The 115343-nt window shown below is 40.8% G+C and carries 104 protein-coding genes, 4 tRNA genes, 1 pseudogene, 1 riboswitch and 1 other annotated feature (2 of these 111 cut by a window edge); of the genes and pseudogenes, 32 read left to right on the forward strand and 77 right to left on the reverse strand.

What is annotated here, in order from left to right; all coding sequences use genetic code 11:
- Positions 1-553, forward strand: partial view of an ABC transporter ATP-binding protein gene (locus NSQ76_RS19580; RefSeq protein ID WP_149126113.1) — the 3' portion only. 209 nt of this gene lie to the left of the window's left edge; 553 of the gene's 762 nt are visible here — the last part of the coding sequence; the start codon falls outside the window, past its left edge; the stop codon is at positions 551-553.
- Between the two features lie 32 nt (positions 554-585).
- Here NSQ76_RS19580 and NSQ76_RS19585 read toward each other — a convergent pair whose 3' ends face one another.
- Complete coding sequence (locus NSQ76_RS19585; RefSeq protein ID WP_235183653.1) at positions 586-855, reverse strand: hypothetical protein; 270 nt, start codon at positions 853-855, stop codon at positions 586-588.
- 354 nt (positions 856-1209) lie between these two features.
- Between NSQ76_RS19585 and NSQ76_RS19590 the strand changes: the two genes are divergently transcribed.
- Positions 1210-2388, forward strand: a complete 1179-nt coding sequence (locus NSQ76_RS19590) for a Rap family tetratricopeptide repeat protein (RefSeq protein WP_326134158.1) — start codon at positions 1210-1212, stop codon at positions 2386-2388.
- 97 nt (positions 2389-2485) lie between these two features.
- Here NSQ76_RS19590 and NSQ76_RS19595 read toward each other — a convergent pair whose 3' ends face one another.
- The 4 genes from NSQ76_RS19595 to NSQ76_RS19610 all read right to left on the reverse strand — a co-directional run bounded on the left by NSQ76_RS19595 (position 2486) and on the right by NSQ76_RS19610 (position 7936).
- Positions 2486-3334, reverse strand: a complete 849-nt coding sequence (locus tag NSQ76_RS19595) for a PRD domain-containing protein (RefSeq protein ID WP_125586962.1) — start codon at positions 3332-3334, stop codon at positions 2486-2488.
- A 30-nt stretch (positions 3335-3364) separates the two neighbouring features.
- Complete coding sequence (locus tag NSQ76_RS19600) at positions 3365-4831, reverse strand: glycoside hydrolase family 1 protein (RefSeq protein WP_024423979.1); 1467 nt, start codon at positions 4829-4831, stop codon at positions 3365-3367.
- A 4-nt stretch (positions 4832-4835) separates the two neighbouring features.
- On the reverse strand, positions 4836-6695 hold the full coding sequence (locus NSQ76_RS19605) for a beta-glucoside-specific PTS transporter subunit IIABC (protein WP_285710821.1): 1860 nt from the start codon (positions 6693-6695) through the stop codon (positions 4836-4838).
- Between the two features lie 347 nt (positions 6696-7042).
- A complete protein-coding gene (locus NSQ76_RS19610; protein WP_056765255.1) occupies positions 7043-7936 on the reverse strand; it encodes a hypothetical protein in 894 nt (297 codons plus the stop codon).
- A 180-nt stretch (positions 7937-8116) separates the two neighbouring features.
- Here NSQ76_RS19610 and NSQ76_RS19615 point away from each other — a divergent pair, with 180 nt between their 5' ends.
- Together NSQ76_RS19615 and NSQ76_RS19620 are read left to right on the forward strand one after the other, a co-directional pair.
- On the forward strand, positions 8117-8668 hold the full coding sequence (locus tag NSQ76_RS19615) for a PadR family transcriptional regulator (RefSeq protein ID WP_341055649.1): 552 nt from the start codon (positions 8117-8119) through the stop codon (positions 8666-8668).
- A gap of 4 nt (positions 8669-8672) precedes the next feature.
- Complete coding sequence (locus tag NSQ76_RS19620; protein ID WP_285710828.1) at positions 8673-9155, forward strand: DUF4188 domain-containing protein; 483 nt, start codon at positions 8673-8675, stop codon at positions 9153-9155.
- Between the two features lie 11 nt (positions 9156-9166).
- Here the strand turns inward: NSQ76_RS19620 and NSQ76_RS19625 are convergent, their stop codons facing one another.
- Positions 9167-9790: an NUDIX hydrolase gene (locus NSQ76_RS19625; RefSeq protein WP_073208080.1), complete on the reverse strand. Its 624-nt coding sequence runs from the start codon at positions 9788-9790 to the stop codon at positions 9167-9169.
- 170 nt (positions 9791-9960) lie between these two features.
- Between NSQ76_RS19625 and NSQ76_RS19630 the strand changes: the two genes are divergently transcribed.
- Positions 9961-10167: a helix-turn-helix transcriptional regulator gene (locus NSQ76_RS19630; RefSeq protein ID WP_003215336.1), complete on the forward strand. Its 207-nt coding sequence runs from the start codon at positions 9961-9963 to the stop codon at positions 10165-10167.
- Positions 10164-10844 carry a DUF3169 family protein gene (locus NSQ76_RS19635; RefSeq protein WP_025093725.1) on the forward strand — a complete coding sequence of 227 codons (681 nt, stop codon included), beginning with the start codon at positions 10164-10166 and terminating at the stop codon, positions 10842-10844. Before NSQ76_RS19630 ends, NSQ76_RS19635 begins: the two co-directional genes overlap by 4 nt.
- 47 nt (positions 10845-10891) lie before the next feature.
- Here the strand turns inward: NSQ76_RS19635 and NSQ76_RS19640 are convergent, their stop codons facing one another.
- Positions 10892-12238 (reverse strand): amino acid permease, encoded by a 1347-nt coding sequence (locus tag NSQ76_RS19640; RefSeq protein WP_341055655.1) that lies wholly within the window; start codon positions 12236-12238, stop codon positions 10892-10894.
- A 164-nt stretch (positions 12239-12402) separates the two neighbouring features.
- Positions 12403-12482: riboswitch (glycine riboswitch) on the reverse strand.
- Between the two features lie 264 nt (positions 12483-12746).
- Between NSQ76_RS19640 and NSQ76_RS19645 the strand changes: the two genes are divergently transcribed.
- The 3 genes from NSQ76_RS19645 to NSQ76_RS19655 all read left to right on the forward strand — a co-directional run bounded on the left by NSQ76_RS19645 (position 12747) and on the right by NSQ76_RS19655 (position 16304).
- A complete protein-coding gene (locus tag NSQ76_RS19645; protein WP_024423987.1) occupies positions 12747-13766 on the forward strand; it encodes a LacI family DNA-binding transcriptional regulator in 1020 nt (339 codons plus the stop codon).
- Between the two features lie 435 nt (positions 13767-14201).
- Positions 14202-15383 (forward strand): MFS transporter, encoded by a 1182-nt coding sequence (locus NSQ76_RS19650; RefSeq protein WP_208946218.1) that lies wholly within the window; start codon positions 14202-14204, stop codon positions 15381-15383.
- 18 nt (positions 15384-15401) lie between these two features.
- The gene (locus tag NSQ76_RS19655; RefSeq protein ID WP_024423990.1) at positions 15402-16304 is read left to right on the forward strand and encodes a shikimate dehydrogenase; all 903 of its coding nucleotides are present in this window, start codon (positions 15402-15404) and stop codon (positions 16302-16304) included.
- Positions 16305-16472: 168 nt separating this feature from the next.
- On the opposite strand, the gene NSQ76_RS19660 is transcribed toward NSQ76_RS19655, so the two are convergent.
- The 10 genes and pseudogenes from NSQ76_RS19660 to NSQ76_RS19710 all read right to left on the reverse strand — a co-directional run bounded on the left by NSQ76_RS19660 (position 16473) and on the right by NSQ76_RS19710 (position 30225).
- The gene (locus tag NSQ76_RS19660) at positions 16473-17666 is read right to left on the reverse strand and encodes an MFS transporter (protein ID WP_341055659.1); all 1194 of its coding nucleotides are present in this window, start codon (positions 17664-17666) and stop codon (positions 16473-16475) included.
- A 306-nt stretch (positions 17667-17972) separates the two neighbouring features.
- The gene (locus NSQ76_RS19665; RefSeq protein WP_135031585.1) at positions 17973-19448 is read right to left on the reverse strand and encodes a glycoside hydrolase family 1 protein; all 1476 of its coding nucleotides are present in this window, start codon (positions 19446-19448) and stop codon (positions 17973-17975) included.
- Positions 19449-19466: 18 nt separating this feature from the next.
- Positions 19467-20309: a BglG family transcription antiterminator LicT gene (gene licT, locus NSQ76_RS19670; protein ID WP_087978672.1), complete on the reverse strand. Its 843-nt coding sequence runs from the start codon at positions 20307-20309 to the stop codon at positions 19467-19469.
- A gap of 35 nt (positions 20310-20344) precedes the next feature.
- A complete protein-coding gene (locus NSQ76_RS19675) occupies positions 20345-22225 on the reverse strand; it encodes a beta-glucoside-specific PTS transporter subunit IIABC (RefSeq protein WP_135031587.1) in 1881 nt (626 codons plus the stop codon).
- A gap of 585 nt (positions 22226-22810) precedes the next feature.
- Positions 22811-23142 (reverse strand): annotated as a pseudogene (locus NSQ76_RS19680) (tRNA-Val4).
- Positions 23143-23220: 78 nt separating this feature from the next.
- Positions 23221-23547 carry a hypothetical protein gene (locus tag NSQ76_RS19685; protein WP_341055665.1) on the reverse strand — a complete coding sequence of 109 codons (327 nt, stop codon included), beginning with the start codon at positions 23545-23547 and terminating at the stop codon, positions 23221-23223.
- Between the two features lie 19 nt (positions 23548-23566).
- On the reverse strand, positions 23567-25249 hold the full coding sequence (locus NSQ76_RS19690; RefSeq protein WP_377939249.1) for a T7SS effector LXG polymorphic toxin: 1683 nt from the start codon (positions 25247-25249) through the stop codon (positions 23567-23569).
- Positions 25250-25742: 493 nt separating this feature from the next.
- Positions 25743-26723, reverse strand: a complete 981-nt coding sequence (locus NSQ76_RS19700; RefSeq protein WP_025093715.1) for a restriction endonuclease — start codon at positions 26721-26723, stop codon at positions 25743-25745.
- Positions 26724-26877: 154 nt separating this feature from the next.
- Positions 26878-28317 carry a 6-phospho-beta-glucosidase BglA gene (gene bglA, locus NSQ76_RS19705; RefSeq protein ID WP_341055803.1) on the reverse strand — a complete coding sequence of 480 codons (1440 nt, stop codon included), beginning with the start codon at positions 28315-28317 and terminating at the stop codon, positions 26878-26880.
- A 9-nt stretch (positions 28318-28326) separates the two neighbouring features.
- Positions 28327-30225 (reverse strand): beta-glucoside-specific PTS transporter subunit IIABC, encoded by a 1899-nt coding sequence (locus NSQ76_RS19710; RefSeq protein WP_341055670.1) that lies wholly within the window; start codon positions 30223-30225, stop codon positions 28327-28329.
- Between the two features lie 155 nt (positions 30226-30380).
- Between NSQ76_RS19710 and NSQ76_RS19715 the strand changes: the two genes are divergently transcribed.
- Positions 30381-31091, forward strand: a complete 711-nt coding sequence (locus NSQ76_RS19715; RefSeq protein WP_341055672.1) for a GntR family transcriptional regulator — start codon at positions 30381-30383, stop codon at positions 31089-31091.
- Between the two features lie 47 nt (positions 31092-31138).
- Here the strand turns inward: NSQ76_RS19715 and NSQ76_RS19720 are convergent, their stop codons facing one another.
- A complete protein-coding gene (locus tag NSQ76_RS19720) occupies positions 31139-31726 on the reverse strand; it encodes an Imm64 family immunity protein (protein WP_341055804.1) in 588 nt (195 codons plus the stop codon).
- A gap of 176 nt (positions 31727-31902) precedes the next feature.
- Here NSQ76_RS19720 and NSQ76_RS19725 point away from each other — a divergent pair, with 176 nt between their 5' ends.
- Positions 31903-32799, forward strand: a complete 897-nt coding sequence (locus tag NSQ76_RS19725) for a PhzF family phenazine biosynthesis protein (protein ID WP_341055674.1) — start codon at positions 31903-31905, stop codon at positions 32797-32799.
- 39 nt (positions 32800-32838) lie between these two features.
- Here the strand turns inward: NSQ76_RS19725 and NSQ76_RS19730 are convergent, their stop codons facing one another.
- The 17 genes from NSQ76_RS19730 to NSQ76_RS19810 all read right to left on the reverse strand — a co-directional run bounded on the left by NSQ76_RS19730 (position 32839) and on the right by NSQ76_RS19810 (position 50293).
- Positions 32839-33714, reverse strand: coding sequence for a LysR family transcriptional regulator (locus tag NSQ76_RS19730; RefSeq protein ID WP_341055676.1), 876 nt, complete (start codon positions 33712-33714; stop codon positions 32839-32841).
- Positions 33715-33723: 9 nt separating this feature from the next.
- Positions 33724-34230: a hypothetical protein gene (locus tag NSQ76_RS19735; RefSeq protein ID WP_044335725.1), complete on the reverse strand. Its 507-nt coding sequence runs from the start codon at positions 34228-34230 to the stop codon at positions 33724-33726.
- A 15-nt stretch (positions 34231-34245) separates the two neighbouring features.
- Positions 34246-34752, reverse strand: a complete 507-nt coding sequence (locus NSQ76_RS19740; RefSeq protein ID WP_044335723.1) for an LURP-one-related/scramblase family protein — start codon at positions 34750-34752, stop codon at positions 34246-34248.
- Between the two features lie 105 nt (positions 34753-34857).
- Complete coding sequence (locus NSQ76_RS19745; RefSeq protein ID WP_024424004.1) at positions 34858-35199, reverse strand: darcynin family protein; 342 nt, start codon at positions 35197-35199, stop codon at positions 34858-34860.
- Between the two features lie 70 nt (positions 35200-35269).
- The gene (locus tag NSQ76_RS19750; RefSeq protein ID WP_149126102.1) at positions 35270-35860 is read right to left on the reverse strand and encodes a Crp/Fnr family transcriptional regulator; all 591 of its coding nucleotides are present in this window, start codon (positions 35858-35860) and stop codon (positions 35270-35272) included.
- A gap of 148 nt (positions 35861-36008) precedes the next feature.
- On the reverse strand, positions 36009-36857 hold the full coding sequence (locus tag NSQ76_RS19755) for an MBL fold metallo-hydrolase (protein ID WP_326483557.1): 849 nt from the start codon (positions 36855-36857) through the stop codon (positions 36009-36011).
- A 50-nt stretch (positions 36858-36907) separates the two neighbouring features.
- A complete protein-coding gene (locus NSQ76_RS19760; RefSeq protein ID WP_341055681.1) occupies positions 36908-38074 on the reverse strand; it encodes an MFS transporter in 1167 nt (388 codons plus the stop codon).
- Between the two features lie 137 nt (positions 38075-38211).
- Positions 38212-38514 carry an ArsR/SmtB family transcription factor gene (locus NSQ76_RS19765; protein ID WP_025093701.1) on the reverse strand — a complete coding sequence of 101 codons (303 nt, stop codon included), beginning with the start codon at positions 38512-38514 and terminating at the stop codon, positions 38212-38214.
- A 556-nt stretch (positions 38515-39070) separates the two neighbouring features.
- Positions 39071-39583, reverse strand: a complete 513-nt coding sequence (locus NSQ76_RS19770; protein ID WP_412676642.1) for a hypothetical protein — start codon at positions 39581-39583, stop codon at positions 39071-39073.
- Positions 39584-39592: 9 nt separating this feature from the next.
- On the reverse strand, positions 39593-42703 hold the full coding sequence (locus NSQ76_RS19775) for an AAA domain-containing protein (protein ID WP_327831133.1): 3111 nt from the start codon (positions 42701-42703) through the stop codon (positions 39593-39595).
- A gap of 874 nt (positions 42704-43577) precedes the next feature.
- Entirely contained in the window at positions 43578-45335 is a 1758-nt protein-coding gene (locus NSQ76_RS19780) for an AIPR family protein (RefSeq protein ID WP_306654646.1), read from the reverse strand.
- Between the two features lie 80 nt (positions 45336-45415).
- Positions 45416-45895 (reverse strand): 23S rRNA (pseudouridine(1915)-N(3))-methyltransferase RlmH, encoded by a 480-nt coding sequence (rlmH, locus tag NSQ76_RS19785; RefSeq protein ID WP_034621943.1) that lies wholly within the window; start codon positions 45893-45895, stop codon positions 45416-45418.
- An 80-nt stretch (positions 45896-45975) separates the two neighbouring features.
- Positions 45976-46146 carry a CxxH/CxxC protein gene (locus NSQ76_RS19790; protein ID WP_065215011.1) on the reverse strand — a complete coding sequence of 57 codons (171 nt, stop codon included), beginning with the start codon at positions 46144-46146 and terminating at the stop codon, positions 45976-45978.
- Between the two features lie 158 nt (positions 46147-46304).
- A complete protein-coding gene (locus NSQ76_RS19795; protein ID WP_095410003.1) occupies positions 46305-47135 on the reverse strand; it encodes an energy-coupling factor transporter transmembrane component T family protein in 831 nt (276 codons plus the stop codon).
- A complete protein-coding gene (locus tag NSQ76_RS19800) occupies positions 47126-48841 on the reverse strand; it encodes an ABC transporter ATP-binding protein (RefSeq protein ID WP_327831134.1) in 1716 nt (571 codons plus the stop codon). Before NSQ76_RS19800 ends, NSQ76_RS19795 begins: the two co-directional genes overlap by 10 nt.
- Positions 48842-48860: 19 nt before the next feature.
- Positions 48861-49418: an ECF-type riboflavin transporter substrate-binding protein gene (locus NSQ76_RS19805; RefSeq protein ID WP_024424020.1), complete on the reverse strand. Its 558-nt coding sequence runs from the start codon at positions 49416-49418 to the stop codon at positions 48861-48863.
- Between the two features lie 14 nt (positions 49419-49432).
- Positions 49433-50293 carry an SAM hydrolase/SAM-dependent halogenase family protein gene (locus NSQ76_RS19810; protein ID WP_024427616.1) on the reverse strand — a complete coding sequence of 287 codons (861 nt, stop codon included), beginning with the start codon at positions 50291-50293 and terminating at the stop codon, positions 49433-49435.
- A gap of 111 nt (positions 50294-50404) precedes the next feature.
- Positions 50405-50675: a binding site (T-box leader), on the reverse strand.
- Between the two features lie 192 nt (positions 50676-50867).
- Between NSQ76_RS19810 and NSQ76_RS19815 the strand changes: the two genes are divergently transcribed.
- Entirely contained in the window at positions 50868-51557 is a 690-nt protein-coding gene (locus NSQ76_RS19815; RefSeq protein ID WP_144489717.1) for an ABC transporter permease subunit, read from the forward strand.
- Positions 51558-52439, forward strand: coding sequence for an ABC transporter ATP-binding protein (locus tag NSQ76_RS19820; protein WP_024427618.1), 882 nt, complete (start codon positions 51558-51560; stop codon positions 52437-52439).
- 39 nt (positions 52440-52478) lie between these two features.
- Here the strand turns inward: NSQ76_RS19820 and NSQ76_RS19825 are convergent, their stop codons facing one another.
- The 11 genes from NSQ76_RS19825 to NSQ76_RS19875 all read right to left on the reverse strand — a co-directional run bounded on the left by NSQ76_RS19825 (position 52479) and on the right by NSQ76_RS19875 (position 60615).
- Positions 52479-52943 (reverse strand): GNAT family N-acetyltransferase, encoded by a 465-nt coding sequence (locus NSQ76_RS19825; RefSeq protein WP_041106743.1) that lies wholly within the window; start codon positions 52941-52943, stop codon positions 52479-52481.
- A 68-nt stretch (positions 52944-53011) separates the two neighbouring features.
- The gene (locus tag NSQ76_RS19830; protein ID WP_392387674.1) at positions 53012-54202 is read right to left on the reverse strand and encodes a S1C family serine protease; all 1191 of its coding nucleotides are present in this window, start codon (positions 54200-54202) and stop codon (positions 53012-53014) included.
- A gap of 78 nt (positions 54203-54280) precedes the next feature.
- Positions 54281-55075 (reverse strand): MBL fold metallo-hydrolase, encoded by a 795-nt coding sequence (locus tag NSQ76_RS19835; protein WP_024424026.1) that lies wholly within the window; start codon positions 55073-55075, stop codon positions 54281-54283.
- A gap of 6 nt (positions 55076-55081) precedes the next feature.
- Complete coding sequence (locus NSQ76_RS19840) at positions 55082-55945, reverse strand: two-component system regulatory protein YycI (protein WP_024427621.1); 864 nt, start codon at positions 55943-55945, stop codon at positions 55082-55084.
- Positions 55932-57311 carry a two-component system activity regulator YycH gene (gene yycH / locus NSQ76_RS19845; protein WP_341055693.1) on the reverse strand — a complete coding sequence of 460 codons (1380 nt, stop codon included), beginning with the start codon at positions 57309-57311 and terminating at the stop codon, positions 55932-55934. The genes NSQ76_RS19840 and yycH overlap by 14 nt, the downstream gene beginning before the upstream one ends.
- Positions 57301-59139, reverse strand: a complete 1839-nt coding sequence (gene walK / locus NSQ76_RS19850; RefSeq protein WP_341055694.1) for a cell wall metabolism sensor histidine kinase WalK — start codon at positions 59137-59139, stop codon at positions 57301-57303. Before walK ends, yycH begins: the two co-directional genes overlap by 11 nt.
- 7 nt (positions 59140-59146) lie before the next feature.
- Complete coding sequence (gene yycF, locus NSQ76_RS19855) at positions 59147-59854, reverse strand: response regulator YycF (protein WP_024424030.1); 708 nt, start codon at positions 59852-59854, stop codon at positions 59147-59149.
- A 348-nt stretch (positions 59855-60202) separates the two neighbouring features.
- A tRNA-Phe gene (locus NSQ76_RS19860) sits at positions 60203-60275 on the reverse strand.
- Positions 60276-60302: 27 nt separating this feature from the next.
- Positions 60303-60379, reverse strand: a tRNA-Asp gene (locus NSQ76_RS19865).
- Positions 60380-60461: 82 nt separating this feature from the next.
- Positions 60462-60533 (reverse strand) — tRNA-Glu (locus NSQ76_RS19870).
- Between the two features lie 6 nt (positions 60534-60539).
- Positions 60540-60615: transfer RNA gene (locus NSQ76_RS19875), tRNA-Lys, on the reverse strand.
- 343 nt (positions 60616-60958) lie between these two features.
- On the opposite strand from NSQ76_RS19875, the gene NSQ76_RS19880 reads away from it, so the two are divergent.
- A complete protein-coding gene (locus NSQ76_RS19880; RefSeq protein WP_024424031.1) occupies positions 60959-61483 on the forward strand; it encodes a peroxiredoxin family protein in 525 nt (174 codons plus the stop codon).
- A gap of 29 nt (positions 61484-61512) precedes the next feature.
- Here the strand turns inward: NSQ76_RS19880 and NSQ76_RS19885 are convergent, their stop codons facing one another.
- The 7 genes from NSQ76_RS19885 to NSQ76_RS19915 form a co-directional block, all read right to left on the reverse strand.
- On the reverse strand, positions 61513-61722 hold the full coding sequence (locus tag NSQ76_RS19885; protein ID WP_034622249.1) for a hypothetical protein: 210 nt from the start codon (positions 61720-61722) through the stop codon (positions 61513-61515).
- A gap of 13 nt (positions 61723-61735) precedes the next feature.
- Positions 61736-62869 (reverse strand): DUF418 domain-containing protein, encoded by a 1134-nt coding sequence (locus NSQ76_RS19890; RefSeq protein ID WP_125587000.1) that lies wholly within the window; start codon positions 62867-62869, stop codon positions 61736-61738.
- 136 nt (positions 62870-63005) lie between these two features.
- Complete coding sequence (locus NSQ76_RS19895; RefSeq protein ID WP_024424032.1) at positions 63006-64295, reverse strand: adenylosuccinate synthase; 1290 nt, start codon at positions 64293-64295, stop codon at positions 63006-63008.
- 255 nt (positions 64296-64550) lie between these two features.
- Positions 64551-64964: a VOC family protein gene (locus tag NSQ76_RS19900; RefSeq protein WP_024424033.1), complete on the reverse strand. Its 414-nt coding sequence runs from the start codon at positions 64962-64964 to the stop codon at positions 64551-64553.
- A gap of 129 nt (positions 64965-65093) precedes the next feature.
- Positions 65094-66458, reverse strand: a complete 1365-nt coding sequence (gene dnaB, locus NSQ76_RS19905; RefSeq protein WP_003214779.1) for a replicative DNA helicase — start codon at positions 66456-66458, stop codon at positions 65094-65096.
- 212 nt (positions 66459-66670) lie between these two features.
- Positions 66671-67627, reverse strand: a complete 957-nt coding sequence (locus NSQ76_RS19910; protein WP_341055697.1) for a DUF4885 family protein — start codon at positions 67625-67627, stop codon at positions 66671-66673.
- On the reverse strand, positions 67624-68571 hold the full coding sequence (locus tag NSQ76_RS19915; RefSeq protein ID WP_341055700.1) for a DUF4885 family protein: 948 nt from the start codon (positions 68569-68571) through the stop codon (positions 67624-67626). The genes NSQ76_RS19910 and NSQ76_RS19915 overlap by 4 nt, the downstream gene beginning before the upstream one ends.
- Before the next feature lie 108 nt (positions 68572-68679).
- On the opposite strand from NSQ76_RS19915, the gene NSQ76_RS19920 reads away from it, so the two are divergent.
- Positions 68680-69537 carry a hypothetical protein gene (locus NSQ76_RS19920; RefSeq protein ID WP_056766731.1) on the forward strand — a complete coding sequence of 286 codons (858 nt, stop codon included), beginning with the start codon at positions 68680-68682 and terminating at the stop codon, positions 69535-69537.
- A gap of 146 nt (positions 69538-69683) precedes the next feature.
- Here NSQ76_RS19920 and NSQ76_RS19925 read toward each other — a convergent pair whose 3' ends face one another.
- The gene (locus NSQ76_RS19925) at positions 69684-69902 is read right to left on the reverse strand and encodes a hypothetical protein (protein WP_208946130.1); all 219 of its coding nucleotides are present in this window, start codon (positions 69900-69902) and stop codon (positions 69684-69686) included.
- 534 nt (positions 69903-70436) lie between these two features.
- Between NSQ76_RS19925 and NSQ76_RS19930 the strand changes: the two genes are divergently transcribed.
- The 12 genes from NSQ76_RS19930 (at position 70437) to NSQ76_RS19985 (ending at position 88401) form a co-directional block, all read left to right on the forward strand.
- Complete coding sequence (locus NSQ76_RS19930) at positions 70437-71321, forward strand: alpha/beta hydrolase (protein ID WP_025093685.1); 885 nt, start codon at positions 70437-70439, stop codon at positions 71319-71321.
- A gap of 4 nt (positions 71322-71325) precedes the next feature.
- Positions 71326-72111, forward strand: coding sequence for a 2,3-dihydro-2,3-dihydroxybenzoate dehydrogenase (locus tag NSQ76_RS19935; protein WP_341055706.1), 786 nt, complete (start codon positions 71326-71328; stop codon positions 72109-72111).
- Between the two features lie 26 nt (positions 72112-72137).
- The gene (gene dhbC, locus NSQ76_RS19940; protein ID WP_341055709.1) at positions 72138-73316 is read left to right on the forward strand and encodes an isochorismate synthase DhbC; all 1179 of its coding nucleotides are present in this window, start codon (positions 72138-72140) and stop codon (positions 73314-73316) included.
- 27 nt (positions 73317-73343) lie between these two features.
- Positions 73344-74963 (forward strand): (2,3-dihydroxybenzoyl)adenylate synthase, encoded by a 1620-nt coding sequence (locus NSQ76_RS19945; RefSeq protein WP_341055711.1) that lies wholly within the window; start codon positions 73344-73346, stop codon positions 74961-74963.
- 19 nt (positions 74964-74982) lie between these two features.
- The gene (locus NSQ76_RS19950) at positions 74983-75891 is read left to right on the forward strand and encodes an isochorismatase family protein (protein ID WP_024427633.1); all 909 of its coding nucleotides are present in this window, start codon (positions 74983-74985) and stop codon (positions 75889-75891) included.
- Positions 75892-75906: 15 nt separating this feature from the next.
- The gene (locus NSQ76_RS19955; RefSeq protein WP_341055714.1) at positions 75907-83055 is read left to right on the forward strand and encodes an amino acid adenylation domain-containing protein; all 7149 of its coding nucleotides are present in this window, start codon (positions 75907-75909) and stop codon (positions 83053-83055) included.
- Positions 83056-83075: 20 nt separating this feature from the next.
- Positions 83076-83303, forward strand: coding sequence for an MbtH family protein (locus tag NSQ76_RS19960; protein ID WP_025093680.1), 228 nt, complete (start codon positions 83076-83078; stop codon positions 83301-83303).
- Between the two features lie 123 nt (positions 83304-83426).
- Positions 83427-85052, forward strand: coding sequence for a helix-turn-helix domain-containing protein (locus tag NSQ76_RS19965; protein WP_341055717.1), 1626 nt, complete (start codon positions 83427-83429; stop codon positions 85050-85052).
- A 98-nt stretch (positions 85053-85150) separates the two neighbouring features.
- Complete coding sequence (locus NSQ76_RS19970) at positions 85151-86116, forward strand: iron-hydroxamate ABC transporter substrate-binding protein (RefSeq protein WP_341055719.1); 966 nt, start codon at positions 85151-85153, stop codon at positions 86114-86116.
- 94 nt (positions 86117-86210) lie between these two features.
- Positions 86211-86945: an alpha/beta hydrolase gene (locus NSQ76_RS19975; RefSeq protein ID WP_341055721.1), complete on the forward strand. Its 735-nt coding sequence runs from the start codon at positions 86211-86213 to the stop codon at positions 86943-86945.
- 72 nt (positions 86946-87017) lie between these two features.
- Positions 87018-87164: a YycC family protein gene (locus tag NSQ76_RS19980; protein ID WP_064498621.1), complete on the forward strand. Its 147-nt coding sequence runs from the start codon at positions 87018-87020 to the stop codon at positions 87162-87164.
- A 22-nt stretch (positions 87165-87186) separates the two neighbouring features.
- Complete coding sequence (locus NSQ76_RS19985; RefSeq protein WP_135033145.1) at positions 87187-88401, forward strand: CynX/NimT family MFS transporter; 1215 nt, start codon at positions 87187-87189, stop codon at positions 88399-88401.
- Between the two features lie 39 nt (positions 88402-88440).
- Here the strand turns inward: NSQ76_RS19985 and rplI are convergent, their stop codons facing one another.
- From rplI to NSQ76_RS20000, 3 genes are read right to left on the reverse strand one after another with little or no spacing between them, the layout of a single operon-like run.
- Positions 88441-88890 (reverse strand): 50S ribosomal protein L9, encoded by a 450-nt coding sequence (rplI, locus tag NSQ76_RS19990; protein WP_008359128.1) that lies wholly within the window; start codon positions 88888-88890, stop codon positions 88441-88443.
- Complete coding sequence (locus NSQ76_RS19995) at positions 88887-90866, reverse strand: DHH family phosphoesterase (RefSeq protein ID WP_024427639.1); 1980 nt, start codon at positions 90864-90866, stop codon at positions 88887-88889. The genes rplI and NSQ76_RS19995 overlap by 4 nt, the downstream gene beginning before the upstream one ends.
- Before the next feature lie 30 nt (positions 90867-90896).
- Complete coding sequence (locus NSQ76_RS20000) at positions 90897-91835, reverse strand: YybS family protein (protein ID WP_167753098.1); 939 nt, start codon at positions 91833-91835, stop codon at positions 90897-90899.
- A 303-nt stretch (positions 91836-92138) separates the two neighbouring features.
- On the opposite strand from NSQ76_RS20000, the gene NSQ76_RS20005 reads away from it, so the two are divergent.
- Positions 92139-93065 (forward strand): manganese-dependent inorganic pyrophosphatase, encoded by a 927-nt coding sequence (locus NSQ76_RS20005; protein WP_024424048.1) that lies wholly within the window; start codon positions 92139-92141, stop codon positions 93063-93065.
- A gap of 55 nt (positions 93066-93120) precedes the next feature.
- Here NSQ76_RS20005 and NSQ76_RS20010 read toward each other — a convergent pair whose 3' ends face one another.
- The 3 genes from NSQ76_RS20010 to NSQ76_RS20020 form a co-directional block, all read right to left on the reverse strand.
- On the reverse strand, positions 93121-93975 hold the full coding sequence (locus tag NSQ76_RS20010; protein WP_285710993.1) for a DUF3298 and DUF4163 domain-containing protein: 855 nt from the start codon (positions 93973-93975) through the stop codon (positions 93121-93123).
- Positions 93976-94470, reverse strand: coding sequence for an RNA polymerase sigma factor (locus NSQ76_RS20015; RefSeq protein ID WP_024424050.1), 495 nt, complete (start codon positions 94468-94470; stop codon positions 93976-93978). It lies immediately after the preceding gene.
- Positions 94471-94619: 149 nt separating this feature from the next.
- Complete coding sequence (locus tag NSQ76_RS20020) at positions 94620-95279, reverse strand: hypothetical protein (RefSeq protein WP_135033149.1); 660 nt, start codon at positions 95277-95279, stop codon at positions 94620-94622.
- A 105-nt stretch (positions 95280-95384) separates the two neighbouring features.
- Between NSQ76_RS20020 and katX the strand changes: the two genes are divergently transcribed.
- Positions 95385-96974, forward strand: a complete 1590-nt coding sequence (gene katX / locus NSQ76_RS20025) for a catalase KatX (RefSeq protein ID WP_024424052.1) — start codon at positions 95385-95387, stop codon at positions 96972-96974.
- 49 nt (positions 96975-97023) lie between these two features.
- On the opposite strand, the gene wrbA is transcribed toward katX, so the two are convergent.
- The 10 genes from wrbA to NSQ76_RS20075 all read right to left on the reverse strand — a co-directional run bounded on the left by wrbA (position 97024) and on the right by NSQ76_RS20075 (position 104936).
- Positions 97024-97638, reverse strand: a complete 615-nt coding sequence (gene wrbA / locus NSQ76_RS20030; protein ID WP_034283654.1) for an NAD(P)H:quinone oxidoreductase — start codon at positions 97636-97638, stop codon at positions 97024-97026.
- A 72-nt stretch (positions 97639-97710) separates the two neighbouring features.
- Complete coding sequence (locus tag NSQ76_RS20035) at positions 97711-98319, reverse strand: alpha/beta hydrolase (RefSeq protein WP_034622294.1); 609 nt, start codon at positions 98317-98319, stop codon at positions 97711-97713.
- Entirely contained in the window at positions 98316-99287 is a 972-nt protein-coding gene (locus NSQ76_RS20040; protein WP_341055731.1) for a ring-cleaving dioxygenase, read from the reverse strand. The genes NSQ76_RS20035 and NSQ76_RS20040 overlap by 4 nt, the downstream gene beginning before the upstream one ends.
- A gap of 191 nt (positions 99288-99478) precedes the next feature.
- The gene (gene opuFB, locus NSQ76_RS20045) at positions 99479-100996 is read right to left on the reverse strand and encodes an osmoprotectant update ABC transporter permease/substrate-binding subunit OpuFB (protein ID WP_197202608.1); all 1518 of its coding nucleotides are present in this window, start codon (positions 100994-100996) and stop codon (positions 99479-99481) included.
- Entirely contained in the window at positions 100989-101954 is a 966-nt protein-coding gene (locus NSQ76_RS20050; protein WP_135033153.1) for an ABC transporter ATP-binding protein, read from the reverse strand. Before NSQ76_RS20050 ends, opuFB begins: the two co-directional genes overlap by 8 nt.
- Positions 101955-102156: 202 nt before the next feature.
- Entirely contained in the window at positions 102157-102396 is a 240-nt protein-coding gene (rpsR, locus tag NSQ76_RS20055; RefSeq protein ID WP_008359105.1) for a 30S ribosomal protein S18, read from the reverse strand.
- A gap of 41 nt (positions 102397-102437) precedes the next feature.
- Complete coding sequence (gene ssbA, locus NSQ76_RS20060; RefSeq protein WP_007497456.1) at positions 102438-102980, reverse strand: single-stranded DNA-binding protein SsbA; 543 nt, start codon at positions 102978-102980, stop codon at positions 102438-102440.
- Positions 102981-103016: 36 nt separating this feature from the next.
- Positions 103017-103304, reverse strand: coding sequence for a 30S ribosomal protein S6 (gene rpsF / locus NSQ76_RS20065; protein ID WP_024424058.1), 288 nt, complete (start codon positions 103302-103304; stop codon positions 103017-103019).
- A gap of 108 nt (positions 103305-103412) precedes the next feature.
- Positions 103413-104513 carry a redox-regulated ATPase YchF gene (gene ychF, locus NSQ76_RS20070; protein ID WP_024424059.1) on the reverse strand — a complete coding sequence of 367 codons (1101 nt, stop codon included), beginning with the start codon at positions 104511-104513 and terminating at the stop codon, positions 103413-103415.
- Between the two features lie 216 nt (positions 104514-104729).
- On the reverse strand, positions 104730-104936 hold the full coding sequence (locus NSQ76_RS20075; RefSeq protein ID WP_008347561.1) for a DUF951 domain-containing protein: 207 nt from the start codon (positions 104934-104936) through the stop codon (positions 104730-104732).
- 295 nt (positions 104937-105231) lie between these two features.
- On the opposite strand from NSQ76_RS20075, the gene NSQ76_RS20080 reads away from it, so the two are divergent.
- Both NSQ76_RS20080 and NSQ76_RS20085 read left to right on the forward strand, forming a co-directional pair.
- Entirely contained in the window at positions 105232-106551 is a 1320-nt protein-coding gene (locus tag NSQ76_RS20080) for a hydrolase (RefSeq protein WP_341055736.1), read from the forward strand.
- Positions 106552-106566: 15 nt separating this feature from the next.
- A complete protein-coding gene (locus NSQ76_RS20085; protein WP_024424061.1) occupies positions 106567-106977 on the forward strand; it encodes a hypothetical protein in 411 nt (136 codons plus the stop codon).
- Between the two features lie 25 nt (positions 106978-107002).
- On the opposite strand, the gene NSQ76_RS20090 is transcribed toward NSQ76_RS20085, so the two are convergent.
- Entirely contained in the window at positions 107003-108058 is a 1056-nt protein-coding gene (locus NSQ76_RS20090; protein ID WP_080652961.1) for a YkvI family membrane protein, read from the reverse strand.
- 72 nt (positions 108059-108130) lie between these two features.
- Between NSQ76_RS20090 and yyaC the strand changes: the two genes are divergently transcribed.
- Positions 108131-108757, forward strand: a complete 627-nt coding sequence (gene yyaC / locus NSQ76_RS20095; protein ID WP_024424063.1) for a spore protease YyaC — start codon at positions 108131-108133, stop codon at positions 108755-108757.
- Between the two features lie 25 nt (positions 108758-108782).
- Here yyaC and NSQ76_RS20100 read toward each other — a convergent pair whose 3' ends face one another.
- From NSQ76_RS20100 to mnmE, 6 genes are all read right to left on the reverse strand, one after another.
- Positions 108783-109637, reverse strand: a complete 855-nt coding sequence (locus tag NSQ76_RS20100; protein ID WP_024424064.1) for a ParB/RepB/Spo0J family partition protein — start codon at positions 109635-109637, stop codon at positions 108783-108785.
- The gene (soj, locus tag NSQ76_RS20105) at positions 109630-110391 is read right to left on the reverse strand and encodes a sporulation initiation inhibitor protein Soj (RefSeq protein ID WP_008360890.1); all 762 of its coding nucleotides are present in this window, start codon (positions 110389-110391) and stop codon (positions 109630-109632) included. The genes NSQ76_RS20100 and soj overlap by 8 nt, the downstream gene beginning before the upstream one ends.
- Positions 110392-110847: 456 nt before the next feature.
- Positions 110848-111723 carry a nucleoid occlusion protein gene (noc, locus tag NSQ76_RS20110; protein ID WP_024424067.1) on the reverse strand — a complete coding sequence of 292 codons (876 nt, stop codon included), beginning with the start codon at positions 111721-111723 and terminating at the stop codon, positions 110848-110850.
- 105 nt (positions 111724-111828) lie between these two features.
- Positions 111829-112548 carry a 16S rRNA (guanine(527)-N(7))-methyltransferase RsmG gene (gene rsmG / locus NSQ76_RS20115; RefSeq protein ID WP_251232306.1) on the reverse strand — a complete coding sequence of 240 codons (720 nt, stop codon included), beginning with the start codon at positions 112546-112548 and terminating at the stop codon, positions 111829-111831.
- A gap of 13 nt (positions 112549-112561) precedes the next feature.
- The gene (gene mnmG / locus NSQ76_RS20120; protein ID WP_268414880.1) at positions 112562-114448 is read right to left on the reverse strand and encodes a tRNA uridine-5-carboxymethylaminomethyl(34) synthesis enzyme MnmG; all 1887 of its coding nucleotides are present in this window, start codon (positions 114446-114448) and stop codon (positions 112562-112564) included.
- A 17-nt stretch (positions 114449-114465) separates the two neighbouring features.
- Positions 114466-115343 carry the 3' portion of a tRNA uridine-5-carboxymethylaminomethyl(34) synthesis GTPase MnmE gene (mnmE, locus tag NSQ76_RS20125; protein WP_025093668.1) on the reverse strand. 502 nt of this gene lie beyond the right edge of the window, so 878 of the gene's 1380 nt are visible here — the last part of the coding sequence; the start codon falls outside the window, past its right edge — the gene reads right to left on this strand; its stop codon occupies positions 114466-114468.

Below are 115343 nucleotides of genomic sequence, written 5' to 3' on the forward strand. Positions count from 1 at the left end.
CCAATCACTATCAGAAATGACAGACAAACAGTTAACTGCTCTGCGCTTAACAGAGATGGGGTTTGTCTTTCAGCACAGCCATTTATTAAAAAATCTTAATCTATTTGACAACATCATTACTGCAGCTTATTTAGCAAAGAAAAAGCCAAGACAAGAATTGAATGAACGAGCTCAATATTTAATGGAAAAACTTGATATTGATCATTTGGCAAATAGATATTTGACAGAAGTATCGGGAGGACAGCTTCAAAGAGCCGCTATCTGCCGAGCGCTCATGAATGAACCAGACATACTTTTTGCTGATGAACCCACAGGGGCTCTTAATTCCAGTACAACGAAAGAAGTGATGAATATATTTTCAAGAGTACACGCTGAAGGAGCGACACTGCTGCTTGTCACACATGACCCTAAGGTGGCTCTTCGTTCTGAAAAAATCATGTTTATGAATGACGGAGAAATTGCAGACAGTTTACAATTAGGTAGATATGACCATTCAACTGCCGAGAAACGAGAAATGAGATTAAATCAATGGCTGCAAGATTTAGGTTTTTAATTTGAGTAAAAACAGGCAGGAAACTGCCTGTTCTACTTTTTCTGGCACTCAAACGAGTAATCCATAGACAAACTATTTGTTTCTAAAATGATTTTGCCGCCAGCTTGTTGACAAGATTCTGTCAGCAGCTCAATTTCTTTGCTATAAAAGTATCTCTTTGACATATAAACAGTCACTAAAACAAGTAACAGAGTCGCGATAATGACTGTGATTTGTCTATTTAAACTTTGAAATCTTTTTTTCATTTCAACATCCTTTCTAAAAGGTCGGAGTTTGTGTTTAATACTTACTTTTGTCGTCATCTACCAGTTTCTTATCTCATGATCTAGCAACATCATACATGATTTTCTTTCCTAGATCGACCTTCCATTTTTCCCCTGAAATAGTTAAAACTGCTTTATTCCAAATATACGAGTGATATTTTCGTTCATTATCATAAAATCCATTGTATATATCCCTTTTTTAGATTTCTAAAAAGAGATTTTATTCATTTGTGCTAACAAGCAATCACCCTTACAATATCGTACATCACATGACCTTAGGTCCTTTTTATTACCTCTTGTCAATCACCTCGCAGAAACGATTATATTTTACCAAAAATTGTGATATCGTTTTTTATGAAACAGGTGAAAGGATCTTAAAGAGGTGAAATTTCCATGGCTATCATTTCTGCTGAACAGGTGGGGAATCGTTTAAATGATTGGAGAATTGCAATTCGCAAGCATGATGTACACAGTGCAAAAGCAATGTATACAGAATTAAAAGAATTACTTCAAAAAATGGAAGAAAATCAGGAAGTCTTGACCTATTACTCATTGCTAGAAGGCAAGTATAAGCTCATGTTATATGAACGGAGAGGTACAAAACTGAAGGAACAGCCAGAGCCAGATTGCCCCTCTAAAACAAACGACTTAATTGAATACTACTTTTACCTATACAAAGCCCTTTACGCTTCATATAAAAGAGACTATGCATCAGCCATTGGACTGTTTAAAATTGCCGAGAAAAAACTACAACACATTCCTGATGAAATAGAAGTAGCAGAATTTCATACGAAAATCGCTAACTTATATATGCTGCTTCGTCAAAGCCTGATTTCTCTACACTATATTCAGAATGCTATTGATATTTTCAAAAGTCATGAAGGGTATGAGAGAAGACTAGCTGCAGCCTTTGTCATCGCCGCTGCTAATTATATGGACATTGGTGACTTTATAAGAGCAGAAGACTACTACAAAAAAGCATTACACATCGCAGACAGTCTCAACGATCATTTTCTAACATCACAGCTTTATCATAATATCAGTATTTTGTACGCCGAAGCTGGTGAATCAAAAAAATGTATTGATGCCCTAGAAAAGGCTCTTAGTGATGAAGACTATCTCTCTTCGTGTTACTTTCATCACTCCATGTACATGTTAATGAAAGAGCTGCTTTCTATCGATGAAAGGACACAAGCTCTCTATTACTTCGAATTGGTGAACCAAAAACATGAATCAGAGAAATGCCCCATCTATATAGCAAAAATGAATTTGCTTTACCATCTATACTTCACTGAAGATATGGCTCAAAAAGCCCAAGCCTGTTTCGATGAAATCAGCATTCTTAAAAAATTAAAAGATGCTGAAGGAGTCTGTGAATTAAGTGCATTAGCTGCAAAACACTTTGAAGAGCTGGGAGCAATTCATCAAGCCTATCTCTTTTTAAAGGAAGCTGATCGCATGAAACATCCTATCATTGACTGGGGGAATTCTAATGAAAAAAATGAGTTTATTGATCATCACTTTGACCATCGTTGTTTTAGGACAAACAGGGGCTTTCAATCCATTAAATGATGGCAATCCTGGTACAACAGAACGCCCTATCGGAACTTAATATAAACATTGGTCATACAAAGAACCACTCGCCTCATCAAGGCAAGTGGTTCCACATTTATTTTAGTTGCTGATAACATATGAGGCGGTGTATATGTACCGCAAGATAAGTAAGCTCATCATTAGGAATGACGATACTATGCACCTGTTTAATATAGTCTTTGATTTTAAAAGCAACATCCATCGCTTGAGGATATAAGTGTGCAATTTGTTCAAATAACTCATTTTCTTGATCTGATAATAATTTATCAGCATAAAATCTTTCTACGAAGAATTTCACATGTGTAATGAACCGGCTGTAATGAATATTCTCTTGATCCATTTCCATATTCAACGTGTAGCGCACAAGATTGACAATACTTCCGATCATCTTGGCGTATTTCATACCATCTTTCGACTCGGACTCTTCACCTAATGCATTAATTAAGTGAAAGGCGATATTGGCAGCTTCTTCTTTTGGTAATTGTATGCCAAATGTGTCATTGACTAACTCAAGTGCGTAATTTCCTACTTCAAATTCTTCTGTATAGTAATTTTTGATTTCCCAATACACGCGATTCGTAATATTAATATTCTTTTTATGACGTTCCACTGCAAAATTCAAATGATCCATTAAGGTAAAATAAATACCTGAATTTAAATTTGAGTTTAAACGTTTTTCTGCATATTGGACGATGTGTTGAGTTAAATCGATAAATTCCTGAGGCATTGAATCTAACAGTTGAAGAAATTCTTTTGCTCTCATGTTATCGACTGACATAAAGACTTGGTCCGCTTTTTTCTCTTCTATCATTTGACCTGGTTTCTGTCCATAGCCAATTCCTCGGCCGAACAAAACCATCTCCTGTTGGTTCTGATCTTCAGCCAGGACCACGCTCGAGTTTAAAACTTTTTTGATTTTAAACATCGTCATCACCTGTTTTCATGATTGTGGTGTTCAATCAAGCGATTCACCATTTGTCTCAATGACTTTTTTGTACCAATAAAATGAGTCTTTTCGAGATCGTTTTAATGTCCCGTTCCCGTCATCATCTTGATCTACATGAATGAAGCCATAGCGTTTTGACATTTGTGATGTACCTGCACTAATAATATCAATTGAGCCCCAGCTCGTATATCCGAAGAGATCGACGCCTTCTTCAATGGCTTCTCTCATTTGACGGAAATGTTCCTTAAAATAATTAATACGATAGTCGTCATGAATTGAGCCATCACTTTCAACTACATCCTTTGCACCCATGCCGTTCTCGACAATGATAAGAGGTTTTTGATAGCGATCATACAATTCGATCAAAGAAATTTTCAGACCAACCGGATCAATTTGCCAGCCCCAGTCAGTTGAAGGAAGATAAGGGTTTTTGACTCCACGAATGGTATTTCCTTCTGTCTCTTCTAATCCTTCTTGGGCTGATTCCGTTAAAGACATATAGTAGCTGAATGAGATAAAATCTACTGTGTTTTCCTTTAAAATGGTTAGATCATCTGCTTCCATTTGAATATGAATATCTTTTCTCTCAAGCATGCGCTTGATCAGCGGTGGATACTCGCCAAATACCTGAACATCTGCATAGAAATAGTTTTCTAAGTTTTGTTTCAAAGCTTGTTCCACATCATTCGGGTGGCACGTATGCGGATACGTTGTCAATTTAGTCAGCATACATCCTACTTGGCTGCCTGGGATGATACGATGGCAATCTGCTGTTACAAGAGCAGATGCAATAAATTGATGATGAAGTGCTTGGTACACCGTCTCTTCCACTTTTCCTTCTGGACAGCGATCAGGAATAATTCCCGCTGTAATGAAAGAGTGGCGGTGAATACTATCAATTTCATTAAAAGTGAGCCAATATTTCACATCATCTTTATAACGTTCGAAACAAACATTGGCGAACTTCACAAAGAGGTCGATTACTTTTCTTTCAACCCAGCCGTTATATTTCACACTAAGGGCTAATGGCATTTCATAATGAGAGAGTGTCACGATCGGTTCTATGTTGTGTTTTTTCATTTCTGCAAATACACGATCATAAAATTGCAGCCCTTTTTCATTCGGTTCCGCTTCTTCTCCAGTAGGGAAGATACGACTCCATGCAATAGAAATGCGAAGTGTTTGAAATCCCATTTCAGCAAAGAGAGCCAAATCCTCTTTATAGTGATGATAGAAATCAACACCTCTGCGCTTTGGGTATTTTTTATCGTCTGGATCTTTCATCGCACGATCTATATTTTCAGTGGTAACAGCAAGATGACCTTCATAATCTTCTACACTCAAGTTGGAACGGTACATTGCAATATCTGCAACAGACGGTCCCTTTCCATCTATATTCCAGGCGCCTTCTGCCTGGTTAGCAGCAATGGCGCCGCCCCATAAAAATCCTTTTGGAAAACCTTTGATTTTTTTCATATGATTATCCTCCTAATTGTGTAACAACCATCAATGTATCTTGACGATTGACCTCGTGTAATGGCTGTACCTTAATATCATATTGATCTGTATTTGTGACTACAGCAAGAGTTACTGGATCATACCCTGCTTCCATGATTTTTTCTAGATCAAATTCAATCAATAAATCACCCGCTTGAACACGCTCTCCAGCCTGCACCTTTGGATGGAAATACTGACCTTCCAACTGAACGGTGTCAATGCCGATGTGGAATAATACTTCAACTCCATGGTCCGTCTTCATACCAAGTGCATGGTTTGTTTCGAACAGTAAGGTTACCTCTCCATCTACTGGTGCATAAAGTGCTCCCTTTGAAGGTACAATGGCAATTCCTTCTCCCATGACCTTTGAAGAGAAAATATCATCTTTCACTTCAGATAGAGAGATCATTTGACCAATCACAGGGCTTTTGAATGTTTCTCCTGCTCCAATTTTTTCAGCAAACCCAGCTTGGTCCTTTGTCTTTTCTTCTACAGTTCGATCTTTACCTAATACAAAAGCAGCGATAAAGGCGACAATAAACGAAATGACCGCTCCAATGATAGCAAACATCAAATTTCGCGGGAGCTCATCTGATATAAACATCGACATGCTTGCTAATCCAGGGCCAACAAGCACAAAGGCTTGTATACCAACTAAACCAATGAAAATCCCGCCAACAAACGAACCCATCATAACACTTCCAAGGACTCGCTTATTTTGCAGTGTCACACCATACAGCGCCGGCTCTGTAATGCCAAAAAATGCTGATATTCCTGCCGAAATGGCTGTTGATCTGAGTACCTTGTCTTTTGTTCGAAGTGCGACAGCAAAACAAGCTCCACTTTCCGCAATATTATGCGCAAGTGATGCTGGTAAATAAAGTGCTTCTTTCCCTAGGTTCCCCATCGTTGTGACTGCATAAGGGACCATTGCTTTGTGCATGCCTGATGCCACCATGAACGGGAGAACCGCTGCTAAAATGGCGACAGCTACCCAGCCTATCGTATTAAACATCGCAAGAATAATAGATGAAAAACCTTGCCCTGCTGTAAAACCAATCGGCCCTAACAGAAGTAGCGTAACTGGTACAGTAATGACCAATGACATCATCGGAACGAAGAAAATCCGAATTGGTTTTGGTGAAAACCGCGTAAAGAATTTTTCCATTTGCGCGTAAAGCAATACAGAAAGGATTGCCGGAAACACTTGATACGCATAAGCTATATTTTTTACATCGAATGAAAGTAATTGCGCACCTTCTGTAAGCATCGCCGTCATGTTCGGCAGAAGGAGCGCACCGACTGCTGATAGTGCGACCAGCGAGTTTACTTTTAGTTTATTCGCCGTCGTTACAGCAACTAGTAAAGGCAGAAAGTAAAGTGGTGCGTCACCTACCATGTTCAGTATTTGATAGGTTTGTCCCTTTGCATCCATCCAGCCTAATAAAGAGAAAAGGAGAAGAAATGATTTTAAAATTCCTCCGCCTGCGATAGCTGGTACAAGCGGCTGGAAGACACCTACAATGAAATCTAACAGAACTGTGCCTGCTTTTCTTTTTTCTTTTGGCTGATTGGAAGGCACATCTTGGCCTGATGAGCTGCTGCCTATTAAACTTGTTACCTTTTGATACACTTCAATGACGTCATTCCCAATGACTACTTGGCATTGTCCTGACATTCTGACAGCTATAACACCTGGTGTTTTTTCTAGTGCTGATACATCTGCTTTTTTCTGATCGATTAGTGTGAAGCGAAGTCTTGTTGAACAATGCTCAAGGTGCGCAATGTTTTCTTTGCCGCCTACATGCTGTAAAACGTCTTTGGCAACTTGTGTGTAATTCATTTTTCCTCCCCCTTTTCTCATACACGAGACCTATATTTTGGCAATAAAAAAAGGACCTAAAACGACAAATAAAAGAAATTCATCGTTTTTAGATCCTGCCTGCATGACCAGTCACATGTCTAATTTATTCATATTGGATTTGCTTTTAGTATATATTGATTATATGAAAGCGTCAACATTTAATTTTCTAAAAATTATTAAGGTCTATATACCCAAATTACTCTTCTTTCATTGTTGAAGTAACCTTCCTGTTTTTTATACAATAAATATCCTTTTATCACTCACCAAAAACTACTTCCATCTAAAAACCAGATAAGTTTAAAATGACCCATCTGGTTTATCATCATCTATTTTTTCTTTTCTTCAGCCTGCTTTTTGAATGCTTCCGTTTGTTCTTGATATTCCTCTTTCGTGACAGCTTTAAATTCTATTGTACCGCCTGCCATTTTAAAAGGGAATTTAATTGATGTTGCATCTCGATCAGTTTCCCCTAAAATAAACCCCTTTTCAATTGCAGGATAAGTACTCAAATCAAACATTATCCCATCTGAAACACCACCGGCTGTATGTTTCGTTTCTTTATATGGTTCACCACCATCTCCTGGGACCGTTCTCATCAAAAAAGAACCTGCCCATTCAGACTGCATATACATCCGTTTTACTTTTAGAAATAGCTGGTATGAACCATCCTCCGCTGTATACAGATAACCATAAGCGCCTGTTACTTTCTTAATAAAGTTTCTTACATAATCATGGAATCTATTCTCAGAGTCCTCCATCAATTCATCATATCGGTCATGAATGTCCTTTTGAACAGCACGTAGTTTTGTTTGATCAACTGCTTTATATGTGATGCTTTGCTTTTCACCTTGTTTTTTCACAGAAAGATCTTTTTCATCAAGGTGAACTTTATATGTGATCGTCTCTTTCCCTTGCTTCACTTGAAACTCGTAACCGTTTTCAACAGTTTTACCAGTTAATTTATATTTGTTGATAAATAGGTTGGGATCAAAGTGTCTTTTTGGGTTTTCCTCCAAAATGGTTTCATTCAGATAACCAGTGACTTTCCCTTTTCTCTCCGTTACCTTGAACCAGTTCACTTGATCCTTTGTCTTATATACAAAGGCGTAATAGTTGTTCAATACACTCTTTTTTGCATTTGCTTGGTATGCTATCCAGCTGACAGCAACGATGACTAGTACCGCTAAAATTGCTACGATCCAGATTTTTGATCTATTCATACATACCTCCTCTGATCATTGATCTGACGGATTTTTATTTTTTCTATCAATATATTGTGATGCATCTCCTAGCGATCTCTTCACCTCCTTCATTGGATTATTTCTAAAACTTCTTGTATCACCAATGGATATCGCATATTATATATCTAAATGATATATCTTTTAGATAGGTGTGCTGATATGAAAAAATACAATGATACGACGTATGCGATTTTAGGTATTTTAACGACTGATTGTAAGTCAGGATACGAAGTGAAGCAATTAATTGATAGAAGCCTGCATCATTTTTGGAAAATCAGTTATGGACAAATTTATCCAGCTTTAAAGTTAATAGTCGAGGAAGGCCTTGCGGAAGTTTCACCTGCTGCTACTTCTGGCCGATCAGACAAGCGGGAATATCATTTGACTGAAAAAGGACTGAATACGTTAAGAGAGTGGCTGGCGCTGCCGCTCGATCAGTTACCAACAGAGCGTAATGAGGTGTTATTAAAGTTATTCTTCGGTCAATATCTTTCGTTTGAGAAAAAATTGGTGCTTTTACAGGATTATGAGCGGCAGCTCCGTATTCGTTATGAAACTTATGTTTCAATTGAACAAAACATTCAAGAGCTTTATCCAGATGAAGCGGATGCGAAGTATTGGCTGTTTACTTTAGATTATGGGAAAAGAGTGGCTCAAGCAGGAATTGATTGGTGCGTGGAAACATTCCATTCGATGAAGAAGGAAGGGTAAATGAATGAAAAAGGAGATACGTGCTGGCAGATTTACAACGGACAATTCTGATTCGATTGTTGTGTTCATCATCGGAATGAGGATCAACAAACGCTGGGCCATTCATCAATGGCTGCCCGTGTTCATGGCAATGCCTGGCATGATCAAGGAGCTGTATACCCATCAAGAAGAGCTTGGGTTTCTTGGAACAGAGAATTACTTCGGATTACGTACGACAACGATGATTCAATATTGGAAGTCAACCGATGACCTCCTTGCCTATGCCAAGATGGAGAAGCATTTGGCTGCTTGGAAAGAATTTAACCAAAGAGCACGAAATAATGACGCGGTCGGAATTTATCATGAAACGTACCAAATTCAAGCCGGCTCGTATGAATCCATCTACGTGAACATGCCTTCCTACGGACTGAGCCAAGCAAAATCCCCTATTTCAATAAGTAAAGGACAACAAACAGCGAAGGAACGCCTAAATACAACAAATTCCTAGAGAACGATTCTCTAGGAATTTCTTTTTGCAACGGTCACAAAATGCTTTAATATGCGGGCTGTTAATCCCCATATGGTGTAGTTTTTGTAATCATAAAACCATTCCTCAATCGAACGGCTTCCCCAGCTGTATTTTTCACCATTCATGATTTTTTCATAAGGGAAGTCCTCGCCTGGTGTTGGCTGAACGGATACATGATGTAAGTACGGCTCATATTGGCTGAGCCATGATAGAGGCACGGTAAAAGTCTCCTCTACTTCTTCTTGATTAAAGGAGTGTTTCACTTTTTGCTCATCAATGATACCAACATATGGGTATACCACGAAGGATGGAGACGCGATATAAGGACTAAGCTGTCCAAGGATCTCGACCGATTCTGGCGGAATGCCCAGCTCTTCATGTGTTTCTCGCAGTGCAGCTTCCTGTGCAGTTTCGCTGCCGTCAAGCTTGCCCCCAGGAAAGCTAATATCCCCCGGCTGTTTTCTCATGGTGAGCGATCGTACCTCAAATAATATATGCCATTCTCCATTTACTTGCACCAAAGGGATAAGGACTGCTGCTTTGAACGCTGTCTCTTCTCCAATGAACAACGGCTGTGATTGATGTAAGTCATTTTTTAATTGATCAATGAACACGGACACCACCTGTTTTCTGTTTCTCTTTCCTTTAGCGTATCATGGTTCTCCTTTTGAATAAAGATGATCCTTCTGACAATTATTTTTATCATTTTGACAACTTTACTTGTCAAAATGAATATAATGCTTTACAATCAAGGAAAGATTTCAAGCAAAATTGAGGTGACAGAATGAAAAATCGGTTAAAAGAGCTTCGTGCGCGTGATGGTTTAAACCAAACTGAGCTGGCAAAGCGTGCAAAGGTCTCTCGTCAGACCATCAGCTTAATGGAACGAGATGAGTTAATGCCGTCTCTCTTGCTCGCGGTTAAGCTTTCACGAATTTTTCAGGAACCCATTGAACGTATTTTTCTATTCGAGGAGGATGAACTTTCATGAAAACTGTATACAAAATGCTCTTAGGTGCTCTCCTTGGCTTTCTCGGCGCTTACTGTCTGCTGGCAGCCGAATTTGAGATGACACTTCTTGATGTTGCATTTGAAGCGACTCTTGTCATCAGTGGATTGACGATTTTATTGATTATTTATTGTTTTTCAGGGATTTCACGTATGAAAAAAAGAGTGTCTCTTTCGGTCTCTGGAGATGAGGAGGATGAACTGGAAGCAAAACAATATCGGACCTTTACTGATTTGACTTTAGCCAATACGGTAAGTACCATTTTTTCCATTGTTGCCATCGGTATCGCGATCGTCACCGAGCAGCCACTCTGGCTGATTCTCGTCAATGCTGCTTTATTTATCGTCACCGTTATCAGTTCATATATATCGATATCTGTTCTAAAGCTTGTCTACCCTAATCGGAATCTGCCAAGTCTATCTGACAAAGACTACAGTAAAAAGCTGCTCGCCATTTCGGACGAAGGCGAAAAGCATGTGATGCTTGACGGACTGTTTCATACGTATCAAATGATGAATATCCTATTGACCAGCGCCATGTTTATTTTGATTGTGTATTCCCTTGGAGCCAATCACTCTCAGCTGTTCTCAATCATGGTCATTGGACTTGTTTTAATCATTTTGAATGCAAATTATGTGCTAAAGATTAGAAATCGTTAAATGAACAAAAGCACAGCCTCATGCAAAGGCTGTGCTTTTTCCGTTCATTATGACGCGCGGCGTTTCTTTCGTGCATAAATCAATAGTAAGAAACCAAACCAGACCGGCGTTAATAAGAGCGCGGGGCGTGTTGCATCTGCAAACAGCATGATCACTAGAATCGCAGCGAAGAGAACCAAAACACATATATTCACAAAAGGTGTGAACGGTGCTTTAAAGGTAGATGCTGCATGCAGTTCAGGCTTTGTTTTTTTATATTTCAAATGACAAATTAAAATAATACTCCATACCCAAATGAAACAAATGGCGCTGATCGTGGTAACAATACCAAAAGCTTGCTCGGGAATCAGCTTGCTTAAAAGAGCTCCAACCGATACCACAATCGTCGAAACGAATAGCGCATTACTTGGGACAGCATGCTTGTTCAAACGTCCGAAGGAAGCTGGACCCTGCTTTTGATGACTGAGATTATACAGAATGCGGCTTGTCGAGAACATACCGCTATTACAAGCTGATGCCGCAGATGTCAGGACGACAAAGTTGATGAGCCCCGCTGCTACTGGTATCCCAATGAGTCCAAAGGTTTTCACAAAAGGACTTTCTGATGCACTGAGCTCAGTCCATGGGTTAATACATAGTAAAACAAAGATCGCACCCACATAGAAAAATAGAATTCTTAATGGAATCTTATTAATCGCAGAAGGGATGTTTTTTTGCGGATTGGCTGTTTCTGCTGCGGACACACCGACCAGTTCAACTCCCACATACGCAAAAATCACCATCTGGAATGACAATAAGAAACCTGTGACACCATTCGGGAATAACCCGCCATGAAACCATAAATTCGTTACTGTCACCGGTCCAGCATCTGTTTGAAAACCAATGATTAAAAGAACCATTCCAACCCCGATCAATAATAGAATCGTAATTACTTTAATGAGTGCAAACCAAAATTCCATTTCTCCGAAAAGCTTTACCGTCAACAAATTCAACCCGAGTAAAATCAACAAACAAATGATGGCAGGAATCCACTGCGGGATGTCAAACCAATACTGCACATACACCCCGACCGCAATGACATCCGCCATCGCTGTCATAATCCAGCAAAACCAATATGTCCACCCTGTCACAAAAGATGCCCACGGGCCGAGATAGTCCTCTGCAATATCGGTTAATGACTGATAGCCCGCCTTCGATAAAAGCAATTCTCCAAGTGCCCTCATGACAAAAAAGATGGCCATTCCGACAATTAAATAAGCAAAAATGATTGAAGGACCTGCCAATTGAATAGCTTTTCCAGATCCTAAAAACAACCCTGTTCCAATGGTTCCGCCAATGGCAATCAATTGCACATGACGGTTTGATAAATCTCGTTTTAATTCTTGTTGTGCCAATGCTAACACCCTCCTACGACACGATCTTATACTGAAATAATGAACCCTTTAAAAAAGTCCATAAAAAAAGAGATTGGATGCGCTCCAATCTCACGGTCATAAAAGAATAGCAAAATAGAGAAAAGTAATACACGGCATCATCCATGCACCACAAATACAATATTTCGTACTCTTCTGTCCTTTTGCCTGAGATTGTGAACCCTTCGGCGCCGCACACACATGCGGTCTCTCCAGAAGCTGCTCCTGCTATAGTGTGACCCACAGCATTCATAGCCTTCGTTATTTAATTAAAATGTTGCTATTTCTGAATAATTTCATATTTTACGCCTCATTCAGAAAGCTGTCAATGGTAATCTTTTATGATTTACGGCGGTACGCATATGTCTTCACTTCATCAATCCCCCCTGATTCATGTATAATAAATCAAAAGATGTTCGGCTCGTTTGATGGAGAAATCCCTCTTGATCATGAACAAAGTTAAGCAATCCATGGAAGTTGGTGAAGATAAATGAAAAAAATGAACAAACAGCGTGTTACATTACAGGAAGTCGCCAAGCATGCCGGTGTCTCGACTTCAACGGCATCACTCGTTGTTCGAAATAATCCTAGAATCTCTGAAGCCACTCGAAACAAAGTACTGCAATCCATGGAGGACTTAGGATACGTATACGACCGCGTTGCTGCTAACATGCGGTCAAAAAGCTCAAATATCGTTGGTGTGATTGTGACGGATATTTCTAACACCTTTATTTCGGAGTTTTTAATTGGCGTACAGACCACACTTGAATCGCTGGGCTATACTGTTTTACTTGGTACAACCTTTGACAGTGTCGATAAACAGGAGCGGCTCATTTCCACCATGGTAGAGCACCGAGTGGGCGGGATTATTTTAAACCCAGCTTCGAAAAGCTCTGCTCGAACGGTCAAACAATTAAATCAAATTCGCACCCCAAAAGTACTGGCAAATCGTGAATTATCAGACGTGCAATGTGACTATGTCGGTGTTGATTATGAACAAGGTACTTGGATGGCGGTTCATCATCTTCTTCAAAAGGGACATCGCCGCATCGCCTTTTTAGGCGGTATCAAGACCTCTTCAACTTGGATTGAGCGGATGAAAGGTTTCAAAAGAGCTCATGACGAAGAAAATGTGACGATTGATGAGTCGCTTATTATTGATATAGTACCTACTCGTGAAGGCGGGAAAGAAGCACTCGCCCAAGTGATGGATCAGCCTGAGCCCCCTACTGCTATTTTTTGTTTTAGTGACTTAGTCGCTTTTGGAGTCATTCAAGCACTGTCAGCACGGGGCATTCAGCCTGGTGAAGATATCGATGTCGTTGGATTCGATAATGTTCCTGAAGCGGAAATGTACCATCCGCCGCTCACCACTGTTTCCTCATTTCCCCGATCCATCGGGGTAAAAGCAGCGAACCTTTTATATCATAAAATGAACGAACAGGATGAAGAGCTACAGCGATTGATTTTAAAGCCTCAACTTCATATTAGAGAAACCTCTCCATCATGATGAAAAAGAGAATTGTGTGCAGCAATTCTCTTTTTTTATTGATCAAGTCAACTATTTCTTTGTTTCATTTTTCTTTTTTTAAATCACAAAGTCATAAACTTGACACATTTAAAATGCAGGAGTATATTTATCTCGTTGCTTCTTTTAGTATATCGTTATACCTATTTCGTCATATTATTATTTCTATCAAAAAACAGTTAAAAGTGATTTTTTATGATTCTGATCAAATCATGAAGTTTCACTTCCTAATCAAGGCTGTTATTATTTTTTACATTTTAGTAGAACGATGTACTTGATTGAAGAACAGGTGAATATTCATTATTTTTTCATCAATCACATAAGGGGTGTTGTGATGGGCTTCATATTATTCATTTTGAAGGAAACAATATACAAAGAATTTGACCTTAAAGGGGTTTCAAATATAGGAGTGGGAACATGAAAAATCCTTATATAAAATCGTCACTTGGCATGTATTTAAATTACTTCATGCTTGGCATGATCAACATTATTGTAGCTTCCAACATGGACAGCTTATCTGAACGCTACCATGTAGATATTCCGAAAATCAGCTTGCTTGTATCGGCGATCGGAATTGGTAAACTCATTGCGCTCTTTTTCTCAGGCCGGTTAGCCGACAGCTGGGGACGTAAGCCTGTCATTATTACAGGAAATTTTCTTTACTTATTATTCTTAATCGGTATTCCAACGACAACAAGTTATACACTGGCATTTATCTTTGCGATTTCAGCAGGTATTGCCAACTCACTGCTTGATTCAGGAACCTATCCTGCCTTGTCAGAGTCATTTCCTAAAAAAGCAAGTTCGGCTTCTGTTTTAGTAAAAGCGTCTGTATCCATTGGGGCGACTGTTCTTCCATTTATCTTGGCATTCCTAGTGGCACATGACATCTTCTGGGGCTGGGCGTTCTTTGGACTAGGGCTTCTTTATTTACTCGTAGGGATTTACTTAATCTTTATGCCATTCCCGAACCATAAGCAAGTTTCTTCACAAGACGCTCTTCCAGTACAGGATCAGCTGAAGAAAGAACCAAAAATGCTTGGCGAAGGCTTAGCTGTTGTACTGATGGGATTCACATCGACTGCATTGTTTGTCGTATGGCAGACATGGCTTCCGCAGCTCGGGTTGAAATTAATCGGACTTGGCACAGAACAAGCCACACAGCTTCTTTCTTATTTTAGTATTGGTGCACTGGTATCTGTTCTATTGCTTTCGGTCGTCTTAGATAAATTCATTTCACCGATTATGGTGGCGATCATTTATCCAATTGGGGCGTTCCTTGCAATGCTTTCACTTTTCCAAATCGAAACGTACAGCATTGTCATTGTCAGCACCTTCTTCTTAGGACTATTTACAGCGGGAATCTTCCAGCTGGCGATGAGTATTATGATGAAATTGTTCCCGACAAACAAAGCAACGGCTTCATCCTACGTCAACATTGCGGCAAGCTCAGCGTTTATTCTCGTGCCGCTCATTACAAGTGGATTGGTCAGCTCGTACGATATTAAAATGACGTTATTTTTCGATATGATCATTGCGGTTATTAGCGTATTACTAGCGGTCTTTGTTCTTGGACGCATGAAAAAATTATTTAGATAATTAAAGGAGATGTCAATCATGACAAACATACATGAACGAAATATTGATGGAAAAACAAAATTAGTCGGTCTTCTTGCTACACCAATCGGGCACAGCCTTTCACCACGTATGCATAACCTTGGCTATACATTAACAGGTATCAACTATGCTTACCTTGCATTTGAAGTAGGGAATGATGAACTAGAAGCAGCCGTAAACGGTATGAAAGCAATGGGTGCAGCTGGATTTAACGTCTCTATGCCGAACAAAATGAAAGTACTGGATTACTTAGACGAACTAGATGATTCTGCAAGATATACACGTGCAAGTAACACTGTAGTAAACAAAGATGGTAAGCTCATCGGCTACAACACAGATGGTCTTGGATATGTGAGAAACTTAATTGAACATGGCGTTGAATTAGCCGGCAAAAAAGTCACACTTGTTGGCTCTGGCGGCGCGGCAACTCCGATTGCGATTCAGCTTGCACAGTCCGGCATTCGTGAAATTAGCATTTTTGCTCGTAATGACCAATACTTTGTTCAAGCAGAAGAAAATGTAAATTACATCAACAACGAAATGAAATCTTTCGGTGTCAAAGCAAACATTTTCCCACTTGAAGACAAAGACGCGTTCCGCCGTGAAGTAGCAGAAAGTGCGATCCTGGCAAACGGGACAAGCCTTGGCATGAAACCACTAGATCAGCTCAGCATTATCGATGATACACTTGATGTACTTCGTGAAGATTTGATCGTGACAGATGTTGTGTACAACCCGCAAAAAACAAAGCTTCTTGCACAAGCACAGGAAGCTGGCGCCAAAACCATTAACGGTCTTGGAATGATGCTGTGGCAAGGTGCACTTGCTTACAAACTCTTTACTGGTGAAGATATGCCAGTTGATCAAGTAAAACAAATTCTTTTTGAAAATGACCGTTTCTAAAATAAAAAAGACAAAGGGCTAAAATGATGATCATTTTAGCCCTTTGTTTTATTTTCAGCGTGATATAGGAACGGATTTAACATTCGTGAGTACCGGCTCAGAGGCCTGACAAAGGATGCGAGGATTTGCCTACACGCTGAGACGACTTCCTGCGGAGGTCGTCTTTTTTTAATCATGTGCCATGACTTGGCGGTATCGATACAGGATATACAGTGCGCCGATAATGGCCGCAACAGCCACCACTGCATCGAACATAAAGATTTGTAAAATGGACGCGTGACTCTGAATTAAACCTGTTACGACCGGGATGACGATAGCCGACACGCCGCCCGCTGTAGAGATAATCCCAGTCATCGTCCCTTTGTTTCTCCAGAAGAATTCAGCCATCACAGTTAACGTCAGCTGAAAAACTCCTGCCGTTGAAAATCCCAATACAAAAGCATTGACGGTTCCTATAACTGGTGATTTCACGACCAAGAGCACACAAATGGAAACAAGTGTAATGATTGGATAGATCAGCAGTACAGTGACCGGACGGACAAAGCGGCGCAGCAGAAACGCGAGCATCACGACAGACAGCAGCCCGCCCATGCTATAGTAACTGAGCAGTTTTACAGCACTGCCCGATGTCATCCCCAAGATGGCCTCACCGTACGTAGGAAGCCAAATTTGCGGCAGCGCATACAGTCCATTTGACGTAAAGCTGATCACAATGAGCGCGATCCCTTCTCTCCAAAATGTAGGCTCTGTCGAGAAGCGCGGAAGTCCGTCATGCTCCGTTACCTGGACTTGCTCCACCTTGCGATGATTCGGAAATGGCAAGGTCCACAGCATCAAGACATTCACAAGATAGATCAGAGCAGGAACAAAAAATGCCATTCCATAAAACAAATCATGCTCTGCTAAAAAGTAAATCGCCAGTGGCAAAATGGTTGCCCCAATGGAGATAAAGGCCTTCACCATCACATTCGCAGATCCCGAGTTTTGCGGAAACGCCTCCATTAACGCAGGATACGTTCCTGCATCCATTGCCGAATTCGCGACCCCTGCCAAAATCGCAAACGCAAACGCGATTTGATAATTCGGAGACAACGGGATTCCGATGAGGAACACCGCCATCAGCACACCAGAAACCAGAATGACCGGCTTACGCCCAAAACGATCTGACAGTACGCCTGATAAACCATATGTGAGCACCCTGCCAATGCCAAGCGCCGAAATCATATAACTAATTCCCGCACTATTGGTATCTAATTGTTTGATTAAAAATGGCATATTTGAAGCCAAAATAATATTGACCATACCCAATAAAAAATAATTAATATACAGACTAGAAGCCGTTCTCACATACGGATTCCTCATCCTGACACACCCCTCAACACCATCGCAATGAAGTGACAAATAATGGTTACGCTTACAAGATCTCATATGTGAGGAAGAACAGCTTTGCAGCCTTCACGTTCATACATCTCATCATGTCATGCAGCTCACAGCTTACACGCCCTTCATGTATCAAGCATTTCTTCAATTTTTCACTGCTCTTATTTTATACGAATGCGAAAGGTAAAGATAGTGAATTGCTTAAATTTGAAGGGAATTCATTGATCAAGCGTATGACACCATCGATAGAAAAAAGGAGTGGTTAACTGCCACTCCTTAAATGATGTCTCAATTCTGTTCATCGTTCATTTTCAATCCATTTTGACGAATGACTTCTTGATACCAGTAAAAGCTTTTTTTAGGTGTTCGATTTAACGTTCCGTTTCCATCGTTATCTTGATCAACATGGATAAACCCATAGCGCTTTTCCATTTCAGATGAGGAGTAACTAATTAAATCAAGAATTCCCCAGCTGGTGTAACCCATTAATTCGACTCCATCTTCAATGGCTTCCAGCATCTGCTGGAAATGCTGCTCGTGATAGCTAATCCGATAATCATCATTTATCTTTCCATCTTCCACCTTATCGTATGCACCTAATCCATTCTCAACTATAAATAGTGGTAGTTGATAGCGATCGTATAAGTCATTTAAAGAGATACGAATTCCAATCGGGTCGATCTGCCAGCCCCATTCACTCACTTCTAAATAAGGATTTTTCACTCCGCCTATTGTATTGCCGCTGACAGTTTCCATGCCTTCACTATTTTCAGTAGCAACTAAGGAATTGTAGTAACTGAATGAAATAAAATCAACCGTATGCACCTTTAATAACTCGTCATCTCCTAGTTGTTTCTCAATGTGAATGTTCTTTTCTTTAAACAGTCGATTGATAAAACGCGGATACTCCCCGCGCACCTGTACATCCGTGAAAAACATATTGAACTGATTGTTCTTTGATGCTTTTAGAACATCCTTTGGATTACAAGAATACGGATACGTTGTTAATTTCGTCAGCATACACCCTATTTTTGCCCCCGGGATCATCTCGTGACAATATTTAACGGCCAACGCACTTGCAACAAATTGATGATGCAATGCTTGATAAACGGCCTGTTCTACATTGTCAAAGCGCTCTGAAACGATTCCACCACTTGTAAATGGATGTCGGACAATGCTATCAATTTCATTGAAAGTCAGCCAATACTTGACTTTATCTTTGTATCGATCAAATACCACTCGACTAAATTTCACAAAGAAATCAACGACAATGCGATGAGACCATCCTCCATATTGATTCACTAAATATAGCGGCATTTCATAATGAGATAACGTGACGAGTGGTTCAATATCATGTTTCTTCATTTCATCGAATAGGCGGTCGTAAAATAATAATCCCGCTTCATTTGGCTCTTCTTCATCACCGTTTGGAAAAATACGCGTCCATGCAATCGAGACACGTAACGTCTTCAATCCCATTTCTTTGAACAACGCCAGATCTTCAGGATAACGATGATAAAAATCTACACCTCTTCGTTTTGGATAACCTTCAGCGGTATCTGCACGCATTGCTTGCTGAATTTGTTCTTCATCCACTTTATTGTGCTTTTTATAGTCAGATTTACTGAGACCTTTTTTAAAGATCGCCACATCAGCAGTCGATAACCCTTTTCCGTCTACATTCCATGCACCTTCTGCTTGGTTTGCCGCGATGGCGCCACCCCATAAAAAACCTTCTGGAAATTTCTTGATTTGATTAGACATGTTTCTTCCTCCTCAAGACTATGCGTTATTTCTTTGAACCACTCGATTGACATGAATAATTAAATACATTTTTTCGTCATTGGATATAGTGTAATCAACATTTGTTTTTATATATTTCTCGATTTTCTCCACACATTTTACTTCTTCGGGGTATTTCCTCATGATTTGATCGATTAGATCGTGATCATCTGTTTCGAGCATTTTATTCTCAAGCAAACGCTGAACAAAGAACTGTAAATGTGTTAAAAATCTAGAGTAATTAATCGTATCTGTCGGAATGTCGATCTTATAATGCATTTTGATAATATTTAAAATGTCTTTGACCATATTGGTCATCATTACGATTTGATTTAAATTATCTTTGGTCTGCTGCGCATTCACTAGATGAAATGCAATATTCGCCGCTTCTTCTTCAGGCAGCTGAATGCCTAATTGTTTTTCAATCAGCTCTAGTGCATGCAGACCAATACTGAATTCCTCGGGGTAAAATTTCTTTACTTCCCACAGCAGGCGATTTTGTATCGTTAAATTTTCCTTAAAGCGCTTCGTAGCCATGAAAAGGTGATCGGTTAAAGAAATATAAAGATGCTCATTTAAGTGTGTAGATAAACGGCGCTTCGCATAGGATATAATCTCATCTGTCATGATTAAAAATTCCTCTGGGGTCTCCCTCATAAGCTCAGCTAAATCATTAGACGTGCTTTGATCTTCTAGCACATAGATCTTTTGAATATCGGACTCTTGAATAAGACTGCCTGGCTTATTTTTAAACCCAATCGCCTTACCCATTACGATGATTTCCTTACCGTCATCTCTTTTAGCGAGAACCACACTGGTATTCAGCACTTTTATAATTTCCATACCCTATCACCTTCCTGGTTACATTCAAAATCGATTTATAAGACTGTTAAAAGTGGCTGCTGATGACCAGAAACAGGATTCGTTTTTCCCTCTTGGGGTAAAATTTCTAAATAATCAGCTGTATTTGTAATAATGACTGGTGTTGTTGTATCATAGCCAGCTTTTTGTATACTCTGTTGATCAAATTCAATTAGAAGTTGACCTAGTCTTACTGTATCACCTTGTTGAACATGTGAAGTGAAAAATTGTCCATTTAAGTTAACGGTATCAATACCAATATGAATCAGAACTTCCACACCAAGGTTGGATTTTAGACCAATGGCATGATTTGTATGGAAAATCATTTCCACTTGCCCATCAAAAGGAGCGAATACTTTCCCTTCACTAGGTTGAATCGCTGCACCTTTCCCCATCACTTCTTCAGAGAATACTTTATCATTCACTTTGGCTAAAGGAATGATGTCTCCTTTCATTGGTGCATAAATGACTTCACGATTTCTTGTGCTTTCTGATGTAGAGACAGGCTCATTTTTCTTCTCGATGTTTTCAGTTTCTGCCTCTTTAAAGCCGATCATGTAAACAGCAATAAACGCGATGACCGCTGCCGTGACTGCACCAATAATAGCAAACGTAAAGTTTGAAGTCCCTTTTTCAATAAAGATTGGCATCGTTGCAATACCAGGTGAAACCATCACAAACGCTTTCAGCTTAATCAATCCAACAAAAATACCTGAAACTCCTGCTCCAATCATACATGCGAGTAATGTTTTCTTGAGTTTTAAATGAACGCCGTATAATGCAGGTTCTGTTATCCCAAATAAAGCAGAAATTCCTCCGGACATTGCAATTTGTTTTAACTTAGGGTCTTTGGTTTTAAAGGAAACAGCCAAAGCACCTCCACCTTGCGCAAAGTTCGCCGCTAGCATGGCCACTCCGATAAGAGCGTCGTATCCTGGTGAAGCAAGGGACGCGATAACCACTGGATAGAACACCTTCTGCATCCCAAACATAACGATAAAAGGTAAGAAAACGGCTAAAATGGCAACGGCAGCCCATCCTGCCGTTTGCTGGATCCAAAAGACCCCTGCGGCTAAACCTGCACCAAGATACATACCAAGCGGCCCTAAAAACAGTAAGCCAATCGGAGCAACAATAATCATCGTAATTAAAGGAACCATAAAGATTTTGACCGGTCCCGGTGATAATTTATCTGCCAGCTTTTCTACATAAGACATCAGCCAAACAATGAGTATAATCGGAATAACGGATGCGCCATAAGAAACAGCTTTCAGTGGAATACCCGCAAAGACAACTGGATCACCACTGCTAAACAGGGCTGTTAAGTTAGGATGCAGCAATACCCCAGCTAAAGCCATTGATACCATAGGGTTTGTACCAAATTTTTGTGAGCTTGTATAGGCTAACAAAATAGGTAGGAAGAAGAACGCTGCATCTGAAATGATTTTCAATACCAAATAGGTTTGGCTGTCTTCTTTCATCAAATTCAGCATTGGCAATAAAATCAGTAATGCCTTCAACATTCCTGCCCCGGCAATTGCAGGGATAATCGGTGCAAAAATGCCAGTGATCAAATTGGCAAAACGATTGAAATATCCTTTCAAGCTATGATCTTTTTTCTGTACAATTTGTCCGCCGCTTGCTTCCGGATTTTGATCAATCAGTTTTGCAAACTCTTTATACACATAACCAACATCATTGCCAATAACAACTTGATACTGACCTGCTGTATCTGCTACTTGAATGACGCCATCAAGGCGGCTAATTTCTTCAGAGTTTGCGAGTGAGGAGTCTTTTAAAGTCAGCCTTAATCTCGTCATACAGTGGATGGAGTTTTGAACGTTTTCACTTCCACCAATATGTTTAAGAATATCTTGAGCTAAGTCTTTATGGTTCATTAAAGTCACCGCTTTCATTTTTGATTATAGGAGCTCAGGCAACAAAAAAAGACCTGGATTGGGCGGGAATATACAAATACAGATATCCCATCCAATCTAGGTCTTGCCTGCCGAACAGTAACACGCCTTATTGAATGTACGCATTATTCTATTTTTAACTTTCCATCGTTTCATGAAACCGCTTTTAACATGTTAATATCTTTATAGTAATGAATTATCTTCACAAAAGCAATGTTTTTCTGACAAATCAAATAATAAATTGATTAAATATAGATCAAAGAGCACTGTTATATCATCTAATCGTACCTATAATTAAGAATGATAAAGTCATGATCTTTCAAATAGAGACCGTCTAAATTCAAAGTTCATGTAGCTTAATTCGTTCATTAGGTGCTTTCTTCTGCTTTTTCTTTTTAGGGAATCCATTTTTATATTTCTGTTGTTATACATAGAAATCACCTTTTAGGGTTACTTTACTCTTTTAGTACTCAAACACTTAGAGATTTTAATTAAACAAAAGCACTTGTAACCTAAAGGACTAATCAAGTGCCCGAATCATTATGTTTCTAATCGTCAATATGATAATTAATCTTCGAATATTTCTGGTATTTTCTCTTTCCAAATTAACAACAGCTTTATGAATTCTTTTGTTTCAATTTTATTTTCATGAGGTTCTTCAATTCTATAATGATGTTCAACCATTGTCTCTTCTCTTTTAATACTTACACTGGTAGCATTCAATGTAATTTCAAAGGTTTCATAAACTCCATCTATAACATTTTGAATATATTCTATAACTCATCCACTTCTTCTGTTGAAATATCTTGGATAAAATCTGAGAAAATACTTATTTATTCTGGGAGTATTATTGCTAAGTCACCAAATTGGTCTTCCTTAAATTCATATGAATACTTCATATAAGTTAATCACCTTCATACTAAAGGTATAGTGAATTTATACAGTCCAACTCATCATCTGTTTCAAAGCCACAAAATTTAATCTTCATTTATTTGCTCGTTAACTTCTTCTAGATACTTTTCTGTATCCAAATAAGATTCAATAAGATTATCTAAAAATTCAACACTAACCTCTCGACTATCTTCATAAATATGCATTTTAGCTCCAGCTTTTTCTAGTAAACTGATAATTTTTTTCATCTCTTTCAATTCATCAATATCTAATAAATTATAAGATAAAATAAAATCATTTTTATTTATTGCTTCTTTTATTTCAGAAATACTTTTATCTGTATGTTTTCTTAGAATCGAGATATATTTGATTTGATTATCATCTTTCTCTATTCGCATTTTCATTTCAGGCATTTATTTTCTCCTCCATAGTTTAGAAATCGTCAATAGGTTTAATTCTTTCTCCAGGCAGACTGTTCTTCCAATTACCTCCATGCCAACCATTAAAATGTTCATTTGGTGTAGCTGGATATATAATTTCACCTTTGTTCGCTAAATGTGGATATTGTGATGCACTGTAAGAATGGTGACCTTGCACAGTTTTTCCATCTACTTTAGGCTTCTTACCATTTAGAATATCACTTAATTGCTGCTTATCCCAGTTTCTGGTTGGATCCTCTTTATTCAAAATCCTTTGACGTTCCTGATACCAAAACTCATTCACACCAGTGTTTCTATGTTTGGCAAACTTTTTATTCCATTTATAATTTTCGTATTCTAATTTCGTAATCGTCCTATTCTCAAATTTGTCTTTCAACTCTTTCATCTTCTTAGCGCTTAACTGCTTTCTTTGTATAGGGTGCTTCTTTAAATCTAATCCCTTGGTTCTTTCTGCTATAATTTTCTCAGCAACTTTTTGTTCACCGATCCTCAGACTACCATTGAAGCTCTTTTTACCAAACGGCAAAAGCATCCCGAGCGCTGCGTTCATACTAGCTTCCTGCTGTTCTTTCGAAATCTTATTTCCAAACATGTCTCGGCCTGTAATTGCTTCGCTGAAGCCGTTGGTGGCGGTGAGGCCATATAAACCTTTTTGAGATGTTTTCAGGGCGTCAAAGGATTTTTGTGATGTCTTGTAGATATCGACTGCCCTGACTGCGGCTGATGTGGCTTGGGTCGTTTTATAGACAGCTTTTCCGCCTTTGAAAATGCGGCCTGCCCAGCCGACGATTGGGATGTAGCCTGCTGCTGCCATGCCTCCTGCCGCGACTCGCTGGCCTGCGGTGAGTTCCTCGCCTGTGATTGGATCAACGCCTGTTGCGGCACGTTTTGCATCGTTTACGCCAGTCAGTTCATTCACGATGTTTCCACCATAATCGAGGGCTTTTTCATACCAAGGGCGGTTGGCGAGGGCTTCTTGTTCCTTTGCGATCTTACGGGCTTCTTCTTGTTCTTTTTTGATTTTCAGATATTCAGAAGTTTGCTTCTCAATATCGCTCTTTGCCTTGTAGATTTCGCTATTTTGATACGCTTTCTTGTCAAAATTCATAGGCGAAATCGCTTTTCCGTCATTTGTCGCATTCATCATTTCAGCGTACAATGCCATTGTAGCTTGCTGTTCCGTCTCTGACAAAGCATATTCATCTTTTAAATTTTGATCGAGCTCTCTTAGATCTTTGACCGTCTTTTTTCGTTCATCTTCCGCATCTTCTATTTTTTCATCAAAGGTTTGACTATCAAATACCTCTAGAGAAATGAGGTCATCAATGTCTTGAAAAATGGTTTTGAGTGCCTTTTTTTGATCCTTTACAATGCTTTTGGCGTTTTTGATGCCCATATGTACTGCGTTGTCTAAAAAGTGTTCTTCTATAAAGGTATCACCGCCAAAGCTCGTATCATCCAGTGTCCCAGAAACACCTTCATGAAAGGCTTTTTGCTTATCAATGAAGCTAATAAACATGTCTACATTTCCAGCGAGCTCTTTATAAAAGCTTTTAATGTTATCGGCACCTTTCCCAGTGAAGTCGTCACCGAGGTTGGCCACACCTTGTAATGCCTTTTTTAAATCTACCATTTGTTCGCGGAGTTCCTGATAGTGTTTTGCCCTTGTGTCCATGGCACTTGTTAGTGCTTTTGCATCAAGTATCTTGCCCAGAAGAAGTCACTCCCTCCATGATTGATCATAAAGTCTATTTTACCGTGACCTTCAAAACGGAAAAATAGGCTAAATGACATAAAAAATGGAATAGACTCTCTATTTAACGGTCAAATAAAATAAGCCAGACAACGCACTTTGCTCTGTCTAGCCTTACCTTTATGCTATTTATAAACATTAGTTGGCCCTTTATACCAGACTATGTGATAGAACTATTAGAACATTAATCCCTGTTCAATCTTTTCAGTGATATGAGATAATGCCAACTAAAACGAAAGGAGAATCAAATTGTATAAAGGAATCATTTATGCAATTATCGTGATATTCGGCTTTTGGATTTTTCTACAATTATCCTTGAACATCAATATCTTTCAAAACCCAATGAACTATTTTATTGTTATTATCCTCTTTTTCCTATGTATTCAGGCGTTATTGAAGCGTAGACAATAAAAAATCACTCAGGTACATACACTTTTTTCAGAGGTAATAAAGATCTTGTCTCAGCTGGCATATGCTCATACCAATGTACAATAAGATTTACGAGTTCTTCTAAATCCACTAGGTGAACTTCATTATGTTTCGCAACAGCTTTGGCATTTGAAGTGAATCCACCAGTAGAAACGAATAAACTATTTGCATTCATGGGATTAGCCCCTAATAATTGTTGTACTTCTGGGGAACTAGCTGAGGTTTGCCGATGCTTAACTTGTACTTTTATAATAGGTTTTTCAAATCCAAATGCATCTTTATAAGCTAATACATCAACACCGCCATCAGGCCCTTTTGGGCTTACGCGAACATTGTATGACATGGCTTGCAGTAAGCCCCCGACTAGATCTTGCATCTGCCACGGATCCAGTTTATCTACCTTATCTGCAATCATAACAGTTGCTTTGCTGACTAAATCTTCAATAATTTCATCTTCTTCTGTTTCATCTTCGTATGCTGCAATAGAAGTAGGGTTCTTGAGTAAATGTTCAATCTCTTGCCCCCAATCATCTACACGAAAAACAGTTGATATAGAACCGAGGCTGTTCTTAGCTGGTTGACTGAGGGAATCTCGTTTAACGGCGATTGGCTCCCAATTCACCTTAATATGATTTGGATACATTTTATCTCCAATTGCTTCATCAAAAAAATGCGGAGCTGTCACAGTACCTACTCGATATTCACGACTCTCTTTTAAATATGTAATGATTCGATCTCCCTTTTTAATTTCTCTACTGAACCTCCATATCTGACTAACCCAGCTTCTCCTTGTAAAAGGTTTGTTCTCGGCGAATATGACATCAGCTCGATCATTCATCTCTTGCTTTGTTTGATATTGTTTTGGATTACCTAATTTCGGCCACCCAATCGATGCAATACCTTCCTTTTCCCATATTGAAATTAACTCATTTTGGTCACCCGCACGAACCATCCACCATTTCGTCATTTACGATCTCTCCTATTCCATCCCACAAATATTCTTACTAAATTATAAGACTTATTTCTTGTGAACAAAAGGATATACTCACCATTTTTGTCGAAAGAAACAGAAAAGCCCGGACAAGCGAATACACGCTCAACCGGGCTTCTATTTTCCTTTATTACACTTCTTCACCATTCGTTGCAATGACATTTTGATACCAAGTAAACGAATCTTTTTTAAGGCGCTTCATTGAGCCGTTTCCTTCGTTGTCGCGGTCAACGTAGATCATGCCGTAGCGTTTTTTCATTTCGCCTGTTGTGAATGACACGATATCAATGATGCCCCAAGGTGTGTAGCCAATAAGGTCCACACCGTCGTATTCAATCGCTTTTTTTAGTGCTTCGATATGAGAAGCGAGATATTGAATTCTTTCTGGATCGTGAATAGAACCGTCTTCTTCCACTTGATCTATTGCACCAAATCCATTCTCTACGATGAATAACGGGATTTGATAGCGATCGTAAAAACGATTCAATGTATATCTTAAGCCTGTCGGGTCAATGGACCAGCCCCAGTCACTTGATTTGATATAAGGGTTATCTACACCATGCGGCAGGGCTCCGTTGACAATGTCTCCGTTGTGATCAGACACCGTATCACTTTTAACCGTTGTCGACATGTAGTAGCTAAAGCCTAGATAATCCACTTTCCCTTTTCTTAAGCTTTCTTCATCGCCTTCTTCAAATGGAATGTGATAGCCTTCGCGTTCGAATTCTTTTAATGCATAGCTCGGATAGTAGCCGCGCACCTGTACATCAGGGAAGAAATAGCGCTGTCTCATATATTCCTCTGCGAGCATGACATCCTCTGGATTTGAGGAATACGGATAGATTGGCACGTGAGAAACCATCGCTCCAATTTGGAAAGCAGGATTGATTTCTTTTCCTTTGGCTACTGCCCATGCACTTGCAAGTAATTCATGGTGTCCTGCTTGATACATGACTTCTTTGGCATTTTCGCCTTCTTTGACTGATACCCCTGAATTTGTCCAAAGGAATAGTGGGTTGTTGACATCCATTTTGTTATTGATTTCATTAAATGTCATCCAGTATGTGACCTTGTCTTTGTATCGATTGAAGCACACTTCTGCGAATTTCGCGAAATACTCAGCGACTTTTCGGCTGCGGAACCCGCCGTACTCTCTTGCTAAATGGAGCGGCATCTCAAAGTGAGACAGCGTAATCACAGGCTCGATGCCATGCTTGAGCAATTCATCAAAAACATCATCATAGAACTGTAAACCTGCTTCATTCGGTTCCGCTTCATCTCCCTTAGGGAAAATCCGGCTCCAGCCGATCGATGTACGTAAGCATTTCAAACCCATTTCGGCAAACATCGCGATATCTTCCTTATAACGATGATAGAAATCGATCGCTTCATGATTCGGATAAAATGTTCCTTCTTCTACCGTTTCAGTTATTTGTCTCGGTACTCCGTGAGCACCTGCTGTCATCACATCTACAACACTTGGGCCTTTTCCTGCTTCATTCCATCCACCTTCAAATTGATGTGCAGCTAATGCTCCGCCCCATAGAAAATCTTTTGGTAATGTCATTATTCATTCCTCCTATTTCACAATTGTGATCATGACGTCTGTTGGCTGACATGTCGATTGTTCTTCTACAATCACATCTTCATACGCTTGTGTATTAGTGATGATGACGGGTGTGATTGTTTTTAATCCCTTGCTTGCAATGGCTTCTTGATCAAATGTCATCAACAAGTCACCCTTCTTCACCTTGCTACCTTCTTTGATATGAAGAGTAAATGCTGAGCCATCTAGGGAAACCGTATCAATTCCTACATGAACGAGTAACTCCACCCCGAATTCTGAACGCAGTCCAATTGCATGCTTTGTCGGCGCAAGCATGACGACACTACCGTCAAACGGTGCATACAGTTTATTGTCTGTCGGTTCAATCGCAAACCCTTTGCCCATCGCCCCCGAGCTAAATACGGCATCAGGCACTTCAGATAACGGGATCACTTTCCCTGCAAGCGGTGCAGGGATTGTTTCTTCATTATTCATCGAAGCATTCATTTTTTCTCCAACTTGATCTTTATCAGACGTTGCACCGGCTGTCTGTTCCACTGTATCTTCCCCATAACCAAACATTTGAATGAGCACAACTGGTAATATCAGCGCAATTGCGACACCAATCAATATGCCGATGATCGATGTTGGATAATCTGAACTAATTCCGTTTACAATCGTCAGTGGACCAGGCAACCCTGCATACGCAAAGTAATAAGGCGTAAAGAAGCTGGCAGCAATCGCACCGACCGCTCCAGATATACATCCGAAAATAAATGGTTTCTTGAAACGCAAGGTGACCCCATAAATCGCAGGCTCAGTAATTCCAAAGAGACCTGTGATTCCCGCTGAAACCCCGACTTTTCGTGTTTCGCGGTTTCTTGCTTTTAAAATAACCCCTAACACTGCGCCGACCTGAGCGATAACAGCGATGGTTTGATATGCCTGGAAGGAGTCACGTCCATATTGTTCAAAGTTGGCGAGCACCATTGGTGTAATGCCCCAGTGAACACCGAAAATGACAAGCACTTGCCAGAAACCTCCGATAATGGCACCTGCTAAAGCTGGGATATTTTCTGCTAAGAAATTGTATCCGTTTGCAATCCCATTTGCACCGGCTGTCGAAAGTGGACCAATTAATAGAATGGTTAACGGAACCATGACGACCATACAGATAAATGGGACAAATAACGGTTTGACCACCTCGTGAATACGTTTGTTTAAAAATCTCTCTACATATGAAAGGATCCATACCAAGAATAGCGGCGGCAAAACAGATGACGTATAAACCGTTTCAGATAACGCTATGCCTAAAAAAGTAACGCCTTCCCCTGAGGCCACGCGTCCAGCAATCTCCGTCCAAGCTGGACTGACAAGCGCTGCTGTACACGCTACGGCGATATACATATTCGTTTTAAAATGCTTGGCTGCTGTGATGGCGATAAAGATAGGCAAAAACGTAAACGGCGCCCATGAAATAAAGCTAAAGACTTCATACGTTCCCGTTTTCGAGAAGCTTGGAAATAATAAATTAATGAGGATAAGTGCACCTTGTAAAATACCTGCTGCTGCCAAAATATACACAAATGGCGCAAACACAGCAGACATGGTCGCGATGACACGGTTCAGCACCGTTCCCTTGTTTTCATTTGGATGATCATCATCAGATGGCTGCAGCCGAACAAGGCTGGCAAAATGCTCGTATACCTCACCAACATGCTGACCGATAACGACCTGAAATTGACCGCCGTTTTCCACCACGGTAATGACGCCAGGCATTGCATTAACTGCTTCCTTTGCCTTTGGATTCGAACGTTTCAAGACCAAACGCAGCCGTGTGGCGCATCTTGCAGCACTCACCACATTTTCTTCTCCGCCAACTGCCTCTAAGATGTCTTCTGCAAGCTTTTGATAATCCCTCACTTTTGACATATAAACCCCCCCTTTATCACTTCTAGTATATGTACATTATAATTATACCTGTACAATTTATCAATACGTATATAATTTCAAATAGCATATCAAAGGAAATTTGGTATGTGCTATAATACAAAGACAATAAATCGTGAAAACAAAGAGGAATAGCCATGTTAAAGTATCAACAAGTTGCGAGCGATATTGAAAAATATATTGTCACCCATGAGATGCAGCAAGGGGATAAGCTCCCTGTACTCGAAACACTCATGAGCCAATTTGCTGTGAGCAAAAGTACCATTATCAAATCGTTAGAATTACTCGAAAAAAAAGGAATTATCTATCAAGTGAGGGGCAGCGGCATCTTTGTTCGAAGACACCGGCGCAAAGGCTACATCAGCCTTTTATCCAACCAAGGGTTTAAAAAAGATTTAGAGGAATTTCAACTGACATCAGAGGTTTTAATGCTAGATACCATCAAACCGTCCGAAGAAGCTGCACTTAATTTGAACATTGAACAAGCAGAGGATGTTTTTTATCTAAAACGAATTCGTTACATCAATGGACAAACCTTATGTTTAGAAGAATCCTATTACCGAAAAACGATCATTCCTTATCTCAACACAGAAATTGCTGCCGACTCTGTTTTTAAATTCGTCAGTGAAGGGCTTGGACTCAAAGTCGGCTTCTCTGATATGTACTTACAAGTAGGCAAACTAAACGAAACCGAAGCAAAGCACCTCGGCCTCAAACAAGACGATCCCGCCCTTCGCGTCGAGACGGTCTTTCATCTCACAAACGGCCAGCCCTTCGACTTCTCGAAAATCACATATAACTACATGCAATCCCAATTTTTTATTCAAGCGAATAATTATTATGGATGATGGACGGAAAAAGCCTTCTGAGAGTATCAGGAGGCTTTTTTTTACTATTATCTTTCAATCTTCAAACATTCCCTCCTTCTTTCTTGAGAAGAAAGACCATCAATCGCCACATCACCATAATAAATGTCTAAGTGATCTCCTTTACCAATTAGAGCAACTGGAAAAGCATGCTGTTCTAGCAGGCACTTTTCAAACTCATTTGGATGAATCTCGACTTCAATTTCATGTCCAATGAAGGCATATTCAAACGTAATCGTATGATAAATACCCACAAGACAGCGTATGATCTCCTGCTGAAAATGAATAACATCTTGAGAAACAACCTCTGTCCAATTTAAACTGAGAACGAACCCTACATAACCTGTTTCTTTTTGTATGTTGATGGTCATATCATTTAGCTTCGACCCCGACAATTCAAATTCTGTATAATAACCTGAAAAGTCATCGTCTTTGAGGATGTTCTCTTTAACACTGTGTTCAATCCATGTTTCTCCGTCAGGGTCCAGACTAAACTTTACTTTCGTAATAGACATGTCTTTTTGAACTAGATAATCAATCAATTGGCGAAAAGTATTTGGTATATAAATGGTCTCGAAAAAAACGAGTCCGATATTGATGTATCCACCCAGAGCTATGTCGCATCCCTCACTTCATTTTTTCTTTCATTATACTTTATTCAAACTATTATTCTGCGAAAACTCCCTCTATTACATGAACATTTCCGATTTAAAACATCAAAAAGATTCATTTTACGAATGCATCAAACAAACTTATGATTAACGTAACAAGAGTGTATAGGAGGGTTCGTCACATGAGAGACATTAGAGTGTACCACGTCGATGCGTTTACAACTGAGAAATTTGGAGGAAATGCCGCTGGGGTGGTGTTGGATGGTGAGTTTTTGACAGAGGATGACATGCAGAGCATCGCCAAGGAGTTGAATTTACCGGAATCCGTCTTCTTGCTGCCTGCCCATGATCAGGAAGCCGATTATCGTGTCAAATACTTCACCCCGACGGAAGAGGTCAATTTCTGCGGGCATGCGACTGTTGGATTGACTTGGCTTCTGGCGACGGAGCTAGGACTGGCTAAAGAGAGATCAGGGGTTGTGTTAGAAACAAAGATCGGCAATGTGCCTGTTGTATGGAATGAAGAAAACGGCAAGGTCGTTGATGTGGAAATGACGCAGGTGACACCGAAGACGCGAGATTTTGTCATCGATTTAGAAGAGCTTAGTGACATGCTTGGTGTGAGCAGTGACCGCCTTGATCCTTCCTATCCTATCAAATTAGCAAACACCGGTAACTGGCATCTTCTTGTTCCGATGAAGGACCAACAGGACATTGATCAAGCGGCACCGAACTTAGCGGCTTTAGCTAAAATGAATAAAGAGCATAGCATCTCGACAACCCACCTTTATACGTTTCACCCCTCAAAAGAATGCGATCTTTATACGAGGGATTTTGCACCTGGGATTGGTATACCCGAAGATCCTGTGACAGGGGCAGCAAACGGAGCATTGGCTGGATATCTTTATTTGGAGGGTATCATTTCTCAGCAAGAAATCACTCACCTGAACATTGCCCAAGGGGATGCCATCGGCAGACCTGGCTTGCTTCGTATCACAGTCATTCCAAATGAATCAGAGCCGGTGATCAAAGTGGCAGGCGCAGCTGTCATCACGATCCGCGGCGTGTTAACCTTATAAAACATCAGCTTGAATGGGGACTTCCTGTTCAAGCTGATTCTATTTAAAATGATTTTTGACCGTTTCGATCCACCTCTTGGCCGATGGGGAAGCTGTTTTGAATGATTTGAGCGCCAAGTTGACCTCACGAAAGACGCTCGTCTCCAGTGGAATGACTTTCGTATGAGGTATGTGCGGCGGCAACACTAATTTGGGAATGATCGTGACCCCAAGCCCTTCTTGCACCATAGAAATGAGCGTATTGTTGTCTTCAATTTCAAACAGAACATGAGGCTTCACGCCGCCTCTTTCTTTTAACAGCTTCTTAACGAGAATGTCACAGCCCGCTTTCGGCATGATAAAGGCTTCATCATGTAACGAGTCCACTTCAATCACTTTCTTCGTATGAAAGCGATGATTCTCTTGAATGAGCACCACCAACTCATCCTGAAAAAGTGGAACGGTCTCGAATTCCCTCGATGACTGCGTTAAAAAACCAACATCAACCGTGCCTGAAGCGATCCATTCCTCAATCTCCTCATAACCGCCTTCATATAACTCCAGCTTGATATGCGGATAGCTTTGCGTAAAAAGATGAATAAGGCGTGGAAGGACATTTGAAGAAAAACTGGGGAATGTCCCAATCTTGATGCTCCCCACTTCCATCCCTTGAATCAGCGCTGCCTCCTGCTCAAGCAATGCCGCATGATGCAAGATTTGCCGGATATGCGGCATCACCCGCTCACCTGCGTCCGTCAACGACAGCCCGTTTCGATTCCGCCGAAGCAGCACAATCCCGAGTTCCGACTCAAGCTTCGCAATATTATGACTCACCCCAGACTGCGTCAGCCCAAGCTTCTCCCCGGCTTTTGTAAAACTGCCGCATTCGACGACTGTTAGAAATACTTTGTATTGGAATGTGATCAGTGTGCTCACCTCGCAAGCTCATATTAGATCCTGGCAAAATTTACTTTTAGATATTTCTTTGATTTTTCGATTTAAATGTTGTTCTATCATTTGAAAACATGCCTGCTGAACCCATAAACGTTTAAATGTATAGAGCTGTTCTTTTTCATCACCATGCAAATCTTCATCTTTCTCCAACTGAAAATCCGTTAAGTCCATTTTTTCATGAACGTGCATATTAGTAAAAACATGAGCATTGTGAAAATCGTGCATATGCTCTACTAAAGATGAGATTGTGGTGATAAAATCATCAAATGTATCTTCTTCAAGCGTTTTTTTGAGATCCAGATTACTATGGACATCAATTGAAATGTAATTATCTCTTTCATCTAATTCTTCTCGGGTAGCTAGCGGGTTATCATGGGTCGTTGCTTTTCTATTTAAATCTGTAATGGAGAAATAAATAATGATTTCTTTTTTATCGAGAAATTCATACTCCCATAATTCTGCATCTCTTAATCTTATGATGCGAGTGAGGTTGTCCAATTTTTAAACCTCCAATTAATTCGTCGTTGCCGACGACGAAGACCTAGACGCTGCTTCATCAGCTTTCACACAATCAATCGCAACAACGAGCGCAATCATCACAGGCTCCATCTCTTCTTTCAAAATATCAACCTTATAGCTGTCACCCCAAGTAAACCATTCCTTCTTCACCTGACCAATCACTTCGCCGTTCTGGAGCACCTGAAAATTCATATCCCACCAGTTACCTTGCACTTCGATCCCAGCAGCATCAATTGAATATTTTGCTTTAAAGAACGTAAACTCTTTTTTAATCGTCAATACCTCTTGACCACCAACTTCTACTAAAAACTTCGGTAAAAAGGTAAACATTTTCTTCGTAATCACAGCGATTTCATGTCGTTCTGTATTCAAAATGGTAAACGTCTTCGGCATCTTCATAAAGCTGCCTTCGACCACATATACATCATTCTCCTGTTGATCCTTTACCGTAAACCTGCCACTCAGACTAAATACTTTCTGCTTCATGTAAAGCTGTTTCATATGTACCTCCGATTCAGTTCAAAAATTTATCCGTTCTTACATTACCTCTGATTATACCAAAAAATAGAATGTACAAAAAACCACCTGCTATCAGGTGGTTTTCGATTACGGATTCATTTTCAGAGATTCTTTTTCATATGTTTGAAAAGCATTTTCCATTCCCATGATGACTTCTTTAATTTTTAGATAACCTCTTGTATAAGGAATAGAATCTCTAATCTCTTCCCACATAAAATGATAAAACTTAAGGTCATCCGTTTCACACATCACAAAATCTGTGTAATCTTTACCTGGAAGAGCTTCAGCATCAAAAAAGCGCACTGTCACATGTTCCTCATATTTCTGCATCAACTCTTGCAGCGAAGCCGCATGGGTTCTTCGCTCCTCTCGTGGTAAAGCAAGCCAAGATGGATAGAACTCTAATAAAACAACCATCATATATTTCATCATCATACCCCCGATTCTTCTATGATGTGATGATTGTACGTCAGATCTAGAGAATGTGCATTAACATAGGTTAATGTTCAGCAGGATGGAGCAGCCTGCTCAGCGAAACCGGAGAAATGCCAATATATGAGGCAATATGATATTGAGCGATACGTTGATGTAACCCAGGATATTTCAATAAAAACGCCTGATATCGCTCAATTGCGGGCAAATATAGCAGTTCCCTCTCACGCTCTTCCTTTCTCGTATACAGCCTTTCTACACTAACCCGAACAAACCGCTCCCACATATGACTTCTATCCATCAACATTTGAAGCAGATCATACGGAATTTCAATCACGATCGAATCCTCCATCGCTTCAATCGAATAAGGAGAAGGCTGCCCGTTAATCATACTTGCATAAGAAGTAGCAAAATCATCTTCCAACGTAAAAGCCACGTTGTACTCCCTTCCATCCGGTAACAAATAGAAGAGACGGAAGAGCCCCGTTATGCAAAAATAAGCATGCTGCACCGGATCGCCAGCCTTGATCATGCATGTACCTGCTTTTAATTGTTTAATCGTTGTTCCTTCTTTGAAGGCTTGCCAATGATTTTGTTCGATTGGATATTTGGATATTTTGGTTTTAAAAGTGTCGTATGGGTCATTTATTTTGTCCATCTGTTTTTTACCTCCTAATAAGGAAAACTCAAGCCTACTTGGGGATTGTTTTTATGATCAATGCTAAAAATAAGTCTGTCACAATACGTGATGCAAAAAAGTCTCGTTTGAGGGAAATCACTCAAATGAGACTTTTTTTAGTGAGTATTTAATAACCATTTACAAAGTAATCAATGGTTTCTAATTCATCTTCTTTCAGTTCTCTGTTCACGTAATGTTGATATTCTTTCGTGATTTTTTGCTTATCTCCACCACATTGATCAGTGAATTTCGCTATCATCCGAAGTTTGTCTGTTTCCTGACGAAACTCCTTTTTTGTCCACGGTCTTTGGTGTGAAGGAATATAAGTATCAGCATCAAAAGCTTCTAACTCATCTAAAAGACGCAATATTTCTTTCACCGTATAATGAACTTTTTCGGCATACATTTTCGGATAAATACAATCACCAAGAAAAAGAATTTTCTCTTCTTTCACATACACGATCACTGAATCTGCCGCATGATCGCCTCCAACCTGCTGCACAATGCAAGTAACCCCGCCAAGATCAATCTCTATCCGACGGTCAAACGTGACATCCGGTAAAACCACCTGAATATCTCGATGACCCTGATATTCTTCCTTAATGGCCTTCGCGCAGAACTCTATCTCCGTTCCTTCCCTCACCCGCTCATCAATCGCCTCATCTGACCACGAAAACGGAACAAGCTTCTCCATTTCCTTTCTTGTCTTTGCAGAAGCAATTGAAACCGTATCAGGCAGCGCTGGCAGACCAAAAATATGATCCCAATGCCAATGCGTGAGGACAACCATATCCGGCGAGGCGTTCTCGTGTTCTAAGGTTTTTTGGATGAAATAGTTCGCATGATCTTCTGAATTACCGGCATCGATCATTAATGTTTTGTTATTGCCTGCGACCATGCCTAGGATGGGGCGGTCGGTAAGTGATACTGGTGTGATGTACCAAAAACTCTGACCTATTTTTTTAATTGAGTGCAAAGGTGCTTCCCACTTTCTGTCATTATTTTTTATCGTTCCGCTGTATATGATTAAGTATATCGAATTTCATTACTCGAAGTAGCACGCGAAGCCAATATTGTGACAATGATCGCGATTGCAACGCCTAAAGCACCTGCCCAAGTAACAGAAGATAGAGAAACCCTCTCTACAAAGATACCTCCAATAGCTGCACCTGCAGCCATCGCCAATTGCATCATTGACTGATTGAGACCTAATAGTATACCTGATGACTCTGGCTCCATTGTAGCTAAGTGATATTGTTGAGTCGGGCCAGAAGACCATGCAGCAAATGACCATAATATTAAAATGAGCAATACTCCAACATAAGAATGCGTAACTAGTGAGAGCAATATGAGCATGATGACATGTAATGTCATTCCACTAATCAGAGTAAAATTCACACCCCATCGATCGGTACTAAATCCACCAAACTTTGACCCAACTAGACTAGCAATCCCGAATACGAGGAGAACTCCACTCAGCAATTTGCTGCTTACACCTGATATATTTAAAAGGTAAGGGGATAGGTAGGTATAGGCAATTGAATAACCACCAAGCCAGAAAAAGGTGATGGCTAATCCCAACACTACTTTTGGTTTTTTAAAAAGAGCGAGTTGTTGAATTAAAGGTACAGGTTTATCCCCTTGGATTTTTGGAATCGTAAGAGAAATTATCACCATAGCTAATAATCCGAGTAAGGCTATTCCTCCAAATACAGCCTTCCAACCAAAGAAATCACTAGTCATTCTGCCAAGTGGGACTCCAATGATCAATGATGCTGTAAAGCCCATTACTACTGTAGCAATAGCGGTACCTTGCTTACCTTTTGGTGCAATTTTTTCAGCAATTGTTAATGCAGTAACTACGACCATCCCCGCTCCAAGAGCCATAATAATTCTTGACAGAATAAATAATTGATACCCAGGGAGGACGAATGCAAGAATATTACCTAGAATAAAAACGCTAAGTGAAAATAACATTAACTTGCGTTTATTCATTCCCGATGTTAAAGCCATTAATACTGGGGTGAAGATGGCATACACAAGAGAAAAAATCGTAATTAACTGGCCGGCTGCAGCTATCGTAATCCCTAATGATTCAGAAATATTATCCAAAATACCAGAGATGATATACTCTGATGTACCAACTAAAAAACTGACAATAGCTAAAATGTAAATCTTTACAGTGTTTGACAATGTAGATCACTCCTTATATATAATACATTTACATATCTAGAATTGTTAATATGTATGAACAAAAAAACATATTACGATAAGTCGATTTGTATTTAATAAATGAAACTGAATTCTGATGTATGAATTCAGTTCATTTATTAAATATTTTTTTCTAGAATCTCAGCAATTTTTTTTATGGCATTTTCATCTCTTTTATAATACGTGTATTTACCTATACGCTCTGTCGTAATTAATCCAGCACGTAGTAAAATTGAAAGGTATTGAGATGCTGTTGATTGCGTCATTTTCAATTTATCTGTTATTTGACTAACACATACCCCTGTAGTATTCATATCAATCCCTTCATGGGGTGTAAAATGACGATCAGGTTCCTTTAACCATTGTAAAATTTGCAATCTGGATTCATTGGATAAGGCTTTAAAAACTTCTATTGGCTCCATACACCCCATTATATCGGTAAATAACGATATGTCAACATGTGTTGTTGGAGAGCCCTTACAACTTTCTATTTTCCTAGGTAATTTATCACCGCTTTAGGCTTAATCACGGTTTTATGCGGGATGGTTATATCTTCTATCCTGGTGCAATGGAGATGTTTGATGGAAAAGGATTAGAGTACTTTTTTGCTGCTTGTACAGCTAAATTTAGCCTTCTCACCCCTCACTAACTTATGATAAGGCTCACCGTGATGCCTTTAAATGAGGTTATTATCTACCAAGATTCTTAAAGTATTATTTAATGTTGGCAGATCTCTAATTAGCTCATGAAACACTTCTCAAGTGATAATGAAAGGAGAAACAATGAAAAATTGTCATTTTAGAACCATCAATTGCGTGAAGCGATTTGATTTTTTGGGACGAAAACAACGACCTGAAAATTAAGCCTACTTGGGATTGTTTTTATTATCAATGCCAAAAATAAGTCTGTCACAATCCGTGATGCAAAGAAAGTCCCGTTTGAGGGAAATCACTCAAATGAGACTTTTTTAGTGATTATTTAATAACCATTTACAAAGTAATCAATGGTTTCTAATTCATCTTCTTTCAATTCTCTGTTCACATGTACTTGATATTCACTCACGATTCTATGTTGATCTCCACCACATAAACCAGTGAATTTCGCAATCATCCGAAGTTTATCTCTTTCCTGACAAAACTCCTCTTTTGTCCATGGTCTTTGGTGTGAGGGAAAATACATATCGGCATCAAAAGCGTCTAACTCATCTAAAAGACGCAAGATTTCTTTCACCGTATAATGGACTTTTTCGGCATACATTTTCGGATAAATGCAATCACCAAGAAAAAGGATTTTCTCTTCTTTCACATACACGATCACGGAATCAGCCGCATGATCTTCTGAATTACCGGTATCGATCATTAATTTTTTGTTATTGCCTACGACCATGCCAAGGATGGGGCGGTCTGTTCGTGATACTGGTGTGATGTATGAGAAGGTTCGGCCTATTTTTTTTGATTGTGTGCATGGTTTGCCTGCTTTCTTAGATTGTATATTGAAGTACTACTTACGCAGCCGATTACAAGCATTATTATAGTCATTAATAATTGAAATAGTCTTGTTTGCAACGTCACTTCCAAGAGATGCATACAATTTCTTATCACCAATAATATAAAATTCTTCTTTAGCTCGAGTGGCCGCAACATTCATTATATTGGGCTCTGAAACAGCCCACTTTGCTGCTCCACTGCTATTTGAATCTGTTCCTAGGACAAAATAGACAATTTTCGCTTCTTTTCCTTGAAAAGTATGAACAGTACCTACATTTATTGGTTTACCTTCTTTTCGTTTAGTAAAGGTTATTTCATCTAAAACTCGTGCAATTTGATAAGCAACATTTCTAAAAGGAGATATCACATAGATATCATCAGCTAAATCTGTATTTGCTTGTATCCGCTCAGTAATTTGTTTTTTCAGTAACTCAGCTTGTTCTTTAACATATTTGTCATTCGCCTTTCCCACACAATGAAGCCACTCTGATCTCCCTTGCACCTCATCTTCATTTTTTCCTTGTACCATTAAACCATCATAAGAAATTTCATTAGAAATCGTGAACATTGGATAGTTTGAACGTCTATGTACCCACAGTGGAATTCCAATCCATTCGTCTTCGTTTTTTTGGAATCCATACTGACTAGTATCATCTACTATTGTTTGAGTGGATGCATTAGCAGATACAAATTTTTCGTCTACGTTATAGTGTCTTCCAATCAAAGTTAAAACATTTGGATCTAAATTTAATACCGGCCTTATTTGTGAGGGGTCTCCAACAACCATTACTTTTTTACTTCTAAAAATGGCTCCTACACTAGCCTGCGGTAATGCTTGACCAGCCTCGTCAATAAATAAGTTGCCTATTGAATTTTCCTTGAGGTTTTTAAACATTCGACCAAAACTTGCAAAAGTTGTACTGATAACTGGCACAGCGAAATTGATCCATTGCCATGCTTCTGAAATTATCTCATGGCCATTCTCTTTCGCAATGTAATTTGATTGTTTATTCCAGATAATCCTTGCTGCTTTTAAATTTCTTACGTTCTCATTGAGGAATTGCTTTCTAACTTTTAAAGCCGAAATAAATAATTCTGATTGTAAAATACGAAACTCCTTTGTAAACCAAGGATTAGACTTTTGGAGTTCTTCGTATGATAAAGAAAAGTCTATTTCCTTAATTTCATTTTGTGACTTGTTCTTTTCAAATGCATCAATTTCTTTTTTCATTTTTCCCAAATCATTATTCTTAGCATTCACCCATCGTTCATAGGTAGATTTTCTTTCCATCATTTGTTTTTGAGTATACTCTTTATTAACAGCATTTTTAGCTAGATGCTTTTCAAGCTGTCTATAATCATTTGTAAGTGTTGTTTTTTGTTGAGTTAGATCATTTAAGTGTTCATTCACGCTGTTTAGCTTTTTGAAATAATGTTCGACTTTAGATTTATTAAATATTTTCTGAAACCATAAAAAACTAGGCTTTTGTGAAGTAAGAACATGATAATTTCGTTCAGCTTGTACTTCTGCCCTTGATAAATTTTCAAGTTCAACAGAAACATTAGATAAAACTTTTTGAAATTTTAATTCCTCTTCTCTAAGTCTCTCTAATTCAGCTTTTGCTTCTTTTTCATTACTAGTCAAAACTTTATGTTTTTCTGTTTTCTCATTTTCAAATTCTTTAACTTGATTTATATAATTGATCTTTAGTTTTCGTATTTTATATAATTTTTGGCTATATTTTTCTACTTTGTCTCTTTCAACTTTTAATTTATTATAAAGCCGTTTGAATTCCTGATATACTCCAGTATTCGATTGATCATCTTCCTCTAAATCTTTTTCAATTGCCTCTATATTGAGAAGCAATTTATTCATGTTGATTGAATTTCCACCTTCTAATGAAAAAACACCCCAATTTTTATCATTGAGCAGTTCACTTATAATGTATCGATCTTTCCCAAATCCTTCTCCTTTTAGTTGAGAATTAGAGATATCTTTGAAATAATTTGCTTTCTCTAATTGATCTTGAAAACATTTTGGAATCTTTTCTTTCACCGGTAATTCATTAACGATATTTTGGACTGCTCCATTATTTGAACTTGCCACAATAATATTCTTATCAGAAATAGATCGTGGTAACACGCCAAGTTTAGCATTTTGCCAATAGGCCAGACTGCCTTGAATCACTTTATTAGAAAGATTTGAAATAGCTAGAGCCTGTTGTACTACTAAATCAGCAAAAATATCCTTCAACAATGTTGTCTTGCCTGTTCCTGGTGGGCCGTTAATACTTCGGATATCGTTTTTGTCGTTTAAAGCTAAATTGACAGCTGCTTGTTGCATAAAATAGAGTGCATAATCAGGGTTTGATGGAAAACGTCCTAACGGGTAATATTTTGGTTTTAAAGCAATTTCCTCAAAAATATAAGCGTTAAAATGTTCAGACTCTTTATGACTGTCTAGATTTCTTCTATTTCCAGTAAACCCATTAAAATATCTGTTTATATTTTCAGTATCAATTAACTTTGCCATTTTTAAATCTTCAATAAAGAATGAATGTAGATTTATATCCTCATTATCCAGATGTCGTATGAATTTATAACGGAAATTATCTATTGATACATGATACTTTTGTATAAGTTCAGAGAACACATTATGAAAACCCTCTTCAAATTTTCGATCTAATTCTTCTCTAAATAAAGTTTCAACTTTTAAAAAATCATCAGGTAAATGGCCATGTTCGCGAATATAACCGCTCATTGTTAAAAACAATTTATCAGCCACCAGATTTAGTTGATGATCAAAATATAAAGCGAAAGTAAATTTTTCCGAATTACTTATTTCCTCATAAGTTTTCTCAATATTATATTTTTCTCTCAAAATATCAACAACTTCTTGGAAATTGAAAATACCAAAGTAAAATACGATTCCAGACTTTTCAAAGGCTTTATCTGACATATTATTGTGTTGTTTTTGATAATATAAAAAATTCATAAAGAATTGTTGCCAATCTTTTTCAATACGATGAAATGTCTTTAATAATTTACCATTTTTATTAATTGAACCTTCTGCTAACTGCTCTATTGTAATCCATGCATTTAGAATATCTTCCTTTTTATTCATGCTATATCTCCTGTTATCGACCATATTTAAATAATTATACTTTTGAATAGTTTTTGACTCTTTAATATTAAATAATAACATACTTTTCCAGCGTCGCTCAATTGATTGTTCATTCGAATTGTAAAAGGCAAATGCATCTGATCAAGTACTTTAAATCTTTGTGAATTTACAATAGGAGATAATTAAAGAGACACTTACACTAGGAATGGGAGTTGAGATACTTGAACATGAAATTAATAATCACCAGTACCTTTATGAAGAGACTTCACTAAATGTATTTTAATAAGAGATCCTTTTATAGTTACATTTCCTCCGTAAACATTAGATTATTACACTTCTAATAAAAATAAAGCGTCATTCAATAGAATTGAATGACGCTCATTTAGGCTATTTATTATCTAATTCTTTTATCATTTTTTTGAGTTGTTAATACATCTATTACAATTAGTACTTAACAAATCTCTTGCACCCTATATCCAATAAACCCCACTTAATAAACAACTTCTCCAAAACGTTTCAAAATAATGAGAATAAATATCAACATTGATTTCAAGACCAATTACACATGATAATACGAAAGATCCTGATAAAAAAGCTTTGATCGAAACTTCTCTTATTCATCATCTCCCTATAATTTTTATTACTGATCTTCATATCATTCTAACAATCCCCGAATACCTACTACAGATGCGCTTGTAGACAACTTTCAAATCATTGTAGTATACCTAATCTTATAATGAATGAGATATAAGTATTTTCGATTAAATATAAAAAAATCAACACACACTTTAGCATATTGGCTTCTTTTTAAAGTCAACCAACTAATTGTATTTTGTAAATTAAACCTTTCTTATCTATTAATAAATCTACGTTTTTAATTAAATGGTTTTACAATAAATTCATCATCCACTAATTTATCTATTAAATTTGTGCCTTTAGCTACTTTATTATTGCCTCCAAGTTTCTGATATTTTTCATAAACATATTCAGCACATAATTTAACTTTTTCCTCAGTAATATCATCTAAATTAAAGTTACCTAATTGTTTTGGTGAAATATCTGCAGATCCAGAAATTTTAGCGGAACAAACATACATTACATAGAAGGAAATATCTGATTGTTCGCTAATAGAATAAACACCTAGATTATTTATAAAGCTTCTAACTCTTTTTCCAATTACCGCAGCATTATAATAACTATCTAATATTCTATTATTTAAATACAGTTGTTTGTATGTTTCTTCATCGTTTAATAGTGTAGAAGGTCTTGCTCTAGCATAATTAGGTTTTCTTAAGAGAATGGATATTAAACATTGAGCTAAAAAAGGAATACTAATTATCTTATCTTTAGGTTTACCTTCATTCTTATAAAAGTTTTTCCTTCTATCATAAAATAACCCCTTTGTTTTCATATAATTCTCAATTTCTCTATGAATACCATCTGTACCTCTTAATATCGCTTTTGGAATTGTTGTTTGACTGTTTGTAGCCAATATAATATTATCTCTTGAAGCATCAGTATCAGGAACTATTATCCTTAATAAAACTTTTCTGCTCTCATTCTTATTTTCTTTTTTTGTGGAAATCAGATAATTATATATTTCGGTCGATGTTTGTAATCCATTTACTATTTCTGGATTCTTTATTTCAAAAACTTTAGTTGATTTTTGATCAATTTTGCTAGCCAGCATTGTTATTCCATTATTCAACCACCAAAAATCTTCTTTATAATCGATTTGCTCTAAGGTTGCAGCAATTTCTTTATTAACAGTTATATTACCTTGATAGTCTCGAACATTAGCTTCAAACATATGTTTTATCAATTTATCATTTTCATTAGTAATGAATTTAAAATACTGGTTAAGATCAGCTAATACAATATATTCTTTTTCTTCTTGTACAATTATTGGTGTTTCAGAAATATGTAAAACAAAATCTGTTTTAGAAGGTGCATCATATAATTTCAAAATTCTTTCTGCATTAATATATTCCACATCGACATCAGTATTGGGACTGGGAAATAAAGTTTTAAGCTTGCTCATTAACTCTGTTGCCTGTTGCTTTACATTGGGATGTACCTCATTTCCTAAACTCACATAAATAAATTTAAAACTAACTATAGGTGATTTAGTTATTAAACTTAAGAATGTATTATGAAACCTTTCAAAGAACTCTAAAACATCACTATTGTAACGATTAGAAAAATCATTATCTTTAAATGCTTCTATTTTAAAAAGATTATCGACAATACTCTTCCACTTATTAAAAACATCTTCTCTAAAGGATGTTTCAAATTTCGATTGTATTATGTATAAATCTAATTTAGGGTTTCTTTTAATATTTTCCAACGGTGTGTCATCATAAATCAATTCTTCATTTACAAATAAATAAAGACCATCACAACCACCGTCATTTCCATTACCAACGATACCTTTTTCAAGTTCTTCATCACTTAAATCAAAAGCTTTTAAAATTAAGCTGGCAGAAAAAGTTTCAAAATAATCATGTAGCAATTTGTTAAATTTTGATGAATTAGACTTAATATCTTCCTGCCTATCTAGTAAACTTTCTTCAAAACTCTTTTTTATTAATTCACTGGCTATTAACTGTGAGTTATCCATTTTAATTGCCATATATAAATTCCCTCCCTTACTATTTAACATTTAATTTAAATCATGTTTCAAAAAGTTCAATTAAGTTGATTTCACCGAAGTTACTTATGATAAGGCTCCCCCCGAACAATCCGAAACGCCCGATAAATCTGCTCCACCAACACCAATCTCATCAACTGATGCGGAAACGTCATCCTCGAAAACGACAGTTTCTCATTCGCGCGCTGCATGACAGCATCGCTTAGTCCAAGCGACCCGCCTATGACGAAACATACTTTGCTTTTTCCGTATGTTGCCAGCTTATCTATTGTATCGGCTAATTCTTCGGAAGTTTTCATTTTTCCTTCGATGGCGAGGGCGATGACGTGGGCGTCGGGGTTGATTTTGCTTAGGATGCGTTCGCCTTCTTTGTCTTTGATGATTTTCATGTCTTGATCGCTGAGATTCTCGGGTGCTTTTTCGTCCGCGAGCTCAATGATCTCGATTTTTGCGTAAGCCTGTAATCGTTTTGTGTATTCGGCTATGCCTTGCTTTAGATATTTCTCTTTTAATTTTCCTACTGTGATAATTGATATATTCACAGGTCATCCCCACCTTAAGAACAAGTTATTCATATAAGTTATCAACAATTGTGGATAAAATTTGTGTATTTTGTGTCCGATCATTCGTTCCCCACTATATATATTGCAGGTTCATCGCACAATTCACAGGTTGTGGATAAACTGTGTGTATGTTCGATTTTTCTGAATTCTGGCGGCGTTTCATGATCATCTATGTACATGTCTAATACGGTTTCTATGTGTTCTGCACACGCATAAAATGTTTTGTTCATAAGTTTCTGATTCCTCCAATAGGTTCTCTGGTTATTCACAAGTGTTTCGCTCATTGTCCAATATAACCGATTTATTCACATGTTAATAGTCTTTTACCATTTCTCACACCTTTTATCCACAAACTAAAAAAAGCCTCCACTTCTGTGAAGGCTTCTTTCTATAAAAATGGATTATAAAATCTCGTTCCTCTAACAAATGTAATCACTAGCGACACGATCAGCACCACACCAACAAACAATAACGCAGCATAATCTGCTTTTTGAAAGTCTTTTGCCGTAAACCATGTGCGCTTTTTATGCTTTCCAAACCCTCGCAGCTCCATCGCATTGCTGATCGTTTCAATCCGCTCTAGGCTAGAAAATATCAACGGCATCACAATCGACAGCGCATTTTTGATCCGTTTTCCCAGCTTTTCATTCTTCGATAAATCAATGCCTCTTGCTTGCTGAGAAATCGCGATCGTGCGAAAATCCCGCTGAATATCTGGAATATAACGAAGAGCAATCGCTACAGCATACGAAATCCGGTAGCTGACCCCAATTCGGCTGAGAGATGAGGCGAATTCACTTGGATTTGTTGTCACAATAAATAAAAGCGCTGCTGGCATCACGGTCACATATTTCAGCGTAATATTCAACTGATAGAAAAGCTGTTCAAGCGTGACATTGTACCAGCCTGCGATATGAAAAAGCTCGTGCTTTGCTCCGTAGATGGCGACACCTTGCTGGGGCGCAAAGATGTAAATGGCGATGTTATTGATCACTAGGAAAATCGCCAGGACGATCACCACGAAGGAAATATCACGAAATCGTACGTTCGACATCTGAAAGAATACGATACTGGCGGCTAACATAAAGACTAAAACGCCTGTATCATACGTGAGCATCGCTGCGGATGACCAGAGGATAAAGCAAATGAGTTTGGTTGCACCTGTCAGCCGGTGAATCGGTGACGGGCGATCGATATAGGACAGCATGTCTACAGCCATGTCATTCGTTCCTTTCTGTCAACCTCAATGAAGCGATCCACGAGTTCATTTGGATTCGGCCAATCTGCTTTCAGCGCCAGTTCATACAGCGATGTTTCCTTTAAGCTCGCCATTTGGACAAGCAGCTGATCTGTCAGCACTTTGGCTGGTGTATCATCTGCGATTTTTTCTCCATCTGAAATGACAATGGTTCTTGTTGTGTATTCTAGCATCAAGTGCATATCATGGGTGATCATGAAAATCGTGACACCCTGCTGGTTTAATTGCTCTAAAAACGTCATCATCTCTGTGTAATGTTTAAAGTCCTGTCCTGCGGTTGGTTCATCTAAGATGAGGATTTCTGGTTCTAATACAAGAATTGACGCGATGGTGACGCGTTTTTTCTGTCCAAAGCTGAGGGCTGATACCGGCCAGTTCCGAAATGGATACAGTCCGCACACTTTCAAGACCCGCTCCACCCGTTCCTTGATCTCGTCTTCCTTTACGCCTCTTAAAACGAGACCGAGTGCCACCTCATCAAAGATCATTTGTTTTGAAATCATTTGATTGGGGTTTTGCATAACAACACCGATTCGTTCGGAGCGCTGTTTGATCGTATCTCCTGTGATGTCATCACCATTTAAAAGAATTGACCCTTTCGTTGGCTTTTCAAATGCACAAAGCACCTTAGACAATGTTGTCTTGCCTGCTCCATTGGCTCCTGCGATGCTGATCATTTCTCCTTTTTTGACGGTAAAAGAGATGTTGCTCAGCGTGTTTGGTCTTGTTGGATAGTCAAAGCACAGCTCGCGCACTTCTAGTAAATCCTGTGCTGCAATCTGTTCTACTGATGGCTCAGACGCTTCCATCCATTGTTCGATTTTCTCTTTTGCCTCGTCGTCTAAGGTGAGACGCTGTAAATCAGCGATCTGATCTCCCGGTCCAACCGGAATGCCTGCATATTTCATCGCCTTTACATATAAAGGCTCACGTAAATACGCCGCTTCTAATACGTTTGAGGCGAGCAATTCATCTGGTGTCATATCCGCTACAATCGTTCCTTCATTGACAACGATAATACGGTCCACATGACGGAAGAGGACGTCTTCTAATCGGTGCTCAACCATCACGATGGTTTTTTTCGTTTGTTTTTGCAGCCGGTCAATAAGGTCGATGACTTCTTTGCCTGTTGCGGGGTCAAGGCTTGCAAGTGGTTCATCAAACAGCAAAATGTCGACATCGTTGACAAGTACGCCTGCGATGGCGACACGTTGTTTTTGCCCGCCTGACAGCTCATGCACGGACGATGCCAGCTTGCCGTCTACCTCTGTTAATCTGGCAGCTTCCTTCACACGTGTGTTCATTTCTTCGCGTGTGACTTGATCATTTTCAAGCGTGAACGCGATGTCTTCTCCAACGGTCAGCCCGATGAATTGTCCATCAGGGTCCTGAAGCACCGTTCCGACAAGCTGTGAGAGGGAGAAAATGTTCTCTTTCTCTGCATTTTTCCCGCCGATGTGAAGACTTCCTTCCATAGAACCTTTATAAGACGCAGGAACTAGCCCATTGATACAATGGGCTAGTGTGCTTTTTCCCGATCCAGACGGGCCTGCGATGAGAACTTTTTCTCCTTCATAGATCGTCAGGTTGATATCCTTTAATGTTGGTTCTGCCTGACTGCGATACTTGAATCCGAAATGTTCGAATTGAATCATCGGTTTCTTCATTTATGTGTTCCACCTTGCTTCATGATGTTTCTTTCGATAGGCTGCCGCTTTTGCTTCTCGTTTTTGCATAGGCTGCAATGATGATGGTTCCTAGTACACCAACTGTGATGATGTTTGAAATCCCTGCCACGATGCCTTGAACAAACACTTTGTTCGCAGGTTCTGCATAGATCACAATGTCAAGTACAGGAGCAATGATAAACCAGCCTAATGCCTGTGCGCCTGCTTGTACGGCATTAAAGAGCGTGATTTTCTTCCAGCCGAAGTCGCCCTCTTCTACTTTTAAACGGTTAGAAATAAAGCCGATCAATAAACCAACGACACCCGATACAATAATCCAGCTCCACCAAGGGCCAAATGTGGTCGCATCTTTAATGAGATGGCCAATAAAACCAATCAGTGCGCCTGCAACAGGACCAAATAGCACGGCCATTAATGCTAGGAATGCGTATGAGGTTTCAATTTGTGTATTCGGAATACCAGTTGGAATGGAGACGAATCGTCCTAGAATCACAAAGACGGCTGCGCCAATTCCAATGGCAACGACAGTTTTCGTTGAAAGTTGTTTTCCTGCCATGATGTTTCCTCCTCTTATTCGTATATAATGCGCGGAGCTTTGCGAATCGAAAGGCGCCAGCCTGTGCCTGTACCGATGTTATAAGCCTTTGCAAATGACCCTTGATTGATCGCCACGCCTAAATGGTCGAGTGAATTGACATATACGAGTGGTTCGCCTACCTTTAAGTCGGCAAAAGATCGTCCATAGGTCATGATATTTTTATACACATTTTTCGGCCCGTTGGCAATGGTAACTTCTATTGCATCCCCATAATTAATTGAAAGCTGTTCAAATAGCGTGTGATGAATGTTTGTCCATAGGTTTCCGAATCTCACATCTAAAATATCAATCGTCCCTGTGATCACATCTTCTTCCGCATAAGCCTGTACGACTGGAAGATGGATAATATCATCAATATTCGCCTTTGGCCCAACCTCTTCAAAAGAAATCACACCTGATGCAATTCTCGCCCCTGTATAAGCGTAAATATCTCTCCCATGGAATGTATGTGATTTTCCCGACTTTGGCAGCCGGTTAATGGTTTCATCTAAATAACGGGCTTCCACAATGCCAATATCCTGGGCAACGTGCGTGAGTGTCCCGTTATCTGGAGTAATGATATAGTGTGAGCTTGTCGTTTTGACGACAAGACTTTTTCTCTCTGATCCAACGCCCGGGTCAACGACGGAAACGAATACCGTCTCTTCCGGCCAGTATGTGACGGTTTGAAGCAAGCGATAAGAAGCCTCCCAAATGTCATACTGCGGAATATTGTGTGTTAAATCAAAAATGCGGATGCTGCTGCTGACCGTATTTGCCACTCCGTACATTGCACTGACAGCTCCATCATCAATGCCGAAATCTGATTGTAAAACCAATGCATGTTCACTCATGTCAATCTCCCTTTCATTTGAAAAAATGGATGTGGTGTTTCACGTGGAACATTTGAACAATTGTATGAAAAAAAGTGGACAATAAAAAATACCCCATCCTTATCTTTGAATCATAAGGACGAGGTATTTGTCTCGTGGTACCACCTTTATTTACTGTTTGCTCGCGCTAAACAGCCTCTACAAGTACAAAGCTCCAATCTGGCTCATATACTGTGGTTTTGATAACGAGTACCAACTCTCGTCGTCACCTACTAATATCATAGATATGTTCAGCACGAGGCTCAGAGACCATTTTTCGAATCATTATTTTTGCTTCTTTTCAGCTGCCGAAGCTCTCTGTGGAAAAATTGATGATTGTACTTTCTCTCGTCATTGCCTGTATAACTATCTTGAATTAAAGCTATCATACATGATGTTTTTTGATAAATCAAGATATTTTTCTGAACATTTTTAAAAATGAGTCAACTGGTGCTGGAAGAGTCTTCTTTTTATGAAATTTAAACAAATGTTAAAGAGCGAGATATGGTGTCTTTCTTTTCTAGGGGTATAATAAAGGTGAAGGGAGGTACAGCGTGTGTGGACCATCTGTATGAATGAGTTTAAGCAGCTCTTCAAAAGCACAAAATCTATTTTAACAATTGTTATTATTTTCATTTTATCTACTTTTGTTTCAAGTCTTCCGTTTATCGCTGCTCATCAGGAAAAATGGGAACTGGCAAAGGATCCTTATTCTATTGGGAATGAACTGGTGATTTCTTTATTTGGTTTCTTCCTTATTTTTTTGTTGTCTCATGATATTTTAAGCCGCGAAATTCATTTGAAAACCATTCGTTTTCTCGTCAGTAAAACAACCCGTTTAAACATTATCATCGGGAAATATCTAGGACTGATGCTGTTTTGGCTTAGCTGTATTATGACGACATATGTGCTGAATATGGTGATTTCACACCGTTTTCTGTTCTCAGATGCCTTAAAAATCTTAACCTTTATCAGTGTCGGTATCTCATGTGCTTTATTTTTGTCCATGCTCTTTCCAACACCGCAGAAATCAATGTTTGTCGGTATGTTATTTTCCTTTCTTTTCCCAATCGTCAGTATGATTTCTGTTCTTTCTTCAGAACGAATGATTCATTGGTTCCAATATATGACGCCTTATTATTATGCGCGCTGGAGTGAACCGCTGACCTACGTCCTAATGAACACGGCATTGACCGTTATCTTACTCATTGGAACTGCACTGCTGTTTCAAAGGAGGGATGTGTAGATGCTTCATACAAAAGGGCTCACAAAAAAATATCGTACAAAAGTCGCAATAGATCATATTAATCTTGATGTCAATCAGGGTGATATCTTCGGCCTCATTGGACCAAAGGGATCTGGTAAAACGACGTTTTTCAATATCATTACCGGGATCTCCCGCCCTACCTCTGGTACGTTTACAGTGATGAATATGCCTTCGCTAAAAAAAGTGAGACAGCATATCGGTGTTCTGCCAGAATATACGGATTTATATGAAGGTCTTACGGCTCTTGAGCATATTGCCTATTTATCAAAAATCACCGGAACACGCCAGAGAACGAGTGATTATGAAGAACTGCTCGAATTTGTCGGTTTACATCATGATCATCAGGAGAAGGTCGGTGCCTTCACACCTGGTATGAAGAAACGGCTCGGAATGGCGCAGGCCATCGCCCATCAGCCGGAATTTATTTTACTTGACGAACCTTTTGCCGATATTGATGCAGATTCGATCTTGCACATTCAGCGGGTCATTGAAACATTAAAGGATGAAGGGAAAACCGTCTTTTTAACAGCTGACCGCCCAAGGTTCACCAATAGTATTTGTACCAAAACGGCGTTCATTTCTGAAGGAAAATTAGTGTCCCCACATACTCATCCTCAAGAGAAAACCATCACATCCTCAAACATACGTGCAACCTTCAAGCATGCATGGATTGATGATGAGGTGAAACCTGTTCTCACGCAGTACCTACAAACTGTCGGAACAGATCTTGTGATCAGTGATGACGAGACCTCATTGTTAATTCGTTCAGAAGCTCAAGTTCCAGCGATCATTCGCGCTTTCGTGAAGTGTAAAGTCGATTTATACAGAGTCACGGCTCAGGATGCCATGATGTCCTCATAAAAAAGTACCGTACGCTTTCTGCACGGTACTTCTTCTTTTTTATAAAGGTTTACTCATATAAATACCGGTTTCTGCAAATCCCGTTTTCTCGTACAGCGAACGGGCGATTTGATTGTGAGCAAAGACATGGAGCGAGAGTTTTTGCACACCTAATGACTTTGCCTGCTCCTCTAATGCAGCAATGGCCTGCTTTGCAAAGCCTTTTCCTCGATAAGCTTCAAACAAAATAAAGTTATAAATAAATCCTTCGTGCTGCGGGTGATTCGGGTCATAACAAAGCCAAACCCAGCCAATCGCTTCATCTCCGTTTAAGAAATTCCACAGCTCATGATGCTCTGTCTGAAGTCCTTCTGGAAGAAGCCTGTCAAATTGTTCTTCTGCGTTCGCAAGTGATTCTTCCTTCTTCCATGTTCCTGCGAGTACCTTTTCTTCCGCGTACCGCTGAATGGCCTTCTCTATCAATACATCGTAATCGGTTTGTGACATCCGTTGTAGTGTAACCAATCTTACAACCCCCTTTCCTTCATCATATGTCAGTCATGCCAAAAAAACCAGTCCCTTACTGGAACTGGTTAGCCGCCATATCGGTCGGTTTGAGAAAGTTTGATCTCTGCTGATTTTTTCTTCCCGCTTCGGTAAAATTGCACCTTTACCTTGTCGCCGACCTTCCTTTGATATAAGTACTTACGAAGATCCACGATATTCTGTACACTCTTGCCATCAAAGGAGGTCACGACATCCAGCTCTTTTAGGCCCGCTTTTCCTGCTGGAGATAACGGCTCAACACTCATAACAACGACCCCAGATGTAACCTTAGATGGCAGTTTCAACGTTTCCTGCCAGTGGTAGCTCGCAATATCCGCTAATGATTTCATGCCGACGCCAAGATACGGACGCTTTACCTCTCCGTAGCGCTCTAAATCCTCTATGACAGGGATGACCAGATTCGCTGGAATAGACAGCCCGATTCCTTCTACCTCTGATTCAGCAATCTTCATTGAGTTGATGCCGATCACCTTTCCGTCCATATTGATCAAGGCACCACCGCTGTTTCCAGGATTGATGGCGGCATCTGTTTGCAGTACCTCTGCATTCCAATCCGTCTGTCCGTCTCCATTTGAGTCAACAGGGATCGCACGCTCTGTGCCTGATATGACTCCTTGTGTGACAGAGCCTGCGAATTCAAGCCCTAATGGATTTCCAATGGCGATGACTGGCTCACCCGGCTTCACATGATCTGAGTTACCGAAGGCTGCCGTTTTCTTGATTTTATTACTTTTGACAGTGAGAACTGCTAAATCCATGAGCTGATCGCTGCCGACAAGATTGGCACTAATTCTTGTCCCGTCATGGAGGCTCACTTCAAGCTGGTTGGCGCCTTTGATGACGTGATGGTTTGTGACAATATAAAACGTGTCACCCTTTTTTTTATAAATCACACCTGACCCGCTGCCTGCTTCTCCGCCTTCCTCCCAAAAGCTTGACTTTTGGATATTAATGACGCCGACCACCGTATCTGACATATTAGACACCACTTTCGTGACAGCATCATTGACGTTTACATTCACCGTCTTTAAAGGACCCTGTGATGCTTGCCCATCACCGTTCTGCTGCCATCCAAAGGGACTGCCGCTCTGTCCAGATACATAGGGGAAAAAGAATCCCATTAAAAAAGCTCCTACCAATACACCGATCAAACCAGAAAGAAAATATCCTTTTCTGCTTCGTCTCGGCTTCCACTCTACATCGCGATAATCCACTATGTTTCCTTCCTTTCAGTGAATAGATGATGTATATAGTGTTGGTAAGAAGCTCTTATCTTAATCATACGATTATAAAAATCATACGGCGCAAAGCGGGGTTGCTTTTTTCGGGTCTGTATCAAATAAATCAAAGCCATCCCCCACAACAAAGCCCTTCATTTCAAGCGTCTGCTGGACCGCCATACGGGCTAAATCCTTCATGTTGTTGTCTTGACTCAAGTGAGCCAAATAAATACGTGAGGTGGCATCTCCAATGACATCTGTCATTGCAAGAGCAGCATCTTCATTTGATACATGTCCGACATCGCTCAGAATTCTGCGCTTAATGCTCCATGGGTATCGGCCCATTTGCAGCATCCCGACATCATGATTGCTCTCAAACACAAACGTATTGGCTGACTTAATAATGCCTTTCATGCGGTCACTCACATAGCCTGTATCCGTCATGAGGGCAAGTTTGCGCCCTCCATAATGGAACACGTAAAACATAGGCTCTGCCGCATCGTGTGAGACGCCAAATGACTCGACATCAAGGCCGCCAAAGGATTGAACGGTCTCCATATCAAAATGGAATTTCTGCTCTGTATCAATTTTTCCGATATGAGATTCCATCGCCTTCCATGTTTTCGCATTTGCATAGACAGGAAGCTTGTACTTTCTTGCCATGACACCAAGCCCTTTAATATGATCGGAGTGCTCATGTGTCACAAAAATGCCGTCCAAGTCCTCAGGCTTGCGGTCGATTTGGCCAAGCAGCTCGACCATCTGTTTGCCGCTTAAACCAGCATCCACCAAAAAGGCATGCTCGTCTGTTTCTAAATAAAAAGCGTTCCCCGTACTTCCGCTCGCTAGTACACTGAACTGCAAGCTCATGTTCTCTCACTCCATTGAAGATTTGTCATCTTTCTCTATATGATCAAGTGTTGAGCCATCGATGGCATTGATCAAATATTCTTCCTCTGTCTTTTTCTTTGAACCTGCTGATACGCCTTCAAGCTCCACCCGCCAAACAGGAACCATGACTTGCGTGCTTGCCCCTGGGTATTGCGTATAGTAGCCAAGCTCTACCTTTTTCACGGTCGTGTTTTGACTCAGCATATTTTGCGTATATAAGTCCTTCACGGTTTCAAGTGCTGGGACAAGGGTTTCTTTTCTCACTTCATTAATCGATGTCACCATCGATTGCTGATATGAGACGACTTCGTTTTGATCGTTGAGATTTAAGGTAATTTGCCCGATGGTTTCGGTGTCATCAAGGCCTTCTTGGAAGATGTATTTCCCTTTATACGTTTGGAAAAAGACGATTTTCCCTGTCTCTTCATCTATATTCCACAGCTTATAATTCTTCCCATCCAGCAAACGCTGGTTCACAAGGTTCGTCGCCGCTGTTTTAATATCCTTTTTCGGCAAGGCAACTGGCTTGTTGAAGGTCATTTCAAGCAGCGTGACAGGATCATCTTTTTCTGTTTTCGGGAATGTACTTTTCGCCTTTTGATCAGCTAATCCGTCGACATCCTTTTTCGTATATTGCTTCTTTTCAGCTGTAATGCGGTATCCAATCTTCGCTTCATCTGATAGATTGCCATATTTGATCCCGTCTGCCTTCATTTCTTCCAGCGTATCCGTTTTTTCGATAATCGCAAAATGATCGGTTGACCGTTTTTCAAAGTATTGAAAACCTAGAAAGATATCGAGAACGAGAAAGGCTAGGATAAAGATCGTTTTGGTCTTATTCCACTCCATGATTCTCGCTCCCCTCTGTCAAAAGATCATTCGATAGAATCACGGTTTTGCCGTTATACTTCATACACCATACAGGCTCCAGCCAGACAAACATCGCTTGATCTTGATCTGATGCAGTTGAAGCAGCTTGATATGCAGGGAAAATCTGTTCAATTTTCTCCAGATCATCATATTTCGTCTGCTTGATGATCAAGTCCTTCAGCTCTGTCCCGTTCATCAGCTTGACCTGTTCACTTTGACTCGCTTTATTGCCAAGAATATAGTTTGGACGCTTGTAATTCAAAATGTCATCATTCGCCCATTGGACTTCAAGGGAGGTCATCCCAAATGGATGCTTTGTACTGTTCACAATCGGCAGACCGTCCATAAACATATTGAAGGACAGCTGCTGGTTGCTGTTGATGCCAAAATATTGATAATCATCAGTAAAGCTTCCCGTATCATTGAAATATTTCACGCTTCGCTTAATCAAATCCCCCGTTTGGAAAACAGTGCTGGAATTGATATTGCGGTGCTGATATTGAATGCGGTGGTCTTTTTGATTGGCTTCAAGGCGGCTTGTGCCATCTGTGTACACCGTCCGGTTTAAATTAGATTCCTCACCGACAAGGCTCGGGTCCGTAAACAAAGCGTCTTTGAACTTGTTTGTCTTAATCGTTTCGATAAAGAACATCTTCGCTTCAAGCTGCTTTTGCTTTCTCGGAAGAAGGAAATCTCGTTTAGAATTCGTCGAGAATGTATAAAGATCATAGCGCGGCATCTCGTTTTGAGCGGCTGCGATACTGTTCATTAGATTACGGTAATTGGCGGACTCAATTGTCAGCTCAAGCACCGTCTCCTTGCTGTATGAGACCAAATATACTTTTTTATTCGCCTTATCCTGCTGGGCGAACGGCACGATCATCCGATCAAACGAGTTGTATTCAATGGACTTGTTCGGCCATTTAAAGAGCGCTTGGAAAATATCAATCGGAATCGGATCATTGAACACAAGATCCAATGTTTTCCCTTGTCCTTCGCGTCCATAGAAGAAATTCTTAAATTTCTGCTCGGAATATTGATCTGACACATCATTAATCTCTTTGACATCCCAAAGGCTCACATCATTCCAAAAGTTTTGAAAGAGTTCCTTTTGATCCACTTTAAAATGCTCTCCATTTGAATGAATGAACATCTCGCGCGGCTTCACGACATCAATGAGACTTCTAGGCTCGTCGCTTGAAATCTTCTTCGTTTCCACGACCTTTGTGCCGGTATCTGCCTGATCCTGCATGACGGGCTGGAACATCCAGATGTTCCACGTAAATACAAGACTGATCGCAATTAGGATTGTCAATATTATGGTTTTAAAGGTCTCACTCTTCATCCCAATCATCCTCTTGTTCTTCATTGTACGGAAGGGTAAAGGTCACCGTTGTCCCTTTTCCTTCAATGCTGTCAGCCCAAATATCTCCGCCATGAGCTTGAACCATTTCTTTTGCAATCGCAAGACCGAGGCCGGTTCCGCCGAGCTTTCTTGTTCTTGCTTTATCTACCCGATAAAAACGTTCAAAGATTTTATCCATATCCTTCTTCGGAATACCGATTCCTTCATCTTTCACGCTGAATAACACAAGACCTTTCTCTTCATCCAGATCAACGGTAAACGTGATGTGTCCACCCTCTGGTGAGTATTTCATGGCATTGGAAATGATATTATCGAGCACCTGTGTAATTTTATCTTGATCGATTTCTACATATACTTCACGCTGCGGCAGGTTGCGGATAAAATCGACATGCTGCTCCTTCGTCATTTCAAAACGATCAATGACGAGCGAGATAAACCTGATAAAGTTCGTCCACTCACGGTTGAATTGATAATCCTTGCTGTCGAACTTAGACAGCTGCAGCAGGTCATTGACAAGCCGGATCATGCGCTCCGTTTCATTTTGCGTGACACTGAGAAATCTTGGCGCAAGCTCTTTATCACCAATCGCACCTTCAGCCAGTGCCTCAAGATAGCTTCGCATCGTCGTCAGCGGTGTGCGCAGCTCATGCGATACGTTCGCTACGAATTCACGGCGTTCAGCATCAATTTTCTCCTGCTCTGTGACGTCATAAATGACCGCAATTAAGCCATCAATTTTCCCATGCTCTTTCTGAATGACGGAGAAATTAACACGCAATACAGACAGCTGATCTTCGCGCTCAATTTCTATCAGCATGGAATCTTGATTTTCGACTAAATCTTCAAATGTATGGGTTTCCTCTAAGCCAAGCAAGGACGTGATCGGCATCTCTAGTGCTGTTTCACGTGAAACATTTAACAGCTCTAATGCAGGGCTGTTTAATAGAATAATTGCACCGTTTTGATTCGTTGCGATGACACCGTCCGTCATATAGGCAATGACAGAAGAAAGCTTTTTCCGCTCCCCCTCCGTCATCAGCTGAGCTTCCTCCAGCTCTCTCGTCAGATGGTTAAAGGTTGTCGCAAGCTGGCCAATCTCGTCATGTCCATACTTCCGGACCTTTCTGGAGAAGTTCCCTTTGGCAAGCTCGATCGCCTGCTTTCTCATATCTGAAATAGGATGAGTGATCGTTCTAAAGATGAAGATACCAAGTAGAGCAGTCGTCCCAAGTGCAATCAGTGTCCCAGTCGCTAAAATGGTGTTAATGGTTCGCATTTGGTTAAACACACTTTCCATTGAAGACACAACATAAATCACACCAACGGTCTCTTGGTTCTCATTTTTTACGGCTGTCGCAGAAATACGGACCCTTTTATTTGACTCAGGGTCATAGAATTTTTTCTCATAGTCTTTGCCAACCGCGAAAATACGGCTAATGATTTGATCAGTAATTTTCTTACCAGCAATCTCTTGGCTGCCGTTATTTACAGAGGCAATGACCTCTCTGCTTTCATCAATATAGCTGACTTCAGAGATTTCATTAGACTCATCTTTGTTGTTAAAATCGTTTAATATCTTTTGAGCATCCTCTTTTAATTCTGCCTTGCTTTTCGATGAATCTTGTTCTAGGTAATACGATAACGAGTAGATTCGCTGATTCAAGGAATTATCATATGAATTAATTAAGGACTGCTCTAGCTGCTTCACAAAGTACACGCCAATGATCTGCATGGCAACGATGATCAGCAGCACGTAAATCAAGGTCAATTTAAAGTGAATCGAGCGAAAAAAACCTACTTTACTCATAAGAATCTTAGTCCTGTTCTGGGTTTCTTAAATAGTAGCCGACGCCTCGTCTTGTCACGATCCAGCTCGGGTGGCTTGGGTTGTCTTCAATCTTCTCACGAAGACGGCGGACTGTGACGTCTACTGTACGGACATCTCCGAAGTAATCGTAGCCCCATACCGTTTGCAGCAAGTGCTCACGTGTCATGACTTGTCCGATATGTTTCGCTAAGTAATGAAGCAGTTCGAACTCACGGTGCGTTAATTCTATCGTTTCCTCGCGCTTAGACACCACATACGCATCTGGATAAATAACAAGTGATCCAACCTCAATATCATTTGATTCAGATTCTTCCTCCGTCTGCGGAGCAGCGGTTTGTCTTCTCAAATTCGCTTTCACACGGGCAAGCAGCTCACGTGTGCTGAAAGGCTTCGTCACATAATCATCTGCGCCAAGCTCAAGGCCGATGACTTTATCAATTTCAGAGTCTTTTGCTGTCAGCATGATAATCGGCATGTCATATTTCTTTCTCACTTCACGGCATACTTCAACACCATCTTTATTCGGCAGCATAATGTCGAGCAGAATAATGTCCGGCTTGATTTCTTCTACCATTTCAAGGGCTTCGTTTCCATCATATGCACAATGAACCTCATAGCCCTCTTTCCTTAAATTAAATTCCAATATATCAGCAATCGGTTTTTCATCATCTACGACAAGAATCTTTTTTTCCATTGTGATTTCCTCCTGCATTTTTAGCATCTATGTCATTCCATTTTGCATGTATCATTACGCCTTTTCCGTTTATGAAAAAAAGGCTCACTGTCTATTATAACGTTTTACGAGGCAAAGATAAAAATAATAACGGCTTTCTTTTCTAGTAAACGTTGGATAGGAAGGCGCCGCCCGAAAAAAATTGATGACTTTTTCCTTTTTTATTGAAACTTTTCCAATCACCAGCCGTCTATATAGATGTAACGTCTTCTTCTTATGGAGCCGGGCCCTACCTAGGTCCGGCTTCTCCCTTTTTATGCCTTCTTTTCATAATAAAAACGCACCTGCGATTGCAGATGCGTTTGGAAGTGGCTCGGGACGGAATCGAACCGCCGACACACGGATTTTCAGTCCGTTGCTCTACCAACTGAGCTACCGAGCCATCATCAAAAAGATGAATATGTATAAATGGCGGTCCGGACGGGACTCGAACCCGCGACCTCCTGCGTGACAGGCAGGCATTCTAACCAACTGAACTACCGGACCTCAGTAACTTGCCCGAAAAAGCAATCGTGGTGCTCCTTCAAGCAAGTGAGGAAAAAATTAGCTTAACGCTAAAGTAAATCAATGACCCGTACGGGATTCGAACCCGTGTTACCGCCGTGAAAGGGCGGTGTCTTAACCGCTTGACCAACGGGCCAATACATGGTGAGCCATGAAGGACTCGAACCTTCGACCCTCTGATTAAAAGTCAGATGCTCTACCAACTGAGCTAATGGCTCTCGGTTTGTGAAAAGTGAATCTGAAGAAGCTGTATTGCGCCAAACCAATCGCTTTAAAAAAGCTGGAACATCGCATCCTAACAAGTTTCAGAGACCTTTGCAACAACGAGATTTATAATATCATAGAGTAATTACATATGGCAATACGTTTTTCGACATTTTTTTAAAAAAAGTATCGAATTTAAATTTATCCTATCAAAGCCCCCACTTCTGCAACCGCCTTCATTAGATGCGCCTTTTCGGGTGACCTCTGCCTACTTAAACACATAGGCACGTTTCAGGCCGCTCAAAAATGGCTATACATGAAACAAGTGACATTGTCATTGAAAAAGGAGGAAGCAGTATGAGTTCATTCAAATTAGGAGATAAAATGCCCAACTTTTCACTTCCAACAATACAGGGCGATCACATTGATTTCGACAAACATTTAGAGGAGCATCAAAGCTGGCACCTGATTGTTTTCTTTAGAGGATCTTGGTGCCCGGTATGTGTCGAAGAATTAAAAGAGCTCGAACAGCAGCAATCATATTTTCAGGACAAGGATATTCACTTGATGGCGATTTCCACGGATAACCCTGATGACTTGAAGGCATTTGCGGATAAAGAGGGACTGTCCTTCCCGATCATGTATGACCATGACCTCACGTCATTAAAAGCATATGAAGTCCACTATCACGGGGAAGATGCCCCATATGAAGACCACGGGGTGCACGGTGAACCCGCCTATTTCTTATTAAATGAAAAAGGTCAAGTGCTCTATCAGCAAAGACAAACAAGTCCGTTTGGCAGACCGCATGCCAACGAACTACGCAAAATCATTCAGTACATCCGTAAAAATTTAAAAGGCCAATATAAAAGCCTGAAGTAAGGAAAAAGCCCTAGCGATGAGGGCTTTTTTTATGAACGCTTTTTATTATATAGCCAATCTGCGGTGAAAAAAACAAAGAGACCCGCCACGAGAATGACAAAAGTGACGGGTGGTTTATTACCCTGGAAATACATGTACAGCGCATGCCCTCCTAATGCCAGAAGATAAAAGACAAATGCCGGCACAGCTGCTTTATGTGCATTCGTTTGTTCTCTTTTCGTCATTTTTTTAAAAAACATTGTGCTCTCCCCTTTATGATGCTTGTTTCATCGTCACCCTGCGAAGTGCCCGTGAACGGATATATTCCATTGGTCCAATTCTCCAAACCTTTAGGCAAACTGCTGAAACCGCGATTTGCAGAAGTGAAATCAACAGCCATGCCAATACAATAAGAGGCGCATTGATTTGACCGCCAAGACCCAATCCCCAGCTATAAAAAAGAATGGAGCAGATGACATTTTGCAGGATGTAGCAGCTAAGCGCCATTTTCCCTACATATTCAAACCAAGTCCACATGAACCATGACTCCGTGCATGCGAGGAGCTTCGCAATGACAGCTATATAGAAAATAGAGAGGAATGGTGAAAAGGCGTAGCGCACCACAAATTCCACTAAATCGTTCGGTACGAAAACTAGTGCATTCAGCGGCAGACCAATCCACAGTCCGATTCGGAACAATATTTTCCGGAGAGACTGTCCGCGTTCATTTGCATAAAATACACCGGCTCTCATCATCCGCACACCTAATAAAAACAGAAATGTGTTCATTGGAATAATAAAGACCGCTTCTTCTCGGTACATGAAGAAGTATTGTAACCGTTCTTGAACCTGCGAGATCCATGTCTCTGGCAGCTGCTCTTCCAGCGCTGGTTCACCGCTTTGATCATCGGTCGCTGACTCCATTTCAGAGAGGGAGTACAGCATCAGACATGACATCATGAGCAGATGAATCACACCTGAGAACACCATGCCCTTTTTGATGCGCCTGCTTCCTCCCCGTACAATGTAAGCCACAAGCAGCCCCGTAACGGCATAGCTCATGAGCACATCATATTCCATCACAAGCGTAAAATGGACAAAGCCTTCGATAAATAAAAATAAAAGAATCCATAAATAAGTACCCGGCCAAGGCGTGTCCTTCCTTTTTGCCTGCTGGTATTTCAGCTCCAATCCAACACCAAACATGATCGTGAGCAGCGAGAGCATTTTTCCATAAACGAACATGGAGACAAGACTTTCCAGAAAACTGCCATTTTCATATTCATCCGCAATCTGATCTGTCGCAAAGGTATCCCCTGCATACGCAAAAAACCAGACGTTCGTTCCCAAGGTGCCTAGTATGGCAAAACCTCGTAAAATATCTAATAATCGTATTCTTTCTTTCACTAGAACGCTCCTTCCTCCTATACAGTTATCATATTTTGGTAATGACCGGAAGTCCGTTCTATTGAAATTAAGGAATATTTAAACAAAAAAACACCAGTAAAATGCGAGATTTTACTGGTGCTTCATCAATCTATTCTTATGGACGGTACACGCTGCGGACAACGTTCGTTTGTGAACGATCTGGTCCGACTGAGAAAATGGAAAGTGGAATACCTGTTAATTGTGAAATGCGCTCTAAATAATGGCGGGCATTTGCAGGCAGTTCACTTAAGTTCTTTACGCCTGTAATATCCTCTGTCCATCCTGGCATTTCTTCGTAGACAGGCTCACATTTCGCTAATTCATTTAGGCTTGCTGGGAATTCCTCTGTGATTTCTCCATTCAATTTATAAGCGACACAGATTTTCAATTTTTCAATCCCTGTCAGTACATCAATTGAGTTAAGAGATAAATCTGTAATTCCGCTCACACGTCGTGCATGACGGACAACAACGCTGTCAAACCAGCCGACACGGCGCGGGCGTCCAGTTGTCGTACCGTATTCACGGCCAACCTCACGAATTTGATCGCCAATTTCATCATGGAGTTCTGTTGGGAATGGGCCATCTCCAACACGTGTTGTGTACGCTTTTGACACGCCGACTACATGTTGAATTTTCGTTGGTCCTACGCCAGAACCAATCGTCACGCCTCCAGCTACCGGGTTAGATGACGTCACAAATGGGTATGTCCCTTGATCGATATCAAGCATGACCCCTTGTGCTCCTTCAAATAGCACGCGGCGGCCTTCATCTAGTGCATCATTCAAAACAACAGATGTGTCTACGACATATTTTTTCACTTGCTGGCCATATTCATAATACTCGTCTAAAATATCTTCAATCTTGAAGCCTTCTGTGTCGTACATTTTCTCTAAAAGACGATTTTTCTCTTCTAGATTGCGTGCAAGCTTCTCTTCAAATACTTCACGATCTAATAGATCTGCGACGCGGATACCGACGCGGGCAGCTTTATCCATATAAGCTGGTCCGATTCCTTTTTTCGTCGTACCGATCTTGTTAGCCCCTTTCCGCTCCTCTTCTACCTCGTCCAATTTTAAATGGTAAGGCAGAATAACATGGGCTCTATTGCTGATTCTGAGGTTATCTGTACTCACATTCCGTTCGTGAAGATACGCAAGCTCAGTGACCAACGCTTTAGGATCAACCACCATTCCATTACCGATGACACAAGTTTTCTCTTTATAAAAAATACCGGATGGAATGAGGTGTAGCTTGTATGTCACTCCATCAAATTTGATCGTGTGACCTGCATTGTTTCCCCCTTGATAACGGGCAATCACCTCTGCATTTTCTGAAAGGAAATCGGTAATTTTCCCTTTTCCTTCGTCACCCCACTGCGTACCTACTACGACTACTGAAGACATATCGTGCACCTCCGTTAACCTTTCAAAACGTTATCTCTTTCAAACACATTTATTTTATCAATGCACAACGAAAAAGTCAACGCGAAATCCGAACATTAATATCTCGAAATCAAATTTTGTTCGTTTTAAATATAAAGAAAAGCGCTTTAATCACTTTTCCAGTGCTTAAAAATGGAGATTTCGAGCAAAAACAACTTTTTATCGTTTCCAGCTGTTCATCAACATAAAAAAGACCCCCAACAATGGGCGTCTTTTTTAAACAGGTGTAATACCATCTGTGTTCATCAGCACAACTCGATACCCATCTGGGTCTTCAATGGTTGCTCCTCCTCGTTCCCAATATGGATTTGTAGAGGTGACTTGCCGTCCGCCAAATGAGAGCAATCTCTTTTTCATTTGCTGAAATTCCTCTGCATCTGGAATATAGAAAACTAGCAGCTGTTCTGGATGCGGGACGGGCAGGCTGTCTTCTTCTTCATGTTTGGTGATTTCTAAATGAACATGCTGGTGAGGCAGCCCGAGCATCACACCATCGTACCCTTCATGCTGATCAAATGAGCCTATTCGTTTGAGCCCTAAACCTTCTTCATAAAAGGAAACAACCTCTTTCATGTTGACGGTTGGGCGTGCGATACGTAATTGAGCGGCTTCAAACTGTTGAAATTTCATCAGTCTTCACTCCTTTTCTCCTTTTAGTATACGCTCTCTCTTTTTCTCTCTCCTCCTCATTTTGATTGTTTTTTCAATCATTCTTTCGATGTAGATCAATCAAAAAAGCCCAGCTTCTTGAGCTGGGCTTTAAGCACCGGGCGGAACACCCGCATCATCAAATCTTCTTTCCAGATTGACGAATTTGTTATATTCTTTGACGAACGCCAGTGATACTGTACCAACTGGACCATTACGCTGTTTGGCAATAATGATTTCGATAATGTTCTTATTCTCTGATTCTTTGTCATAGTAATCATCACGATAAAGGAATGCCACGATATCGGCATCCTGCTCGATACTTCCTGATTCACGAATATCAGACATCATCGGACGTTTGTCCTGACGCTGCTCTACCCCACGGGAAAGCTGAGACAAGGCAATAACCGGAACTTCAAGCTCCCTTGCCAGCGATTTTAATGCCCTAGAGATTTCAGAAACCTCCTGCTGACGGTTATCGCTTGACCGCCCGCTTCCTTGAATGAGCTGCAAGTAGTCAATCAGGATCATGCCAAGACCATTTTCTTGCTTCAATCGGCGGCATTTCGAGCGAATTTCACTTACTCTGATCCCAGGTGTATCATCAATGAAAATTCCGCTGTTTGACAGCGAACCCATCGCCATTGTCAGCTTACCCCAGTCCTCTTCTGTCAGATTACCGGTTCTTAGGTTTTGTGCATTGATATTCCCCTCTGCACAAAGCATACGCATAACGAGCTGCTCCGCACCCATCTCTAAACTAAAGATAGCAACACTTTCGTCCGTTTTGGTCGCGACATTTTGGGCAATGTTCAATGCGAAGGCGGTTTTCCCTACTGATGGACGAGCCGCTACAATGATTAAATCATTTCGCTGGAATCCAGCTGTCATCCGGTCAAGCTCAGAGAAACCTGTTGGAATCCCTGTGATATCGCCTTTACGGTTATGAAGCTGTTCAATATTATCGTATGTTTGAACAAGAACGTCCTTGATGTTTTGAAAGGCTCCTGAGTTTTTACGCTGCGCCACTTCCATAATGGTCTTTTCAGCATCGCTCAGCAGGTCCTCTACTTCATCCTCACGCGTATACCCATCTTGTGCAATGGTTGTCGCCGTACGGATCAGACGTCTTAAAATGGATTTCTCTTCTACAATTTTTGCATAGTATTCAATGTTTGCGGCAGTTGGGACAGAGTTCGCAATATCGGTTAAATACGAAATCCCGCCTACCTCTTCTAGTAAATCTGTATTGGCAAGCTCAGATGTCACCGTGACAAGATCGACCGGTTCTCCTCTATCGCCAAGTACAAGCATCGCATTGTAAATCTTTTGATGCGACATTCTATAGAAATCCTCTGGAATTAATACCTCAGAAGCGAGCGTTAGCGCAGATGGTTCTAAAAAAACAGCACCTAATACGGCCTGCTCGGCTTCTATATTTTGCGGCGGCAGCCGGTCATCGAGAAGTTCCGTCATGCCAAGCACCGTCCTTTCATAAAAAAATACGCTACTCATCATTTTAACATTTTCATCGATAAAAAAGTGAAAAACATCGACTATAGTCAAAATTACCATGTTGATATTTTGTGCAAACCAGCGCATTTCAATAGAAAAGACTCTGTAACAACATTGTTATAAAGTCCTTCGTTATCGCTAATGATTTTGTATCTGTCATCGTTCAAGGTTTGTTAATCTATCGCTTTCTTAACCCCATAATTCACTTTTTGCCCAATGTCTTGTAAAGAACCGTTTTGATAACCAATAGATAACAACAAATCTGGAATGGAATCAAACCCGTTTTTGGCTAGATCGAATAGCTGTGTACCGTAATGTGAAGCAGCAATGCGCGCATTTTCTGCTGTGTATGGATTTTTAAGAAGTTCTTCTTTGTATATATCAAAAATATTGGTACCGTTTTCAGTTACAAATTGACCGTTTACAATGCTTAAATCTTTTAAATTGTAGCCTGTGACCGTTTTGATTTGATTAACAAGGTGGAATTTGGCAAGAGAATCAGGTGTGAATTGAGTAGAATCATCATTTCTGCTTTTCATGATATGGAAAAATAATTCTCTTGTATTGTTGGTTGTATTTAATAGGTCTTCTATCTGTTTCATCAACGATTCGTCTTTTGAACCACTTACCACTAATTTAAAATTGTTCGGGTCAATGGTAAAGGTTAAATTCGTGTTTTTAGGAATGGTTATACCGTTTTTAGAGAATAAATCTTGTAATTGTTCGTTCACTTTTTGACGATTGAGTATTTTCTTTTCTACACTTTCTTGCGTAGGATCGTACCGTTTTTCATTACGGAAGATGGCATCATTAAAATCATATTGTCCACCTTTATTATTCCTTGCCCAACTCATTTCCATAATGTAAGCAGCTTCTCTTTCCGGTTTTGTTAGATCACTTCTGAAATAAGAAGAGTAAGGGTTTCTATACTTATTATATATATGGTCTTGAGGATCATTGAATCGTTTATTTTGTTCATTTATTTTTTCGTATTTTTCATCTAGTATTTTCATTCGTCTATCAGCTTCGGTCATCACCTCATTTTTACTTTTAATAGCTGGATGGCTATTGAAGTCCGGAAGGTTCTGCTTATTTAGAACAGCTGTCGTGTTCGATGTATTTATCTTCACTTTGATACTCCGTAATTCACCTTTTGTCCAATGTCATATAAGGAGCCGTTTTGGTAACCAATAGATAACACCAAATCTGGAATAGAATCAAACCCGTTTTTCGCTAGGTCAAATAGCTGTGCACCGTAATGTGAAGCGGCAATTCGTGCATTTTCTGCTGTGTATGGATTTTTAAGAAGTTCTTCTTTGTATATATCAAAAATATTGGTACCGTTATCCGTTACAAATTGACCATTTACAATGCTTAAATCTTTTAAATTGTAGCCTGTGACCGTTTTGATTTGATTAACAAGGTGGAATTTGGCAAGAGAATCAGGTGTGAATTGAGTAGAATCATCATTTCTACTTTTCATAATATGGAAAAATAGTTCTCTTGTATTGTTGGTTGTATTTAATAAGGCTTCTATCTGTTTTATCAGCGATTCGTCTTTTGAACCACCCACCACTAATTTGAAATTATTCGGGTCAATGGTAAAAGTGAGATTTGTGTTTTTAGGAATGGATATCCCGTTTTTAGAGAATAAATCTTGTAATTGTTCGTTGACCTTTTGACGATTGAGTATTTTCTTTTCTACACTTTCTTGCGTAGGATCGTACCGTTTTTCATTACGGAAGGCGGCATCATTAGAATTATAATGCCCTCCTGTTCCACTATTAGCCCATCCAATTTCAATAGAGTAAGCCGCCTCTCTTTCCGGTTTGGTTAAATCATTTCTGAAATAAGGGGAGTTTGGATTTCGATACTTATCAAATATATGGCCATGAGGATCTTTGAAACGTTTATTTTGTTCATTTATTTTTTGATATTTTTCATCTAGTATTTTCATTCGTCTATCAGCTTCGGTCATCACCTCATTTGTACTTTTAATAGCTGATTGACCTTTATAGTCTATTCGGTTCTGACTGTTTGAAGCACCTGCCGTGTACGACGTATTAATATTCATTTTGATTCTCCTTTTTAAAAAAATAGTGATTATTAAATATATCGGCAATTAAGTTAAAATTTGTTAGTTTTGATCCGATATAGTAATTATTACAAGGAGGGTTAAAATATGCCAAATACTATTTTCAAACGTTTTTTATTACCTGCATTATTGTTAGTGCTTATTACTAGTTTTTTTGCACCTCATTCAGCAGAAGCAGCGATTACGGGGAATAACAGTCCTAACACAGCAAGCTCAATGGGATATTGGAAATATAGTCGTCCAGATACGACAATCTTACCTGAAGGTGAAAATGAAGCGTATTATCAGTTCACGATCAATAAGGGTGAAAGGGTTTATGTACGAAGTTCATATGATAAGCAATATACGGGGATGAAAATCGAGGTGTACAATTCGAAATATTCTGATGGGAGATCTAGAGTCATTAACCCTGATTCAATTACACCCTTTATTTTTGCTAATACTGATGAAGTTACTTCAACTTCAGAAACTTACTTTGTGAAAGTGACCCGTGGTACATATACAGGGAATATGTACTTTACTGTTTCTATCCAAGATCGTATTAAATCTGGAAATGGGACATTCAATTTTACGGGGACTGCTACCAATTTGGGGAATTCTTCTTTAAATTTTTTAGGAGTTGATTCTTCTATCATTACAATGGATTTAACGAACAATTCTTCTATCCCTAAAAATGCAATCGTTAAATCGATTTCAACAACTAGTACCCAATCGCCCAATCAAGGAAATGTCACTCACAAACTGATGGCTGATATAAACAAAATTTGGAACGAATCTATTTTTTCATCTGCAACAAGTGGTTCTTACCGTATTTCTCTGGATGATCAATTAAAAGTCGCGCAAAAATGGAGCTTTAAGTACAACGCAAAGGCTACTGCGAGATCTACTATGAGCAATGTCAAAGCCGATATTCGTTACGAATATGATGTCACAGATGGATTCTAATTGAATGGTGTTTAGACATGTAAACCGATTGATCAAAAAGTAAGGGGGCATCCCTTACTTTTTTCATTTCCGCCTTGATATTTGGCCAACTTTAAAACAGCACCGTGCTTTCATAAGAAATACGCTGCTCATAAAAAGTGAAAGTGTTAATGGTGGTTTTGCTTGAGGGCGTGTTGAAAGAGGAGGATGGTGATCATATCGGTGGCTCGCTGGTATAAATCCCATTGTTCATAGGCCGCAAATGTCATCCGTATATCATGTAATGATTGCTTCATTTCATGATATTCTTCCACTGTAAACGTATTTTTCAGTTTGAGCTGATGTTCAAGCAGTTTTAGCCTTAGCTTTCCTAATGGAGTTTTCATTCTGCCTACATTCCCTTCGATCTTGTCTTCCTTAGAAAATTGTATATGAATTTACGCATGAGATTGAATAAGTTGTGAGATATGCTCACCAGCTTTTCGAAAAATTCTCCTCTTTTTTCCTAAAAATACAAGAAGGTCTATAGACTTATTTTTCCTCAAAATGATTTCAAGAAGAAAAACCTATATATATTCCTGAATCAAACAGAAGAAAATGGTGAGTATCCCGTGACGGTCAAGGTCTTTTGGCATTTCTCCTCTTTTTAAATGACTCAGTCCGGCATTCCCTATTTCCATTCATTTGGTAGTTATTTAGTCCTTTATTTTCCGAAAATTTAGATCAAATGATCAATTACACCACTTAATGAACATTTGACTTCATAATTGATAACCATTATCATTTGATTTGCTTGCGTGATAATTGAGAATCATTTTCATTTGAAGAGACCATTCTTCAATCTCTACACTCATCCTATATCCGCAAGCCTACTTTTATCAGCATATGAGAGTCAATTTGAGGAAGGGGATATTTTACACATGTCCAAACGCCCTGAAGGAATGGGTACTGAGGATTCTCTTTTCAGAGAAAGCCGTCCTTTTTTTATACCTGGGACGGAGCAGCTGGATATCACAGCACACCCTTACAGACTTTTTATATTTAAACCGAATACAACTCCTCCAGCGGCTGGTTTTCCAGTCATGTACGTGCTTGATGGAAATTCACTTTTTGGCACAATGGTCGAAGCACTTCGTTTACAGTCAAGAAGGCCTGAAAAAACAGGTGTCGTACCTGCCATCATTGTTGGAATTGGCTATCAGACAGAAGCTCCCTATCATCCGCTCAGGCATTATGATCTCACTCTTACCGGCCCTGACGCTTCCATTGGTGGCAAAAGAAAGGACTTCTCCAACCATACATATGGCGGGGCCTCTGCGTTCTTTTCTTTTTTAGAAAAGATTGTAAAGCCTTATATCGAGCAGCGCTTTCCGATCAACCAGAGTCGTCAAACACTGTTTGGACACTCTCTTGGCGGTCTTTTTGTATTACACACACTATTTGAGCACCCTGATGCTTATCAGACATATATTGCGGGCAGTCCTTCTATCCACTGGAACAAAGAATTATTTCTAGAAAAGGAACACCAATTCACCAGCCATATACGTCAGATGTCTATGAATGTCAGGCTGCTTGTAGGTGTAGGTGAGTTAGAAAAACATCATCCGTGTCAAATGAATGATCATGCACATGGACTAGCAAATCGTATGCTGCCTTTATCCGCATATGGCTTGCATACGTCCTATCACGAATTCCCTGAAGAAGGACATACGTCCGTTTTACCGGTGCTGATGAATTACGCTTTTCGTTTTGCACTCTATCATAATGATCCTTTCACAACCACAGACATGAAGGAAAGGCAGTGAACACATGAAACACAATGGTCTATCTCAAAAAATTGCCTTGATCACAGGCGCAGGTCAAGGTATTGGACAAGCAGTCGCAAAAAGACTAGCCGAAGAAGGTGCGATTATTGCAGCAGTTGACGCAAATGAAGAGCAGCTGCACAGCACCGTCAGGCAAATGAAGGATGAAGGCATACGTGCCTTTGCCTATCCAGGTGACATCACCGATCAAGCTTCTGTTCAGCACATTGTCGATCAAATTGAAAAGCAGCTTGGCCCCATTTATTTACTGGTCAATGTAGCAGGCATTCTTCGAATGGGTTCTATCGACCAGCTTAGTGCAGACGACTGGCAACAAACTTTCGCAGTCAACACACATGGTGTCTTTTACGTATCTCAAGCTGTCTCCAAATACATGATGAAAAGATCAGAAGGGGTCATTGTGACTGTCAGCTCTAACGCTGGTGCCATTCCTAGAATGAATATGGCTGCCTATGCCGCTTCAAAAGCAGCAGCTACTTCCTTTACAAAAACACTTGGTTTAGAGCTGGCTGCCTATGGCATTAGATGCAACGTCGTCTCTCCCGGCTCTACCGCAACACCCATGCAATGGGCTTTATGGTCTGATGAACAAGGAGAAAATCAGGTAATTAAAGGCTCATTAGAGACGTATAAAACCGGTATTCCTTTACAAAAAATCGCTGATCCTCAAAACATTGCTGATGCAGTCATTTTCTTTGCATCTGAGCAATCCAGTCATATTACGATGCAGAACCTCACGATTGATGGCGGCGCAACACTCGGAATCTAGCATTTCATTTAAAAGGAGGCCTTTTCATGAAACATTCATTATTGTCGTCAGAAGAAAAAATACAGTTGCTTCAAGACTATCAGCCAGGCGCTTTTTTTCTTGCTTCACCTAAACGCACGATACTTGCCGAAGGGATTTTCCAGCATATTGAAACTAATCAGCTAAATGAACTATCCACAAGGGTAGCGCATGTATTTGACGATGCTAAACAAGCTGGTATCCAAACACCGATTGTGGTAGGTGCTGTCCCGTTTGATCCGGCGCAGCCCGTTCGTTTAAATGTACCAGTCCATGTACAGTTTAGTGATCCACTCGAATTTCAACAAGGTGATGAGGAGTCAGAAGCGGCATCGCCATCCTATGAGGTGACACCTGTCCCCGATCCAGAGGTCTACATGAATGGTGTGAACGAAGGATTAGCTAAAATTGAGAACGGGGAGCTTAGCAAAATCGTACTCTCTCGATCTCTCCATCTCAAAGCAACTCGAGATATTCATACGAAAACAATACTCGAACGACTGGCTCGTCATAATACGACTGGCTATACGTTTGCTGCAAATATAGCTGACCCGGCATCTTCCCAAAAGCGCACACTTCTTGGGGCAAGCCCTGAACTGCTTCTTTCAAAAACTGGTTCATCTGTGATTTCCAATCCACTCGCTGGTTCTCGGCCGCGCAGTTCAGATCCAGTAGAAGACCAGCGCCGCCGCGATGAACTCCTTACCTCAGCGAAGGATTTACACGAGCACGCAGTGGTTGTTGAAGCTGTCACTAAAGCGCTTACTCCATACTGTCATACACTAGATGTGCCTGCATCACCATCCGTCATTCAAACAGAAACGATGTGGCACTTATCTACTGTCGTAAAAGGTGAATTAGCAGATCCCAATGTGTCCTCAATTGATATAGCACTTAGCCTTCATCCAACACCCGCAGTATGCGGCACACCTACAGCAGATGCACGTGAAGCCATTCAAGCGATTGAACCCTTCGATCGAGGATTTTTCACCGGAATGATCGGTTGGGCAGATACAAATGGTGATGGTGATTGGATTGTCACCATTCGTTGTGCAGAAGCTGAGGGTCACTCTCTCCGTCTCTTTGCTGGTGCAGGAGTGGTCAAAGGATCAAAGGCAGAAGAAGAGCTAGCTGAAACATCTGCAAAATTCAACACGATGCTTCACGCGATGGGCATCCATCAGTGATAAAAATAAATAGGAGATGACAAAAACATGTTTGTTCAACCACCTACATGGCCAGAAGAATTTGCAAAACGCTACCGTGAAAACGGCTGTTGGCGTGGGGAAACCTTTGGCGGTATGCTTCGTGAACGCGCCGCATCGTTAGGAAATAAAACAGCCATTACATACGCTGATACGCACATAAGCTACCAAGAACTTGATCAGCGCGTCAGCAGTCTTGCCGCCGGTTTTCATCAGCTTGGCATTCAAAAAGGAAGTCGAGTTGTCGTGCAGCTTCCTAACATTCCTGCTTTTTTTGAAGTCATTTTCGCTTTATTTCGAATCGGTGCTTTACCCGTCTTCTCTCTGCCATCTCATAGAAGCAGCGAAATCACTTATTTTATTGAGTTTGCCGAAGCAGATGCATATGTCATACCAGATATTGATGGCGGCTTTGATTATCGATCACTCGCACGTCAAGTGAAAGAAAAGCTTCCCTCATTACCTCATGTCATTGTTGCAGGGGAAGCTGAGGAATTCCTTTGCTTGGATGATCTGCGCAAGGACCCAGCTCTTGATCCTCAAATTCATGTAGAGGCAAGCGATATTGCGTTTCTTCAGTTATCTGGAGGCAGCACAGGCCTTTCAAAGCTCATTCCTCGTACACATGATGACTATATTTATAGTCTTTGGAAAAGCAATGAGGTGTGCGAGCTCACACAAGAAAGTGTGTATCTAGCTGCACTTCCAGTTGCGCACAACTATCCATTAAGCTCGCCTGGCGTCCTTGGAACGTTATACGCAGGCGGAAGAGTCGTTCTTGCACCTGGATCAAGCCCTGATGTCGTCTTTCCACTCATTGAAAAAGAACGGGCGACCATTACCGCTGTCGTTCCACCTATCGCATTGATTTGGCTAGAGGCCGCTCCTCATCGATCAGATGACTTATCGAGTCTTGAAGTCTTACAAGTCGGTGGTGCTAAATTCAGTGCTGAGGCAGCAAAACGAGTGAAGCCTGCCCTTGGATGTAAGTTACAGCAAGTTTTTGGCATGGCAGAAGGTCTGGTCAACTATACCAGATTAGATGATCCTGAACATATCATAATTCATACACAAGGACGCCCGATGTCTGAATATGATGAGGTACTAGTGGTAGATGATGAGGACAAGCCCGTCCCGCATGAAGTGGCTGGACATCTTTTAACAAGAGGGCCTTATACGATTCGCGGCTACTATAAAGCCGATGAACAAAACAAAAAAGCATTTACACCCGATGGTTTTTACAGAACAGGTGACATCGTGCGATTAACCAAAGAAGGAAATGTTGTTGTAGAAGGCAGAGACAAGGATCAAATCAATCGTGGCGGCGAAAAGGTTGCCGCAGAAGAAGTTGAAAACCATTTACTTGCGCATCCTGACATTCATGATGCCGCCATGGTGTCTATGCCAGATCCATTTCTTGGCGAACGCTCATGTGCCTTTGTTATTGCGAAAGGAAACAACAAACCAGCATCGCACGTCTTAAAATCATTTCTAAGAGAACGCGGGCTCGCAGCCTATAAAATTCCTGACCGCATTGAATGGATCGATGCGTTCCCACAAACAGGTGTAGGCAAAGTCAGTAAAAAAGCATTAAGAGAATTAGCTGCAACCCATACTGCCAACGTATAAAAAATGAGGAGTGAAAATCATGGCAATCCCTACTATTCCTGCATATCCAATGCCAAGCACACAAGATTTACCCGAAAATAAAGTGAACTGGATACCTGATCCGAAACGTGCTGTTCTACTGATACATGACATGCAGCAATATTTTTTAAATGCATTTCAACAAGATACATCACCGATCACAGAGTTAGTTCAGCATATTGAACAATTACGTAATACATGCAATGAACTTGGCATTCCAGTCGTCTACACAGCTCAGCCTGGTGACCAAGACCCGAAGGATCGTGCCTTATTAACAGATTTTTGGGGACCTGGACTTGGTGATGATGAAGCATTGACAAAAATCATTGATCAGCTTGCTCCATCTGAAGCAGATACAATGCTGACAAAATGGCGTTATAGCGCATTCAAGAAATCTAATTTTTTGGATATCCTTCAAGAAGGCGGGCGTGATCAACTGATCATTACTGGCGTATATGCACATATTGGCTGTATGCTGACAGCCGCAGAAGCATTCATGCTCGATATTGAAACCTTTTTTGTCGCCGATGCCGTCGCTGACTTTTCATTGAAACATCACAAAATGGCGATGACCTATGCAGCCGAACGCTGTGCAGTCACCACAACGACAAACCAAATCATCAGTCGTTTAACAGGACAAGAAGCAAACAGTGATGATTTATCCTTTGAGGCCATCGTTCACCAAGTAGCTGAGTATCTCCAAATCGAGCCAAATGAAATACCGCTTGATGAGAATCTCGTCTACCTTGGGCTTGATTCTATTAGAATGATGAGCCTAGCGGAAAAGTGGAGGCAGCAAGGAGCGGCAGTTAATTTCGTTGAGCTTGCCGCAAATCCAACGCTCGCTCATTGGCGGACTCTTCTTTTCCCAGAAAAACAGCCATCTATCCCAAATATCGATTACTTGTAAAGGAGGTATAGACCCTTGTCGATCCAGTCAGTCGATTCATTCCCACTAACCGGTGCCCAATCAGGCATTTGGTACGCGCAGCAGCTTGATCCAGCTAATCCTATTTTCAATACAGCTGAGTATATAGATATTAAAGGTCCTATTGATCCCATACATTTTGAAGCCGCCATTAGAAAGACTGTCTTAGAAGCAGATTCCTTGTATATGCACTTCATTGAAGATACTGACGGTCCAAAGCAATGGATGACATCTAAGAAAGAAATCCCATTCCAATTGATCAATTTACAAAATGAAAAACAGCCGCTTGATGCGGCTAAAGCATGGATGAAGGCAGATCTTTCAACGCCAGTCTCTTTAGAGAAAGATGTATTATTCCGTGAAGTACTTTTTCAGCTTGCCGACGACCGATTTATCTGGTATCAGCGCATTCATCACATTGCCATTGATGGATTCGCCTTTTCGCTCATTGCACGTCGTGTTGCTGAGGTCTATTCAGCCTTATCGCAAGGGACACCTGTGCCTCCTCAAACATTTGGAGCCTTACATGACGTAGTTCAAGAGGAGTCCACTTATCGACAGTCCAATCGATATGAAGCTGATCGAGCATTTTGGAAAAATCGCTTTGCTGATCAACCTGAAATTGTCAGCCTTGCGGAGCTTGCCCCAAGAACGTCGGATCATTTTATTCGAAAAACGGCTGGCTTCGATGCCGAAAAGGTAAGCAAAATGAAAAAAAATGCTCAAGCCTTCGGTGGTACGTGGCATGAAATGATCCTTGCAGCATCCGCATTATATATGCATCGTATGACTGGTGCACATGATATTGTTTTAGGGCTTCCTGTGATGATGCGCCTTGGATCGTGCGCCTTACAAACACCCGGAATGGTCATGAACCTGGTACCATTTCGTTTAACATGCAAACCAGAAATGACACTCTCAGCTCTTGTTCGGCAAGTATCTGATGAATTAAAAGCCATTCGCCCTCATCAAAGATATCGTCACGAGGACATGCGGAGAGACTTTAAACTCATCGGAAGAAATCAGCGATTATTTGGCCCACAGATCAATATCATGCCATTTGATTATGATCTCGTGTTTGATCAAAGTATTGGTCAAGCACATAACCTTTCAGCAGGACCCGTGGATGATATATCGATTAACATATACGACCGCGCGGATGGGAACGGATTTCAAATCGACTTTGATGCAAACCCTGCCGTTTACAAAGAGCAAGCAGTTGACGCTCATCAGCAGCGTTTTCTGCAATTGCTGGAGGAAATAACCGGACTAGAGGAAGATCAGACGATCAGTCAATTCAACCTTCTTTTGTCTGAAGAGAAAGAGAACATCCTCAAGCACTGGAATGATACAAAACGAGAATTACCAAAGGAATCTTTACGGGAACTATTTGAAAAACAGGTGAGCAAAACACCACAAGCAAAAGCATTACAGTTTGAAGGAATCACTTTGACCTACAAAGAGTTGAATCAGCGGGCTAATCAATTAGCTCATTATTTGAAAAAACATGGCATTGGACCAGAACAATTTGTCGCAATTGCTCTTCCTCGGTCCATCAATATGGTCGTAAGTCTATTAGCCGTCGTCAAAACGGGAGCCGCATATCTGCCACTAGATCCTGATTATCCTAACGATCGTGTCGCCTATATGCTAGAAGATGCCAAACCGGCGTGCTTGCTTACAATTAAAGAGACAGCAGACGGTTTGAACCATACACACATCGTTCAACTGGATGATGCAACTGTCCATCAGGAGATAGCAGACAGTCCGCATCTCAATCCGACTTGGAGCGAGGGCTCTCCACATCACCCCGCCTATATCCTGTACACATCAGGATCGACAGGCAAACCAAAGGGTGTTGTTGTAACAAAACGAAATGTGATCAACTTTATATTGTCCATGCAAGATTCATTTTTATTAGATCAAGAAGACCAGCTTTTAGCGGTAACGACCATTGCCTTTGATATTTCCGGGCTGGAAATATTCCTCCCGCTTTTACATGGGGCTGCTATTTTATTGGCAAAAAAAGAAACCATACAAGAACCAGCAAAGCTTTCAGACATGATTCGTTCTCATCATGTCACAATCATGCAGGCAACGCCAACGTTGTGGCATGCGTTGGCAGATGAGTACCCTGACGTGATAACAGGTATGCGTGTTCTTGTTGGAGGAGAAGCACTCCCTGCTTCCCTTTTGCACACATTGCAATTTCTGCAATGCGACATTACTAATTTGTACGGACCTACAGAAACGACGATCTGGTCTACGATGGAAAATGTCACAGCACACCGGGAGAATAGCGGACCGGCAATCGGTAAACCCATTTGGAATACGAGCATTTACATTTTAGATGAAGGACTAAACCCAGTCCCAGCAGGATCAATTGGTGAACTTTATATTGCAGGTGAAGGAGTATCCAGAGGATATCTTGGACGATATGATTTAACGGCTGAACGTTTTGTCCCTGATCCATTCAGCACAAAAGGCACGAGAATGTATCGAACTGGTGATTTAGCCAGATGGCGTGAAGATGGTTCGATTGATTATATCAGCCGTGCCGATCATCAAATTAAAATACGCGGCTTCCGTATTGAACTAGGTGAAATCGAAACCGTAATGATGCAGCATCAAGCCATAAAGCATACATCTGTTATCGTTCGTGAGGATCAACCTGGGCAGCAGCTTCTTTGTGCGTATGTTGTGCTGACAGATGGCTCTTCTCTGCACCCTTCAGAGCTCAGGCAGTTTGCGGCTTCATTACTTCCTGACTACATGGTGCCTTCTGCTGTTGTCGTGTTGCCAGAACTTCCACTTACACCAAACGGCAAAATCGACCGCAAAGCATTACCAGCACCAAATATGTCTTTAGTCAGTTCTGAGCGTACACCTAGAACACCACAAGAAGACATGTTATGTAGTTTATTTGCAGAAACCCTTGGCCTATCTCAAATTGGCATAGATGATAGTTTCTTTGACTTAGGAGGACATTCCTTACTCGCCGCTCGCCTGCTTAGACGTATACGCGCTACACTTGGTGCAGACCTAAGCATGAGTACCCTTTTTGAATCTCCTCGGGTTGCTGAGCTTGCGCAGCACATTGACAAAGCGAAGGACATTCGGCCGCCGCTTCAGGTTGAAGACAAACCAGATGAAATTCCATTATCCTTTGCCCAAAAACGGCTCTGGTTCCTTCATTGCCTTGAAGGGCCAAGTCCAACTTACAATATTCCACTTGTCATTCAGCTGACAGGTACACTAGATCAAACAGCTCTCATTGGTGCTTTGGCAGATATCACTGAAAAACACGAAACCCTTAGAACCATTTTTCCAAATAAGAACGGCATGCCAAGACAGGTCATTTTACACCCGAAAAGTGTTCAGCCTGAACTCCATGTCACAGCTTCAAGCGATCAACAAATTGAGAATCAGTTAAACGAAGCCATTCGGTATAGCTTTCAGATTGAAGAAGAACCTGCACTTCGAGCTGAATTATTCACGCTTGATGCAAACCGATCCGTCCTGCTTCTATTGCTGCATCACATCGCTGGTGACGGCTGGTCACTTGCACCATTGACACGAGACTTAGCTGCTGCTTACGAAGCCCGTATACAAGGAAAATCCATCTCCTTGCCAGCAGAACCTGTTCAATATGCTGACTATGCTATTTGGCAGCAGAAGCTGTTGGGCAGTGAAGAAGAGACGGATAGTCTATTTGCCAAGCAGCTCAGCTACTGGAAAGGTGCATTACAGGACCTGCCTGAAGAACTTGAGCTTCCCTATGACTTCCCGCGTCCACAGGAAGGAAGCTTCAACGGTGCGACGATAGACTTTACGATTGAACCCGCTTTACATCAGAACCTCCTTGAGCTTGCAAAGCAGCATCAGGTGAGTTTGTTCATGGTGCTTCAAGCATCTCTTGCAGCATTACTGACACGCCTTGGGGCCGGTACAGATATCCCAATCGGCAGTCCGATTGCTGGACGGAATGACGATGCACTTGACGATATTGTGGGCTTGTTTGTGAACACACTAGTATTACGTACAAATACAGCTGGTAATCCAACCTTTAGTGAGCTATTGAAGCGAGTGCGAGACGTTGACCTAGCAGCCTATGAGCATCAGGATCTGCCATTTGAACGTCTAGTCGAAATCCTAAACCCAACCCGGTCCAGATCAAGAAATCCATTGTTCCAGGTCATGCTAGCCTTCCAAAATACACCGAAGGCGGAAATGAAGCTGACACAGCTTGATTCAGACCTCTACGTGAAACCAGTAGGGTCAGCTAAATTTGATCTGACCATCGAATTGACAGAACAAAGAACGGAAACTGGGTCAGCAGCAGGTTTAACAGGATTGTTTGAATTCAGTACAGATGTATTTAAACAAAGCACCATTCGAGCAATCGCTGACAGAATGAAGCGCTTTTTAACAGAGGTAGCTGAGCGCCCACATGTGCCAATTGGTCAAGTGAACATTTTATCAGATAAAGAACAGCAAACATTTCTCCCTGATAAAAAGACATTCGCTCAGTTAGATCAAGCACATAGTCTCCCGGCCTTATTTGAAAAAACGGCGCAGCAATACCCTGATCGAGTGGCTGTAACGTATGGTAATAGGCAGCTGACCTATGGTGAGTTAAACAACAAAGCCAATCGTCTTGCTCATTTATTAATACAAAGAGGCGTTGGACCAGAACAGTTCGTTGCACTTGCCCTGCCTAGATCAATCGATATGCTCGTAAGCTTATTAGCCGTTCATAAAGCAGGTGCAGCCTATGTTCCGCTTGATCCTGATTATCCAGCAGACAGGCTGGCATACATGATACAAGATGCCAAACCCGTTTGCAGCATCACAACAAAAGCAGATGCAGTGCATCTTCCAGCTGACTGCGATTTGATTTTGTTAGACGAAAAGGAAACGAGCGATCAATTGATGACAATGCCAAATCACAATCCGGCTGATATAGACAGAATTGAGCCGCTATCTTCTCTGCATCCGGCCTATATTATTTATACATCCGGTTCTACAGGGAAACCAAAAGGAGTGGTCATCCCACACCAAAATGTCATCCGTCTTCTGACATCTACTGAACATTGGTTCCAATTTGATGAAGAAGATGTTTGGACAATGTTCCATTCCTATGCCTTTGACTTTTCAGTATGGGAAATATGGGGACCACTTTTATATGGCGGCCGGCTTGTCATTGTACCTCATACCATCTCTCGCTCTCCAGAAGAGATGCTGCAGCTTCTAGTCGAGGAAGGTGTGACTGTGCTTAATCAAACACCTTCTGCCTTCTATCAGCTCATGCAGATAGACAAGGAACAACAAACACTAGGCCAAGCATTATCACTCCGCTATGTCATCTTTGGCGGTGAAGCATTAGAGCTTAGCAGATTAGAAGATTGGTACAGCCGTCACTCAGACTGTAAGCCAAAGCTCATTAACATGTACGGCATTACAGAAACTACCGTACACGTTACGTACAATGAACTCAATCGAGATATGATCACAAAGAACTCCAGCAGTTTAATAGGCGAACCGATTCCTGATTTACATGTGTACGTACTAGATGAATACCTGCAGCCTGTTCCCCCTGGGACGACAGGTGAAATGTATGTAGCTGGAGCTGGCCTTGCAAGAGGTTATCTAGGCAGACCTGACCTAACATCAGATCGATTCCCTGCCGATCCTTATGGCGCACCTGGCACAAGGATGTATCGCACAGGCGACCTTGCGCGCTGGACAGAAGAAGGGGCTCTTGATTACATTGGCAGAGCTGATCATCAAATTAAAATACGCGGCTTCCGCATTGAACTTGGAGAAATCGAAGCCGTTCTGGCACGCCACGATGCAGTTGCACAAGTTGCCGTCATGATGCGAGAGGATCAGCCTGGCGACAAACGCCTAGTCGCCTATATCGTCCCAACTGAAGAAAACCGTTTCGATACAGAGACCCTTCGCCATTTTGCAACAGCCAGTCTTCCTGATTACATGGTGCCCGCAGCATATGTACAGATTGACGTCATGCCGCTTACAGCAAACGGGAAGCTTGATCAAAAATCACTGCCAGCCCCTCAATTGCATTTACAGCAAACGGATGGCCGCGGCCCAAGAAACCCGAAAGAGGAAATCCTATGTCATCTCTTTGAAGAGGTGCTTGATTTGCCTAAAATCAGCATAGACGATCGCTTTTTTGACATTGGCGGGCATTCACTGCTTGCAGTTCGTTTAATCAGCCGCATTCGTGATGCACTTGGTGTCAAACTAAGCATTGGAACATTGTTTGAAGCACCAAATGTGGCAAGTTTGGCAGAGAAACTAGAAACAGGAAGCGATGAAAACGCACTAGACATCTTGCTGCCGCTGCGAACAAATGGAGAAAGATATCCTCTTTTCTGTGTTCACCCAGCAGGTGGTCTGAGCTGGTGCTATGCAGGTCTCTTGAATACATTAGAGAAAGACATCCCTATTTATGGATTACAGGCACGAGGAATCGCAAGAAAAGATGACTACCCGCACACACTAGATGATATGGCTGCGGATTACATCAAGCACATCCAAACGATTCAGCCAAAAGGCCCTTATCATCTTCTTGGCTGGTCATTAGGTGGAAACGTTGTACAGGCAATGGCTACACAGCTCCAGCAGCAAGGTGAAGAAATCGCACTCGTTGCGATGCTGGATGCCTATCCAAACCATTTCTTACCGATTAAAGCAGCACCTGATGAAGAAGAAGCACTAATTGCTCTTCTTGCGCTCGGCGGTTATGATCCAGATACCTTAACAGGTGAACCGCTCACGATGAAAAGTGCCGTCGACATTTTGAAAAAAGATGGCAGTGCACTAGCAAGCTTAAGTGAAGATGCCATTAGAAATCTAAAAGAAACCTATGTGAATTCAGTTCGATTGCTCGGAGAATATCAGCCAAAAACTTATCAGGGGGACATATTATTCTTTAGATCTACCATTATCCCAGATTGGTTTACACCAATTGATCCCGAAGCATGGGCACCTTATATCAACGGAACAATTGAACAGCACGACATTCATTGCCGGCACAAAGACATGTGCCAGCCTAAACCCCTAGCAGAAATTGGTGTCATCTTAGACAACGCACTGCATCGGGTCAAACAAAAGCACTAAGAATAAAGGAGAGATGACAAATGACAAATCCCTTTGATCGTGAAGACGGTGTATTTCTTGTGCTGGTCAATGAACAAGGACAGCATTCACTTTGGCCATCATTTGCACCAGTGCCAGATGGATGGGAAAAGGTCTTTGGTGAAGACACTAGAAATGCCTGCATCGATTATATCCAGACACACTGGCAGGACTTGCGGCCATTAAGTTTAACAAAAGAACCAGCGCTAGCTCATGGAAAAACGGAATAAATCATCGCACCCTGATCTCCATCAGGGTGCTTTTTTGACAGAATAAACATCACCATCTTTCAGCTCTTTCTGCTACAATTTAATTGAGAATGTTTATCAACTAAAAAGAGATCAGGTGGTTTTATGGGAAACAATAATCCATTACGTACGTTGGCAAATGCCGAACAATTCATCTATCGATTAACAGATACTGAAAAAATAAATAATGCAGAGCTTCCACATACGGAGCAGCAGCTATCAGATACATTCTGCCTCCTCTTCAGCATAAGCGGCAGCGGTTTACTCACATTGAACGATCAAAAATGGCGATTGAAACATCTGACTCTCTATACGATCATGCCTGGGGAAACATTTATGTTGAAAACAGAGCCTTATCAAAAACACGAGCTCTACCTTTTTCGCTTTCAGCTCTACACGCTGCAAAATCAAAAAATAGGAGAAGTATCAATGGAACATGCCCGTTCTTTACTGAATAAATGGCAATTTATCGATATTAGCTCGATTGAACATATTCATTCTTTATTGTCCGATATGATAGAGGAATGGCAAAGACCTGAATCCATTAGCTTTTTTAGAAGCCAAACTCTTTTCCAGCAGCTTATTATGCAGCTTTTTACACTGCATAAAGAAGATATTTGTGACACGGCACATGCCCTTTTCAAAACAAAACAATATATCGATCAACATTCCGAAGAACCCCTCAGCCTGACAAGTCTATCTCATATGGCTGGTATCAGCGCCAATCATTACAGTGAGCTATTTAAAAAGCATTTTGATGTGAGTGTCACTGATTATATCACCAAGAAAAGGATGGCTAGAGCCAAACAATTAATGGCAAAAGGCAACGCAAAGCTCAAAGACATTGCACTTGAAATCGGCTATCAAGATCCGTATTACTTCAGCCGCATCTTTAAGAAAAAAACGGGCATGACCCCTTCTACTTATATGAAAAGCCGTCAGCGGAAAATTGCAGCCTATGGCCATTCCATACTCGGCCAGCTCACACCCATTCATATCATCCCATATGCTGCTCCCCTTCACCCTAAATGGACAGCACATGATTTTGAGCATCATGCAGAAGAAATTCCGATTCACCTGAGTGCACATCGGATCAACGAGCACGCTGAAGCCAATTTACAGCTATTAAAGGAAACAAAACCTGAGCTGATCATTGCCAATGATCATGTGACGGAGGAAGAAAAACAAGTGTTAAAAACCATCTGTCCTGTTCACTTTGTTCCATTCACACAATTGGATTGGCGCACTCAATTTAGACAAACGGCTACGTTCCTAAACGAAGTGAACGAAGCAGAAGAATGGTTGATTCATTACGAGGAACTCGTCATTCAAGCGAAAAAGGCATGCCTTTTTGATCATCCACCAAAAACCGTCCTGCCTCTTCGTATCTTTCAAGATCAGCTTTATTTGTCTGTGAATCGCACCATGTCAGAAGTAATTTTTCAAGACATTGGCCTTCTGCCAGCTTTTCAGAATGATGGTCAGCTAATAGAAAAAAAAATCAGCATTCGCTCTATACAACAGCTAGATCCAGACGCCATCTTCCTATTCCTGCATAAGGAGCCAAAAACCATTGCTTTTTATCAAAAGTTAAAGCAGCAGGCGTCTTGGCAAAATCTCAAGGCTGTGACGCAGCAAGTCGTCTATCCGCTCACTTCTGACCCTTGGCGTGAATACACAGCAGCCAGTCATCAACGAGTCATTCAGGACCTTTTATCTTTTTTTCCGTAAAAAGTCCATCCTTTGACAGAGATTTGTCTATGGATAAAAGGACGAAAGCCTAATACAATCTTTAATTGAGAACAATTATCAGTTAAAGGAGAAAACAAATGAAAAAATGGTTCGCATTGCTTATCCTTTGTATCATGACGGTCACCGCAGCAGGCTGTGGTGCTGCAGAAAATAAACCTGCTTCAAACACAGCCAAAAGCAAGTCAGCTGAAGCAACAGAAACGAATATCAACTACTTAGATCAAACGTACAAACTCAAAACACCAGTGAAACGAATTGTCATTGCTGGAAGCCTTGAATCAATGGAAGATGCAAAATTACTTGGTATCGAGCCTATTGGTGCTTCTACTGTAGGCGGCACATTCCCTGAATTATTTAAAGACATCACAGCGAAAACAGAAGGCATCGGTGAAAAAACAGAACCGAACCTAGAAAAAATCCTAAAACTAAAACCAGATGTGATACTTGGATCAACAAAGTTCCCGCCTGCAACAATTAAAAAACTAGATAAAGTCCAAACGACGATCCCTGTATCACATGTCTCTTCCGACTGGGAAAGCAATCTTTTATTACTCGGTGAATTGACTGGAAAAAGTGAAGAAGCCAAAAACATCATCTCTGATTATCAGAAAGATCTCAAACAAGCGAAAGAAACCCTGAAAGATAAAAGCAGCAACAAAACAGCTGTCATTTTACGCATTAGACAAGGCGATCTGTACGTATATCCTGAAGACGTATACTTCAACTCTACCTTATATGGGGATTTAGGATTTAAAGTACCAAGTGATATCAAAAAAGCCAAAGCACAGGCATTGATTTCATTGGAGCGCCTAGGAGAACTCAATCCTGACTATATTTTTGTTCAGTTCTCTAAAGAGGAAAACTCATCAAATCCAAATGCATTGAAAGACTTAGAGAAAAATAAAATTTGGACAAGCCTAAAAGCTGTGAAAAATGGGCACATCAATGAAAATGCCGTTGATCCTATGCTTCAAGGAGGAACAGCACTAAGCAAAACAAACTTCCTTGACAAGGCTGTCAAATGGTTAGATCAAAACAATTAAAAAGATGCGTGATCAGATGGTTGACAAAGGGCTAAAATGTTTAGCCCTTTGTCTTCTTTTCAACGCAGTTGAAAACCGTTAGGAGAGGATACACATGAACGGAACGTTTCTATATGACGAGCTTAACGGGCGTCAGCTTGATATTTACCTTCCGCAGGACACCTCTATTGATGTTCCAGCTGTCTTTGTACAAGATGGCTCTTCTTTGTTTAGAACACACCTGCTAGAGATCGAAAGAATGATCGAAACGAAAACCATCTCACCAATTATCATCGTCGGCATACACCCCTTCAATCGACTTGACGAATATACACCATGGAAGGCGTCATCACTGCGATCTGGGTTCCCTGACTTTAAAGGCGAGGCACAGACGTATGTGTCATTTTTAGCGAATGACTTGCTCCCATATATCAAAAGAGAATATCCAGTTCAAGAGACCTGTCATGAACATAGCCACGTAGGTGCTTCATTAGGCGGGCTGTTTGCTATTTATACTTTATTCATGCACCCTGATCTTTTTAAAAACATCGCATCGATCTCCGGGTCATTTTGGTATCAAGATTTTCTACCGTTTGCTAAACAACAAAGCATTCAGTGTGTGGATCACTTTATTTATTTGTCTGTAGGCAGTGAAGAAGGGAAAGGAAAAACATCTGCTCAACAGCACATGCCTTTATTCAACAAACAACTGCATGAGCTTTTATTACAAAAAGGGATGCAAGAAAGGCAGCTGCAATATCACATCGAACAAGGGGAGGGCCATCATCTGAAACAATTTCAAAAAAATTTCTTATCGGCCCTAAAGTGGTTTTATCAAAGAGAACGCTAATTTTTTATCAGCATAGCGCAAAGCCGATATGATATATTGGAACGTATAGATTGAAAGAGGAGGAATTTGCGCATGAGACCTTTACAAATCTCAGCCGATACCGCACAAAAGCTTGCTGCATCACTCAATGTACCGTTAGAACAAATTATGCATATGCCGCAGCATATCTTATTAGCTAAATTAGCGGAGCTTGAACAGAAGAAAGATCGTTCTTCTTAAAGAAATAAAGGAGTTTACATTCATGGAACAACAACTAGAAAAATCAACATTACATCCTCGCAGTACTGGACAAACCATCCTGCTGATTGCTGGAATTCTGCTTATTGCATTTAATCTTCGGCCTGCCATTACATCCGTTGGCCCTGTGATCGGCGCGATTCGCTCCGATTTACAGCTTTCAAATGGACTGGCGGGTTTTCTCACGACATTACCACTGCTTTCATTCGCATTGCTTTCTCCAATTGCACCTAAAATCGGAAAACGACTTGGCAATGAACGAACCCTCTGGCTTGGACTTGCTGTCCTTCTCTTTGGGATTGTGATTCGCTCATTTGGCACCATCACCTTCTTAATGATTGGCACGGCGCTGGTCGGCGTTGGAATTGCGATTTGTAATGTGCTCTTACCGGGACTTGTGAAGCATAAATTTCCTGCACATGCAGGTTTGATGACAAGTGTTTATACGACTTCAATGTCCATCTTTGCTGCACTTGCATCAGGTGTCAGTGTTCCGCTCAGTCATACGATGCCTGGCGGCTGGAATACATCATTCCTTGTATGGGCTGGACTTGCCCTTCTCGCCATGATGGTTTGGGTGCCGCAGCTTCTTCATCAGAATACAGCGGCCGTCAAAAGCATCTCGCTCACAGAGCAGCCGATATGGCGTTCACGTGTTGCATGGCAGGTGACCTTTTTTATGGGGTTGCAGTCATTCCTTTTCTATAGCAGCATCGCATGGTTTCCTGATATCTTAACATCACATGGAATGAACCTGTCGACAGCTGGCTGGATGCTGTCCATTATGCAGTTTGTTGGGCTGCCATCCACCTTCTTAACGCCCGTTTTTGCAGAAAAATTAAAAACGCAAAGACCGCTTGTCGCCGGCCTTGTCCTTGTGTATTTACTTGGCATGATTGGACTTCTTCTCGGAGGATCAACGCCTATTCTTGTCATCTCTGTTCTATTGATCGGCATTGGACAAGGGGCCAGTATCAGTCTTGCCCTCACATTCATCGGATTACGAACAACCAATATGGAACAAGCAGCTGCCCTCTCTGGAATGGCGCAGTCTCTCGGTTATTTATTAGCTGCTGTTGGGCCGTTCATGATTGGAATCCTTTTTGATTCCACACATACATGGACACCCGCGATTATCATCTTTATTGTCATCCTATTTTTCATGTTTTTATCCGGTATGCGTGCCGGACGCAGCGTCTATATTTCAGATCCTTCATAAAAAAGAACCCGCCTCCTCGTGAGACGGGTTCTTTTCTGCTTATGCCTGCTCTGTCACATGTACCTTTAACGTTGCTTGTACCTCTGGATGAAGCTTTACCGGTACATTTGTATAACCTAACGCACGGATGGCGTCATTCAGCTCGATTTTGCGCTTATCGAGTTTAATTTGATGATCTTTTTGCAATTTATCAGCGATTTGTTTGCTTGTAATTGAGCCAAACAAACGGCCGCCTTCACCTGATTTTGCAGTGAGTTCCACTGTTAACGCCTCAAGTGTTTCTTTTAATTGTTTTGCTTGTTCAAGCTCTTGGATGGCATTCTTTTTCTCTTTGTTTTTCTGCCCTTCCAATGCGCTTAGGTTCGTTGGAGTTGCTTCAACAGCTAACCCTTGTTTGATGAGAAAGTTGTGAGCGTATCCGTCAGCTACATTCTTGACTTCGCCTTTTTTCCCTTTGCCTTTTACGTCTTTTAGAAAGATGACTTTCATCTTTGAACCCCTCCTTCGAAATATTCGTCTATGGCAGCCTTTAACTTCCCTACCGCTTCTTCAATGGTTATACCATAAATCTGGGTAGCAGCGTTAGTCAAATGGCCGCCGCCGTCTAATGCTTCCATAATAATTTGAACGTTGATATCCCCTAATGATCTAGCACTAATACATACTGTGTCGTCATCTCGTCTAGCGACAGCAAATGACGCTTCTACCTCACTCATTGACAACAGGGAATCCGCTGTCTGGGCAATCGTAATTTGATCATAATACTCCGACCTGTCAGATGGCAATGAAGCAATGGCCACCTGATTTTGATACAGCTCTGTATGCTGAATGAGTTTTGCTCGTTTGATGTAATGATCGACTGTTTCTTTTAAGAACTTTTGCACAAGGACAGGATCTGCTCCCTTTGCACGAAGATAGGATGCTGCATCGAACGTTCTTGACCCCGTTCTCAGAGAGAAACTCTTCGTATCAACAATGATCCCAGCCAGCAGCGCAGTCGCCTCAATCATGTTAATCCGCAATTTCTTCGGCTGATACTCTAAAAGCTCTGTCACAAGCTCTGCTGTAGATGAAGCATACGGCTCCATATAAACAAGTAAAGGATCACGGATAAATTCCTCCCCGCGTCTATGATGGTCAATGACCACGACGTTTTCAATCTTATTCAGCAGTCGTTCCTCCATGACGAGAGACGGTTTATGTGTATCCACGACCACAAGCAATGTGTCATCCTTTGCAAGCTCCATTGCTTCCTCTGGTGTGATAAAACGTGACCAAAGCTCTTCATAATTCTTAATTTCACTAATTAATCGTTGAACACTGTCGCCAATCTGGTTGGCATCAATGACAATATAACCTTCTTTTCCATTGGCCTGGGCAACCTTTAAAATCCCAATGGATGCACCGATCGAGTCCATGTCTGGGAACTTATGCCCCATGATCATGACATTACCGCTTTCAGATACAATTTCTTTTAAAGCATGAGAAATGACCCGTGCGCGTACGCGTGTCCGTTTCTCCATTGGATTCGTTTTTCCACCGTAGAATTTCACTTTTCCATTCGGCTGTTTAATGGCGACCTGATCCCCGCCTCGTCCGAGGGCAAGGTCAAGACTCGACTGCGCAAGTGCTCCAAGCTCTTTCAAAGAAGGAACGGACGCACCGATCCCGATACTCAGAGTGAGCGTCGCACTATGTGCCCCTGTTTTCTCACGGACCTCGTCTAAAATGGAGAATTTCGACGCTTCAAGCTCAGCTAAAATACTCTCATTTAGAACCGCCATAAATCGTTCAGACGAAATTCTCTTCAGGAAAATACCATATTCTTGTGCCCAATTGTTAAGCAGAGACGTCACTTCACTATTAATCGCGCTGCGCACTTGATCATCAAGTCCCTGCGTGACATCGTCGTAGTTGTCTAAAAAGATATAAGATAACACCGTTCGTTCATTTTCGTACTGTCGTTCAATCTGTACCTGTTCCGTGACATCAAAGAAATATAAAAGGCGCTCTGACCGTTTAATAATGACTTTGAATTTCCGGTCATTCAGCGTCACATTTTCGGTCTCGACCTCTTGTTTAATAAGAGGCACAATGGACTCGAATGTATCGTACAAGGATCTGCCGACAAGTGTGCTTTCATGAAAGCATGAAGCGAGAAACGGATTGGTCCATTCGATATAATACTGGTCATTAAACAGCATAATACCAATAGGCATCTCCATTAATGCTTCTTCTCCAACCTTTTTGACTCGATAGGATAATGTTGAAATATATGAATCAATCTCTTTCTGCACTTGCGTATCTGCCCACTTTAAGAAGTAGAGCACACCTGCAAGGACGAAAAGACCAACCGCTCCTATGATCCAATTGAAATAAAGGTTGAGGAGGACTGTGACCACCGCAAGAACAATTAACGCGAAGATCGGATACTTGATGACAGGTTTTCTATAGAAGCTTGGCACTGATATCAACTCCTCAACATTCAGAGTGAATTATTTGTTTTTTACTTTTTCTCTTAAATCAAAGCCTATGTCAGCAATCCCTATAATTCGCACAATCACACCGATCGGCGGAAAGAAAACCGTTAACACAACAGCGAAAATGGGTACCGCTTTTGAGATGTTTTTTTCGTGGCAATAATAGAAGAGAAAAGAAAATCCCTGAATAAGCACCAGTATAAATAAAATTTGAAACGCACTCGTTTGAACGAGCCATAAAAAGCTGCCTTTTTCCGTCTGAATCAGCATCAAAAGCAATGTGAGTAAATAATACCATACCATGCTTTTTGGCAGCCGCATATCCTTAAATTTCTTCAAGGACGGCATGTCTTTGACAAACCGTTTGAGCAGAGGCTGCACGAACCAGTGATTCACGAAAGCCATCAGGGTGACCAAAATCAATAACGCTACAGGTAAAGCACTTAATGCCGTATCCTGCATCTCTTTAAACTGTTTGAGCTGTTTGGCTATGTCCTTTTCAGAAGCCCCGGATTGCTTTAAAACACTCTCTACCATCGGCATCATTTGCTCAATCGACTCTTTCGCAATATTCATGATATCGATTTGAAAGAGCTGAACACTGATAACAAAGGAGATGAGAATACTGAACAAATAAATCAGCGCACCTGTAATGATGGCATTCCCAGGCTGCCTTCTGCTGTAGAAAACACCCATGCCTAATCCGACGGCAATTAAGATAGGTGCACTCATGAGCCCAGCCATAGACCCAATTAAAAAGCTGATCACTATCCCAATAGCGCCAGCAGCAATTCCTTTTTTCAAGCCGTGCCTGATTGTATAGAGGATGATCGGAATCGGAGCAGCTAGAAAGAAAATAATGGATAATAGCGGCACATATAAATAAAACAGCATCATGACCGCAAAAATACTGATCATGATTGCGCCCTCTACTAACGCTTTTGTTTGTTTCACACCTTCACCTCTATCCAATCCTTTTGTTTATATCTTGCTCAATGTGTACTTCTATGTATACGTATGATGTCAGCTCCATCATGTCTTGCCCCAACCTTTATTTTACCATAGCGGCAAATCTCAAGTAAAATACAGGCTGTCCTGGGAGCGTTTCACGTGGAACACCGATATGGAATGGCACATGCAAGTTTTCAAACAGCATGTTACAATTTTTTAGATTATTCTTAGCTATAAACCCTGAATTCAAGGTCAAAAGCTGTTAGAATAGAAACATCATCAATAAATGTAAGAAGGAGAATTCACATGGGAAAAACACTCGTATTCGGACACAAAAATCCTGACACAGACACGATTTGCTCTGCTATTGCTTACGCTGATCTGAAAAACAAAATCGGCGTTCAGGCAGAAGCCGTCAGACTTGGAGAAATTAATGGAGAAACACAATACGCATTAGATTTCTTTAAACAAGAAGCACCTCGTTTCATTGAAACGGCTGCAAACGAAACAAAGCAAGTCATTCTTGTCGATCATAACGAATTCCAACAAAGTGTAAGCGATATTGATCAAGTACAAGTAACTGAGGTCATTGACCACCACCGTATTGCCAACTTTGAAACAAGTGAACCTCTTTACTATCGTGCAGAGCCTGTAGGCTGTACAGCAACGATCTTAAACAAAATGTATAAAGAAAACCAAGTGACGATTGAAAAAGAAATCGCTGGTTTGCTTTTATCTGCGATCATTTCTGATTCCTTACTATTCAAATCCCCAACATGCACACAGCAAGATATTGATGCTGCACATGAGCTTGCAAAAATTGCAGGGGTAGATCCAGAAGTTTACGGCCTAGACATGCTGAAAGCAGGCGCTGATCTAAGCCAAAAAACGGTTCAAGAATTAATTACACTTGATGCAAAAGAATTCGCACTAGGCAAAAGCAAGGTGGAAATTGCACAAGTCAATACAGTAGATATCGCTGAAGTGACAGCAAGACAGGCTGACATTGAAGCGAAAATCAATGAAGTCATTGCAGCAAAAGGTCTTGACCTATTTGTTCTAGTCATCACAGATATTTTAGAAAATGACTCCCTTGCTCTTGCACTCGGTGCAGAAGCAGCAAAAGTAGAAAAAGCATTTAACGTTACACTTGAAAACAACACAGCTTTACTAAAAGGTGTTGTATCAAGAAAGAAACAAGTCGTACCTGCACTGACAGACGCACTTTCTTAATAAAACACGACAAGACTGCTGAATCATTCAGCAGTCTTTTTTGTCTATATTCTTTTTAATGAATATACATATCACTAACGAGAACATCCTTTAGCACACTTGTTGGGATCGTAAATTCAACAACACCCATGTAACCAGGAGCCACATCATATTCATTAAAGGAAATCACAAGCTTTCCTTTTGAATTGATATAGAAGTTTTGATCCGGCTTAATTTTCTTAAATGGATCTGTTTCTTCCTTGCCAATCCAGTATATTTTGTCTGAATCCTCTTTCATCTGTTTCTTCATTTGTTCTTTAATATTTTCACTAATCACATCAATATAACGATTATCTTTAAACAGGCTTGGTAATGTAATGAGGACATGGTTTTTCTTATCAACCGTATCATATGTCATTTCCTCTGCCGCAGAAGCCTGAGTCGTCACCTTGTATCGGCCTAGTGAAAGGATTTGATCATTGTTCGTTCTCACTTCATAACCGCTCTCAACACTTAAATGACCATTTTTATAACCCTTTGTTTCCTTTTCAAAATCTTGATACAGCTTTTTGTTTTCAGCTAAATATTTTTGATTCAGGCTGTCTTGTAATGTTCCGTCCCCAAGTCCTGAAACGTGTGGTGTTTTAAGATCAATATTCGTTCCTTGATCGCTCTTTTTAAATTCTGTAAACGTTACGACTTTCACCAGCTCGCCAATGACAGGCACCTCTGAAATCGCTCTTGCTGCCTGTGGACTGACATTAACCGTTGTAACAAAAAGAGCAGCAGCCGCAACAAGTCCGATGGTCCATTGCTGAAAATGAGGTTTTTTATTTTTTCTTTTTAACGTTCGTTCAACCATCGCATCATATTCCGGTGGAATAGGGATTTCTAAATATTCTTCTTTTAAATGTTCCAAATACTTATCCATTTAAATTTCCTCCTGTGATAATTCTACTTTTAAAAGCCGCAGCGCCTTATATAATCTTGTTTTAATGGTGTTTTCATTTTCATCGAGAATCTGGGCGATGTCCTCTAATTTTAAATCTTCAAAGAATCTCAAAATAATGATGACTCGATACATCTCAGGCAAATCCTCTATAGCCCGTTTGACGTCTTGATCCTCGTATACATCTGATTCTCCCTGTGATAAGAATTCAAGCGTATCATCATCTGTCACCTGCACCCGCTTCTTCTTTCGTAAAAAGTCTAGGGCAGTGTTCACCACGATCTTATAAAACCAGCTATGCATCTTGCTCGCATCCTCTAATCGGTGAACAGATTTGAGTGCTTTATGAATGGCCTCCTGAACAACATCCATAGCATCTTCTGGGTTTTTGACATAACTATAGGACAACCGATAAAAACTGTGTTTATGCTCCATGACGTAATCCGCAAATTGATCATCTATTTTTCGTTTCTTCATTTTACAAAGAGCTCCTTTATCTTAAATGCGCATCTGTTATTTCTTACATTGGATAGACGCGCGCCTTTTGAAAATAGTTTGCGCTCGGTTATTTTTTTAACATGTCATCGCATTTACGTTCCTATACAAAAAGAGCGAACCAGATGGGTTCACTCTTTCCAAGCGGATAGTGTTTGATGGACAAACTGTTTTAGTGGAGAAAGCGGATGAATAATAGGAACGCCTGTCTCCCGCTCCACCTGCTTTGCCGCACGAACCATCGAAAGCTGCATCACACAAATGTCTCTCCCTTTTTGCTTCATACATTTTCTCAGCTGCTCCTTGATTTGTTCATCATAGGCTTGCATATCACCGTTTAGGCAGAGATGAAAGACATCCTCCATCACAACCATTTCTACTTCAAGCTGTTTGCCCCGCTCTGTGGCATATGATTCAAGCCGATGCATCGTCCCTTCCACTGTATCTGGGTTGGAAAACACCAGTTGAATAGGCCTTTGTTTCTCACAAATCAGCTCAAATAACGGTTCATCGATTGGAACAATCGGTTGTTTAAAGAGGTGCTGCTGATCACCCAAAGCGGCAATGTATTGTGTACACGTGAGAAGAATGAGATCGGCTTCAATTTCCTGTTTTAATCTGTTGATAGCATACGTTTGCTGCTTGTGTTGATCAAATGCAGGATCTTGTGTTGCGCGTTCTATAAATGATGAATCGACCGTGTGATGCAAATCAACATCTGTATCACCAAACGCATCTTCTATATATGACTGATTGGATGGATGGGCGTGAAGGCAGTGTAACCGAATCATCAGGCTCGCTCCTCGTGAAAGTTTTCAATCATTATATCAATCCTTGTATGAAATAGGGAGCAACATGACCATATTGTTAGGGAGATATTAAAGGAGGGATTCTAATTGAAAGAAGATCAACAGCCTAAATCATCTTCAGAGTCAGAAGAAACCTTAACGAATCGGCAAGGTCATCCCGTAACAGATAATCAAAATATGAGAACTGTTGGGAATAGAGGACCCACTACGCTTGAAAACTACGATTTCCTAGAAAAAATCAGTCATTTTGATCGTGAACGCATCCCTGAACGTGTTGTACACGCACGCGGTGCCGGAGCTCACGGTTACTTTGAAGCCTACGGCACATTCGGTGATGAGCCCATCTCCACCTATACGAGGGCAAAATTGTTTCAGGAAAAAGGGAAAAAGACGCCTGTTTTCGTTCGTTTTTCTTCTGTGATTCACGGCGGTCATTCGCCAGAAACATTACGTGATCCGAGAGGGTTTGCGATTAAATTTTATACAGAGGAAGGCAACTGGGATCTCGTAGGGAACAACCTGAAAATTTTCTTTATTCGAGATGCTTTAAAGTTCCCTGATTTGGTTCATGCCTTTAAGCCTGATCCTGTCACCAATCGTCAGGACGGCGAGCGTATTTTTGATTTTGTCTCACAATCACCTGAGGCCACGCATATGGTGACATTTCTCTTTTCACCATGGGGCATCCCAGCTACATACCGGCACATGCAAGGCTCAGGTGTCCATGCGTACAAATGGGTCAACCATGAAGGAAAAGCGGTGCTGGTTAAATATCATTTTGAACCGAAACAAGGCATTCGCAACCTGACCCAAGAACAGGCGCAAGCGATCCAGGGGGAAAATTTTAACCATGCCACACAGGATTTATATGAAGCGATTGAGCAAGGAGATTATCCTGAATGGGAGGTATATGCACAGATCATGGAAGATGATGCCCACCCTCACCTCGACTTTGACCCGCTAGACCCGACAAAGCTTTGGTACAAGGATGACTATCCATGGAAACCAATCGGACGGATGGTATTAAACAAAAATCCAGAAAACTATTTCGCAGAAGTCGAGCAGGTTGCCTTTGGGACTGGCGTACTCGTAGACGGTTTAGATTTCTCAGATGATAAATTGCTTCAAGGCCGTACCTTCTCCTACTCTGACACGCAGCGATATCGTGTAGGGCCAAACTATTTACAGCTGCCGATCAATGCACCGAAAAAGCATGTCGCCACCAATCAGCGAGACGGGCAAATGGAATACCATGTCGATCAAGGCAAAGGCCAAAACCCTCATGTGAATTATGAGCCGTCGATCCTCGGAGGATTAAAAGAAGCCAAACAGGATGGAAAGGATCATACGCCTTTTGTAGAAGGTGAAGTCAAACGAGAAGCCATTGACCGCCCAAACAACTTTGGACAAGCGGGAGAAACGTATCGCCGTTTTAATGATTGGGAGCGTGAGGAACTGATTAAGAACTTAGTCAATACTCTTGCGACATGTCAAAAGGACATTCAAGACCAAATGATTGAAAACTTTACAAAAGCAGACCCTGATTACGGAAAACGTGTCGCTGACGGCTTAAAAGCCTTTAAACAAGAGCAGCCAAGCGGACCTATCGGCTCTACAGGCGCTGCTCAAGCCGTGGACGAAGCCATCAACAACAGCACACCATCAGATCCTTATTAATGAAAAAAAGAATGCAGCGGCGAGGCTGCATTCTTTTTGTATACATCTATTAAGCGTTTTGACCTTTTTTGATCCATTCTGCCACATTGACTGTACGTTTTGCCTGATGTTTCACAGCTGCTTCTGCATCCTCTTGGATTTTTCCATTTTGGTCAACAGTAACACTTACGCCATAAGGGTTGCCCCCTGCACCGTATAAGGAATCATCTGTGTATCCAGGAGCGGCAATAATGGCTCCCCAGTGGAACATCGTCGTATATAGGCTGAGAACCGTCTGCTCCTGTCCGCCATTTGCGTTTTGAGCTGAAGTCATCGCGCTGACTGCTTTGTTTGCCAATTTACCTTGGAACCATAAGCCGCCTGTTGTATCTAAGAACTGCTTCATTTGGGCTGGCAGGTTACCGAAACGTGTCGGCATGCTAAAGATGATGGCATCTGCCCACTCTAAATCACTTAATTGAACCTCTGGCACATCCTTTGTTTCGTCTAAATGTGCTTTCCATGCTGGGTTTGAAGCGACAACTGCTTCTGGTGCCAATTCAGCAACCTTTAATACTTTGACCTCTGCACCAGCTTCTTTTGCTCCAGCTTCAGCCCATTTCGCCATCTGATAGTTTGTACCTGTTGAACTATAATAAATAATCGCTAATTTTACGTTTTCCATTTGTTCCAGCTCCTTTTGTTTGTTTTGCCCAAAAAGCTTCTGTAAAAATCCCACCTGTATTCCCCACCTTATTTAAAATTGACGACGATACCATAAAGCCGCAGCATCGACTTCTTCTCTCGTTAGCTGATGTCCTCGATTTTCCCAATGAAGTGTAACCGATGCGCCTGCACCCTGGAGCAATTGCTCCAGCTCCTGTGATTCCTCTGGACGGCACATTGGGTCATTTTCACCAGCTGCTATAAAGACTTGTTTCCCCGCTAATGAAGGCAACGAAACCCCGCGTCTTGGAACCATTGGATGATGCAGGATAGCTCCTTTTAAAGCATCCCCATAATGGAATAACAAGCTTCCAGCAATGTTTGCCCCATTGGAATATCCGATAGCCACCACATTGTGACGATCAAACCCATATTCATCAGCTGCTTCGCCGATAAATGTATATAGTTCCTCTGTACGCTCAATCAAATCCTGCTCATCAAATACACCCTCTGCCAAACGTCTGAAAAAACGCGGCATGCCGTTTTCTAATACATTCCCTCTCACACTAAGAACAGATGCATCAGGGTCTACTATCTGTGCAAGCGGCAATAAATCTTCTTCCGTCCCGCCAGTTCCATGCAGTAATAACAGGACAGGTCTTTGTTCATTCTTTCCTTTTCGAAAAAGATGCTTCATCATGAATCTCCTTTCCCTTTAACTTCTCTCACTTCAATTGGCAGTACAATTTGTTCAATCTGACTGCGCTGTGCCTCATATTGCGGTGGCAGTTTCAATGCTTCACCCATTGTTTCCACTGATTCGTCGTGTGCAAACCCTGGGGGATCAGTAGCAATCTCAAATAATATGCCGCCAAGCTCTCTAAAGTAAATAGCATTAAAATAATTTCGATCTTGCACAGGTGTCACTTGATACCCGCTTTGTGCAATATGTCTTTGCCAATCTAATTGATCCTGATCATCTGTTGCTCTCCATGCAATATGGTGCACAACTCCAACACCCATACGTCCTCGTGGAACAGGTGTGATGTTCACATCAATGACATTGCCTATTTCACCAAACGAACGGAATCTCACATAGTCTCCTTCTTCTCCGACTCGTTCAAGTCCCATCGTTTGCTCTAGCAGCTGCATTGTTTGCTCCGGCTGCGAAGTTAATAAAACAGCTCCGCCAAATCCTTTAATCGCTACATCTGGTGTGACACCGTTAAATGTCCACCCGTTTTGCTTTCCTTCCGCACGCTCTACTAGCTCAATCAATAAGCCGTGTGGATCTTCAAATGAGAGAAAAGCTTCCCCAAAACGTTCAACCATTTCATAAGAGACATTAAACTGCTCAAGACGATCCTTCCAGAAAGAAAAAGCGCCTGTCGGTACGACATATGTCGTCACGCCCACTTGCCCTGCACCAATTTGACCTTTTTGTGCCCCCGGCCAAGGGAAAAACGTAATAATGGTCCCTGGAGAGCCGCCTTCATTTCCAAAATATAAATGGTATGTGCCCGGATCATCAAAATTCACGGTCTTCTTCACGAGACGAAGTCCTAAAACACCTGCATAAAAATCAACGTTCTCCTGAGGATGACCGACAATAGCTGTAATATGGTGAATTCCTTCTGTTTTTTTCACTTCTAATGACCTCCTAATCATGAAGTAATAAGCCTCTATTCATTATGTCTTTACTGACGTCTTTATATTATCTCGAATTCGAGATATTAGATCAAAAAAATATATTTATCTCGAATTAAGGATATGATGTTTTTAAGTAAATGTCAATGATTTTTGTTTTTCTTTTAAAAAAGCAGAGCTGTTTTGCATGAAACAGCCCTGCTTTCCCTTGATTATTTCAACAATTTTTTCTTTTTTAAATAGGCCTTCGCTACCTGAAATGCATCCTTCCCCTTCACATTGACTTCATAATTCATTTCTCTCATCTCATCGTCTGTGATTTGACCCGCAAGCTTATTGAGAGAGGTCTCAATCTCAGGGAATTCAGTTAATGTCTCCTGCCTGAGCAGCGGTGCTCCTTGATATGGCGGGAAAACATGCTGATCATCATGAAGCACCTTTAATTTGTATTGTCTCAATTCACTGTCTGTCGAATACGCATCGACTAAATTGATATCTCCTTTTTGAATCGCACGATACCGTAGCTTCGGCTCCATCGTCACAACATCGTCAAAGGAAAATTGATAGGCTTTTTGAATGCCTCGATACCCATCCTGACGATCAGAAAACTCTAAGGTGAATCCAGCTTTTATGCGGTTTTTGATCTTACCTAGATCTGAAATGTTGGACACTTCATATTGATCAGCCAGTGACTGCGGCACGGCTAAAGCATACGTATTGTTGTATGCCATGGGCTCAAGAAGACGAAGCTGAAAGGACGATTCCAATCCACGCCGCGCTTGCTCATACACTTTTCTTTTATCTGTGCTTTTTGCTGTTTCTTTGAGGAATTCAGAAATCGCTGTACCCGTAAACTCAGGATAAATATCGATATCACCAGAGCGTAAAGCCTGGAAAACAAAGGACGTCTTACCAAGACCGGGCTTCAGGTTCACTTGAATATCTGTATCCTGTTCAATTAAAAGCTTATACATCGAGATCAAAATCTCAGGCTCTGATCCTAACTTCCCGCCAATAGTGATTTCTTTCTTTTCTTGCTGAAACAGCGAGGGGGCAGCGACAACTGCTCCTGCAATCAGAGCAAAAACAGTCACAGAGATCACAGTCTTTTTAAAGGAAATTTTCTCAAAGGTACGCAGCACCACATCAAATAGTAGAGCCAGTAAGGCAGCTGGTATCGCACCAATGACAATGAGAGACATATCATTTCGATCAATTCCCAGCAAGATTAAGCTTCCTAATCCCCCAGCCCCGATCAGTGCTGCCAGAGTGGCGGTCCCCACAATGAGTACCATCCCGGTTCGGATACCCGCCATGATGACTGGCATGGCAAGAGGAAGCTCCACCTTTAATAACCGTTTGCGATGATTCATCCCCATAGCAAGCGCCGCTTCTCTCAGAGAAGGATCAACCTCCTGAATGCCTGTATATGTATTTCTTAAAATAGGGAGTAGGGCATAGACCACAAGCGCAATAATCGCAGGTACTTGCCCAATCCCCACAAGAGGAATCAACAAGCCAAGAAGTGCGAGCGACGGAATCGTTTGTAAGACGGCCGTCACCCCGATGATCCACTCCGCTAGCTTTGGAACCCTCGTTAAATAGATACCTAATGGAATAGCAATCAAAATCGCTAAAAATAAAGCAATAAAAGAAATTTGAATATGCTCAAGTAAGGCGTGTCCCAATTGTTCTTTGCGTTCCCATAACACACGGGTCCAATCATTCATGTGACTCGCCCCTCTCTTTAGGAGAATCAGCTAAATACTGAATCACTGCTTGACGATTCACTAGTCCAATCCGCTCTCCATTCTTTTCAACAGCCAATTCCTCGTGCTTTGCCAATTGAGACAAGACTTCATCCAATGGGGCATCTGCTGAGACCGCCTCATAGGGTAAAAGAGCTTCGTGGGCTATCGGTTGTGCCAAGGTTTCCAGCTCAAAAGCTTGATGTCCCACATGACGGGCAGCCCCTGAAACAAACTCCTGTACAAAGGCATTGGCTGGATGTTGAACCAACTCCTCAGGACGTCCGATCTGCACTGCTTTTCCTTCATTCATCACACAAATCCGATCACCCAGCTTCATAGCTTCCTGCATATCATGCGTCACAAAAACAATGGTTTTTTGTATACGGCGCTGCAAATCAAGCAGATCATCCTGCAATTTCTCCCTCGTTAGTGGATCTAACGCACTAAAAGGTTCATCCATCAGGACGATCTCAGGATCAGCTGCAAGTGCACGTGCCACACCGACACGCTGCTGCTGTCCACCAGAGAGCTCTGCTGGCTTTCGATGCCGATACATAGCAGGATCAAGCCCGACCATCAACATGAGTTCATCGACACGCTGATTGGTCTCATTCCGGCTCCATTGTTTAAGCTCTGGCACCACAGCAATATTTTCTTCTATGGTCATATGAGGAAAAAGCGCAATTTGCTGCAAAACATAACCGATATCCCAGCGCAGCTCATACATATCATAATCACTTATTTTTTGACCCTTTATGTAAATCTCACCTTCTGTAGAAGAAATGAGGCGATTGATCATTTTCAATGTCGTCGTTTTCCCGCTGCCACTAGGTCCAATCAATACAAAAAACTCACCTTTCTGAATCTCCAAATCAACGGATTGAACGGCATAGCGCTCATCAGAAAATTGCATCGATACCTTTTTAAATTCAATCATCTTCCCACGCCCTGACTGCAATTATTTTCTAGACTATCAATATGACAGATCAACCACATATTTGTATAGAATAAACTGTCACTTTTACATACTTCCCTTCGGTTGAGTGTCAAAAACAACTCTAGCAAAAATAGATGAGATTCACAGTGGGGAAAATAAAAAAAGCGAAGAGCTCGGGGCTCTCCGCTTTTAAGTCAACGACTTACTCACCAGTAACGTATGGAAGTAATGCCATTTGACGTGATCTTTTGATCGCTAAAGTCAATTTACGTTGATACTTAGCGCTAGTTCCTGTTACACGACGAGGTAAAATTTTACCACGCTCAGAAACAAACTTTCTAAGAAGATCAACATCTTTGTAATCGATGTGCGTGATACCGTTAGAAGTAAAGAAACATACTTTACGACGTTTCGCACGACCGCCTCTGCGTCCACCTGCCATTTGTTTTCACACCTTTCCTTTAGTCATTTTTTTCAGATCAATTAGAATGGCAAATCATCATCGGAGATGTCAATCGGTTTACCATCGTTCGCAAATGGGTCATCATTAAAGCTATTTCCCTGATTACGATTTTGGTTGTTTTGATTGCCATATGGATTTTGACTTGGTTCATTTCCAAATGGATTCTGATCGTTTTGGCTACCGCCATAATACTGGCCTCCGCTATTGCCACCGCCGCTGTATCCACCTGAACCAGCACCGCCGCTCTTAGGCTCAAGAAATTGAACACTTTCAGCTTGAACCTCTGTCACGAAGACACGCTGTCCTTGCTGATTTTCATAGTTTCTTGTCTGCAAACGACCGTCTACACCGGCAAGACTTCCTTTTTTCAAGAAATTAGCCACGTTCTCGGCTTGTCTTCTCCAAGTAACACAGTTAATGAAATCGGCTTCACGCTCTCCAGATTGATTCGTAAACGTACGATTCACAGCTAGAGTAAACGTGGCTACAGCCGCACCATTAGGCGTGTAGCGAAGCTCAGGGTCTTTTGTTAGTCTTCCGACCAATACAACACGGTTTAGCATATTGAAAGACCACCTTTAAATATATATTTCAATGATTTATACTTCTTCTTTAACAACAATGTGGCGAATGATATCGTCACTGATCTTAGCTAAGCGGTCAAATTCTTGAACTGCTGCAGCGTCAGATTGAACGTTTACGATTTGGTAGAAACCGTCACGGAAATCGTTGATTTCGTATGCAAGACGACGTTTACCCCAATCCTTTGTTCCAGTGATCTCCGCACCGTTAGAAGTTAACACGTTATTGAAACGCTCGATAACTGCTTTTTTAGCCTCATCGTCAACTGTTGGGCGGATGATGTACATAACTTCGTACTTTCTCATCTGATTGCACCTCCTTTTGGTCTAAGCGGCCCTAAACGGGCAAGGAGCAATAAATTATATTACTCACAATTGTATATTATAACAAATTACTTGGCCTATGACAAGAACCTATACATTAAAACGGAAATGAATGACGTCTCCATCTTTCACTACATATTCTTTACCTTCTAGACGAACTTTTCCTGCTTCTTTAGCAGCAGACATGCTTCCGCCAGCTAGTAAATCCTCATACGCAACCGTTTCAGCACGAATAAATCCACGCTCGAAGTCTGTGTGAATGATTCCAGCACATTCTGGCGCTTTCATTCCTTTTTTAAATGTCCAAGCGCGTACCTCTTGCTCACCTGCTGTGAAATACGTAGCTAATCCTAGAAGAGAGTAAGATGCTCTAATTAGCTGATCAAGCCCTGACTCATTAATACCAAGCTCTTCAAGGAACATTTGCTTCTCTTCTCCTTCAAGCTCTGCAATTTCAGACTCGATCTTCGCACAAACGACGATAACTTCAGCGTTTTCACCAGAAGCAAACTCACGGATTTGCTGCACATATTCGTTGCCCTCATGATCCGCTACTTCATCCTCACTCACATTTGCTACATAAAGGACTGGTTTAGATGTGAGTAAATGAAGCTGTTTCACAAGCTTTTGCTGCTCATCAGTAAATTCTACAGATCTTGCCGATTTCCCAGCTTCAAATGCGTTCATTAGCTTCGACAAAATCTCAAATTCAGCTACTGCTTCCTTGTCCTTTTGTTTTGCAAGCTTACTCACACGAGCTAAACGTTTTTCAACTGTTTCTAAATCAGCCAAAATCAATTCGAGATTAATCGTTTCAATATCTGCCACAGGATCAACCTTACCAGCTACGTGTGTAATGTTATCATCTGCAAAAGCTCTGACCACGTGACAAATCGCATCTACTTGTCGAATATGAGAAAGGAATTTATTCCCTAAACCTTCACCTTTAGATGCACCTTTGACAATACCCGCAATATCAGTGAATTCGAAAGCAGTGGGAACTGTCTTTTTCGGCTGCACCAATTCTGTTAGCTTTTGTAAACGCTCGTCAGGAACTTCTACAATTCCGACGTTTGGATCAATGGTACAAAACGGATAGTTAGCAGACTCCGCTCCAGCCTGTGTAATTGCATTAAATAGCGTTGACTTCCCGACGTTAGGTAAGCCAACAATACCAGCTGTTAAAGCCATTCTTTCATCTCCTCTATATCAAACGTGCTCGTTATACTGCGTAATATGAACCTAGAGCAATTATAAGTAGGTTTACATGAAAAGACAAGCTAACCATCATGCATTTTCAATAGAAGAAACATCGTTAAAAAGAATAAATCAATGCTTCAAAACGAGATAATGCACCTGGCTTTGCTGTAGAAAAGACAAATTTAATAAAAAAAGCATGAGGCCTACTTAAGCAGTTGGCTCCTCATGCTTGACGAGAATTTTCTTCATTTTTCGTTCAAAATCTCTTCTTGGGATCATCACGCTGTGTCCGCAGCCTTCACATTTAATACGGATATCCATGCCCAAACGAATGACCTTCCACCGATTGGCACCACATGGATGGGGCTTTTTCATTTCTACAACATCATGTAACCCAAACGCTTTGTCTGCCATCAGCCTTCACCTCTCCTTGCTCACTTCATTGAATCTATTGTACAAAAAAACGGCGATGAAGGGCAATGCACAAAACAAAGAGTCTCTTTCAATCGTTCATCCTATTCTTTTTTAGAGAAAAAACCCTTCTTTTAGATCATTTTATTTGTGACCAATAGTTACTTAAACTCCGTTTTTTTTCAATATTGTCACAAACACTGTAGGTCAAAAGGTTTTTATTGGTAGAACGCGGTGGTTTTTCCATATTTTTTGATTTATGATATCTGCATAAATGTTATGTGAGGGAGCAGGTACGATGGTCAATCGAAAGGATAGATTAACTGATAAAGAATATAAAATCATATCCGATCATGCTGGAAATATCGACAATTACCAGCAGCACCATACGATAGAAATTGGTCAGCAAACACTCACTGTCCACGATTTTCTAAAAATCGACCAAAAATTATATGGTTTAACGATGCAGCCGGAACAATCAGATGAATTCATCGTCGCTTTTCACTGTCCGCTGCCACATCAAATGAGGGTGACATCTAAGCAAGATGTACACAACGCGGCACAGTCTTTGCTCAAAACAGACTATGCCTATCCAATTGAAAGAAAGTCCCTTGACGGCAATCAAGACCATGTCTTTTTTAAAGGGAAGGAATACATAGAGAAAGTCTGTCAGAAGCATCCGAATGCAGGTATCCACCTCACTGGACAAGCACTTGCCGGTGCTGTTTGTGCTTATATTGCAACAGAACAGCCAGCAGTCAAAAAAGCCGTTACCTTTGACAGCCCAAATATATGGAGCAGCCTATCGCCTTCGATTCAGCAAAAGGCGCAGCAAGGTCAATATAAACGCATGTTGACTGAATATATTCAGCCTAGTCATTACGTCGGTTTACTCAATCGTCATGATCAAGGAGTTGGGCAAGTCAAGTACACCGTACCTCCACGGCAGCAAGACTCAGTCCAAGAATCCGTTAAATACAAAAAAAGGGAAATTGACACCTTTTTAAAATCAGCTTTTGCATCTATGAATATAGAATGGAACGAATCCTTTGATACAAATGCTTTTTTAGCTCTCGTTTCAGGTGAATTCAAAGCAAATGGATATTCGTTCCATCCAAATGGGTCTGCCCGTATTTTAGATGAACAGCTTGATCATAATACAAGTTTTACAGCCATGCTGCTGCAAGAAATTCATTCTGGACGTGCATATGCACAAAGCGGACTTGAAATTATCATAAAATCCCATTTACTAAAAAATTCATCCTATGATCTGCAAAGCATTATTGAACATGAAGTGCACACTGTATTTGAAAAAATCGATGGAATTGATGAAAGTGTAAAAGACGCCGTCCATCATGTAAAACAAGAGCTTAAAGGACTCGTAGGCTTTGGCCACTATGATTTATTAAGTCATAGTGATGTGGAAGCACTGGTAGACGAAGTGAGGATGGAACAGTCGCATTCCTCCTTTTATTCACACGAAAAACAGCTGAATGCCTTGTACACCCTGAGGGATTACGAACAAGAGCTTTCTGCTCTTTCAAGACATATGTACACAATGGGTGATGACTACGCCAAGGCAGATAGACGCCTTGCAATGCAAATGGGTATTCATTAAGAAAGGAGTCATCGCATGATCAATCAAAATAAGCCTCCTAGTGACGCCCAGCGTTTCTTGCAAAATGTGAGTGCCCGCCGCTCCATGTCTGTATTCGAAAATCAATCGGCACCACACACACAAACACAGTCTCCAGAAGAAATGGCCGCCATTCAGGCCATGCGCAGAGAAGGACAGCGAAAGGATCTAAAACGGCTGCTCAAAATGCGGCTGCACGACGAATTAGCAAATACTCGCGTGCACTTGGAGTATCAATTGGCTAAAACAGAAGACATGATAAACCAGACGACCATTGTCAAACAACACATTTCCCAGCATTTAAAGGGACAGGCCATTTCAGAATTAGAGGATCGCCTCCAGCGTCTCAAGCAAATGCCTGTCTATGATGATATCAAAGAAGCTATTGATTCAATTCAGATCAAATAAGCACAGCTCTAAAAAAGAGAGGTGCTTATTTTGTTTTATCAATATAATTTTTAGGACGAGAAAATATCTTTTTACTTAAAATCGGATACAGCATTAAACAGACGAGCAAATAAAGATTCAACAAACTATAAATTGGATACAAGAAAGCAATCAAATCAGCAAATCCAAGAGATGTTAAAGGAGCCATCAAAAGAAGCATCACCAATACAACCAGCCAGCGAGGCATTCGTACAAAAGAAAGCATCCGGCTTGATAATCCAAATAAACCTGCTGCCGTCGTCGTATAAATTGCTAGACAAAGGACAACGGTCATAAACACAAATAAAGAAGTCGGCGCCCCTTCTAATACTGTAAACAAAGGAATTCCCTCTGATGAAAGGCTTCCAGAAATATCAACCAGTATTTCGTTATACACATACGAGATGACACCAAAAATAAGACCGCTTAATATACTCGCCACCTTGGCTTCCCCAAGCCCCTTCATTTCTTTCCCAACCGAAGACAGCACTGCCACGACAGATAATATATTCAAAGAAGCAAAGACAATGCTGGCAGGCCAATTGTACTGCTGCCCAAAATCAATACGCCACATATGATCATGATTCATATAATAAAAAACAAACGCATAGATGAGCCCCGCCACCAAAATTGGTATAATGAAAGCATTCACAGATAAAAGCCCTTTCACATCCCAGAAAAAAATCATAAATGAAAACAAACAAAACGCGCCGATGCCAATCCAAAAAGGCACATGATACATCTCAAGAGTCACCCCGCCGCCGGCAATCATGACCGTCGTTGTCGTGAATAAATATAGGACAATTAAAACGTCATACACCTTAGCCAGCCATGGACCGACAAGCCGTTCCAGCACTGGAACAAAGTGATCGGCACGCACCTCATAACTGATTTTTAACACCACATAGGTAGAGAGCATAAACATCAATGTAAACAGTAGAATGGCTAGTCCGCTATCAATGCCAAAAAACTGCCAAATTTCCTGGCCGGAAGCATATCCCGCTCCTATTAAGCTTCCTAAAATTAAAAGCGTCCACCTTGAACCAGCCTTCCACACAATCATCACCTCATAGGTATAGAATTAAGCTTGTTTCCGTATACTGTTACTAACTACTATGACAAGGAAGTGAGACCTATGAATAGCAAGAACGGTCTTTTTTTTAGAAATAGGGTAAAAGAATACGTGTCCCATACGGATACAAACGCCATTCAACAGCTTAAAAGTATTTTATTCTCGCATCTTCAGAAAGCAGGAAAAAGACCCGTTGCCATCGTCTGTATTGGAACAGACCGCTCAACTGGCGACTCTCTAGGTCCACTTGTTGGTACAAAGCTTTCAGGTCTGGATTTGAAAAAGCTTCATGTATATGGAACACTCTCTGACCCAGTGCATGCGGTCAATTTAAAAGAAAAACTCGCTGAAATTGAACAAGCTCATAAACACCCGTTTATTGTAGCGGTTGATGCCTGTTTAGGAAGAGTGAAAAGTGTCGGTTCCTTCCAAATTGGTGATGGTCCGTTAAAGCCTGGAGCTGGTGTCCAAAAGGAGCTGCCAGAGGTAGGAGATATTCATATTAATGGGATCGTCAATGTGAGTGGTTTCATGGAATACTTCGTCCTCCAAAACACACGTCTTCATCTTGTCATGTCTATGGCCAATACACTTTCTGAAAGTCTATCTCACATTGACCAAATGGATTGGACGAGAGAAAAAAGCCGGTCTCTCTTCACCCCTATTCAAAATATCACTGGAAGAATATAAAAAAGACCATCTCATATCAAGATGGTCACTCTGATGATTCCCTCGTAGAAAGCAATTCAAGGATTCTTTCTAAATCTTCATTCGAGAGGAATTCAATCTCAATTTTCCCTTTTTTCTTCTGTTTCTTGATCGTCACGGAAGTACCAAAGTAGTTTTGTAAGAAAGACTCTCTTTCTTTCAACACTCGATCCTTTGGTGCTTCTTTTTTCTTTGTTTCACGTGGAACATTTTCGTTTAACTGCTGAACAAGTTTTTCAACCTGTCGTACGTTTAACCCCTCATCCACGATTTTCTTTACCAAAGGTGCCAGCTTCTTTTTGTTCTTTAAGCTGAGCAATGTGCGGCCATGTCCCATTGATAACGTTCCATTTGCAATCAGCTTTTGGATGTCATCCGGTAAAGTCAACAGACGGAGATGGTTCGCAATATGCGGTCTGCTTTTCCCTAATCGCTTCGCTAATTCCTCTTGCGTCACACTTAGATGATCCAGCAAGGAAGCATATGCTTCCGCTTCCTCTAGTGGAGATAGATCCTCACGCTGTAGATTTTCTAAGAGGGCAATTTCTCTCATCAGTGTTTCTGAAAACTCTCGAACGATTGCAGGAATTGTTGTCAGACCAGCTTGTTGTGCTGCGCGGAAACGGCGTTCTCCTGCTACTATGTCATATCCTTTAATCGATTTACGAACAATGATCGGCTGTAAAACCCCGTGCTGCTGAATCGATTCTTTCAGATCAGACAATGCATCATCATCAAACGTTTTCCTTGGTTGATACGGATTCGGGCGCAAATCCTTTAATTTGATTTCTTCAACCGTTTCTTCATTTGAGTCTACATTGTTAAATAGTGCATTAATACCCTTTCCAAGACCTTTAGCCATTCGCATCCACTTCCTTTGCTAAGTCTAAATAGACATCTGCACCTCTTGAACGTGGATCATACAAGATAATCGGCTTTCCATGACTAGGCGCTTCACTCAGCCTCACATTTCTCGGAATGACGGTTTGATAGACTTTATCTCTAAAGTACTTCTTCACTTCTTCGATTACCTGAATCCCAAGGTTTGTTCGGGCATCAAGCATTGTCAGCAAGACACCTTCAATGGCAAGATCGGTATTTAAATGTTTCTGCACGAGACGAACTGTGTTTAACAATTGGCTCAATCCTTCAAGCGCATAATATTCGCACTGAACTGGTATTAAAACGGAATCGGATGCAGTTAACGCATTAATCGTCAGCAGTCCAAGTGATGGCGGGCAGTCAATAATCATATAATCATAATTCTGCTTAACAGATTCAAGTGCTCTCTTCAGCCTCACTTCACGTGAGATTGTAGGCACAAGCTCTATTTCAGCCCCTGCAAGCTGTATTGTCGCAGGAATGACATCAAGATTTTCGACCTCTGTCGTCTTAATCACATCAAGAACATCTGCATCATCAACTAAAATATCGTACACACACTTTTCTACGTCGGCTTTCTCAATCCCAATACCACTCGTGGCATTGCCCTGCGGATCAATATCAACTAACAACACTCGTTTGCCTATGTATGCTAAACACGCACCCAAATTAACAGAAGTTGTCGTCTTCCCGACGCCGCCCTTCTGGTTGGTAATCGCTATGATTTTCCCCACGATGTCACCCACTTTCAACTTAACAAGTTTCTCATTCATTCATACTTTCTATTCTATCAAAAAAAGTATGAAACGTTTGCTTTTTTTGTTTCCCTATTATAAATTCGTCGGTGAATGTGCCTTTTCGTACATAAAAGGACGAATGAAAACGCACCGAAAAAGTATATTGATATATCTTTTTGGATGCCTAAATTCAATTGTACGGCATTTGCTCACAAGACTGGGTTATTGTTTGTCCACAAGTCATAGTTCTTCGGATCAGCTTCAGCAATCATCAAGGGGATCGTTCCCTCTTGGTGCGAATGTTGTACAGTCACTTCTTTAGATATAACGCTTTGTTTCATCATGTTTTTATCATTTCATTTGCAAAAGCAAACAGTAAATAACAAATGATAACAAAATGATAATAAAAAGATTTACAAAAAAAGCTGACGAGAGGCGCTCATCAGCTTTTTTCTATTTAGGAATTCGAATCGTTAATTGGATATATTCCTCAAACTCTTCTTCCTCGGTATTTATTTTAAGTCCGCTGTCTTCTACCATGTGGAGAGACTGACGAATGGTATTCATCGCAATTCGTGTATCACGACTAAACGCCTTACGTTTTGGCTTCGGTTTGCGATCCGTTTTTTGTTCAAGCATCTTCACTACACGCTCTTCAGTCTGTTTCACATTCAACTGCTTTTCGATGATTTCCTGCAATAGCGCGATTTGTAATTCTGGAAGCTTTAGGGGCACAAGTGAACGTGCATGCCTTTCAGAGATTTTTTTCTCTAAAATGGCTTGTTGTACCTCTTCAGGCAACTTTAAAAGTCTTAATTTGTTTGCAACAGTTGATTGTCCCTTGCCTAAACGCTGAGCAAGCGCCTCTTGTGTTAAATCATGAAGCTCTAAAAGACGTGCATAAGCATGAGCCTCTTCAATAGAAGACAGCTCTTCTCTTTGCAAATTTTCAATCAATGCCACAGATGCCGTTTCCGTATCAGTAAAATCTTTTATAATAGCGGGGATTTTCTCCCATTGAAGAGTCTGTACCGCCCTCCAACGTCTTTCGCCGGCGATCAGTTCATATTTTCCTTCTTCTTCTGTTGGTCTAACAACAATCGGTTGGATAATGCCATGGGTATGAATCGTCGTGGCCAGCTCTTGTATCTTTTCTTCTGAAAAAATGGTGCGTGGCTGAAAACGGTTTGGCATAATTGTGTCGACCGGGAGCTCCTGTATCTCTTCCTTTAATGTATCATGCTCAGCAATCTCTGCCTCTATTTCGGTTTCACGCTCAGGATGTTCTTTGTCTCCAAGCCCGAAGAAGCGTGAGAGTGAATGCTTCATGAACCTACACCACCTTTAAAAACTACCTTTTTATAATTCTATTTTCTCATGTTTTTTCCTTCTGTAAAATCATAAATATTGAAGAAAAAACGACCTTTTACATGATCAACCTTCTATTGGTGATTTATTAGGTGTTCCTGGTTTTCTAGGATATTTTTTTGGTGTTTGCTTTTTCTTTTCAATGACAATGATGTTCCGTTCGCTTTCTTCTAAAGGAAGAACAAAGGAATGCTTTTCAACAACCTCTCCTCCGAGAACTGTGACAGCTTTTTTCCCTGCTTGCATTTCTTCATCAGCGGCAGATGCTTTTAAGGCAACAAACAATCCTTCTTTTTTCACTAGAGGCAGACATAGTTCGCTCAAGACGGATAAACGTGCAACTGCTCTAGCAGTGACAAGATCATAGCTTTCACGCTTTTCCTTACGTTGTCCAAACGTTTCCGCACGATCATGATAAAAAGTAGTATCTTGTAAGTTTAATCCTTTTGCTAACTCATTGAGAAACGTAATTCGTTTCTGAAGAGAATCAACAATGGTCACATGTAGATGAGGGAAACAAATTTTAAGAGGAATGCTTGGAAAACCAGCACCAGCTCCAATATCACAAATCGTCGTCAATTTGTGAAAATCAATAAAAAATGCTGCTGATATTGAATCATAAAAATGCTTTAAATACACTTCTTCCTTTTCAGTAATGGACGTTAAATTCATTTTCTCGTTCCATTCTACAAGCATGCGGAAGTAGGTTTCAAATTGTTCAAGCTGCACAGGAGAAAGAGTGATCCCTTTCTCCTCTAGTGCTGCTGTAAATTGTTCAATGTTCATGCCGACATCCTTTCTATTCTGCTATCTTCGCAATACGCCCCTGCTCTAAATATACTAAAAGGATAGAAATATCAGCAGGGTTAACGCCTGAAATACGAGAAGCCTGTGCAACAGAAAGCGGTCGGACTTCTTTCAGCTTTTGTTTCGCTTCAGTTGCAATCCCTTTGATGGCGTCATAATCAATACGATCAGGAATCTTTTTGTTCTCCATCTTTTTCAGTTTTTCAACTTGCTGGAGTGACTTTTCAATATAACCTTCGTATTTAATTTGAATCTCTACCTGCTCACACACATCAGAAGGAAGCGGTGTTTCAGCAGGAGCTAATTTCACAACAGATCCATAATTCATTTCCGGGCGCTTCATTAAATCACTTGCACGAATGCCGTCCTTCAACTCACTTCCACCGAGTGAACGAATAAATTCTTGAGTCTCTGCTGTAGGTTTAATGATGACAGAATATAAACGTTTTTTCTCTGCTTCAATGGCTTCTTTTTTCTGCTGGAATGCTTGGAATCTTTCTTCAGAAATTAATCCAATTTGATAGCCAAGTTCAGTTAATCTTAAATCAGCATTGTCATGACGTAGAAGTAGACGATACTCAGCACGTGATGTCAAGAGACGGTATGGTTCATTTGTTCCTTTTGTGACAAGGTCATCGATGAGGACACCGATATATGCATCAGATCGGCTTAAAATGACTTCTTCTTTACCTAATGCTTTTCTTCCTGCATTAATACCTGCCATAATCCCTTGACCTGCTGCTTCCTCATAACCAGACGTACCATTAATTTGGCCGGCTGTATATAATCCAGAAATTTTCTTCGTCTCAAGTGTAGGCCACAACTGAGTAGGCACAATCGCATCATACTCGATGGCATAACCCGCTCTCATCATTTGAACATTCTCGAGTCCTGGGATGGTTGAAAGCATGCGCTGCTGTACATCCTCCGGAAGACTTGTAGACAATCCTTGAACATAAACTTCCTGTGTATTACGACCTTCTGGCTCTAAGAAAATTTGATGTCTCGGTTTATCATTGAAACGAACCACTTTATCTTCAATGGACGGGCAGTATCTAGGGCCAGTTCCTTTAATCATACCTGAATACATTGGAGAACGGTGAAGATTCTCATCAATAATTTGATGAGTCTCTAAACTCGTGTATGTTAACCAGCATGGCAGCTGGTCAGTAATATATTCAACCGTTTCATAGGAGAATGCCCGCGGGACATCATCACCTGGTTGAATTTCTGTTTTACTATAGTCAATCGAGTGGCTATTCACTCGAGGAGGTGTTCCTGTTTTAAAGCGAACCAAATCGAATCCTAGTTCTGCTAAATGATCCGATAATTTAATGGAAGGCTGCTGGTTATTTGGACCACTTGAATACGATAAGTCTCCTAAAATGATGCGGCCTTTTAAGAAAGTCCCTGTCGTTAATACAACAGACTTTGCACGATAGTTAGCCCCCGTTTGAGTAACAACACCTTTACATTCATTATCTTCTACAATTAAATGATCTACCATACCTTGCAGCATTGTCAGGTTTGGTTCATTTTCCATTGTTTTTTTCATTTCATGCTGATATTGGAACTTATCTGCTTGCGCTCTTAACGCACGGACAGCAGGTCCTTTCCCCGTATTCAGCATGCGCATTTGAATATGCGTCTTATCTATATTTCGCGCCATTTCTCCGCCTAGAGCATCAATTTCTCTGACGACAATCCCTTTTGCGGGGCCGCCTACGGACGGATTACATGGCATAAAAGCAACCATATCGAGGTTGATAGTCAATACAAGTGTTTTGGCGCCCTGTCTTGCAGAAGCAAGAGCAGCCTCAACTCCAGCATGACCGGCACCCACGACGATTACGTCATAATTGCCAGCTTCATAACCCATTTCTTATGTTCCTCCCTTTACTTTCCTAAACAGAATTGAGAGAATAACTGATCAATCAAGCTTTCATGAACAGCATCCCCAATAATTTCACCCAGCTGTTCCCAGCAGCGTGTTAAATCTATTTGAACTATGTCGATCGGTACGTCCATTTCAATTCCTTCAAGAGCATCCTCAATGGATTGTTTTGCTGCCTGAAGAAGGGCAATATGCCTTGTGTTACTTACATACGTTAAATCTCCACTTTCAATTGAACCCGTGAAGAATAATGATTGAATCGCAATTTCGAGCTCATCAATCCCCTTTTCTTGTAATAATGATGTAGTAACCACCGGACGATCCTTCGCTAACTGCTTGACCTTTTCGATATCAAGCTTAGGCTCAAGATCTGTCTTATTCACGATCACGATGATATCCATGCCTGAGACGGCCTCAAATAGTTTGATATCCTCTTCTGACAATTCCTCGCTATAATTGAGCACAAGTAAAATCAGGTCAGCTTCTTTTAAGACCTGTCTAGATCGTTCAACCCCTATACGCTCAACAATGTCCTCCGTCTCACGTATACCCGCAGTATCGACTAAACGAAGCGGTACACCTCTAACATTTACATACTCCTCAATGACATCTCTCGTTGTTCCAGGAATATCTGTTACAATCGCTTTTGTTTCCTGTACAAGACTATTCAACAAGGAAGACTTCCCAACATTCGGTCTTCCAATAATGACAGTGGATAAGCCCTCGCGAAGTATTTTCCCCTGCTGAGAAGTCGTTAGCAGTGACTCAATTTCCTTTTTCACTGATGTTGCCTTTTCAACTAAAACTCGATGCGTCATTTCTTCAACATCGTCATACTCAGGATAGTCAATATTAACTTCAACATGAGCCAGAGTTTCCA

This window comes from Bacillus sp. FSL M8-0256, from assembly GCF_038005765.1.
Taxonomy (GTDB): domain Bacteria; phylum Bacillota; class Bacilli; order Bacillales; family Bacillaceae; genus Bacillus; species Bacillus safensis.

What these genes read in the sequence shown, in the direction of transcription:
- NSQ76_RS19965 (WP_341055717.1), top strand. Translation starts at nt 83,427, where the DNA reads ATGGGAAACAATAATCCATTACGTACGTTGGCAAATGCCGAACAATTC.
- rsmG (WP_251232306.1), bottom strand. Translation starts at nt 112,548, where the DNA reads ATGAACATTGAACAATTTACAGCAGCACTAGAGGAGAAAGGGATCACT.
- NSQ76_RS19780 (WP_306654646.1), bottom strand. Translation starts at nt 45,335, where the DNA reads ATGGCAATTAAAATGGATAACTCACAGTTAATAGCCAGTGAATTAATA.
- NSQ76_RS20080 (WP_341055736.1), top strand. Translation starts at nt 105,232, where the DNA reads ATGGTCAATCGAAAGGATAGATTAACTGATAAAGAATATAAAATCATA.
- NSQ76_RS19615 (WP_341055649.1), top strand. Translation starts at nt 8,117, where the DNA reads ATGAAAAAATACAATGATACGACGTATGCGATTTTAGGTATTTTAACG.
- dhbC (WP_341055709.1), top strand. Translation starts at nt 72,138, where the DNA reads ATGAAACATTCATTATTGTCGTCAGAAGAAAAAATACAGTTGCTTCAA.
- NSQ76_RS19725 (WP_341055674.1), top strand. Translation starts at nt 31,903, where the DNA reads ATGAGAGACATTAGAGTGTACCACGTCGATGCGTTTACAACTGAGAAA.
- NSQ76_RS20050 (WP_135033153.1), bottom strand. Translation starts at nt 101,954, where the DNA reads ATGATTGAATTTAAAAAGGTATCGATGCAATTTTCTGATGAGCGCTAT.
- walK (WP_341055694.1), bottom strand. Translation starts at nt 59,139, where the DNA reads ATGAGTAAAGTAGGTTTTTTTCGCTCGATTCACTTTAAATTGACCTTG.
- NSQ76_RS19820 (WP_024427618.1), top strand. Translation starts at nt 51,558, where the DNA reads ATGCTTCATACAAAAGGGCTCACAAAAAAATATCGTACAAAAGTCGCA.
- NSQ76_RS19975 (WP_341055721.1), top strand. Translation starts at nt 86,211, where the DNA reads ATGAACGGAACGTTTCTATATGACGAGCTTAACGGGCGTCAGCTTGAT.
- NSQ76_RS19645 (WP_024423987.1), top strand. Translation starts at nt 12,747, where the DNA reads ATGAAAAAAATGAACAAACAGCGTGTTACATTACAGGAAGTCGCCAAG.
- noc (WP_024424067.1), bottom strand. Translation starts at nt 111,723, where the DNA reads ATGAAGCATTCACTCTCACGCTTCTTCGGGCTTGGAGACAAAGAACAT.
- NSQ76_RS20035 (WP_034622294.1), bottom strand. Translation starts at nt 98,319, where the DNA reads ATGATGAAGCATCTTTTTCGAAAAGGAAAGAATGAACAAAGACCTGTC.
- NSQ76_RS19665 (WP_135031585.1), bottom strand. Translation starts at nt 19,448, where the DNA reads ATGTCTAATCAAATCAAGAAATTTCCAGAAGGTTTTTTATGGGGTGGC.
- NSQ76_RS19655 (WP_024423990.1), top strand. Translation starts at nt 15,402, where the DNA reads ATGACAAACATACATGAACGAAATATTGATGGAAAAACAAAATTAGTC.
- NSQ76_RS19690 (WP_377939249.1), bottom strand. Translation starts at nt 25,249, where the DNA reads ATGGACACAAGGGCAAAACACTATCAGGAACTCCGCGAACAAATGGTA.
- NSQ76_RS19660 (WP_341055659.1), bottom strand. Translation starts at nt 17,666, where the DNA reads ATGAGGAATCCGTATGTGAGAACGGCTTCTAGTCTGTATATTAATTAT.
- NSQ76_RS19595 (WP_125586962.1), bottom strand. Translation starts at nt 3,334, where the DNA reads ATGTTTAAAATCAAAAAAGTTTTAAACTCGAGCGTGGTCCTGGCTGAA.
- NSQ76_RS19800 (WP_327831134.1), bottom strand. Translation starts at nt 48,841, where the DNA reads ATGAAGAAACCGATGATTCAATTCGAACATTTCGGATTCAAGTATCGC.
- NSQ76_RS20100 (WP_024424064.1), bottom strand. Translation starts at nt 109,637, where the DNA reads ATGGCTAAAGGTCTTGGAAAGGGTATTAATGCACTATTTAACAATGTA.
- NSQ76_RS19900 (WP_024424033.1), bottom strand. Translation starts at nt 64,964, where the DNA reads ATGAAATTTCAACAGTTTGAAGCCGCTCAATTACGTATCGCACGCCCA.
- NSQ76_RS19885 (WP_034622249.1), bottom strand. Translation starts at nt 61,722, where the DNA reads ATGTTTTTTAAAAAAATGACGAAAAGAGAACAAACGAATGCACATAAA.
- NSQ76_RS19745 (WP_024424004.1), bottom strand. Translation starts at nt 35,199, where the DNA reads ATGAAATATATGATGGTTGTTTTATTAGAGTTCTATCCATCTTGGCTT.
- NSQ76_RS19775 (WP_327831133.1), bottom strand. Translation starts at nt 42,703, where the DNA reads ATGAATAAAAAGGAAGATATTCTAAATGCATGGATTACAATAGAGCAG.
- NSQ76_RS19915 (WP_341055700.1), bottom strand. Translation starts at nt 68,571, where the DNA reads ATGAATATTAATACGTCGTACACGGCAGGTGCTTCAAACAGTCAGAAC.
- NSQ76_RS19895 (WP_024424032.1), bottom strand. Translation starts at nt 64,295, where the DNA reads ATGTCTTCAGTAGTCGTAGTAGGTACGCAGTGGGGTGACGAAGGAAAA.
- NSQ76_RS19605 (WP_285710821.1), bottom strand. Translation starts at nt 6,695, where the DNA reads ATGAATTACACACAAGTTGCCAAAGACGTTTTACAGCATGTAGGCGGC.
- NSQ76_RS19715 (WP_341055672.1), top strand. Translation starts at nt 30,381, where the DNA reads ATGTTAAAGTATCAACAAGTTGCGAGCGATATTGAAAAATATATTGTC.
- mnmG (WP_268414880.1), bottom strand. Translation starts at nt 114,448, where the DNA reads ATGGGTTATGAAGCTGGCAATTATGACGTAATCGTCGTGGGTGCCGGT.
- NSQ76_RS19630 (WP_003215336.1), top strand. Translation starts at nt 9,961, where the DNA reads ATGAAAAATCGGTTAAAAGAGCTTCGTGCGCGTGATGGTTTAAACCAA.
- rpsR (WP_008359105.1), bottom strand. Translation starts at nt 102,396, where the DNA reads ATGGCAGGTGGACGCAGAGGCGGTCGTGCGAAACGTCGTAAAGTATGT.
- NSQ76_RS19980 (WP_064498621.1), top strand. Translation starts at nt 87,018, where the DNA reads ATGAGACCTTTACAAATCTCAGCCGATACCGCACAAAAGCTTGCTGCA.
- NSQ76_RS19920 (WP_056766731.1), top strand. Translation starts at nt 68,680, where the DNA reads ATGCCAAATACTATTTTCAAACGTTTTTTATTACCTGCATTATTGTTA.
- NSQ76_RS19685 (WP_341055665.1), bottom strand. Translation starts at nt 23,547, where the DNA reads ATGCCTGAAATGAAAATGCGAATAGAGAAAGATGATAATCAAATCAAA.
- wrbA (WP_034283654.1), bottom strand. Translation starts at nt 97,638, where the DNA reads ATGGAAAACGTAAAATTAGCGATTATTTATTATAGTTCAACAGGTACA.
- NSQ76_RS19590 (WP_326134158.1), top strand. Translation starts at nt 1,210, where the DNA reads ATGGCTATCATTTCTGCTGAACAGGTGGGGAATCGTTTAAATGATTGG.
- NSQ76_RS19970 (WP_341055719.1), top strand. Translation starts at nt 85,151, where the DNA reads ATGAAAAAATGGTTCGCATTGCTTATCCTTTGTATCATGACGGTCACC.
- NSQ76_RS19925 (WP_208946130.1), bottom strand. Translation starts at nt 69,902, where the DNA reads ATGAAAACTCCATTAGGAAAGCTAAGGCTAAAACTGCTTGAACATCAG.
- NSQ76_RS20090 (WP_080652961.1), bottom strand. Translation starts at nt 108,058, where the DNA reads ATGATTGTGTGGAAGGCTGGTTCAAGGTGGACGCTTTTAATTTTAGGA.
- yyaC (WP_024424063.1), top strand. Translation starts at nt 108,131, where the DNA reads ATGAATAGCAAGAACGGTCTTTTTTTTAGAAATAGGGTAAAAGAATAC.
- NSQ76_RS19810 (WP_024427616.1), bottom strand. Translation starts at nt 50,293, where the DNA reads ATGAGTGAACATGCATTGGTTTTACAATCAGATTTCGGCATTGATGAT.
- NSQ76_RS19585 (WP_235183653.1), bottom strand. Translation starts at nt 855, where the DNA reads ATGACGACAAAAGTAAGTATTAAACACAAACTCCGACCTTTTAGAAAG.
- NSQ76_RS19945 (WP_341055711.1), top strand. Translation starts at nt 73,344, where the DNA reads ATGTTTGTTCAACCACCTACATGGCCAGAAGAATTTGCAAAACGCTAC.
- NSQ76_RS19610 (WP_056765255.1), bottom strand. Translation starts at nt 7,936, where the DNA reads ATGAATAGATCAAAAATCTGGATCGTAGCAATTTTAGCGGTACTAGTC.
- yycH (WP_341055693.1), bottom strand. Translation starts at nt 57,311, where the DNA reads ATGAAGAGTGAGACCTTTAAAACCATAATATTGACAATCCTAATTGCG.
- rplI (WP_008359128.1), bottom strand. Translation starts at nt 88,890, where the DNA reads ATGAAAGTCATCTTTCTAAAAGACGTAAAAGGCAAAGGGAAAAAAGGC.
- NSQ76_RS20015 (WP_024424050.1), bottom strand. Translation starts at nt 94,470, where the DNA reads ATGAAGAAACGAAAAATAGATGATCAATTTGCGGATTACGTCATGGAG.
- NSQ76_RS19935 (WP_341055706.1), top strand. Translation starts at nt 71,326, where the DNA reads ATGAAACACAATGGTCTATCTCAAAAAATTGCCTTGATCACAGGCGCA.
- NSQ76_RS19805 (WP_024424020.1), bottom strand. Translation starts at nt 49,418, where the DNA reads ATGGCAGGAAAACAACTTTCAACGAAAACTGTCGTTGCCATTGGAATT.
- NSQ76_RS19985 (WP_135033145.1), top strand. Translation starts at nt 87,187, where the DNA reads ATGGAACAACAACTAGAAAAATCAACATTACATCCTCGCAGTACTGGA.
- NSQ76_RS19765 (WP_025093701.1), bottom strand. Translation starts at nt 38,514, where the DNA reads ATGGAGCCAATAGAAGTTTTTAAAGCCTTATCCAATGAATCCAGATTG.
- NSQ76_RS19675 (WP_135031587.1), bottom strand. Translation starts at nt 22,225, where the DNA reads ATGAACCATAAAGACTTAGCTCAAGATATTCTTAAACATATTGGTGGA.
- NSQ76_RS19930 (WP_025093685.1), top strand. Translation starts at nt 70,437, where the DNA reads ATGTCCAAACGCCCTGAAGGAATGGGTACTGAGGATTCTCTTTTCAGA.
- NSQ76_RS20020 (WP_135033149.1), bottom strand. Translation starts at nt 95,279, where the DNA reads ATGATTCGGTTACACTGCCTTCACGCCCATCCATCCAATCAGTCATAT.
- dnaB (WP_003214779.1), bottom strand. Translation starts at nt 66,458, where the DNA reads ATGACGGAACTTCTCGATGACCGGCTGCCGCCGCAAAATATAGAAGCC.
- opuFB (WP_197202608.1), bottom strand. Translation starts at nt 100,996, where the DNA reads ATGAATGATTGGACCCGTGTGTTATGGGAACGCAAAGAACAATTGGGA.
- NSQ76_RS19880 (WP_024424031.1), top strand. Translation starts at nt 60,959, where the DNA reads ATGAGTTCATTCAAATTAGGAGATAAAATGCCCAACTTTTCACTTCCA.
- NSQ76_RS20085 (WP_024424061.1), top strand. Translation starts at nt 106,567, where the DNA reads ATGATCAATCAAAATAAGCCTCCTAGTGACGCCCAGCGTTTCTTGCAA.
- licT (WP_087978672.1), bottom strand. Translation starts at nt 20,309, where the DNA reads ATGGAAATTATAAAAGTGCTGAATACCAGTGTGGTTCTCGCTAAAAGA.
- NSQ76_RS19790 (WP_065215011.1), bottom strand. Translation starts at nt 46,146, where the DNA reads ATGAACAAAACATTTTATGCGTGTGCAGAACACATAGAAACCGTATTA.
- NSQ76_RS19740 (WP_044335723.1), bottom strand. Translation starts at nt 34,752, where the DNA reads ATGAAACAGCTTTACATGAAGCAGAAAGTATTTAGTCTGAGTGGCAGG.
- NSQ76_RS19710 (WP_341055670.1), bottom strand. Translation starts at nt 30,225, where the DNA reads ATGTCAAAAGTGAGGGATTATCAAAAGCTTGCAGAAGACATCTTAGAG.
- NSQ76_RS19600 (WP_024423979.1), bottom strand. Translation starts at nt 4,831, where the DNA reads ATGAAAAAAATCAAAGGTTTTCCAAAAGGATTTTTATGGGGCGGCGCC.
- NSQ76_RS20040 (WP_341055731.1), bottom strand. Translation starts at nt 99,287, where the DNA reads ATGATTAGGAGGTCATTAGAAGTGAAAAAAACAGAAGGAATTCACCAT.
- NSQ76_RS19635 (WP_025093725.1), top strand. Translation starts at nt 10,164, where the DNA reads ATGAAAACTGTATACAAAATGCTCTTAGGTGCTCTCCTTGGCTTTCTC.
- yycF (WP_024424030.1), bottom strand. Translation starts at nt 59,854, where the DNA reads ATGGAAAAAAAGATTCTTGTCGTAGATGATGAAAAACCGATTGCTGAT.
- ychF (WP_024424059.1), bottom strand. Translation starts at nt 104,513, where the DNA reads ATGGCTTTAACAGCTGGTATTGTTGGCTTACCTAACGTCGGGAAGTCA.
- NSQ76_RS19795 (WP_095410003.1), bottom strand. Translation starts at nt 47,135, where the DNA reads ATGGCTGTAGACATGCTGTCCTATATCGATCGCCCGTCACCGATTCAC.
- NSQ76_RS19960 (WP_025093680.1), top strand. Translation starts at nt 83,076, where the DNA reads ATGACAAATCCCTTTGATCGTGAAGACGGTGTATTTCTTGTGCTGGTC.
- NSQ76_RS19620 (WP_285710828.1), top strand. Translation starts at nt 8,673, where the DNA reads ATGAAAAAGGAGATACGTGCTGGCAGATTTACAACGGACAATTCTGAT.
- NSQ76_RS19835 (WP_024424026.1), bottom strand. Translation starts at nt 55,075, where the DNA reads ATGAGCTTGCAGTTCAGTGTACTAGCGAGCGGAAGTACGGGGAACGCT.
- NSQ76_RS19700 (WP_025093715.1), bottom strand. Translation starts at nt 26,723, where the DNA reads ATGACGAAATGGTGGATGGTTCGTGCGGGTGACCAAAATGAGTTAATT.
- NSQ76_RS20075 (WP_008347561.1), bottom strand. Translation starts at nt 104,936, where the DNA reads ATGGCAGACAAAGCGTTTGGGTTACATGATGTTGTAGAAATGAAAAAG.
- NSQ76_RS20005 (WP_024424048.1), top strand. Translation starts at nt 92,139, where the DNA reads ATGGGAAAAACACTCGTATTCGGACACAAAAATCCTGACACAGACACG.
- NSQ76_RS19840 (WP_024427621.1), bottom strand. Translation starts at nt 55,945, where the DNA reads ATGGAGTGGAATAAGACCAAAACGATCTTTATCCTAGCCTTTCTCGTT.
- rpsF (WP_024424058.1), bottom strand. Translation starts at nt 103,304, where the DNA reads ATGAGAAAGTACGAAGTTATGTACATCATCCGCCCAACAGTTGACGAT.
- NSQ76_RS20010 (WP_285710993.1), bottom strand. Translation starts at nt 93,975, where the DNA reads ATGGATAAGTATTTGGAACATTTAAAAGAAGAATATTTAGAAATCCCT.
- NSQ76_RS19750 (WP_149126102.1), bottom strand. Translation starts at nt 35,860, where the DNA reads ATGGACAAAATAAATGACCCATACGACACTTTTAAAACCAAAATATCC.
- ssbA (WP_007497456.1), bottom strand. Translation starts at nt 102,980, where the DNA reads ATGCTAAACCGTGTTGTATTGGTCGGAAGACTAACAAAAGACCCTGAG.
- NSQ76_RS19650 (WP_208946218.1), top strand. Translation starts at nt 14,202, where the DNA reads ATGAAAAATCCTTATATAAAATCGTCACTTGGCATGTATTTAAATTAC.
- NSQ76_RS19950 (WP_024427633.1), top strand. Translation starts at nt 74,983, where the DNA reads ATGGCAATCCCTACTATTCCTGCATATCCAATGCCAAGCACACAAGAT.